The 110,484-nt window shown below is 59.3% G+C and carries 130 protein-coding genes and 3 pseudogenes (1 of these 133 running past the window's edge); 15 read left to right on the forward strand and 118 right to left on the reverse strand.

The window, feature by feature from the left end; all coding sequences use genetic code 11:
* Positions 1-170 precede the first annotated feature (170 nt).
* The gene (locus E308F_RS08360; protein WP_141264490.1) at positions 171-602 is read left to right on the forward strand and encodes a hypothetical protein; all 432 of its coding nucleotides are present in this window, start codon (positions 171-173) and stop codon (positions 600-602) included.
* 86 nt (positions 603-688) lie between these two features.
* On the opposite strand, the gene E308F_RS08365 is transcribed toward E308F_RS08360, so the two are convergent.
* From E308F_RS08365 to E308F_RS08380, 4 genes are read right to left on the reverse strand one after another with little or no spacing between them, the layout of a single operon-like run.
* Entirely contained in the window at positions 689-1,606 is a 918-nt protein-coding gene (locus tag E308F_RS08365) for a hypothetical protein (protein WP_172613647.1), read from the reverse strand.
* Positions 1,564-2,313: a prepilin peptidase gene (locus E308F_RS16660; RefSeq protein ID WP_141264492.1), complete on the reverse strand. Its 750-nt coding sequence runs from the start codon at positions 2,311-2,313 to the stop codon at positions 1,564-1,566. The genes E308F_RS08365 and E308F_RS16660 overlap by 43 nt, the downstream gene beginning before the upstream one ends.
* A 51-nt stretch (positions 2,314-2,364) precedes the next feature.
* The gene (locus E308F_RS08375; RefSeq protein WP_253256505.1) at positions 2,365-3,492 is read right to left on the reverse strand and encodes a type IV pilus twitching motility protein PilT; all 1,128 of its coding nucleotides are present in this window, start codon (positions 3,490-3,492) and stop codon (positions 2,365-2,367) included.
* Positions 3,482-3,910 carry a lytic transglycosylase domain-containing protein gene (locus tag E308F_RS08380; protein WP_277997573.1) on the reverse strand — a complete coding sequence of 143 codons (429 nt, stop codon included), beginning with the start codon at positions 3,908-3,910 and terminating at the stop codon, positions 3,482-3,484. Before E308F_RS08380 ends, E308F_RS08375 begins: the two co-directional genes overlap by 11 nt.
* A gap of 75 nt (positions 3,911-3,985) precedes the next feature.
* On the opposite strand from E308F_RS08380, the gene E308F_RS15815 reads away from it, so the two are divergent.
* Positions 3,986-4,456 carry a hypothetical protein gene (locus E308F_RS15815; RefSeq protein WP_172613645.1) on the forward strand — a complete coding sequence of 157 codons (471 nt, stop codon included), beginning with the start codon at positions 3,986-3,988 and terminating at the stop codon, positions 4,454-4,456.
* 212 nt (positions 4,457-4,668) lie between these two features.
* On the opposite strand, the gene E308F_RS08385 is transcribed toward E308F_RS15815, so the two are convergent.
* The 14 genes and pseudogenes from E308F_RS08385 to E308F_RS15825 form a co-directional block, all read right to left on the reverse strand.
* Positions 4,669-6,243, reverse strand: a complete 1,575-nt coding sequence (locus E308F_RS08385; protein WP_216364493.1) for a hypothetical protein — start codon at positions 6,241-6,243, stop codon at positions 4,669-4,671.
* 111 nt (positions 6,244-6,354) lie between these two features.
* On the reverse strand, positions 6,355-7,572 hold the full coding sequence (locus E308F_RS08390; RefSeq protein WP_141264495.1) for a type II secretion system F family protein: 1,218 nt from the start codon (positions 7,570-7,572) through the stop codon (positions 6,355-6,357).
* A 43-nt stretch (positions 7,573-7,615) separates the two neighbouring features.
* Positions 7,616-9,250, reverse strand: coding sequence for a GspE/PulE family protein (locus E308F_RS08395; protein WP_141264496.1), 1,635 nt, complete (start codon positions 9,248-9,250; stop codon positions 7,616-7,618).
* A 264-nt stretch (positions 9,251-9,514) separates the two neighbouring features.
* Complete coding sequence (locus E308F_RS08400; protein WP_141264497.1) at positions 9,515-10,723, reverse strand: Ig-like domain-containing protein; 1,209 nt, start codon at positions 10,721-10,723, stop codon at positions 9,515-9,517.
* Positions 10,724-10,780: 57 nt separating this feature from the next.
* On the reverse strand, positions 10,781-11,134 hold the full coding sequence (locus tag E308F_RS16170; protein WP_141264498.1) for a type II secretion system protein: 354 nt from the start codon (positions 11,132-11,134) through the stop codon (positions 10,781-10,783).
* Between the two features lie 100 nt (positions 11,135-11,234).
* On the reverse strand, positions 11,235-11,753 hold the full coding sequence (locus E308F_RS08410; RefSeq protein WP_141264499.1) for a prepilin-type N-terminal cleavage/methylation domain-containing protein: 519 nt from the start codon (positions 11,751-11,753) through the stop codon (positions 11,235-11,237).
* 429 nt (positions 11,754-12,182) lie between these two features.
* Positions 12,183-12,749, reverse strand: a complete 567-nt coding sequence (locus E308F_RS08415; RefSeq protein ID WP_141264500.1) for a hypothetical protein — start codon at positions 12,747-12,749, stop codon at positions 12,183-12,185.
* A gap of 110 nt (positions 12,750-12,859) precedes the next feature.
* Positions 12,860-13,996 (reverse strand): type IV pilus twitching motility protein PilT, encoded by a 1,137-nt coding sequence (locus E308F_RS08420; protein WP_141264501.1) that lies wholly within the window; start codon positions 13,994-13,996, stop codon positions 12,860-12,862.
* Positions 13,997-14,182: 186 nt separating this feature from the next.
* Positions 14,183-15,070 (reverse strand): hypothetical protein, encoded by an 888-nt coding sequence (locus E308F_RS08425; RefSeq protein ID WP_141264502.1) that lies wholly within the window; start codon positions 15,068-15,070, stop codon positions 14,183-14,185.
* 296 nt (positions 15,071-15,366) lie between these two features.
* Positions 15,367-15,834: a hypothetical protein gene (locus E308F_RS08430; RefSeq protein WP_141264503.1), complete on the reverse strand. Its 468-nt coding sequence runs from the start codon at positions 15,832-15,834 to the stop codon at positions 15,367-15,369.
* On the reverse strand, positions 15,834-16,244 hold the full coding sequence (locus tag E308F_RS08435; RefSeq protein WP_141264504.1) for a hypothetical protein: 411 nt from the start codon (positions 16,242-16,244) through the stop codon (positions 15,834-15,836). Before E308F_RS08435 ends, E308F_RS08430 begins: the two co-directional genes overlap by 1 nt.
* Positions 16,245-16,390: 146 nt before the next feature.
* On the reverse strand, positions 16,391-17,713 hold the full coding sequence (locus E308F_RS08440; protein WP_428846035.1) for an Ig-like domain-containing protein: 1,323 nt from the start codon (positions 17,711-17,713) through the stop codon (positions 16,391-16,393).
* A gap of 144 nt (positions 17,714-17,857) precedes the next feature.
* Positions 17,858-18,346: pseudogene (locus E308F_RS16885) on the reverse strand (type II secretion system protein GspG); the annotation flags it as partial.
* Positions 18,347-18,550: 204 nt separating this feature from the next.
* A complete protein-coding gene (locus E308F_RS15825) occupies positions 18,551-19,417 on the reverse strand; it encodes a copper amine oxidase N-terminal domain-containing protein (RefSeq protein WP_172613882.1) in 867 nt (288 codons plus the stop codon).
* 46 nt (positions 19,418-19,463) lie between these two features.
* On the opposite strand from E308F_RS15825, the gene E308F_RS08450 reads away from it, so the two are divergent.
* The gene (locus E308F_RS08450) at positions 19,464-19,889 is read left to right on the forward strand and encodes a hypothetical protein (protein WP_141264506.1); all 426 of its coding nucleotides are present in this window, start codon (positions 19,464-19,466) and stop codon (positions 19,887-19,889) included.
* 250 nt (positions 19,890-20,139) lie between these two features.
* Here the strand turns inward: E308F_RS08450 and E308F_RS16175 are convergent, their stop codons facing one another.
* The 6 genes from E308F_RS16175 to E308F_RS16890 form a co-directional block, all read right to left on the reverse strand.
* Positions 20,140-20,415: a hypothetical protein gene (locus E308F_RS16175; protein ID WP_141305198.1), complete on the reverse strand. Its 276-nt coding sequence runs from the start codon at positions 20,413-20,415 to the stop codon at positions 20,140-20,142.
* Between the two features lie 25 nt (positions 20,416-20,440).
* Entirely contained in the window at positions 20,441-20,641 is a 201-nt protein-coding gene (locus E308F_RS08455) for a hypothetical protein (RefSeq protein ID WP_141305197.1), read from the reverse strand.
* 90 nt (positions 20,642-20,731) lie between these two features.
* Positions 20,732-23,398, reverse strand: a complete 2,667-nt coding sequence (locus E308F_RS08460; protein ID WP_216364494.1) for a hypothetical protein — start codon at positions 23,396-23,398, stop codon at positions 20,732-20,734.
* 131 nt (positions 23,399-23,529) lie between these two features.
* A complete protein-coding gene (locus E308F_RS08465) occupies positions 23,530-25,392 on the reverse strand; it encodes a hypothetical protein (protein WP_141264509.1) in 1,863 nt (620 codons plus the stop codon).
* Between the two features lie 114 nt (positions 25,393-25,506).
* Positions 25,507-25,995 carry a copper amine oxidase N-terminal domain-containing protein gene (locus tag E308F_RS08470; protein ID WP_141264510.1) on the reverse strand — a complete coding sequence of 163 codons (489 nt, stop codon included), beginning with the start codon at positions 25,993-25,995 and terminating at the stop codon, positions 25,507-25,509.
* A gap of 324 nt (positions 25,996-26,319) precedes the next feature.
* The gene (locus E308F_RS16890; protein ID WP_373995957.1) at positions 26,320-26,748 is read right to left on the reverse strand and encodes a hypothetical protein; all 429 of its coding nucleotides are present in this window, start codon (positions 26,746-26,748) and stop codon (positions 26,320-26,322) included.
* A 15-nt stretch (positions 26,749-26,763) separates the two neighbouring features.
* On the opposite strand from E308F_RS16890, the gene E308F_RS16895 reads away from it, so the two are divergent.
* Positions 26,764-27,240, forward strand: coding sequence for a hypothetical protein (locus tag E308F_RS16895; RefSeq protein ID WP_373995958.1), 477 nt, complete (start codon positions 26,764-26,766; stop codon positions 27,238-27,240).
* Between the two features lie 410 nt (positions 27,241-27,650).
* Here E308F_RS16895 and E308F_RS08480 read toward each other — a convergent pair whose 3' ends face one another.
* Positions 27,651-29,012 (reverse strand): ATP-binding protein, encoded by a 1,362-nt coding sequence (locus E308F_RS08480; RefSeq protein ID WP_141264512.1) that lies wholly within the window; start codon positions 29,010-29,012, stop codon positions 27,651-27,653.
* A gap of 222 nt (positions 29,013-29,234) precedes the next feature.
* On the opposite strand from E308F_RS08480, the gene E308F_RS16180 reads away from it, so the two are divergent.
* On the forward strand, positions 29,235-29,726 hold the full coding sequence (locus tag E308F_RS16180; RefSeq protein ID WP_216364495.1) for a hypothetical protein: 492 nt from the start codon (positions 29,235-29,237) through the stop codon (positions 29,724-29,726).
* Between the two features lie 99 nt (positions 29,727-29,825).
* Here the strand turns inward: E308F_RS16180 and E308F_RS08490 are convergent, their stop codons facing one another.
* The 11 genes from E308F_RS08490 to E308F_RS08535 all read right to left on the reverse strand — a co-directional run bounded on the left by E308F_RS08490 (position 29,826) and on the right by E308F_RS08535 (position 38,454).
* Positions 29,826-30,425 (reverse strand): hypothetical protein, encoded by a 600-nt coding sequence (locus E308F_RS08490; RefSeq protein WP_141264514.1) that lies wholly within the window; start codon positions 30,423-30,425, stop codon positions 29,826-29,828.
* On the reverse strand, positions 30,373-30,882 hold the full coding sequence (locus tag E308F_RS08495; protein WP_141264515.1) for a hypothetical protein: 510 nt from the start codon (positions 30,880-30,882) through the stop codon (positions 30,373-30,375). The genes E308F_RS08490 and E308F_RS08495 overlap by 53 nt, the downstream gene beginning before the upstream one ends.
* Before the next feature lie 55 nt (positions 30,883-30,937).
* Complete coding sequence (locus tag E308F_RS08500; RefSeq protein WP_307722587.1) at positions 30,938-34,174, reverse strand: TadE/TadG family type IV pilus assembly protein; 3,237 nt, start codon at positions 34,172-34,174, stop codon at positions 30,938-30,940.
* Positions 34,171-34,875 (reverse strand): spermidine synthase, encoded by a 705-nt coding sequence (locus tag E308F_RS08505; RefSeq protein ID WP_141264517.1) that lies wholly within the window; start codon positions 34,873-34,875, stop codon positions 34,171-34,173. Before E308F_RS08505 ends, E308F_RS08500 begins: the two co-directional genes overlap by 4 nt.
* A 2-nt stretch (positions 34,876-34,877) precedes the next feature.
* The gene (locus E308F_RS08510) at positions 34,878-35,414 is read right to left on the reverse strand and encodes a prepilin peptidase (protein WP_141264518.1); all 537 of its coding nucleotides are present in this window, start codon (positions 35,412-35,414) and stop codon (positions 34,878-34,880) included.
* Positions 35,386-36,012: a class I SAM-dependent methyltransferase gene (locus tag E308F_RS08515; protein ID WP_253260462.1), complete on the reverse strand. Its 627-nt coding sequence runs from the start codon at positions 36,010-36,012 to the stop codon at positions 35,386-35,388. The genes E308F_RS08510 and E308F_RS08515 overlap by 29 nt, the downstream gene beginning before the upstream one ends.
* On the reverse strand, positions 35,964-36,737 hold the full coding sequence (locus E308F_RS08520) for a dolichyl-phosphate beta-glucosyltransferase (RefSeq protein WP_141264520.1): 774 nt from the start codon (positions 36,735-36,737) through the stop codon (positions 35,964-35,966). The genes E308F_RS08515 and E308F_RS08520 overlap by 49 nt, the downstream gene beginning before the upstream one ends.
* 16 nt (positions 36,738-36,753) lie before the next feature.
* On the reverse strand, positions 36,754-36,918 hold the full coding sequence (locus tag E308F_RS15830) for a hypothetical protein (RefSeq protein WP_172613642.1): 165 nt from the start codon (positions 36,916-36,918) through the stop codon (positions 36,754-36,756).
* 81 nt (positions 36,919-36,999) lie between these two features.
* Positions 37,000-37,197, reverse strand: a complete 198-nt coding sequence (locus E308F_RS08525; protein ID WP_141264521.1) for a hypothetical protein — start codon at positions 37,195-37,197, stop codon at positions 37,000-37,002.
* A gap of 90 nt (positions 37,198-37,287) precedes the next feature.
* On the reverse strand, positions 37,288-37,485 hold the full coding sequence (locus E308F_RS08530) for a hypothetical protein (protein WP_141264522.1): 198 nt from the start codon (positions 37,483-37,485) through the stop codon (positions 37,288-37,290).
* A 99-nt stretch (positions 37,486-37,584) separates the two neighbouring features.
* A complete protein-coding gene (locus E308F_RS08535) occupies positions 37,585-38,454 on the reverse strand; it encodes a hypothetical protein (RefSeq protein ID WP_141264523.1) in 870 nt (289 codons plus the stop codon).
* Between E308F_RS08535 and E308F_RS08540 the strand changes: the two genes are divergently transcribed.
* Complete coding sequence (locus tag E308F_RS08540; protein WP_141264524.1) at positions 38,441-39,034, forward strand: hypothetical protein; 594 nt, start codon at positions 38,441-38,443, stop codon at positions 39,032-39,034. The genes E308F_RS08535 and E308F_RS08540 overlap by 14 nt on opposite strands.
* Here E308F_RS08540 and E308F_RS08545 read toward each other — a convergent pair.
* The 10 genes from E308F_RS08545 to E308F_RS16525 form a co-directional block, all read right to left on the reverse strand.
* Complete coding sequence (locus tag E308F_RS08545; protein ID WP_141264525.1) at positions 39,018-39,704, reverse strand: pilus assembly protein TadG-related protein; 687 nt, start codon at positions 39,702-39,704, stop codon at positions 39,018-39,020. The two genes, E308F_RS08540 and E308F_RS08545, sit on opposite strands and share 17 nt — an antisense overlap.
* On the reverse strand, positions 39,701-40,030 hold the full coding sequence (locus E308F_RS08550) for a hypothetical protein (protein WP_216364497.1): 330 nt from the start codon (positions 40,028-40,030) through the stop codon (positions 39,701-39,703). The genes E308F_RS08545 and E308F_RS08550 overlap by 4 nt, the downstream gene beginning before the upstream one ends.
* Before the next feature lie 44 nt (positions 40,031-40,074).
* On the reverse strand, positions 40,075-40,779 hold the full coding sequence (locus E308F_RS08555; RefSeq protein WP_216364498.1) for a type II secretion system F family protein: 705 nt from the start codon (positions 40,777-40,779) through the stop codon (positions 40,075-40,077).
* A 172-nt stretch (positions 40,780-40,951) separates the two neighbouring features.
* Positions 40,952-41,617, reverse strand: coding sequence for a type II secretion system F family protein (locus E308F_RS08560; RefSeq protein WP_141264528.1), 666 nt, complete (start codon positions 41,615-41,617; stop codon positions 40,952-40,954).
* Between the two features lie 215 nt (positions 41,618-41,832).
* Positions 41,833-43,194, reverse strand: coding sequence for a CpaF family protein (locus E308F_RS08565; RefSeq protein ID WP_141264529.1), 1,362 nt, complete (start codon positions 43,192-43,194; stop codon positions 41,833-41,835).
* A 20-nt stretch (positions 43,195-43,214) separates the two neighbouring features.
* The gene (locus E308F_RS08570) at positions 43,215-44,390 is read right to left on the reverse strand and encodes an AAA family ATPase (protein WP_141305192.1); all 1,176 of its coding nucleotides are present in this window, start codon (positions 44,388-44,390) and stop codon (positions 43,215-43,217) included.
* Between the two features lie 122 nt (positions 44,391-44,512).
* Positions 44,513-45,340 carry an SAF domain-containing protein gene (locus E308F_RS08575; protein ID WP_141264531.1) on the reverse strand — a complete coding sequence of 276 codons (828 nt, stop codon included), beginning with the start codon at positions 45,338-45,340 and terminating at the stop codon, positions 44,513-44,515.
* Positions 45,337-46,545: a hypothetical protein gene (locus E308F_RS08580; RefSeq protein ID WP_141264532.1), complete on the reverse strand. Its 1,209-nt coding sequence runs from the start codon at positions 46,543-46,545 to the stop codon at positions 45,337-45,339. Before E308F_RS08580 ends, E308F_RS08575 begins: the two co-directional genes overlap by 4 nt.
* Positions 46,546-46,578: 33 nt before the next feature.
* Positions 46,579-47,268 (reverse strand): EAL domain-containing protein, encoded by a 690-nt coding sequence (locus E308F_RS08585; RefSeq protein WP_172613641.1) that lies wholly within the window; start codon positions 47,266-47,268, stop codon positions 46,579-46,581.
* Between the two features lie 2 nt (positions 47,269-47,270).
* Positions 47,271-48,008: an AAA family ATPase gene (locus E308F_RS16525; protein WP_253260430.1), complete on the reverse strand. Its 738-nt coding sequence runs from the start codon at positions 48,006-48,008 to the stop codon at positions 47,271-47,273.
* A gap of 124 nt (positions 48,009-48,132) precedes the next feature.
* On the opposite strand from E308F_RS16525, the gene E308F_RS16530 reads away from it, so the two are divergent.
* Positions 48,133-48,606 (forward strand): hypothetical protein, encoded by a 474-nt coding sequence (locus E308F_RS16530; RefSeq protein WP_253260431.1) that lies wholly within the window; start codon positions 48,133-48,135, stop codon positions 48,604-48,606.
* Positions 48,607-49,085: 479 nt separating this feature from the next.
* On the opposite strand, the pseudogene E308F_RS16900 reads toward E308F_RS16530, so the two are convergent.
* A pseudogene (locus E308F_RS16900) lies at positions 49,086-49,664 on the reverse strand (hypothetical protein); the annotation flags it as partial.
* Positions 49,665-49,744: 80 nt separating this feature from the next.
* On the opposite strand from E308F_RS16900, the gene E308F_RS08595 reads away from it, so the two are divergent.
* The 3 genes from E308F_RS08595 to E308F_RS08605 are packed head-to-tail and all read left to right on the forward strand — an operon-like array spanning position 49,745 to position 51,504.
* Complete coding sequence (locus tag E308F_RS08595) at positions 49,745-50,107, forward strand: helix-turn-helix domain-containing protein (protein WP_172613640.1); 363 nt, start codon at positions 49,745-49,747, stop codon at positions 50,105-50,107.
* Positions 50,091-50,879 carry an ImmA/IrrE family metallo-endopeptidase gene (locus tag E308F_RS08600; RefSeq protein WP_141264536.1) on the forward strand — a complete coding sequence of 263 codons (789 nt, stop codon included), beginning with the start codon at positions 50,091-50,093 and terminating at the stop codon, positions 50,877-50,879. The genes E308F_RS08595 and E308F_RS08600 overlap by 17 nt, the downstream gene beginning before the upstream one ends.
* On the forward strand, positions 50,872-51,504 hold the full coding sequence (locus E308F_RS08605) for a hypothetical protein (protein WP_141264537.1): 633 nt from the start codon (positions 50,872-50,874) through the stop codon (positions 51,502-51,504). The genes E308F_RS08600 and E308F_RS08605 overlap by 8 nt, the downstream gene beginning before the upstream one ends.
* A gap of 4 nt (positions 51,505-51,508) precedes the next feature.
* Here E308F_RS08605 and yyaC read toward each other — a convergent pair whose 3' ends face one another.
* The 9 genes from yyaC to E308F_RS08650 all read right to left on the reverse strand — a co-directional run bounded on the left by yyaC (position 51,509) and on the right by E308F_RS08650 (position 61,533).
* Positions 51,509-52,099 carry a spore protease YyaC gene (yyaC, locus tag E308F_RS08610; RefSeq protein ID WP_141264538.1) on the reverse strand — a complete coding sequence of 197 codons (591 nt, stop codon included), beginning with the start codon at positions 52,097-52,099 and terminating at the stop codon, positions 51,509-51,511.
* 367 nt (positions 52,100-52,466) lie between these two features.
* Entirely contained in the window at positions 52,467-52,994 is a 528-nt protein-coding gene (locus tag E308F_RS08615; RefSeq protein WP_141264539.1) for a CHAP domain-containing protein, read from the reverse strand.
* Between the two features lie 15 nt (positions 52,995-53,009).
* Entirely contained in the window at positions 53,010-54,047 is a 1,038-nt protein-coding gene (locus tag E308F_RS08620; protein WP_141264540.1) for a peptidoglycan DD-metalloendopeptidase family protein, read from the reverse strand.
* A gap of 14 nt (positions 54,048-54,061) precedes the next feature.
* The gene (locus E308F_RS08625; RefSeq protein WP_141264541.1) at positions 54,062-54,472 is read right to left on the reverse strand and encodes a hypothetical protein; all 411 of its coding nucleotides are present in this window, start codon (positions 54,470-54,472) and stop codon (positions 54,062-54,064) included.
* Positions 54,438-55,862 (reverse strand): ParB/RepB/Spo0J family partition protein, encoded by a 1,425-nt coding sequence (locus E308F_RS08630; protein WP_172613639.1) that lies wholly within the window; start codon positions 55,860-55,862, stop codon positions 54,438-54,440. The genes E308F_RS08625 and E308F_RS08630 overlap by 35 nt, the downstream gene beginning before the upstream one ends.
* Positions 55,863-55,925: 63 nt before the next feature.
* On the reverse strand, positions 55,926-57,218 hold the full coding sequence (locus E308F_RS08635; protein ID WP_141264543.1) for a hypothetical protein: 1,293 nt from the start codon (positions 57,216-57,218) through the stop codon (positions 55,926-55,928).
* A complete protein-coding gene (locus tag E308F_RS08640) occupies positions 57,215-58,528 on the reverse strand; it encodes a hypothetical protein (protein WP_141264544.1) in 1,314 nt (437 codons plus the stop codon). Before E308F_RS08640 ends, E308F_RS08635 begins: the two co-directional genes overlap by 4 nt.
* 223 nt (positions 58,529-58,751) lie before the next feature.
* Positions 58,752-58,979, reverse strand: a complete 228-nt coding sequence (locus tag E308F_RS08645) for a hypothetical protein (protein WP_141264545.1) — start codon at positions 58,977-58,979, stop codon at positions 58,752-58,754.
* Positions 58,980-59,133: 154 nt separating this feature from the next.
* The gene (locus E308F_RS08650; RefSeq protein WP_141264546.1) at positions 59,134-61,533 is read right to left on the reverse strand and encodes an ATP-binding protein; all 2,400 of its coding nucleotides are present in this window, start codon (positions 61,531-61,533) and stop codon (positions 59,134-59,136) included.
* Positions 61,534-61,609: 76 nt separating this feature from the next.
* Here E308F_RS08650 and E308F_RS08655 point away from each other — a divergent pair, with 76 nt between their 5' ends.
* Both E308F_RS08655 and E308F_RS08660 read left to right on the forward strand, forming a co-directional pair.
* Entirely contained in the window at positions 61,610-61,852 is a 243-nt protein-coding gene (locus tag E308F_RS08655) for a toxin-antitoxin system protein (protein WP_141264547.1), read from the forward strand.
* Positions 61,853-61,858: 6 nt separating this feature from the next.
* Positions 61,859-62,203 carry a type II toxin-antitoxin system PemK/MazF family toxin gene (locus E308F_RS08660; protein WP_141264548.1) on the forward strand — a complete coding sequence of 115 codons (345 nt, stop codon included), beginning with the start codon at positions 61,859-61,861 and terminating at the stop codon, positions 62,201-62,203.
* 27 nt (positions 62,204-62,230) lie between these two features.
* On the opposite strand, the gene E308F_RS08665 is transcribed toward E308F_RS08660, so the two are convergent.
* The 16 genes from E308F_RS08665 to dnaN all read right to left on the reverse strand — a co-directional run bounded on the left by E308F_RS08665 (position 62,231) and on the right by dnaN (position 75,100).
* A complete protein-coding gene (locus E308F_RS08665; RefSeq protein ID WP_141264549.1) occupies positions 62,231-62,449 on the reverse strand; it encodes a hypothetical protein in 219 nt (72 codons plus the stop codon).
* A 23-nt stretch (positions 62,450-62,472) separates the two neighbouring features.
* Positions 62,473-62,862 (reverse strand): TcpE family conjugal transfer membrane protein, encoded by a 390-nt coding sequence (locus E308F_RS08670; protein ID WP_141264550.1) that lies wholly within the window; start codon positions 62,860-62,862, stop codon positions 62,473-62,475.
* Between the two features lie 109 nt (positions 62,863-62,971).
* Positions 62,972-63,262: a hypothetical protein gene (locus E308F_RS08675; RefSeq protein WP_141264551.1), complete on the reverse strand. Its 291-nt coding sequence runs from the start codon at positions 63,260-63,262 to the stop codon at positions 62,972-62,974.
* A gap of 84 nt (positions 63,263-63,346) precedes the next feature.
* Positions 63,347-64,279: a conjugal transfer protein gene (locus E308F_RS08680; protein WP_141264552.1), complete on the reverse strand. Its 933-nt coding sequence runs from the start codon at positions 64,277-64,279 to the stop codon at positions 63,347-63,349.
* A 23-nt stretch (positions 64,280-64,302) separates the two neighbouring features.
* Positions 64,303-64,506 (reverse strand): superinfection immunity protein, encoded by a 204-nt coding sequence (locus tag E308F_RS08685; protein WP_216363907.1) that lies wholly within the window; start codon positions 64,504-64,506, stop codon positions 64,303-64,305.
* A 51-nt stretch (positions 64,507-64,557) separates the two neighbouring features.
* Positions 64,558-65,772: a hypothetical protein gene (locus E308F_RS08690; RefSeq protein ID WP_141264553.1), complete on the reverse strand. Its 1,215-nt coding sequence runs from the start codon at positions 65,770-65,772 to the stop codon at positions 64,558-64,560.
* Positions 65,773-65,799: 27 nt separating this feature from the next.
* A complete protein-coding gene (locus tag E308F_RS08695; RefSeq protein ID WP_141264554.1) occupies positions 65,800-66,126 on the reverse strand; it encodes a hypothetical protein in 327 nt (108 codons plus the stop codon).
* A gap of 35 nt (positions 66,127-66,161) precedes the next feature.
* Positions 66,162-66,443: a stage V sporulation protein S gene (locus E308F_RS08700; RefSeq protein WP_141264555.1), complete on the reverse strand. Its 282-nt coding sequence runs from the start codon at positions 66,441-66,443 to the stop codon at positions 66,162-66,164.
* A gap of 9 nt (positions 66,444-66,452) precedes the next feature.
* Positions 66,453-67,118 (reverse strand): hypothetical protein, encoded by a 666-nt coding sequence (locus E308F_RS08705; RefSeq protein ID WP_141264556.1) that lies wholly within the window; start codon positions 67,116-67,118, stop codon positions 66,453-66,455.
* A complete protein-coding gene (locus E308F_RS08710; protein WP_141264557.1) occupies positions 67,118-68,647 on the reverse strand; it encodes a DNA cytosine methyltransferase in 1,530 nt (509 codons plus the stop codon). Before E308F_RS08710 ends, E308F_RS08705 begins: the two co-directional genes overlap by 1 nt.
* Positions 68,648-68,732: 85 nt before the next feature.
* Positions 68,733-69,200 carry a hypothetical protein gene (locus E308F_RS08715; protein ID WP_141305189.1) on the reverse strand — a complete coding sequence of 156 codons (468 nt, stop codon included), beginning with the start codon at positions 69,198-69,200 and terminating at the stop codon, positions 68,733-68,735.
* Between the two features lie 90 nt (positions 69,201-69,290).
* On the reverse strand, positions 69,291-72,305 hold the full coding sequence (locus E308F_RS08720; protein ID WP_141264559.1) for a ribonucleotide reductase N-terminal alpha domain-containing protein: 3,015 nt from the start codon (positions 72,303-72,305) through the stop codon (positions 69,291-69,293).
* Between the two features lie 17 nt (positions 72,306-72,322).
* On the reverse strand, positions 72,323-73,066 hold the full coding sequence (locus tag E308F_RS08725; RefSeq protein ID WP_141264560.1) for an AAA family ATPase: 744 nt from the start codon (positions 73,064-73,066) through the stop codon (positions 72,323-72,325).
* Entirely contained in the window at positions 73,045-73,497 is a 453-nt protein-coding gene (locus tag E308F_RS08730) for a deoxycytidylate deaminase (protein ID WP_141264561.1), read from the reverse strand. Before E308F_RS08730 ends, E308F_RS08725 begins: the two co-directional genes overlap by 22 nt.
* 3 nt (positions 73,498-73,500) lie before the next feature.
* Positions 73,501-73,938, reverse strand: a complete 438-nt coding sequence (locus E308F_RS08735; protein WP_141264562.1) for a hypothetical protein — start codon at positions 73,936-73,938, stop codon at positions 73,501-73,503.
* A gap of 25 nt (positions 73,939-73,963) precedes the next feature.
* Complete coding sequence (dnaN, locus tag E308F_RS08740) at positions 73,964-75,100, reverse strand: DNA polymerase III subunit beta (protein WP_141264563.1); 1,137 nt, start codon at positions 75,098-75,100, stop codon at positions 73,964-73,966.
* A 112-nt stretch (positions 75,101-75,212) separates the two neighbouring features.
* On the opposite strand from dnaN, the gene E308F_RS08745 reads away from it, so the two are divergent.
* Both E308F_RS08745 and E308F_RS08750 read left to right on the forward strand, forming a co-directional pair.
* Positions 75,213-75,563 (forward strand): type II toxin-antitoxin system Phd/YefM family antitoxin, encoded by a 351-nt coding sequence (locus E308F_RS08745; RefSeq protein WP_141264564.1) that lies wholly within the window; start codon positions 75,213-75,215, stop codon positions 75,561-75,563.
* On the forward strand, positions 75,547-75,900 hold the full coding sequence (locus E308F_RS08750; protein WP_141264565.1) for a type II toxin-antitoxin system RelE family toxin: 354 nt from the start codon (positions 75,547-75,549) through the stop codon (positions 75,898-75,900). Before E308F_RS08745 ends, E308F_RS08750 begins: the two co-directional genes overlap by 17 nt.
* Here E308F_RS08750 and E308F_RS08755 read toward each other — a convergent pair.
* The 43 genes and pseudogenes from E308F_RS08755 to E308F_RS08955 all read right to left on the reverse strand — a co-directional run bounded on the left by E308F_RS08755 (position 75,872) and on the right by E308F_RS08955 (position 109,302).
* A complete protein-coding gene (locus E308F_RS08755) occupies positions 75,872-76,429 on the reverse strand; it encodes a Holliday junction resolvase RecU (RefSeq protein WP_141305188.1) in 558 nt (185 codons plus the stop codon). The two genes, E308F_RS08750 and E308F_RS08755, sit on opposite strands and share 29 nt — an antisense overlap.
* A 162-nt stretch (positions 76,430-76,591) precedes the next feature.
* Positions 76,592-77,728, reverse strand: a complete 1,137-nt coding sequence (locus tag E308F_RS08760) for an RNA-guided endonuclease InsQ/TnpB family protein (protein ID WP_141264489.1) — start codon at positions 77,726-77,728, stop codon at positions 76,592-76,594.
* Complete coding sequence (gene tnpA, locus E308F_RS08765) at positions 77,685-78,095, reverse strand: IS200/IS605 family transposase (RefSeq protein ID WP_141264488.1); 411 nt, start codon at positions 78,093-78,095, stop codon at positions 77,685-77,687. The genes E308F_RS08760 and tnpA (E308F_RS08765) overlap by 44 nt, the downstream gene beginning before the upstream one ends.
* A gap of 193 nt (positions 78,096-78,288) precedes the next feature.
* Positions 78,289-79,125: a DNA-methyltransferase gene (locus E308F_RS16185; protein WP_141305187.1), complete on the reverse strand. Its 837-nt coding sequence runs from the start codon at positions 79,123-79,125 to the stop codon at positions 78,289-78,291.
* A 50-nt stretch (positions 79,126-79,175) separates the two neighbouring features.
* Complete coding sequence (locus tag E308F_RS08775; RefSeq protein WP_141264567.1) at positions 79,176-80,096, reverse strand: Rpn family recombination-promoting nuclease/putative transposase; 921 nt, start codon at positions 80,094-80,096, stop codon at positions 79,176-79,178.
* Positions 80,097-80,526: 430 nt separating this feature from the next.
* The gene (locus E308F_RS08785; RefSeq protein WP_141264569.1) at positions 80,527-80,931 is read right to left on the reverse strand and encodes a response regulator transcription factor; all 405 of its coding nucleotides are present in this window, start codon (positions 80,929-80,931) and stop codon (positions 80,527-80,529) included.
* 116 nt (positions 80,932-81,047) lie between these two features.
* Positions 81,048-81,524, reverse strand: a complete 477-nt coding sequence (locus tag E308F_RS08790) for a hypothetical protein (protein ID WP_141305186.1) — start codon at positions 81,522-81,524, stop codon at positions 81,048-81,050.
* Positions 81,525-81,612: 88 nt separating this feature from the next.
* Entirely contained in the window at positions 81,613-82,050 is a 438-nt protein-coding gene (locus E308F_RS08795) for a hypothetical protein (protein ID WP_141264571.1), read from the reverse strand.
* A gap of 41 nt (positions 82,051-82,091) precedes the next feature.
* Positions 82,092-82,472 carry a hypothetical protein gene (locus E308F_RS08800; RefSeq protein WP_141264572.1) on the reverse strand — a complete coding sequence of 127 codons (381 nt, stop codon included), beginning with the start codon at positions 82,470-82,472 and terminating at the stop codon, positions 82,092-82,094.
* Between the two features lie 54 nt (positions 82,473-82,526).
* Entirely contained in the window at positions 82,527-82,733 is a 207-nt protein-coding gene (locus E308F_RS16190; RefSeq protein ID WP_141305184.1) for a hypothetical protein, read from the reverse strand.
* Between the two features lie 92 nt (positions 82,734-82,825).
* Positions 82,826-83,398, reverse strand: coding sequence for a DUF6927 domain-containing protein (locus E308F_RS08805; RefSeq protein ID WP_141264573.1), 573 nt, complete (start codon positions 83,396-83,398; stop codon positions 82,826-82,828).
* A gap of 113 nt (positions 83,399-83,511) precedes the next feature.
* On the reverse strand, positions 83,512-83,823 hold the full coding sequence (locus tag E308F_RS08810; protein ID WP_141305183.1) for a hypothetical protein: 312 nt from the start codon (positions 83,821-83,823) through the stop codon (positions 83,512-83,514).
* Between the two features lie 111 nt (positions 83,824-83,934).
* On the reverse strand, positions 83,935-84,102 hold the full coding sequence (locus E308F_RS15835) for a hypothetical protein (protein ID WP_172613637.1): 168 nt from the start codon (positions 84,100-84,102) through the stop codon (positions 83,935-83,937).
* Positions 84,103-84,494: 392 nt separating this feature from the next.
* Positions 84,495-84,800 carry a hypothetical protein gene (locus tag E308F_RS08815; RefSeq protein ID WP_141264575.1) on the reverse strand — a complete coding sequence of 102 codons (306 nt, stop codon included), beginning with the start codon at positions 84,798-84,800 and terminating at the stop codon, positions 84,495-84,497.
* Between the two features lie 12 nt (positions 84,801-84,812).
* Positions 84,813-85,568 carry a hypothetical protein gene (locus E308F_RS08820; RefSeq protein WP_141264576.1) on the reverse strand — a complete coding sequence of 252 codons (756 nt, stop codon included), beginning with the start codon at positions 85,566-85,568 and terminating at the stop codon, positions 84,813-84,815.
* 68 nt (positions 85,569-85,636) lie between these two features.
* Entirely contained in the window at positions 85,637-85,984 is a 348-nt protein-coding gene (locus E308F_RS08825; RefSeq protein ID WP_141264577.1) for a hypothetical protein, read from the reverse strand.
* Positions 85,985-86,613: 629 nt separating this feature from the next.
* The gene (locus E308F_RS08830; protein ID WP_141264578.1) at positions 86,614-86,832 is read right to left on the reverse strand and encodes a hypothetical protein; all 219 of its coding nucleotides are present in this window, start codon (positions 86,830-86,832) and stop codon (positions 86,614-86,616) included.
* Positions 86,833-87,237: 405 nt separating this feature from the next.
* On the reverse strand, positions 87,238-88,374 hold the full coding sequence (locus E308F_RS08835) for an RNA-guided endonuclease InsQ/TnpB family protein (RefSeq protein ID WP_141264489.1): 1,137 nt from the start codon (positions 88,372-88,374) through the stop codon (positions 87,238-87,240).
* Positions 88,331-88,741, reverse strand: coding sequence for an IS200/IS605 family transposase (gene tnpA / locus E308F_RS08840; protein ID WP_141264488.1), 411 nt, complete (start codon positions 88,739-88,741; stop codon positions 88,331-88,333). Before tnpA (E308F_RS08840) ends, E308F_RS08835 begins: the two co-directional genes overlap by 44 nt.
* Positions 88,742-88,863: 122 nt before the next feature.
* Positions 88,864-89,295, reverse strand: coding sequence for a hypothetical protein (locus E308F_RS08845; protein WP_141264579.1), 432 nt, complete (start codon positions 89,293-89,295; stop codon positions 88,864-88,866).
* 132 nt (positions 89,296-89,427) lie between these two features.
* On the reverse strand, positions 89,428-91,353 hold the full coding sequence (locus tag E308F_RS08850; RefSeq protein WP_141264580.1) for a hypothetical protein: 1,926 nt from the start codon (positions 91,351-91,353) through the stop codon (positions 89,428-89,430).
* A 21-nt stretch (positions 91,354-91,374) separates the two neighbouring features.
* The gene (locus E308F_RS08855) at positions 91,375-92,373 is read right to left on the reverse strand and encodes an S-layer homology domain-containing protein (protein WP_141264581.1); all 999 of its coding nucleotides are present in this window, start codon (positions 92,371-92,373) and stop codon (positions 91,375-91,377) included.
* A gap of 285 nt (positions 92,374-92,658) precedes the next feature.
* Positions 92,659-92,925, reverse strand: coding sequence for a hypothetical protein (locus tag E308F_RS08860; RefSeq protein ID WP_141264582.1), 267 nt, complete (start codon positions 92,923-92,925; stop codon positions 92,659-92,661).
* A 33-nt stretch (positions 92,926-92,958) separates the two neighbouring features.
* Positions 92,959-93,777 carry a hypothetical protein gene (locus tag E308F_RS08865; protein WP_141264583.1) on the reverse strand — a complete coding sequence of 273 codons (819 nt, stop codon included), beginning with the start codon at positions 93,775-93,777 and terminating at the stop codon, positions 92,959-92,961.
* Positions 93,778-93,805: 28 nt separating this feature from the next.
* Positions 93,806-95,368 carry a type IV secretory system conjugative DNA transfer family protein gene (locus E308F_RS08870; RefSeq protein ID WP_141264584.1) on the reverse strand — a complete coding sequence of 521 codons (1,563 nt, stop codon included), beginning with the start codon at positions 95,366-95,368 and terminating at the stop codon, positions 93,806-93,808.
* A gap of 21 nt (positions 95,369-95,389) precedes the next feature.
* A complete protein-coding gene (locus E308F_RS08875) occupies positions 95,390-96,016 on the reverse strand; it encodes a hypothetical protein (RefSeq protein ID WP_141264585.1) in 627 nt (208 codons plus the stop codon).
* A 322-nt stretch (positions 96,017-96,338) separates the two neighbouring features.
* Complete coding sequence (locus tag E308F_RS08880) at positions 96,339-96,608, reverse strand: hypothetical protein (protein WP_141264586.1); 270 nt, start codon at positions 96,606-96,608, stop codon at positions 96,339-96,341.
* Positions 96,589-97,692, reverse strand: a complete 1,104-nt coding sequence (locus E308F_RS08885) for a hypothetical protein (protein WP_141264587.1) — start codon at positions 97,690-97,692, stop codon at positions 96,589-96,591. The genes E308F_RS08880 and E308F_RS08885 overlap by 20 nt, the downstream gene beginning before the upstream one ends.
* Position 97,693: 1 nt before the next feature.
* Positions 97,694-98,065: a hypothetical protein gene (locus tag E308F_RS08890; RefSeq protein WP_141264588.1), complete on the reverse strand. Its 372-nt coding sequence runs from the start codon at positions 98,063-98,065 to the stop codon at positions 97,694-97,696.
* Positions 98,066-98,097: 32 nt separating this feature from the next.
* On the reverse strand, positions 98,098-98,736 hold the full coding sequence (locus E308F_RS08895; protein ID WP_172613635.1) for a metal-dependent hydrolase: 639 nt from the start codon (positions 98,734-98,736) through the stop codon (positions 98,098-98,100).
* 5 nt (positions 98,737-98,741) lie between these two features.
* Positions 98,742-99,197 (reverse strand): DUF4406 domain-containing protein, encoded by a 456-nt coding sequence (locus tag E308F_RS08900; RefSeq protein WP_141264590.1) that lies wholly within the window; start codon positions 99,195-99,197, stop codon positions 98,742-98,744.
* Positions 99,198-99,216: 19 nt separating this feature from the next.
* Positions 99,217-99,642: a hypothetical protein gene (locus E308F_RS08905; RefSeq protein ID WP_141264591.1), complete on the reverse strand. Its 426-nt coding sequence runs from the start codon at positions 99,640-99,642 to the stop codon at positions 99,217-99,219.
* A gap of 18 nt (positions 99,643-99,660) precedes the next feature.
* Positions 99,661-99,879, reverse strand: a pseudogene (locus E308F_RS16905) (DNA methyltransferase); the annotation flags it as partial.
* Positions 99,863-100,126, reverse strand: coding sequence for a hypothetical protein (locus E308F_RS16545; RefSeq protein ID WP_253260432.1), 264 nt, complete (start codon positions 100,124-100,126; stop codon positions 99,863-99,865). The gene E308F_RS16545 and the pseudogene E308F_RS16905, both read right to left, overlap by 17 nt.
* A gap of 111 nt (positions 100,127-100,237) precedes the next feature.
* Complete coding sequence (locus tag E308F_RS08915; protein ID WP_141264593.1) at positions 100,238-101,131, reverse strand: DNA methyltransferase; 894 nt, start codon at positions 101,129-101,131, stop codon at positions 100,238-100,240.
* Complete coding sequence (locus E308F_RS08920) at positions 101,124-101,342, reverse strand: hypothetical protein (protein ID WP_141264594.1); 219 nt, start codon at positions 101,340-101,342, stop codon at positions 101,124-101,126. The genes E308F_RS08915 and E308F_RS08920 overlap by 8 nt, the downstream gene beginning before the upstream one ends.
* Before the next feature lie 202 nt (positions 101,343-101,544).
* On the reverse strand, positions 101,545-102,573 hold the full coding sequence (locus E308F_RS08925) for a DUF4417 domain-containing protein (protein WP_141264595.1): 1,029 nt from the start codon (positions 102,571-102,573) through the stop codon (positions 101,545-101,547).
* Positions 102,574-102,579: 6 nt separating this feature from the next.
* A complete protein-coding gene (locus E308F_RS08930) occupies positions 102,580-103,230 on the reverse strand; it encodes a hypothetical protein (protein WP_141264596.1) in 651 nt (216 codons plus the stop codon).
* A 79-nt stretch (positions 103,231-103,309) separates the two neighbouring features.
* Complete coding sequence (locus E308F_RS08935; protein WP_141264597.1) at positions 103,310-104,677, reverse strand: amidoligase family protein; 1,368 nt, start codon at positions 104,675-104,677, stop codon at positions 103,310-103,312.
* 52 nt (positions 104,678-104,729) lie between these two features.
* On the reverse strand, positions 104,730-106,574 hold the full coding sequence (locus E308F_RS08940; RefSeq protein WP_141264598.1) for a hypothetical protein: 1,845 nt from the start codon (positions 106,572-106,574) through the stop codon (positions 104,730-104,732).
* A gap of 322 nt (positions 106,575-106,896) precedes the next feature.
* Entirely contained in the window at positions 106,897-107,376 is a 480-nt protein-coding gene (locus E308F_RS08945; RefSeq protein ID WP_141264599.1) for a DUF3368 domain-containing protein, read from the reverse strand.
* Positions 107,355-108,428, reverse strand: coding sequence for a helix-turn-helix domain-containing protein (locus tag E308F_RS08950; protein WP_141264600.1), 1,074 nt, complete (start codon positions 108,426-108,428; stop codon positions 107,355-107,357). The genes E308F_RS08945 and E308F_RS08950 overlap by 22 nt, the downstream gene beginning before the upstream one ends.
* Positions 108,429-108,627: 199 nt before the next feature.
* Positions 108,628-109,302, reverse strand: coding sequence for a hypothetical protein (locus E308F_RS08955; RefSeq protein WP_141264601.1), 675 nt, complete (start codon positions 109,300-109,302; stop codon positions 108,628-108,630).
* Positions 109,303-109,456: 154 nt separating this feature from the next.
* Between E308F_RS08955 and E308F_RS08960 the strand changes: the two genes are divergently transcribed.
* Entirely contained in the window at positions 109,457-109,930 is a 474-nt protein-coding gene (locus tag E308F_RS08960; protein WP_141264602.1) for a hypothetical protein, read from the forward strand.
* A gap of 66 nt (positions 109,931-109,996) precedes the next feature.
* Here E308F_RS08960 and E308F_RS08965 read toward each other — a convergent pair whose 3' ends face one another.
* The 3 genes in view from E308F_RS08965 to E308F_RS08975 are tightly spaced (at most 52 nt apart) and all read right to left on the reverse strand, a layout consistent with a single transcriptional unit that may run on beyond the window.
* Positions 109,997-110,176 (reverse strand): hypothetical protein, encoded by a 180-nt coding sequence (locus E308F_RS08965; protein WP_141264603.1) that lies wholly within the window; start codon positions 110,174-110,176, stop codon positions 109,997-109,999.
* Positions 110,163-110,393, reverse strand: coding sequence for a hypothetical protein (locus tag E308F_RS08970; protein ID WP_141264604.1), 231 nt, complete (start codon positions 110,391-110,393; stop codon positions 110,163-110,165). Before E308F_RS08970 ends, E308F_RS08965 begins: the two co-directional genes overlap by 14 nt.
* A gap of 52 nt (positions 110,394-110,445) precedes the next feature.
* Positions 110,446-110,484, reverse strand: the 3' portion of a protein-coding gene (locus E308F_RS08975) for a hypothetical protein (protein WP_141264605.1). The gene runs 609 nt beyond the window's last position; 39 of the gene's 648 nt are visible here — the last part of the coding sequence; its start codon lies off the right edge, out of view — the gene reads right to left on this strand; it ends in the stop codon at positions 110,446-110,448.

The following is a 110,484-nucleotide window of genomic DNA, read 5'->3' on the forward strand; positions in this document are numbered from 1 at the left end:
ATGCTTCCCTACCGTGGGAACCACGGGACGTTACGCCTGTGGAGCTGACCCGTTGGGGTTACGATGAAGCAGGAAACCCTACCGAAGCCCCTCCCTAACCCGGAGGGGTTAGGGAGGGGTAGTTCACACAGTCGGCCCTTGAAACCGTAGACCAGGCTGTATCCCAGGGCGTGATCAGCCAGGAAAGGGCGGACCAAATCAAGAAGAACATCGAGGATGGTAACTGGAACGGCCCCGGCCTTTTCCTGGGACCGCGCTTCGGCGGGAAACCCGGCGGCAGGATGCCTTTCGGCGGCCCGGCGTCAATCGCTTCCGTCCTGGGCATGAGCCCGGCAGACCTCGCTAACGAACTCAAGAGCGGCAAGACCCTTGCGGACATAGCGCAGGAAAAGGGCATGACGCTCGACCAGCTCAAAGAGAAGCTGGTGGCCCAGGAAAAGCAAACCCTGGACCAGAAAGTGGCCCAGAGCCAGATGACCCAGGATGCCGAAAATAAAATCCTTTCCCGACTGGAGCAGATGGATTTGAACCGCATTGGCAAATTCGGCGGCTATTCGGGGAAGGTTCGTCCGGCGCCGCCGACGCCTTCCGTCCAGCAATAACATAATTATTTAAAGCAACGTAGAGAAAGCCCCGGCTCCTCGTTTAAGAGGGTGCCGGGGCTTTTCGTGACCCGGTCGCGCCAGCCTCAGCTTGCGGGCGTCCCGGCCGTTACGCCGCCGCCCTGAAACGCGCCCGGCTGGTCCTGAGGAGAAGGCTGCCGCGGTATCTGACCAGAACCGCCCGGTAGCAACGGTTGCCCCTGCCCGCCTGCCAGCGGCGTCTGGCCCGTCCCGCCGGCCGCTACAGGCTGGCCCTGCGGCGGTAGCGTACCCTGGCCCGGAGTCTGGCCCTGGCCGGCCTGTCGTTGCTGTTGTCGCTGCTGCTGCGCCTCTTCCGCCCCGAGCATGGCCGGGTCGAAGAAGGGGTCGTAGCTACCGGAGCCGCCAGCAACCCGGTTTTGCCATTCGGGGGGATTAAGCGAATAAAGTACAACCGTCGCCTCGAGGTCCACCACGTCGCCCGCCGCTTTAATGGTCACGGGTTTTATCTCCGCTGGCGTGCCAGAAGTCTCTATGCCGTTCAACACGTTGTAAACGGCCGGGAAAGGCCCTTTGATCTTTAAAGCGTAGTACCGGGCGTGGAGGTGGCCGCGGTAGAAGCCGTTGTCTTCCCCGGCGTTGGTGAGGCTTATGTCTTTCACCCCGTTCTCGGCGGTGAGGCGGCCTACGAGGTCGAAAAACGCGCCGCCGTCGACGGACGCGGCGTAGCTTGTCTTTACTTCATCCCATCGCTGCCGTGCGGCGGCCAATTGCGACCGGAGCGATGCCAGAGAAGCCGCCGCGGCCACGTTCTGCTCCATCACCGCTTTCGCCTGGTTGCACGCCGCGCGGGCGGCGTCCAGGCGGTGCATCCCCTGGACGAATGTCGCCCCGGCCGCCGCCGCGCCTATGATCAAAACAGCCGCTGCGCGGGCCGCTGGCTTCCGCAGATCCGGTAAATGTAAGGATAACCTTCGCATGTTTAAACCCACCACCAGAACAGCCGCCCCGCTATGCCCGGCCACACCGCCGCGGCGACGCTCCCGGCGGCTAAGAAGGGCACGAAGGGAACTGCTTTTTTCATGTTTTGACTATCTTTGACTAAAAGGGCAACGCCGTAGAGGCCGCCCATGACCACCGCGATAAAAACGGCCGCGAGCGTTTGCTCCGGTCCCAACGCCAGGGCGATCAACGCCCCGACGGGCGCGTCGCCCCCGCCCATGAGGCCGCGCCAGGATAAAAAGGCCATAACGGCGAAGACGGCGGCAGCCGCGGCCATGTCGCCGGGGATTTCGCCGCCGCGCCCGTCGGCCAGCTTTAAGGCCACCCCGGCAACGGCCGCGCCGGCGAGGGGCGCGTAGGGAACGGTCATCTCTTTGAGGTCGGTGACCGTCACGACTATCAGGGCCGCCGCGAAGACCGCGAGCCGGAAGAAGTCAAGCGTCAGCCCGTAGCGGGCGAAGAGGGCGGCGAAGACCGCACCCGTCGCTGCCTCGACGGTGGGGTACTGCGGGGAGATGCGGCCCCGGCAATAGCTGCACCGCCCCCGCAATGCGATGTAGCTGAAAATGGGGACCAGGTCTAACGCGGCCAACCTGTGCCCGCACGCCGGGCAACGGGACGGCGGCCAGAGGACGGATTCGCCGGAAAGCGAGCGCAGGGCGACGACGTTTAAGAAACTGCCGATGATTGTTCCGGCCAAAAAGGCCGTTGTCAAAACGAAATTCGGCATGACTGAGCATCCCTTTCCTGGTATTTTTTTAACCTCGAGGTTGGAGAACCGTCAGATTTTGGTATACTCCGCCAACCGTCTTTTATCCACCACTTTTTCCCTGGCGTCTTCCTCGCTTACCATCCCGCGCCGGATGAGCTCCGAGAGAGATTTGTCCATCAACACCATCCCCTCGTCGCGCCCAGTCTGGATCGCTGTGGGTATCTGGTGCGGCTTGCCCTCGCGGATGAGGTTCCGCACGGCCGGGGTGACGACCAGGATCTCCATGGCCGGCACGCGCCCGCCAGCCTTTTTGCGCACCAATTGCTGGGAGATGACGCCCTGGAGGGCGTCGGCCAGGTCGAGCCTGGCCATGGCTTGCTGGCCGGGCGGGAACATGCTCACGACGCGCTCCACCGTCTCCGCGGCCGACCCGGTGTGCAGGGTCGACAGCACCAGGTGGCCGGTCTTGGCGGCGTGGAGAGCTATCTCCACGGTCTCCAGGTCGCGCATCTCGCCCACCAGTATTACGTCCGGGTCTTCACGCAGGGCCGCCCGCAAGCCGTCCGCGAACGATATGACGTCGCGGCCCAATTCCCGCTGGTTGACTATGCTCTTGCCGTGGGGGTAGGTATATTCAATAGGGTCCTCCAGGGTCACGATGTGCTTGCGGTAGTGCCGGTTGATAAAGTCGACCATAGAGGCCAGGGTCGTCGATTTGCCCGAGCCGGTCGGTCCGGTGACGAGGACCATGCCGTAAGGCAGCTTGGCGAATCTTTCAATAGTCGCGACGACGCCCGGTAGCATGCCGAAGAGCTCTTGCATCGACGGTATCCTGGCGGGCAAGACGCGGCACGCTAGTGCCGGGGCGCCGTTGTTGAAATAGGCGTTCACGCGGAAGCGGTCGCCGGATTCGATATGGTAGGCGAAGTCAGCGTTCTTCCGCATTAGGAATTCGTCATAGCTTACGCCGACGGCCGCCAGCATCGCCCGCGCCACCGCCTCGACGTCCCCGGTGTCCAGCGGCCCGTCCAGGCCGGGGTGATCTACAGCCAGCCTGTCGCCCCCGGGCAGCTCGTCCAGCCTGTAGATCTCCCCGTCCACGCGGTATGCCGGAGGGGCACCGTGGACGATATGCACGTCGGACGCGCTGCGTTCGACGGCGAAAGCGAGCAAGGCGTCGACAACTTTAGTGTTCACCGGTGCCGCCCCCCGTCCCCCGGCCGCCCGGAACGGCTTCCGCTTCTTTGAAGACATGGTATGCCCGCTTGACCGCGGCGACGTAGTTTTGAGTCTCAGGATAAGGCGGCACTCCATTATACCGCTCCACCACTCCGGGCCCGGCGTTATAAGCTACCAAGGCCAATTCGACGTCTCCACCGTAAGCGTCGAGCAATTCCCGCAGGTACCGCGCGCCGCCGTCGATGTTCTGGGCCGGGTCGAAGGGGTCGGAGACGCCGTGAGATTTCGCCGTTTCCGCCATCAGCTGCATAATTCCAATGGCCCCCTTCGGCGACACGGCTTTCGCGTTGAAACCGCTTTCAACCCACGCCACGGCACGGAGAAAGTCCGGATCGACACCGTATCTCTTCCCTGCCTTTTCAAACAGAGTGTCCATGCTGGCGGACGAGTGCGCGGCCGTCGTCATATTGCTTCCTCTCAGCGGCGATGATTCAGGAACGCCCGGGCGTTCTTGGCGGCCCTGCCTAGCCGCTTCTGCCTCTTTGAGTCTAGTGGCGAAAGCTTTCCTTTCGGCCTCCACGCGGGCCGCATCTGCGGTGAACGGCGACTTTTCCGGGAAATACGCCGCCACAACGTCGAAAGGCAAACCGCCCCGCATCCCCCGCACCCGCACCGTGCCTGCCGTCGCCATCCCGACAGGCGTCCCAGCCCGCAAGCGGTCGCCGGCCGCGGCCAGGGGCGATATGCCGGAATACGTTATCTCCACCTTGCCGCCGCTCGCCACGGTCACGCTGTCTTCCGCAACGGCGGCCACCACACCGTCCAGGATGCTCGACACGGGCGTGCCCGGCGCGACCGCGATCTCAGCGTAGTCATGGTAGACGCCGCCGCTGAAGCCGTAATCGGCGGCCACGCTCCCGCCGCTCGCCGGGAACACGGGCGTCGATTTTGCGGGTGCCGCCGCGGCTGGCGGTGGGGGTAACGGCGGTACGCCCGGGATGTGCCCGACCGCCGGGGGCATCTTCATACCTGTCCCTGCTGCGGTTACGGCGATTGCCGTTTGTCCGACCGCTGTGGCGAGGAGTGCCGCGGCAGCAATCCTGTGGAACCGCAAATAAAACCACCCTTTCCGTATTTATTTGCCAAAAAAAAGCTGGGCGGACCAAATCGATAAGGTCGCCCGGCCTCAAATTTCTACCTATTCGCTTTCAGCTTCGCCGAAATCCTGAAAGAGTAAAATACCCCATTATACGACGCATCTTCGACCTTCACGCTCTCAACATAGGGTAGTTGCGACAGGTTGTCCTCTAGAATCCCTATCAACCTCAAATCCTCCGCCTTCCCGCTCAACCGCATTACCGCGGGCATATAAAGAGCCTTTACGTTCTGGGCGAGCGTGCTCTTCCCCGCCGTAGACGGAGCGTTATTACCCCTTGCTGCCTGACCACTACCCGTACCAGTCTTGCCTGCCGGTTCGCTGCCGCTCCCCACCGGCTGTCCGGCATTCATTCCCCCCATCGGGGCGGCGGGTTGGGCCGCTGCGGGCGTCGCGGTCGTCCTGGCTGCGTTAGCCGCGGCCGCGCCGTTCCCTGCGGCTGGTTGCGCTGGTGCCACGCTCTTCTGATCCGTCGGGATCGGCTGCCCTGCCCTCAAGGGCGTCCCGGCAACAGGCTGCCCGGCAGCCTGCCCGGACGTCCCCGCGGCCGCGCCGCCCGCGGGCGGTGCGGGCTGGACGGCCGCTGCCTTGCTACCGGCGGGTGGGGTGGTTGGGCCAGCCGCGGCCACCGTGCCGTCCCCGATCTCCAGATCGTCCAGCATGACGCCCGGCGGCACGGCGTAACGCACGTCGCTGACCATGGCCGTGTAAGGCGTAATCTTATGCTTGCTCACCACGTCGATCCATTCCTGGTATTTGCTGATCTCGCCGCGCAGGGACGCCGCTTCCTGCACGGCCGGGGCGTTCCGGGCGGCGGCCGCGCGGTATTCTTTCGCCTGCACGTCGTAGTAGCGCGCCGCCATGTAGGGCGCCGCGGCGATAACGGCCATCACGATGAGACCGGCTGCGACCAGATCCGGCAGCCGCGGCTTCTTGAATTCCGTCGCCCTCACCCGGCGGTGCCGCTCCGGCAAGAGGTTAATTTGCTCCGGGTCGAAAGGCGCCAGGGCGTAGCCCGCCGAGACGGCGTAGGCCAATTCCTCTCCCTCCAGATCGACCACCGCCGCGTCCGGCGCGTCGAAGGCCCGGCGAAAATAGTCGACGGTCCGCATCCGCTCGGAATCCAGGGCGGCCGAGGCGGGCATCTCCCGGACGAACTCGACCGCCGACCGGCCGCCCACCACGGTGATCCCTTCGGGCCACCGCGCCGCCAGGACCGTCGGCCCGTCCCCCGGATGCGTAAAGCGGAATCCCCGCCAGAGGGCGAAGGGCCGGACGTCGAGGCACGTGTAGACGCCGCTGTTTTCCGTGCAGAAGGCTTCAATCATCTTTTTCGGGACGGCCGCGCAGACGACGGTCATATTTCCGTCGGGGGAAAAGTCGGTGTTTTTATAAACGAATTCGTATTCGGAGGCTTCCACGTCGTAAAACTGCCATTGGATCGCTTCCCCGATCTTTTCGGGCGTTATGTCACTGGGGAGGACGGCGTTTTTGAAGAGGATTTCCGGCCCGCCGAGGCCGGTGGTCACGCTGTGCGCCCAGCGGACGGCGGGCCCGACCGCCCCCGGCTCCACCAGCTTCTGGTTGAAGCTTTCGCCTTTGATGGCCGTCACGTAGGCCCCGACCGCGCCGAAATGGACGCCTACCGCGGTCCTGCTCCGGGCGTCCGCGGCCCGTTTTTTTCGGAATAAGGCCATTTACGACTGCACCCCTTTTCAAAAAAATCATTTCACCGTCTGGTACATCGAAACAATCGGCAGGAAAAGCGAGAGCATGACGACCAGCACCCCGACACCGACGGCGATGGTTATGCCCGCTTCCATGAGGGACGGTATTCGTCCGAGAATCATCTCCGCCTCTTTTTCCAGAAGCCCCGCGGCGTGCTCGACCATCCTGTCCAGGTTCCCCGACCGCTCCCCCACGGCCATCATCTGGCGCTCCACGGGCGGGAGCCACATTGAGCCCTGGAACCCCGCCGATAAGGTATCGCCCTTCTCGACCGCGAGCCTGGCCAGGGCGATTTCCCGCTTGAGCGAAGCGTAAGAGGTGGCTCCGGCCAGGATGTCCAGCGACCGGACAAGGTTCACGCCGGTGCGCAAAAGCGTCGCCAGGGTCCAGAGAATCTGGGAGAGGTTTAAATAGCACACGATCCTGCCGAACACCGGCACGCGGAGCAACAGGGCTTCCACCCGGGCGGAAACGTTTTCGTTCTTCCGCACCGAGCGCCACGCCGCTGCGGCGCCGGCGGCGATGGCGGCCGCACCTGCAGCTATCCACACAAAATGACCGGCGACGGCCATCATAAACCGGGTCAACAGGGGTAGCGGGACGTCGTTCGCCGCCAGGAGAGTGGTGAACTTGGGTACCACGAAAGTAAAAAGCCCGGTGACGACGGCCGCGGCCAGGGAGAGCACGACCAGCGGGTACGCCATGGCTTGCTTCAATTTGCCTTTAAATTCCTGGTCGCGCCTCAGAACGTCGGCCAGCCGCAGCAGGGTTTCTTCCAGCCGGCCGCTCTCTTCGGCCGTCTCGACCATGCTGCAGAACAGGGGGTTGAAGATGTCCGGGTGGCCCTTCAACGAAGACGCGAAAGAAAAGCCCGACCGGACGTTGGCGGCGATGTCGTTAAGGGCGTGCTTCAGCTTCCGGCTGGCCGTCTGCTCTTCGAGCGTCTTGAGGGATTCTAAGAGCGTCATGCCCGCCGAAAGCATAGCCTGCAATTGGCGGCAGAAAAGCTCCAATTCCTTCGGCCCTACCCGGCCGCGGCGGAGCCGAGCCGCGGCGGCGTGCCTGGCCGCCCGGACCGGGGTCACGCTTAAAATAGTGGTCCGGCCCGCCCCCGTCCGCTCGAACAAAAGCTCCGGCACCTCTTTGGCGTTTTCGGCCTCAATGGTGAACGTCTGGCGGCGGTTGTTGACGTAGGCTTCTACGAGGAAGACCATTAAAAATTACCCCCAGTATCAAAAAAAAATACCGCAAAGACTATCAATCCCATCCCGAATATACCACTTTCATCGCATCCTCCACCGTCGTCACCCCGGACGCCACTTTGGCCCGCGCCGTCTCGGCCAGCGGCGTCATGCCTTCCCTCATGGCGGCGTCCCTTATCTCGTCCGCGGCGGCGTTGCGGCGGATGAGCTCGCGGATGGTTCGCGTGACCCGCATGACTTCCGCCACGGCCGTCCGCCCCACGTAGCCCGTATAACCGCACCGGGGGCACCCGATGCCCCGCCACGCCGTCTGCCCGAAGCCTTCCATGAACGCGCCGGCCGGGCTGTCCGGGGGCAAGGAGTATTCCTCGCGGCAGCGGGGGCACACGGTCCGGACGAGCCGCTGGGCGACCACGCAGAGGAGCGACGACGCCACCAGGTATGGCTCCACGCCCATATCTACGAGCCGCACCGGGGCCGAGGCGGCGTCGTTCGTGTGCAGGGTCGAGAGGACCAGGTGGCCGGTGAGGGCCGCCTGGACGGCCACTCGGGCCGTCTCGCTGTCGCGGATCTCGCCCACCAGGATCACGTCCGGGTCCTGTCGCAGGATGGAACGCAGCGCCGCGGCGAAATCGAGGCCGGCCCTGGCGTTGACCGCCACGTGGTTGACGCCCGGCAATTCGTATTCGGGCGGGTCTTCGACCGTGACGATGTTGACCCTGTCCGAAATAAGCTCGTTCAGGGCGGCGTAAAGGCTGGTGGTCTTGCCGGAGCCGGTGGGGCCGGTGACGAGGATCATGCCATAGGGTGCTTTGTACGCTTCCCGAAGCTTCGCGAGGGCATCGCCTTCGTAGCCCAGGGCTTCCAGCCGCGGCGCAGCTTGCGAGCGGTCGAAAATCCTGAGAACCGCTTTCTCGCCGTGGACGGTGGGCAGGATGGACACGCGCAGGTCGGCGTCCCGCGGCTCGACGATCCGTGCCCGCCCATCCTGGGGCAAGCGCCGCTCCGCTATGTTGAGGCCGGACATGACCTTGATCCGCGAGATGACGGATTGGTGCAATTGCTTCGGGTATTCGGCTTTTTTGACCAATACACCGTTGACCCGCAGCCGCACGACGAATTTTCCCCGCCGCGGCTCGATGTGGACGTCGCTGGCCCCCTCGGATAACGCCCCCTCGATTATTTCGCGCACCAGCCTGACGGCCGGCGAATCGCGGATCTCGGCGGCGAACTCGTCCGGGTTCACGTCTTCTTCCTCGGCGGCCACGTTCTCCTGGCCGCCGTACCATTTCTGGATAGCCCGGTCGAGCTCCCTCGCCGTACACACCACCGGTACGACGTTCATGCCCGTAGCGACCCGCAGCGCGTCCGTGGTCCCGACGTCTGTGGGGTCGTCGGTGGCGACGTAGAGGTTGTCCCCCTCGACCTTCACCGGGAACACCCTGTGCTTCCTGGCCAGTTCAGCTGGCAAAACCTGCGCGGGCCGCGTCTCCCCCAGGCGGGCCGCCCTTTCGAGGCCGTAATATTCAGCCACCGCGTCCGCCGCCTCTTCGGGCGAGATCTTTTTCAGCGAGATGAGAGCGTCAAGCAGGCTTATCTTAGCATTGCGCCGGGCGGATTCGGCCTCGCGGATGTCGTCGGGGGTTATGAGGTTTTTGGACAGGAGGAGGTCGATAACGCCGTCGTGCATAAAAGTTTCGCCCCTTGTGTGGTTTTGGGTTGCTTAAAAAAAGCAGGCAGAAAAACTGCCTGCTTGATTTGGTCTGTAAATCTGTGTAGTGTTATTTTATTATTGTGGCTTTAACCCTGTTGTCAATGTATATCCTCCAGGGTTACCACCATTGCAACAGCAGATTTGTATAAATAGGCGCCTGTGCCTATTCCATAGTATTATTCGGTTCATTTTCGCTTATATTGCTTCCAGAAAATATCACATTACATTTAGCCGCAACTATTAGTTGCAGGGCACATTAAAGTTAGTGCTAAAACTATTAGTAATACTTTTCCAGTAAGTATAAACCCCATTGGAATATAAATAAGAATCATAACTATAGTCAATGCAAAGCTTTCCATTTGCATCGCGCAAAGTATATGCAGTTACTATAGTGCCACTTGTAAAAGCTAGCTGATACTTACGAACGCCATCCTGATAAATCCTAAGATATTTAGTCGCTGGCAATACGTTATTTCCTTCCAGCCTAAGTTCATAACATCCCAAATAAACCGAAACCTGATGAGATGGTGTTAACCCTGTTGTTAGCGTATATCCCGCCGGGTTACCACTGTTATAGTAGACTTGTATATAGTATGTGCCTGCCGCTAGGTCAGACATGATAGGTGCGGATTTGGAGACTCCCGAGCTTGTAATGTAATTGCCGTTACTGTTATATAAAGACAGTTCTGCATAAGCACTATCGCTATTGTAGTTTATCTCCAACCTACCGTCAACCGGAATGGTTATCTTATACCAGTCGTAGCTATCTCTATACCCTGATGATGGGTCAGTATATCCTATATACCCTTCGACAGTCTGCCCTATGGTAATCTCTTGGGCTTGGTTCATACTATCATTTGGTTCGACTTCGCTTATGTTACTTGCCAAAAATACCACATCGCATTCAGCTGACAAATTACCGACACTTGCTCTGACCTTTGCTGTTCCCGCAGTTGAAGAAGACAGCACGGTTTTAGCTGTGCCGTTTTGATCCGTTGTCGCTTCCTGCGGGTTTATCACCCCCAGGGTCGTTTCAAAACGCACCGTTACACCGCTCACCGCTTGCCCGCTGCTGTCTTCAACTGTTGCGGTTAAAGTGACCGCCGTCGCACCGTCCGCCGGGGCACTAGCTTTATCAGACATAAGGACTATGGAAGCAGGAACAAAAGCGGTATCTCCCTGTGCGGGTGCTTCACCGCTGGAAGGTATCAAATCACCTTGGGTAAGCCCTAAAGCGGCGAGGTCAACCTTTCCCTTCACCACTTCTCTATTTCCCGTGACGTAGATGTCGTCGTCCGTCCCGATTACCCCGTCCCTACCGGCGGAGAGAAGGATGAAACCCACGGCCTGCGGAACGGAAGCCCTGGCCGAACTGCCGGGGAGAGCGGCGAGGAGCAGAAACAAAAGAACGAAATAAGCGACCGTTTTAAGATACCGTTTGTGAAACATGATGCATTTCGCCTCCTATCTGTGAACCTTCCAAACAAAAAAGTCCTCACACGGGCTTTATGGGGACGTCACCACTTGAGCGTAATAGTATGGCCGCCCCCACGGGTCGACGATACCGCTGGAATCGCCCGTCCATTTGACGCCGTGCCTCTGCATCACCGCCGCGATGGAATTCGGGACGGCCGTGTCGTTGCTGTTGGTCGGGTAATGCCCCTGCCCTTCGTCGGCCACATAGGCCTGCACTATTGTAGACATGGTGCTGATGTCTTGGGCGGCCCTCGCCTGGCGCGCCCGCTCGGTGTAGCTCATGAAGCGAGGCAAGAGGACCACAGCCAGAACGGCGATTATAGCCACGACGACCAGCAATTCGGTCATGGTGAAGCCGCGAAATGCGCGGCGTTTTTTTAACATTGCATTCTCCCTCCACGTTCGGCAGATTAATTTATTTAAAAGGCCAGGGTTTAGCCCTGGCCTTTTAATAATGCGGGGTCACGCCTTCAACCCCCAGCGATTACTGGGCCGCGTAGGAAACGGCGGCCGTGGGCGGGGTGGCGGTCAGATCCGGGAACGCCGTGGTGTCGGCAGCCCCGATGCTGGGTTGCAGGTTATCGGTGGTCACTACGTCGTCCGCAGTGCCGATATTACCATCGAGGCCGGGCGACACGATGATGTAGCGGGTGACGTTGGTGGTGGTATCAATGGTCCGGTCATAGTAGTAGGGGTTGCCCCAGGGATCCTTGATACCCTTGTCGTCACCCGTCCAGGCGATGCCGTTGTTCTGCATCACGGTGGCGACGCTACTGTTGTCAGGGTACAAGCCGTTGCCCTGATCCGCGGCGTACACTTCGACGATGGTCTTCATGGAGCCGAGGTCGGCCAGAGCCCGGGCTTGACGTGCCCTCTCGGTGTAGCCGAGGAGCTTGGGCATGAGCACCGCGGCAAGGATGGCGATGATGGCGACTACCACCAGAAGCTCTACCAGGGTAAACCCTTTGCCCTTCTTGCGCATCTTGTTAAAAAGCTTGAACATGGAATTCCTCCTCGTCTTCTTAGTCTTATTTCAATCCCTGCCCCTCCAAATACCGGGGCATTTTTGCCGGGGCGCATAGCCCCGCTCCCGCATCACGTTAAAACTTTAAGTGCTACTTGCTATGTCTTTTTCCGGCGTGACCCCCGACCGCTAATTCAGGCCTCCTTTCCCGTTTTAGTCGTTTAACCTCCCGCGACGCCCGGCGCCGGGGCCGCCCTCCGGGTATATTCGCCGGCGCAAAATAAAAACCGCACCGTCCTCCGGCGCCGATGCCGCTGGAGGAAATCGGTGCGGTTTTCCCGCCCCCACAAAGGATATTTCTTTTACAATACACTCAACTCAAGTTTGATTTTAGGAGATATTAGCAAGGATGTCAATAGTTTTATTTATCCCATTAATTTCCTTCTCAAAGGCTATACTTCCGCCGCTTCATCGATCGGCCGCCGCAGAGCCGTCCCGTAGCTCGGCCCGGCGGACGGCGAAGCGGACCTTCAAGCCGTGCTTTTCGGCCACCGCCACGAGCCGCTTCCCTGCGGCCGCTGCGTCCCGGCACCCGGCGAGCGTCACCGCAGCCGACCGCCCGGACCACTCGATTCTGTCGGACGCACGGAGTGCCGCCTGCATCTCGTCACGGCATTCCGGGGGTACGGTCGCGTCGAATTCCAAGATGAACGTCGCGTCGTCCGGCGTGTCGCCGCTGTAGCCGCCCTCAGCCAGCAGCCCGGCCAGCGTGCCGCCCACCCTGGCCATAAAGGTGTCCGCCTCGTTCGGCCGCACCAGAAATTCGACGCTGGCCGGACCGCCGTCCGGGCCTGCCGCCACGTTGCAGAACGGCCATGCCCGTAGCAAAGCGGCCAGCCTCCCGTCGTCGAGCCACCTGGCCGGGAAAACGTAGGTCACGTTGAAATGCTTGACGCTCCCCTGAGACCGCACGGCGTTTACCCGAGAAACGCCCGGCAGCCGCAGGAGCGAGGCGAAGATGCACTCTTCCTTCACTCGCTTGTACCCGCCTTTCTTTTTGATTTTTTTATAGATCCGCTGCGGGAAGACCCGCCTAGTTCAGGGGGTAGAAGAATTTCAGATCAAATTAACTCTTAATTTAACTCTTAATAGAGCTTTAAAAACCGCCAGAATAGATCTGCGTCCCCAGCACGACATTCCGCTTTAGCACGGTCGATTATATCGGTTGCCGCCAGCTTCGCGAGCGCCCGTTCCAGGGGGAAAGCACCGTCAACCGAGCCGGAATGCAAAATAGCGGCCATCCTGGTGACATCACCGGCCAGGAGCACGTCTTTCAGCGGCGGCACGGCGGGCAAAACGCCAGCGGCCACTACCCGACCGCCGTCGGCGCCGCAGATGGCTTTTTGAACGACCACCCCGTGTAATACCGCTGCGAGGCGGCACACAGGACCGCCGCTCTCCTGTGCCGGGATCAGCCTGGCCACTCGCGCCACCGTTTCTTCGGCCGAGGCCGCCCGCACGGCACACACCGTCAGCCTGCCTGTCTCGGCGGCTACTACCACCGCGTCGGCCGTCCCGGCGTCCGGCACGTCCCCGGCGACTATAACGTCCGCGTCGCTGTACAAGGCGGACTTTACGCCGTTTTCGAAGTTATCCACGTCCTCACCGACCTCGCGCTGGTTGACGACGCCGCGGGCATGGCGGTGCAAATAGCGGATAGGATTCTCAACTGTAATCACGTGCCGCGGCGATGTGCGGTTGATAAAATCGACCATGGCGGCTAAAGTGGCCGCCTTGCCGCTTCCGGTCGGACCGCCCACCAGGATCAGCCCTTCCCCGGTCGCGAGCATCCGCTCCACCGCTTCCTTCACTTCCGGCAGATGGCGGAACACGTCTTCCAACGAAGGCACGCTCCGGCCCAGGGCACGGCACACCACGGCCGGGTTGCCCCGCTGCCGGAAGACGCTTACGAGGAACCTTGTCATCCCCGGCAGCGATTTAACGAAGCGAACGGTTCCCGTCTGTTCGAACCGCTCGCGGAGCTCCGGTCGGGCGAAAAGCTCGGCAGCCACCCGCCTCGCTATAGCTGGGGTTACGACCATTTCCCAAAACGAATTGGTAGCAATGAAGTCGGCGGCCTGTTGTCCTCTGTCGTCTCCCGGGACGGCGAGATCTCTGATTGGGCACAGATCACCGTCCACCCTTAAGAGCGGTGGGGCGCCGACCGTGATATGAATGGACGTGGCGCCGATCCCAGCGGCGAACCGTAGCAATGCTTCCACAGGTTGGCATCCGCTGGCGGCGGGGTCAAGAGTTTGGTTGTTAAGGTTAGATGAGTTCACGACGCAATTCGCACCCCCTGAAATTGGGTTTTCAAAAGAACGGGCTGGAAGCACAACAGGTTAACCTAATCTATGAACCTGTCAACTTCTTCAATGTGGCACCCAAACTTAATGTCGTAGGTAGCGTCAAACATCGCTTCGTGCCACGACAGCCGCCGTGTGGACGGGTGCGGCCAGGACGTTGAAATCGACGGCTGTGTTCTGCTCAAGGACGACGCTTCCCCGCAGGGAACCGCCGTTGACCGTCCCCGCCACCAGGGCGCCGTACCGGAGCGACCAGTAGGCGTTTCCCCCACCCGTGCCGCCCCACCCGGCGTCGCCGCCCGCGATGGCCATGGCGACGGACGTGCCGGAGGCGTTTTTCAGATTAATGTCCTGGCCCGCTATCAGGGAAAGGTTTTCGGCCGTCAGAGAGCCAGCGACACGGATGCTCCCGGCGGCCGCTATGGTCGCCCGGGCAGCCGTCGCGCCGCCCGGGACGGTCGCGTCGCCCTCGACGAAATAGACCCCGGCCAATTGGACCATCTCGCCGACGGTGAAGGTTTTGTCGCCGGGGAAATAGTGCTGGAGCCCCGTGGCCGCCTCAAGGCTTTGGGCGGTGCATCGGGCCAGGCTGACCACCCGGACGACATCCTCAATTCCGGGGAAAGGCAGCGGCGGCCGCCAGTATGGCACGGCCGACCCCGTGGCCGCCCCGGGGCTGACGCCGCCCGTGGCGTAGACGTCGCCGTGAATGCTCCCGGGCTTCTGTGCCGTTATGTCACCGTCGGCGTACACCGCCCGCCGTTCTCCGGGCAGCCCTACGGCGGCGCTACCGCCCACGGAAAAACTGCTGTCGACCAATATGTCCGATTTTACGAGAGCGGCCCCTCCCAGGCTCAAAGGCCTCCCGGCGGCCAATTGCTTGACGCCGCCGCCGTAACAGGCCACCAGAGGCGTCTGCCCCAGCTTCACTACCACCCGCACGGTGACCCGGGCGTTCCCGCAGCGGCCGGTGGACGTGACCACCGCCATCTGCGTGCCGTCGGGGGCGGCGAAATGCTCGATGGTAACGCTCTCCACCGCCGACGTGGCGTCGACCGGGCCTACGGCGACGCTCCCGTCCGACCAGAGCGGGTCGGACCGCAGGAAAACCTTCACCCGCTCGAACCCGGTGTCCGCCGCGCACCGCGCCTGGGCGACCGTCCGGTCGTTCGCCGCCGACCTCGCCGATTGGGCGGCCAGGGCGGCCGCCGCCATCCCTGTAAAAAGCACGCCGGCGGCTATGACGAGGAGGGCCAGCGCGGCGAACCCCCGGCCCCGGCCGCCGTTCAGCCGCCGCTGCACACGTAAACGCATATCCGCGTCTTCCCTCCCCCGGCCGCGGTGAACTCGGCGGTCGCCAGGCTACCGCCCGTCACGGTGACAACAGAAAAATCCGCCCCGGTTATCCCGGCCGCCACCACGCGGGCGCCGGAGCCGTCGTCCCGCGTGAGCCCGCCGTTGGCGAGGGCGTAGACAACCGTCCCGCCGCCCGACGTCGTCACGACCAGCGTCCCTGGCCCGGCGGCGGCCGCGCTGGCCGCCCGGTAGAGGTCGTGGGATACCCACGCCGCGGCCGCCCGCAGCGTGTTTGCGGCTTCGGCTTCTCTGCGAATTTTCGCCGCGATTGCCCACGCCCGCCAAGAGATGTCCATGGCGGCGGCAAACGTTAAAAACACCAGCCCGGCGGCCACCACGAATTCCGCCAGCGTGAACCCGCGGCGGCCGCAGCGAAAAAGATCGCCCGCCCACCGCATCAGAGGTCTGCCGTCCTTTCAAACACCAAAACCTGGGCCGCCGCGCCAGGAGCCGGGCACGTGACGCGCACCGTGACCCGCTTGGTGTAGGCGTCAACCTGCTCCACCGTCACGGACCGCTTGAAGCCGGGGTAGCCCGGCACGTCCGCTTCCGGCTCGGACGATATCTGGTCGAAAGGCACAGGCTTCAATTGCTCGACTTTTTCTTGGGCCAGGCACACGGCCCGGAAGCTGTCGCCCGCCGCCCTCTGCCCCCGGACGGCCCCGGCCATGACGCCCCCGAGGACGACCGCCGCCACCGCGAGGACGGCGGCTATGATGACGGCCTCTACCAGGGTGAAGCCTTTTGCCGCAGATCCGGTTGGAGTGGCCGAAACGGGAAGCAAGCACTTTTTGTGTTTTCGTTCCATAAAAAATCGCCGCCTAGCACCCTGCCCCGAGTGAGGAAGGGAGGAAAAGCGGCTACATTACCTCCTTCCGTTGTAATAACGATCAAAAAATCCCCGGCCGTTTAGGGTTCAAAGCCTAACGGCCGGAGATTTGAGTTTAGTAGTTATTATTGAAATTCCGATACTTGGACCGGTGTGTAACGGTCGGTCGTCGTGCCATCGCCTAATTCACCATAACCATTGTACCCCCACGTCCAGACCGTGCCGTCAGCCTTCAGGGCGAGGGAATGATAACCCCCACCCGCCACGGCCACCACGTCGGTGAGGTTTGCAACCTGGACCGGTGTGTAACGGTCGGTCGTCGTGCCATCACCCAGCTGACCTGTGTAGTTTGCCCCCCACGCCCACACTATACCATCGGACTTCAGGGCAAAGGAATACTCCGCACCAGCCATTATTGCTACTACACCGGAGAGATTTTTAACTTGGATTGGGGTGGTGTGCCTGTTCGTCGTGCCATCACCAAGCTGACCGTAAAAGTTGTCTCCCCACGCCCAGACTGTCCCGTCGGACTTCAGGGCGAGAGAATGATTGGCTCCGGCCGCTACGGCCACGACACCGGAGAGGTTCGCTACCTGAACTGGGGTGGTGTGACTATTCGTCGTTCCATCACCCAGCTGGCCGGTGTAGTTATGTCCCCACGCCCAGACTGTACCGTCTGATTTGAGGGCGAGGGAATGACCACCACTAGCCGCCACAGCCACCACGTCGGTGAGGTTTGCAACCTGGACCGGGGTATTGCGATTGGTTATTGTGCCATCGCCCAGCTGGCCGAATTCGTTATCCCCCCACGCCCACACCGTCCCATCGGATTTCAAGGCGAGGGAATGGTGATCCCCGGCCGCTACGGCCACAACATCGAAGAGGTCCGCTACCTGAACTGGGGTATAGCGGTCGGCCCAAGTACCGTCACCCAGCTGGCCATAGATGTTCGATCCCCATGCCCACACCGTCCTGTCGGATTTCAGGGCGAGGGAATGGTACCCTCCCGCCGTCACTGCCACCACGTCGGTAAGGTTTGCAACCTGAACTGGGAATTTGCTGAGTCTGGTGAACATGCCGTTACCTAACTCGCCGGAGTAGTTGTACCCCCACGCCCAAACCGTTCCGTCGGACATCAGGGCGAGGGAATGGTACATACCCCCGGCAACTTTCAATCCTCCAGACGGCGAATTGAACGTTACCGTAACGCTGGCCGTTACCTCCCCGCTCGATGCGATAATCGTAGCCTCGCCAGGCTGGGAAGACGTAAGGGTTACGATGGCTACACCGTTTACCGTCGTAGCCGCCGCGGCGCTCAAAACGCCTAAATTAGTTGAGAAGTTTACCACCGTCCCATCCGGAGCCAGCTTACCGTCCGCTCTCCTTACTTCGGCGGTCAGGGTGATTGCCGTCTTCCCGTCCGCCGGAACTGCAGACTTGTCGGCCATTAAAATTAGCGAACCGGGAACAAAACTAGCGGCGCCCCCTTGACGCTTGGAAGGCACTAAGTCGCTCTCCGTGAGACCGAGGGCACTCAAAGCAACCTTACCTCTGGTTACTTCTCCGCCGCCTATAGCGTAAATGTCGTCATCGGTCCCGATGATACCATCTTTTCCAGCTGAAAGGAGGATATAACCCGTTGGCAACCCTGTTTCTTGCGAAACCAATTGGGAATAGTAGTATGGCCTTTCCCAAGGATCAGCTACGCCCGTCTCGTCCCCCGTCCACTTGATGCCGTGTTTTTGCATAACAGATGCGATGGAGTTTGGTATAGAGGGGTCATTGCTATTGACGGGGTATCGCCCCTGGCCTTCATCCGCAGCGTAGGCCTCCACAACGGTTCTCATGTTGCTGATATCTTCGATTGCACGGACTACACGTGTTCTCTCCGCATAAGCTACAAATCTCAAGTACAGCACAGCGGCTAGGATAATGATTATGGCTACTACTATCAACCGTTCGACCAGAGTAAAGCCAAATTCTTTTTTAAGAAACCGAAATAACTTGCGTATACCCCGCGGACATTCGGTGTTGAATGGTGACGCTACGTGCTTAAGATAATAGTTGTTAATGAAATTCATGATTCTGGTTCACCCCCTTTTCTTCGTAACCTTAAAAAACAAGAAAGACCGGACACCCTTTAATAAGGATATCCGGTCATTTTTTGGCTCGACTTTGCCATTTATAGAAGGGCCGCGTGAAAACTGGCCCTTCAGGGTGGAAGCGGCCGTTAAGCCCGGCTTCTCGCCGGAAAATGATCGCCGTTTAGTTTCTTTTTGCTGTGATCATTCAAGAATTACCACACTCTGAGTGGACGGTTCCCAGTTCACCTCGTACCCAAACGCCTCGGCCACGAACCTCGCGGGAAGGAACACCCGGTCGTTCCTCAAAAGCGGTGTCACGTCCATCTGTTTGGCCTGGCCGTTAGCATAAAGTGTATTGCTGTTCACCTTTAACTCAACCGTGGTCTCACCTTTGCGCAGGGTGACCGTCTCCGTGGACGGATCCCATCTTACCCCACTCTCCGGCACGCCCAGGGCATAGGCCAGAAAACGTATTGGTACGAAGGTGCGCCCGCCTTCGACAAACGGCGCAACGTCCATTTCAAAAACTTGCTCGCCTACAGCATAAAATCTATTCTCCACCCTAAATTTCCCTACCGTCTTTATTTCCCGCGGCTGTTCAGGCGGTTGGGACGATTCCTCCCGGAACATATTCCGAGGGATCTCTGCCCGTCTCAACTCCTTCCCGACCAGGGCGAAGGCCACCACGCCACCCCCGGTCGCCGCGAGCTTAATGTCACCGACTTCGCCCGACACGCCCTCCGTCATCGGCTTCCAGGTGCGGCCGTAGTCGCCGCTCACGAACACGCAGCCGTCCGGCGTGCCCACCGCTAAAATCCCTCCGGGAACCGCGGAAACACAGGTCGCCCTGCTGGCGGCACGCTTCGGTCCCACCGCGAATTGAGCCTGGTCAATGCGTTCCCAGGCTGTTAAGCTGCGCGAAACGAAGACCTGCCCGGTCGAGCCGGGGCCGCAAGCCACCGCAACTATCGTCCCGTCCGGCTCAACGCATCCCGCGATCTTTCCCCAGATCATGTCGACCGGTTCCCCGGGCCTGCGCGGCCCCGCTGGTATCCCAGAAAGCCTCACGCCGGTATCCTGCCACGTCCTGCCCCCGTCCAGCGTGACCTCGACCTTGCCGCCCTCCAGAACGGCAACCCAGGCGTCCGGACTTACGGCCGCCACGCCACCGTCGTGGGCAGCCACGCCAGAGCACACGTCGCCCCAGGTCCTTCCGCCGTCGCGGGAGACTTTGAGCATCGTCAAGTTCTGCTGCGGCAGTTTGAAAACGCCGAGAAGAGCGTCGCCCGCAGCCTCTAGATTTGACGGGGCACCGGAAGCGCCGACCTCAACCGTCTCCCACCTCTGGCCTTTGTCTGTACTCTTGCAGAGGAAACTGGTGCCTGACTTGAAAGTGCCGGACAGAAACACCGTACCATCCGGGAGAAAAACCATGTCGCTGACGGACGCTATTTCCCCCGGCTCATGGAAAGTGTTATCGATGAGCCACCTTACCTCGGCCCACGTCCTGCCGCCGTCCGTGCTGCGGTACAGGATGTAGCCTTCGGGGTTGTTTCCTGATACCGGCCACGACTCGGCTAAGGCAAAGGCCGTGCTGTCCCGGGCAAAATCAGGTGATACCCAGACTTTCACGATATCTCCTTTTAATACACGCTGAAAAGCCACCTCCTCCGCGGCATAAGCGGGTCTAGCGGGAATACCCTCAAATGCCAAACAGAGCAACAGTGCCGCGATTAAAACCGCTACTTTCCGCAGAAGCAAGCAAATCCCTCCTTCGTTTTCCTTTTTTGTTAGCTGTATTCGACAGAAAACATATTTTTCCTCCTTAAACTTTTTTCACTAGCTGTTTGCCATCCTGTTTCAATTTTGCTATCAACTTCTATCAACCAATCATAAAGTTGACAGCAAAAGCAGTTTACGCTCTCCGAGAGGCTGGCTTTGAACCCGGCTTTCCGGCTGGCGGAAAAGCGGAGCCGAGCGTCTGGAGTCCCGCCCGAAACAGTCACGCCGCAAAGTCGAGGAGCGTCATCCGGCAGCCGGAGGCCACCGTCTTCTTCCAGATCCACGACGCTGCCAAACGGCGGGGTGGTGCTAACGTCGTTCCAGGCTCCCACCTGAAGGATAGGAACGGTTTGGCCAGCCGAAATGCCGTTTGCCGCACATCTCAGCCCTGGCTACCCGGCGGCGCTCGGCTTCCCGGAAGGGAAACCTCATCGTCAAAGCCCGCTTCGCGTGCAGCTCAAAAACCAGCCGGCCGCACGTTCCGCCGGAGCTTTCTTCCACCCGGGCCAATCCCTGTCTTTTACCGGGAACATCCCGGGAATCGGTAAAGTGAACCTCCGCCGGGACAAGCCCGGCGGAGGTTCACCAAAATCAAACACCTCAATCTTCGGGGTAAGGCGGTGGGTATATTTGCCCATTATAGTAAAAACGCCATTGCCTCTGGGTGTTGGGAACGCCGTAGTAGAACGGGATCTCGTTCCACCGCCGCGATAGCAGCGTCCCGAGGTACTCATCCCCGCCCTTCACCACTAGACCATCGGTCGGGGACGTGCTGGTAATATAAGAGCAGAGGGTAACGTCCGCGCCGGGAAAACCGATCACGTGCTTGGTGATGTGATCCCAGACGTACCAATCGTCCCTGCTGTCCCACGTATAGCGCATGTGGACCAAATACTTCTGCGCGCCGCAGACGATGCCGCCTTCTCCGGTTTTAAACGTCGGCGTCATGACGAACCGCCCGCCACCGTCGAAGACGGCTTCTTCCTGGGATGATAGTATCGGCTGAACGATCCCTGATACTATTTCATTTAACACCCTGTTTTCAAATTTTGTCCATGATTCGTAATAGTGTTTGTTGCGGACAGGTGACTTGTAGAACCGTGTGCTGGCGGTCTTTTCGTAAGAGACCAACCACTTTGACTCCCTCGGGCCTAGGGATGGTACGCCGGGGAGAGAAATCGTCGAATCGACGTTTATATAATCCACCCTCGGGTAACTTTCGGTTTTCTTTTTTCCATTATATGAATAACGGGTGTGCTTTACTAAATCAGCCATACTATTAATCTTCGCCCGTAGAGCATCCGCGCCCGTCCAATATAGCGACGGCACGCCGCCCCACTTACCTGTCCAGGACGCGGGGAAATCTTCAGGGTTGCTACCGCTTACGATTTGGTTGTACTTGAACGAAATCTCCCATATGGCAGTGTCGGAGCTGCATTCTCTCCGGTTGGGCAACGTCTCGCCCAAGTACCGCCACCCTGTCGACGGCGTCCATACCCATTCGTGCCATACATCCACGTAACCGTAATACGGCCTGCCGTATTTGTATGTCTTGCGCCATTCAGCATAGCCGCACCGTGCCCGGATTTCGACCGGCTGTGTGACGACGTTCAGCACCGGCCGGTCTTTGGTATCAGATTCCAGCAGGTAGCCTGGAACAACGTCTTTTTTCAGGTAGCCGAAATTGCCGTCGGTCGCCACGAAGGTATATTTTTCCACAAACATCGGCGTCGCTTCGATGACCGGGATGACGTCCATCCAATCGGTATCGTAATAGCGTGGGTCAGCGTGTCTTTTGTAAACGCCCGTACCGTCAGGCACGTAGACGTCGTCGGTGTCTCCGTCTCTTTCCCGCACAGAATAGCGCCGGTAATTCCCTTCCCAGATCGGGTTATTCCACCTGTACCCGTAGCTGGTCAACACCGGCGCGGGCAGCTCGTACCCATTACTCCAGGAGCCGGACATCTGGTAAAGCCAGCCCCCGTACCGGACGTTAGCCAGCCACCACCATGGGCCGTAGATCTCCGCGAGCGATTTCGCCCCGGGCGGCAGGGTGGACGGCGGAACGGGTTCGAGATATTCAAAGCTTACGGTAAGCGATGGGCGGCCTGAAGGCCACTCTGCCTTGTAAGACGGGGTGTAATAACCGGTGTCTGCGTCGACTAACAGAGAGTCGTCCCACCAGGCACACCAGAATGGCACCTTCGGGTACCACCGGGCGAACAGGGCCGTCAGCGTCTTTCCGGCGTTGTTTCTGACGGCGGCCAGATATGCCTGCCATTCTTGGTCCGTCCAATACCACGGTTTTTCATGGTGGTAAGATACACCCACAGACCAGAGGCCGGTATCCGGGTTATATTCGACGTGCCCGGATACTCGCGGCCATCCCCTGCTCCTCCGGGGGTCGCTGCCGTGATTTCTTTCGTAAGCATAGCAGCTGAAGTCAAACGCCAGCCGCATAGGGATGAGCGGAACGACGGTCGGATCCGTCCCGTCCCACCGGACGTAGGGGACGAAAAATCCCTGCCGGTCGCCTGATTTTAAAATGTCCGGATAATCCGGGTCGTTTACAGAGGAAATTCCGGCGGAATAGTACGCTTCAGAATAACCTGGTTCCGGCCAGTCGACCCATAATTCCTCAGCAAGGAAATAATTTTTCTGCCCCCGGTTTAATAGCAAATACTTCGTCTCGTTCGGGCCGAGCGGTATTTGCCCGTTATATCCTATAGTACCGCCCACGCTGTAAAAACTCTGCCAGTCCCGGATGTTGAGATTGGCGTTTACAGTGATAGGGTACGGGTTGGGGTTTTGCAGCGTCGCGACGATGAGCCAGTAATCCGGGTCGGACCCCGGAACCATCCGGGCAAAAGAGTAGCTCATAGGCCAGCCAAACTGATTGATCGTCTTTTTGACGATCTTTCCGGTAGTTTTATAATAGTCCCAATCGTATTGGGTGCTTGTGGGAATGTTAGGCATCATCAAAGCTACCCCGGGCGGGTTCACCTGCTTCGGGTGATCCCAGTCGAGGTCCTTTCTTCTATTGTAACCTACGAGCTTCTGCACCTTTCTGTCCCCTATCTTCGCGCCGGGGACGTACGCCTCGCCCGTCTCCTTCCCGGTCGCGGGATCGCAGACGACAAAGGCCTCGCCGACCCCCTCTATATCGGCGTAATACCCGTAAAGGTGCGACGTAACAATGTTGCCGTTGGCGTCCACGCCCGTCACCAGGTCGGCCCACTGGGGCTTCGGCTCTGCCAACGCCGGCATCGGCGGCAGCGTCAGTGAGATCAAGAGCAAGGCCGCGACAAGGTCAGCGAGCGCTCGCTTCAGCGCCCTTGATTTGAACACGCTCTCAACGCCCCTTTCGTCGGTAAATTTTTTAGAAAGGTCCGGGCTACCTATTGTACAAGGCGCACCCGGACCTTGCCGTTGGCTTCTTCTTTGATAAAAGTCACTTTTTTCCACCCATAAATCGGCTCGGTGAATTCCTGATAAATAGGCGTTTCTTTCCACACCACCGGTGGGTACCACACGGGCTGGCTGACTTGCCTGGGTTCCGGACGCCGCGGCGGTTGTTCCGTGCCGGTGAGGTCGGCTTCTTTTTTGTTGTTGTCGTAGGTCTTCTCGTCGTATTTTCCGTCGAACTTTTCTGCTTTCCACCCAGTGGACGGATCGTTGCTGTTATTGTAATAATCGATAGAAACGACAAACTTGTATTGGCCGACGCCAACCGTGTAATTGCCCCACTCTTTGGTGTAAGTCCCGTGCGGTTCGAAATAGACGTTCACGCTGTCCACCAGGTCGAGCCGCTTGTACTCGGCCTGGTATTTGTAAAGGCGAATCTTCGCCCAACCGCCGACGTTAAAAGTGGACGTGAAATTCGCTTTTACCTTCAACGGCTGGTTGGCCTGCGGCGAGGAAACCGGCTGTCCCGTCTGCGCGTCAAGGACCTGGACGCCCGTCACCGCCAGGTCGTCAGGTCCGGTGTTGCCGCCGGTATCGGGCGGCTGCCATCCCTGCTGCAGACCGGTCGTCGTCACGTTGTTGCTGTAGTAAGGTTCGGTTATTGCCGCACCCAGGCCCGGCGGCGTCCGGCCTTCGAATGTAGGGCGGTAGAAATCGCCGCTCCACCGGCCTGGGACGCCGGGAACCGATATGATGCCGGACGGATTGTAGTAAGCGTTGATCGTGGCGATCAGCTTATAGTTTTTACCCGGGGCCGGGTATTTGCCGTAGACAGTCCTCGAGCCAGGCACGCCGCTGGCTACCTGTGCGCGGTCGAGGTTCAGCTCTTGCTGGAAGACCAGGGTCGGCTGCTGGTCGCCGTCCGGCCACGTGTAGAGGCGGAAGACAGCCTCTTCGCAATTGAACGGGGAGAGGTTTTTGACTACCGCCCCGAAAGTCGCCTCGCCGGAAGCGTCCGGCGCCGTGGTCGTCAATTGCTCCACGCTGAGGTCGACGGTGAAGGCGACTTTTTTGAGCTCGCAGCCGATTTCGGCGATGCGGACGGATTTGCCGAAATTGCCTTGGGATATCGTGTATACCCGGTGTAAAAAGCCGATGGCGGCGTCGCGGGTGAAGTTGAAGAAATACATATACATCATATTTCCAATTTCGGGAAGACTAGAATCATATTGCATTGCATAAAAACTATATTGGCCATTATTAATCACATCATATATTGTAGATGGGCCATCATGAACCGCTTGTTCTTTTAATAAAGGATTAAGATTAGAAGCATTTGTAGGATCTGGATATGCATAAAAATCAGTACCAAACAGCATGTGATAAAAAATCTTTCTTACCGCCGTGCTCCCCTGCTTCTGCCCGGCGTCGGTGACGTTATAATAGTTTCCCGTCATGGGCCATTCCAGGGCTTTCAGCCAATAAATCAAGTCCGACGGCGGCGGGGCGGTCCGATTGTTCGGGTCAACGAAGCCGTAGCCGTCGCCGATCACGAGATGGCCGTTGACGCGGTTGTTCGGCGCAAACAAAAGGTCGGCGGCGAAGCGGCTCTCCGGCGGAAATTGACCGGGTGAAATGATATCAGCGTCATTCCAGTAATTCTGGTTGTACTTTTCCAATTCAAACGGGTTCGTTAAATAAAACTGGAAAAAAGCGCCCTCATTATAAGCATAGATCAAATTGTTATAACCCGGCGGGGGGCTTATCGGCGGCGCCCAATCCGCTGCCAAAGCCGTGCGTATCTGGAAGACTATGATTAAAAATGAGAGCAACATAATAAAAACAAGTTTGCGCATTTTGCGTTACCTCCTTCGTTGTATTTTCTATAATAAAAAAAGGGAGATCAAAAAATCCGATCTCCCTTTGTATTGAATTGTAGTTAAGAATTTGGGTTTATATATCTTTTTTCATTATGACAAATATATTTTTATATGTTGCATAATGTCATTCCACAGTACGTGATACCCGAACGCCTCGGCCACAAACCTGGCGGGCAGGAACACACGGCCGTCCCTGAGAAGCGGGGTCACGTCCATCACCTGGGGCTTGCCGTCGACGTAGAGGGTCTTGTCGCCTACCTTCAGCTCCAGCGTGGTACCGTCCATTCTCAGAGTCACGGTCTGGGTCTCGTCGTCCCAGGCGACGTCCTTCTCCGCCACGCCCAGGGCGTAGGCCAGGTAGCGCACCGGGACGTAGGCACGGTCATTTTCGATAAAAGGAACGACATCCATTGTAGGATTATTTCCTTGTACTTCCCCTGTGCTGTCAGTAAAAACATAGAAATCTCTTCCTACCCAAAAAGTAGCATTTATGCTCTTCGCCTCCGCCACGCCCCCGGCCGCCAAGGCCAGCGTCACGGCCAGGAGGAAAGCGGCGATAAAGTTAAGTTTGCGGGTCATGAAAACCACACTCCTTCTTTAAGGTTGATCTTGGTATCCTGAAGTTTTTCTATGATTTCCCTGGTTTTTCCTCTTTTGACCTTGTTTGACTATTCCGAGTAACCTCACCCTTCCTTTGACTTTCTTTGACATTATTTTAACATCTTTTGCCTGCTCTGCCAAATCCAACTTACCTTATTTTGTAACAATCTGGCAGTATTGGTTAATGATAGTATGAAAAAATGATTTTATCGCTAATCCTCACGGCGTTTTTCTTCAGATTTCGCCATTTTTCGCCAATCCCCCTTCCTATAACATCACCCCGGCAGCCGACCCTGGCGTCTTTCAAAATTTTGTCGCCAGCCAGCAGATGGCAACGGCAGCAACGCCCATCATGTACGCTTCAGCCAGCCAAGATGCGGCCCATCCTGCGAAAGATAAAACGACGAAGATTTTTGATTTGTCTTTACGGGTATTCTTATCAGCCCACCAATCAAGCCTGGAACGAAATGCGGTGGGAAGCAGGAAAAATGAGTAAATCGGCAAAAGAGTAATATACCAGATTTTAAGGAGGGCGTCGTCTTGCTCGAAATAATCTGCTCTTTCATTTTCCGTATTTTTGACGGGCTGCTTTTTAGCTTCTTGGAAAAGCTTCAAACTGCTTCTGGTACCGACCGAATCCCCCCGCTGTTCCTCTGGTTTGTCGCCGGGGCCGAGCTCGCCTTCTGCTATCTTTGCTGCTATTTGCACACGTTTTTCCACGAAACCGGTCATTACTTCGTTTGCAAGTTGCTCGGAATCACCCCCCGCGTCGTGCAGATCTGTGTCAAAGAATACCGCTTCCGACGCCTCGGAGAAACGAGGTTCCTTTTCGGACTCACGCCCATCCCTTCGGGATTCGTCGGAGACCCGGAAAGGCCCCGCCTTCTCCAGCCCACCCCGGCCAAACAAATCGCCGTCTCCCTCGGCGGGATAGGCACTACCGCCGTGCTTTCCGCACTTACCCTCGCGGTCGCCGCACGCTCGGGCGGCTTGCTCAAATGGCACATCGGGCTTTTCGGGGCATTCGGGGTAGCCTGCGTGGTCGCCAATTCCGCCGGAGACAACACGGACGGAGAAAGGATTCTTTTCGCGGTCCGCCACCAAGGGAGAGGTTTCTGGCCAGAAGAATTGCCAAAAACTACACGGCAAAAGTACCTCTTCGCGGTGTCGCAGGCTGGTGCAATCTTGGCGTTCTTTTTGACCCTTTTCCTTTTCGCCCGTTGATGTACACAACCCGCAAACGGCGGTGCGGGCGGCGTTTCTGGCCAAAACGAACATTGCGATCGGAAGAAGGAGGCACGCAATCAATAAGAGTTTCGCTTCGTTCGGCGGCAAAGCCCCGTCAATCCGTGCGAACAGAGTCTCCCATATCCCTTTGGACAGGAAAACCGTGCACAGGCACGCCGACACACCCCACAAGATAAGTGGGATACCGTCGGGCACGTGGGCCAACAGCAAAAGCGAAAACTTCGTGCGCGAAGGCCCCGCCGCCAGTTTCCCCAACCGGGCGTAGAGAGCGGCTATATGCCCTCCGACCCACCTTTCCCAAGAGATATAATGTCCCATTCCAGACTGCCACGGCAACAAAAAAGCATAGATGAAAGCGTAGCCAATGATTGCCCAAGAAAACGCTTTTATGAGCAAGGAAAAACACCCCTTCCCGCGAAAAACCTTTCCCTCACCCTCACCACCACCGCGTGCCTGACCGTCTCGTAGGTCCCGGTCAAAAGGCACGTCCCGCGGGGAAATTTAGGCAAACCCCGCAGCACCGATGGGGCGGCGTCCGCTTTAATGCCGCGCAAGACCGCCAATTGGTCCGGCTCCAGGGCGAAGATCGCCCGCGTGTTGCATTGGGCTATGGTCTTCCGGTCGACGTCCATCGGGTTCTGTGTTATCAATACGACGCCTATCCCGTAGTGCCGCCCGACGCGGACGCATTCCCTGATCACCTGTTTGCACGGGGCGTCGCCTTCCGCGGGCACTAAAAGGTGTGCTTCGTCTAAAAAAAGGACGAACGGCGGCACTTTCCCCGCCGCCCGCAGCCGCTGTAGCTCCCGCATGGTCGCGCCCACGACCAGCTGGAGCTGGAGCATGTCCAGGCTGGAGCAATCGACGGCCGCAGGCTTCCCAGACTTGAGCAGGACCGCCCAATCGAGATTAAATTCCTTCGCGCCCAGGAAGCGGTGACGTTTGATCGATGCCTCCACGCGGGCCATCGCCACCCGCAATTCGTAGCCATCCATCCGCAGCGCGTGCAAGCCTTCCTGTTCCATACGCCTCAATAGATCTTTCAGCCCGAACCCCGACCGTCGGCCCGCCGTAATTTCCGCTTGCAAAGCGGAGAAGGAAAACATGAAGAGGTCGCGGGCTGCCGCGCTTTCCAGGGCGGCCACCATCCGGGCGGCCTCTTCCGTTGTCAGGGAAGACAGCGGCACGGCGTAGTCGCGCCCCGGCTCAACCGCCTTGCCGCCCAACGACCTGGCGAGGTCCAGGTATTCCGCCTGGGAATCTATGACGACGGCGGGGAGATGCAGCTTCGCCAATTCCTCCACGAGCACGCCGGCGAAATGCGATTTCCCGCTCCCGGTGGTGCCTCCGACGAAGACGTGCCGGAACAGGCTTTCCGGGCGCAGGCAGACGTCCAGGTCCCCGGCGCGGCCTACGAACAGCGATTTGGCAGGGTCGGCGTCCAGCCCGAGGGCCGCGGCCGCGGCTTTCAGCGGCGGCGCGTAAACCTCCGCGCCCGGGTCGGCGAGCTCGTCGGGGGCGGAAAAGTCGAAACCGCCGTCCTTCCCCGGCCCGCCGCGCCGGAGGATATCGGCCTCGTAAATCGTAGCGTCTAACCTCGAAGCCTTCGCTTCCGTCACGCGGCCGAGCAGGAAAGCATCGTCTCCCAGCGGCGTTGCGACGAAAGTGCCGGCCGGGACTTTTTTGTCGGATTGGAAAGAGAAAGTGTCGTAGGTCGAGGTCAAAACCGTGCCGAGAATGGCGGTCAAAAAGAATCATTCCTTTCGTGCCGCGAATTTTTTTTTTCGAAGCCGTTCAAACAAAAAAGAACGCCGGGGTCTTTCCGGCGTAGAAATAGAACCAGCTTCAGACCACCATGAAAAAATGTCTTTTTGTAGGGTGGGTTTTCCCGCGGCGGATCTATAAATCACCCAAAAAAACCGGGACGAGGAAAGCCCTCGCTCACCCGCCCCGTGCCTCTTTTCCACGGCGTGCCGCTGTTATTGCTGCCCCTGCCCCGGCGTGGGCTGCTGCGGCTGCTGCCCCTGCGCCGGCGGCTCTTGCGGCGTCGCCTCCTGTTGTACAGGGGCTACCGGGGCCGGCGGCTGCGGCTGCTGTTCGCCGGGCCGCAATTCCCGGTGCAGCGCCAACGCCTGGCCGTCTTTGTAGAGGACGTCCACCTGGTCGCCAGCCTTGAACCATTTCGTCAGGTCCAGCTTCTCGCCCGGGCGGTTCACGAAGCCCATCCCGATCTGGACCGAGGTGTATTCGTTCGTCCTCGCCGTGACGGTCTGGCCGACGTCGCCGCCGCCTTTTTCGACCTTGACGGTGATCTTGTCCGGCTCTACGGCCACGGCCTCGCCGCTGCGGACCATCTTCTGCAATTCTTCTTGCTGTTTCCTGGCCGTCTCCACGGCTTGCTTCTTCGGGAGGGAAACGTATTTGTAATACCCCCCGCTGAAGCCTGCCGCTACGCCGACTAACAAGGAGAGGACGATTGACAGGGCTAAAACGCTTTTGCGGATATACATGAGACCACTCCTTTTAATGGTTTTTTGGCTTGCCTTAAAGTTTGCGTCCGGCTATTCAGAATCCGTGCCGTCTCGGACCGTTTCCCCGCACGCGGCCGCCAGGACGTCCAATTTTTCCGCGAGCAGCACGGCCAAACGGCGGGCTTCGTCGGCCGTCCGGGCCGCCTCTTCCAGCCGCTTTCGCCGCCGCTCGTTTTCCCGCCCGACAACAGAGGCCGCCCGTTCCGCCAATTCCTTCAGCCCGGCGAGCAATCTCTGTGCGTCCGGCAGGGCCACGGCCGGCGAAGAAGCGGCCGCCGCTTCGGCGAACGCCCGCGAAACCTGCCGCGCCCCGGAGCGGCCTACCGCCGCGCCGATTGCGGCGGCAGCGGCCCCCGCCGCCAGGACCGAAGCAGCGGTTTGCCATCCAGCCGCCCCCGCCGGGAGCAGCCGGACCGCCGCGGCCCCGGCCGCCGCGGCCAGCAGCGGCAGCGAGGCGGCCGCCGCGGCTATCCTGCCGGCCGCCTTGACCCCTTTTCGCGCCGCCGCGTCGAAGCCTTCTTCGGGCATACACGTTTCCCCCTTTTTTCGGTTTTTGGAAAATTCGATTAAATAAACTCTATTGGTTATACCGGTATTCCTTCTTAGCCGCGGCCGCCACCTTGAACACAAAATGGCCGCCCGAGCGCCACCACGGCCCGTCGGACGGGCGCGCTATGCCCGGCAAAAGCTTCGGCAGGCCGGGCAGCGGGCATGGCAGATAGTAGGTCACGGCACAATTCACCCACTCGCCGTAGTCTGCGAGCTCCACGCTCGCCCCCCGTTTGCCGTTTGGCGGCGGCTGGTTCGGCGGCAGGAGGCTGTCGGAAGAATCGAGAAGCCCCTCTTCCGCCAAAACCTTTTTCACCTTGATGGTGGCCCAGGCCGACGCCGCCGCCGGGTCGAATTGTCCGAGAAGCACGCCGTATTCCCTGACCCCCGCCCTGGCGGCCATCGCTGCGCCCGACCTGGCGGCGTCCAAGTACAAATAGGTCGCGCCGAAGAAGAAGACGAAGAAGATCAGGGGGAGCACGAGAAGCCACGGCACCACCTCCCCCCGGCTGCCGGAAACGAAATCCCGCGCCCTCAAACGCATCACCCCTTTTAAAAAAACAGGGCGGTCGAACTACCGCCCAAGTCGCTCGCTATTTCCCGGCCTCGCCGGACACGAAATACGCCTCTCCTACCACTCTGCGGGAGGGCGGCTCCTCGCCGCGCCACGCCGGCACGCCCGTATGTGACAACATCTTCCACAAACCCTGCAGCGGAACCGGGTAGTGGTACGTCACCCGGCAATAAGCGAAGTTGTCGGTCCTCGGCTTGCTCACCGGGTCGCCGGCCTGGGCCTGGGGATCGCCCCTGTTCGGGTCGTTGCAGAGGACGTCCTTGTCCGGGTCGAACGTCACCAGGGCTGACCAATCGTCCGGCGCGTATTCCTGGATCGATTTCACGCGGAAGAACCGCTCCACTTGGCCCGTGTTCTGGCCCCAGAGTACGGCGTTCATGCCGGCGAACCGGGAGAGGTCGGGTCCGGCAGACCTCACGATGGTGTTCCCCACCCAGTAGTCCTCGCCGTCAAAGGTGAGGGGGCCTTTGAGGACGTCGCCCTGGGGAACCTCCACGTCTGCCCGCAAGACCGGGCAGCCCTTGTCTTTGAACCAGGTCACGCCTTCCTGCACCATGTCGATTTCCAGGGTGTACGTGCCGGGCTTCGACGGCGCCTTCACGGGCAGGTTGAACGTGTAAGACTGGCCCGGGGCCACGGCGTAGTCCACGTAGTCCCGCGAGCCGTCCCAGACGACGACCCTGCCGGTATTTTTGTCGTACCAATGGTACGAGAGGCCGAACCGCCCCTGGGGAGTCCAGGTCAAGCCCCCGTCGTTCCGGGCCGTAATCTGGAGGTTATAAGTTTTGCCCGCTTCCATGTATTTCGGCGCCCAAGCGGGGTTGTAGGAGACGGCGTAGTCTATACCCCCCACGTCGATCCACGCCTCCAGCGTCGGCCAGTTGACCCCCTGCAGCGGGCCGAACCAGGCGCAGTATTCCTGGACGCCGTCGACGACCAGCCTGTATTTGCCGGGTTGAGGAGGAGCCTTCACTTTCAGGTCGAGGTTCGCCGACCCGCCGGGCTGCACGGTCTGCGGCAGGCCCGTCCTCAAGCCGTCCTGGACGACGAGATTCCCTTTGTCGTCGTACCAGTGGTACGAAAAATTCGTCCGCCAGGAATCGGGGCTGTTCCAATTGCCGGGCCACCAGGAAGGCCTGGAAGCGAACCATTCCTTCCGGGCGAGGTTGGTAGCGCTGATCTTCACGGTGAATTCCCCTCCGGGCACGACCCTCTGCGGCAGGGTCGCCGCGCCGTAGGCCACGCCGTCGACAGGAGTGTATGTCCACGAAGAGTCGGAATGAAGGACGACCCCACCGTCGAGATTTACGGTGACGTCATAACCCTGCCCTGACTGGGCTTCTACCTCCACCACGGGCACGTCCACGTAGGTCGGGCTGTACAGCACGCTCCTGTCTGTGGTCAGCCTTGTCTTTATCCGGGTGACGTTATAACTGGAAACATCTATCCATTCGTCGTATTCCTGGTTATATCCGGGACTGCACCTTTGGGCCAGCAGCACCCACGACGACCCGTTCCACCCGTAAACGTAGCCGTAGTCGTAGTTCCTTTCGCTCTTCCCTTTGACGTGAATCCTCTTTATCTTCCCCCCGCCGGGCGGCGACCAGGGGTTGCTCCACACATCGGCCCTGTGGGAGCTCACCTGTACCCGGAGGGCACCGCCGGTAGACTGAGTATCGCCATTCCCTGTACCCACGCACACAAAATACTTCGTGTTAGGGTAGGCGTAAAATTGAACCGTGCCGTTTCCGGTCGCTACCCACCCCGACGCTTCCGTTTCCACCACGGGCACGTCCACGTAGGTCGGGCTGTACAGCACGCTCCTGTCTGTGGTCAGCCTTGTCTTTATCCGGGTGACGTTATAACTGGAAACATCTATCCATTCGTCGTATTCCTGGTTATATCCGGGACTGCACCTTTGGGCCAGCAGCACCCACGACGACCCGTTCCACCCGTAAACGTAGCCGTAGTCGTAGTTCCTTTCGCTCTTCCCTTTGACGTAGATCCTCTTTATCTTCCTCCCGCCGGGCGGTGACCAGGGGTTGCTCCACACATCTGCCCTGTGGGAGCTCACCTGCAACCGGAGGGCATTGCTGGTGGAGATGTTTTGGGGACTCCCCGCGTTACCCGTTCCAACGTAAACTGGAGCCGCCCGGCCGTACCGGTCTTTCGCTGTGACGGTCACCCACTGCGCGTAGGGGACCGTCCACTCGGGGTATTTTACTAAGCCGTTTGAGAGTGATTGTGGCGGATACGATACGGGCCAGTGCCACCCCGTCTGCTTCACCGTGCATAAGAACCCCGTCGGCCCGTAGTCGTTCCGGGCCGTTACCACGAACTGAACGGGGCGTCTGGGGCCCGGCTCCCAGTCCCAAGTCTTCACGCCCTGGCCTGAACCCTGAAGGACATCGGTCGAGTCCACCCGCACGTTGAACCAATCGTCCGCCACAGCATATAATCGGTACTTGTCATAGCCAGCGGTCCACCAGACCGGCGACGTCAGCGTCACTTCCTGGCCGTTCAGTGCGCATTCCCCGGCCCCGGGTTGGCCCCATATCCACCAGGCGTTGGGGTCAGGCCACCCCTGAGCCCACCCCGTTCCCCAGATTCCCTGCCCGTATTTCGCCAAAACGGCCGCCGGGAACGGGCCCGGGCGGCGCGTTTGGTTTACCGTTTGACTGCCCTGGGTGCCGGATTGGCTGCCGGAAATCCCTCCCACCTGCTGCATCGCTTGCGTCTCCGGCGGGTCGGTCGTGGCGACTTTCGCCAGGAACACGTTCGCTTCGGCCCAATCGCCGTCCGCCACCACCACTTTGCCTGCCAGGGCGTCCATCTGGCTTTTGACGCCCGGGCTGGCGGGCTTCACCTTCACCGGCCCCCGCGTGCGGTCGTTGATGACGTAGCCGTTGCCCGTCTTGATCAGCCTGCCGACCAATACGTTGTTAAGGGAATCTTGCGAAATTGCCCCGCCGGGGATGAACGATTTGCCCTGATTGAGGGCGGCGAGGACCACGTCCGCCGCGCGGGATTTCGCGCCCTCAATGTCTCCGGGGTGGGAGGCCAGCCACCTGGCCCCCGAACGGGCGGCTTCCTCAACAACGTTTTTGGCGTCGGCCATGTGGCCGAACCACGCGAACCCCCAGGCGACGGCCATCAGGAGGGGTAGCAGGATGACCGCCGTCACCACGGGGGAAGAGGCACGGGAATGGCGTAAGAAGCCGCTGAGGTGTAAAAAACGTTTACGCAAGCGGGTCACCCCTTTCTTTTTTTAAGTCGTTTCCAGCATATCAAAACTTCGTTGCGCGGCGGCACCGGAGGAAACCGCTTTACCTTCACTTCCGGGAACGCCGCCTTAAAAGCCGCAACTGCGGCGGCCTGCTTCCGGTCGAAAGGGTGGATTCTGGTCGTGTTCACCGCCGCAGTCCCGCCGGGCACCACGGCATGTCTCACTAAGGGGGCCAATTCCCCTAGCCAGAATGGCGTATGCCCGCGGTCGAAAATGTCTATAAAAACAAAGGCGAACCGACCTTCCGCCGCTTGGCGCAGGTACGCCAGGGCGTCTTCCCGGACCACCTCGACATGCGGCGGCAGGGCGAAATACCGCCGGGCGGCCTCTTCCGCCGCCGGGTCGGGGTCCACGGCGACCACATTGACTCCCGGCCGCAAAGAGAGGGCGACGTGGGCGAACGCCCCGCCGCCAAGGCCGAGGATCAGCACGTCGCCGGAGGGGGGGCATTCGGCTAAAGCCTCCGCCGCCGCTTTCAGCGGGAAAGTGCGGGGCGTGGACGGATCGCGGCGGTCGAGCACGGTCTGCACGGTAAAGAGGCTGGAACGGAGGTGCCGCCGCGGCGCCCACACGGCGTCCGTCACATAGAGGGAACCGAAAACTTCGCTGGAAATTTCGGCCACCGACTTTTCGCCCACCAGCGCGAAGCAGACACGCTTCAAAAGCTCCAAAGTTAAACCACCCCCAAACCAAGAAGGACTGACGCCGCGACGAACCCCGCACACAGGAACGGCCCGAAAGGAACAGGGTCGAACCCGGAGGGAACGTCTTCCTGCCTCAGCCTGCCGCCCAATAAGATAAAGAACAGAGCCTTCTTTTCCTCCGCCAGCCACCGCCGGAGCCCGGCGCGGCGGACCCGCATAGGCACCACGGCGGCCAAGAGCAGCCCGCACCCCAGGGCCAGCCCGAGGAAAGCCGCGTCCGCCCCGCCCAGCGGGCCGAGGGCGGCGAACAGCTTCGCGTCCCCTTCGGCGAAGACCCCGAGCGTCCAGAGGAAAAAGCCCGCAAAAAAGCATACCCCCAGCGTTTCGGCGGCAGGAACCGCCCGTCCCGAGGCGGCCCCCAGCAAAAGGCCCAAAAGCATCGCCGGGTAGGTGAGCCAATTCGGGATGGTCATGGTGCGGGCGTCCCAAACCGCCGCGACGGCGGCGACGGCGGCCGCCGCCAGCGCCCCGGCGAAACTAACGGTCGAAACGGTCAAGACGTTCAAAAACCGCCACCTCGCTCAAGCCGAAAGGGAGCCGCAGCCTGGCGTCGAGCGAGAGCGCCCTCTCGGCCAAAATGTCCAGGAAACCCGGCAGCCTCGATGGGCCGCCGCCCCCGGCCGCCCGTGCCAGCGCGGCCGCCGGAAGGAACAAAGAGACGAAGAACCGCCGCTCTGCGAGGACGAACCCGTGCCGTCTCGCGGCACGCTCCAATTCCCCTTTCCGGTACCTCCGGTAATGCCCGCAAGCCTCATCGTGGGCCGACCACAGCCGCGGGTGCAAGGGTACGGAGGCGAAGAGCAGCCCGCCGGGCCTCAATACGCGCCTTGCTTCCGCCAGGGCCGTGCCATCGTCAGGTAGATGCTCCAGCACGTCGAACATGCACACAGCATCGAAATGCCCGTCCGGGTAAGGCAATTCTTCCGCCCTTCCGGACACGGCCCGCACGCCGTTCGCCATGGCGGACTTCCGCAGCGCCGGGTCGGGCTCGACCCCGTGCCATTCGTATTGCGGAAAGTACCCCGCCAGCCACCCGTCCCCGCAGCCCACGTCCATCACCCGGCTTCCCGCCGCGGGCAGGTGTCGGGCGACGACGCTGGACAGGAAACGCCGCCTGGCGCGGAAATACCAGGAATGGCCGGAGAAAAGCTCCCGGCGAACTTTCGCCGGATCTCCAGCAATTCCCGGAACATCCTCCACCCGTCCCGCAACAGCCTCACTTTCGAGCCCGGCCTGTCGCGCCATTCCACACCCACCTCTTTTACGACCAGCCCCAGCCGCCGGGCCAGGAGCAGGATTTCTACGTCGAAACAGTATCCACGGCATCCGGCGCGGGAAAAAAGCGCCCTCGCGGCGTACCCCTTAAACAGCTTGAAGCCGCACTGGGTGTCGCGGTAGGGTAGCCCGGTCATGAGCCGCGCCAGAAGGTTGAACGCTCTCCCCGCCGCTTTCCGCTTGAAAGAAGCCCTCCATACCTTCGCCCCCGTCGCCTCGCGGGAGCCGACGGCTACATCCGCCCCACCCGCAAGCGCCGCTTCTAGTTTCGGTAATTCCGTAATCGGCGCCGCCAAGTCGGCGTCCGTAACCAGCACCATGTCGCCCCTGGAAGCGAGGACGCCGGATTTCACCGCCGCGCCTTTTCCCATGTTGGCCGGGTGGCGGACCACCCGGCAGCCGTGACGCCCCGCGACATCAGCCGTGCGGTCGGAAGAGCCATCGTCGACCACAACAATTTCATATTCCTGCCCCGCGAGGTGTCCCCGCAAAACCTTAAGGACGTCCGGCAAACGGTCCTCTTCGTCGTACGCGGGTATTACTACGCTCAACATGATGCTAGCCGTCCTTTCACTGGCCCGCCAGGGAATTGCCCATCTTCTGGGCGGCTGTTTTCAAACCGGGGCCTATATATTTCCATACCGTCACAGCCATGATGACCCCGATGATCAGCACCACCATCCAGGGTACGGCTTCCCCCCGGTCGCTCCGCAGAAAACGCAAAATTTTAGACATCGCTTATCCCCCCGGAAAAATGATTTTGAAAAAAAAAGCCCGGTCTCACGAAAAGACCGGGCCGTTCCGGGTACGCCGACGCTATTGAATGCGTACAGTGTTAAGGCCGCTCGCAGCGTTGTTCGCAGCGCCGCTTATCTCGTTGCCCACGTTACCGGGCGAGGACTTGAATTTCAGGAACGCCGCCACCGCGAGGATCACGCCGATGATGACCAGCACGATCCACGTGACGGCCTCGCCCCTGTCGCCCTTGAGGAAGTGTTTCAGCAGATTGAACACTTGGGTTCACCTCCTGTAAAATGTTTTAAATAAAAAAACCAGGGTGATCAGATTTTTTTGTGTGCGGTTGTTTAAAATAAACTGAACCAACTATTGAATTTTTACTGCGTTCAAACCTTGGGCAGCGTTGCTTGCCGCGCCGCTTATCTCGTTGCCCACGTTGCCAGGTGAGGACTTGAATTTCAAGAACGCGGCCACCGCGAGGATCACGCCGATGATGACCAGCACGATCCACGTGACGGCTTCGCCCCTGTCGCCCTTGAGGAAATGCTTCAGCAGATTGAACACTTGAGTTCGCCTCCTTTCCATATATTTCAAAAAAGAAAGGCCAGATTGCCTGGCTTTTCTTTTTTTTTTTGCGCCGCCGTTTTAGAAAAACTCAAGTGGCTATTGAATATTGGCCGCATTCAAACCTTTGCTTCCCGGCCCGACCGTGCGGGCGAACACCACCGCCGCATTGTCCCTGTAGACTTCCCGCCAATCAGGATTACGGGATAGGTACAGGGCCATCCAGGAATCGGACGGCATCAGCACCGTTTTAACCCCCCACTTGGCGAACACCGCGTCCGGCTCCGGCGGCCGGAGGATCCCTTCGGCCCGGTCGTAGTCGTCCATCACGCCCGATCCGGAAAGCACGTACATATCCGCCCGGCCGTCGATGAACGGCTCGACCCCCCGCCAGATCAGATACCCTCCCCAGGTATAGTAGTTGAACACCCGGCCCGTCAAACCTTCCCTTACCATATAGGACACAGCGGCCTCGGGAAAACCGCTACCGGGCCATGCGGGCGGCGGGGAAGAGACGGTGGCCGTAAGCCCCAACGCCGTCAGGACGAGTGCCGTCGCAGCCGCGATTTTCATGCCCGGACCGGAGAAACGCGCCGCCAGCGCCGGGGCAGCCGCGGCGGGCCAGAGCACGGCGAAAACGGCAAGGTGCCGCATGGAGACGAGGCCCGCCAGGAACGCCCCGGCGGCCAGGAGGCGGAACGCGGCGTCGCCGCGCGGCAGGAGGAACAGCAATATCGCCGCCGCCAATACAGGGAGCATAAAAGGCGAGTGGAAATCCGGCGACAGCCACTCGTTTATGGTGTTGATCATTTCCGGGTGCGAACCGACCTTTAAGGCGAACCCCCACACGCCGAAGCCCCATGGGTTCAGTCCCGTGGCCAGAAAACTTGCGGCCGCGCCCGCGAATTGGCGGGCAACGACGCCCTGCTTTTTCGCAAGGGCGTCGGCGGACAGCATGACGATCCCCATCAGGGGACCCAGCGGCGCGGAAGCGTGGACGTTCGCCCAGACGGCCGCCAGGACGGGTAAACACGCGGCGGCCCAACGTTTTTCCCGCGCCAGGTCCAGGAGCCAGAGCCATGCCGTAAGAAAACTCAGGGCGAGCACGTGCGGCCTCGCGCTTATAAAAGCCGCGAGGGACGCGAGGGAAACGGGGGCACACGCCAGCGACCATGCCGGACTGCCGGACCGCCGCGCCGCTAAAAGGAAAGAAAACGCCGCCGCCAGGGCCACCCCAGCGGCCGTTAAGACCCACAAGCCGCGCGTGCCGCAGACGCGCCACAAGACGGCGGCAAGGATTTCCCACAGCCACTCGTGGGCGTGCCAGGGGGCGCCGGGGGCCGTCCAGGAGAACGGGTCGGCTTTCGGGATTTCCTTGAGGGAGAGGACCCATTCCCCGACTTTCAAGTGCCAGAAGGTGTCGCCCTGTACCAGCGAACCGCCGCAAGCCGCCGTCGCGGCCATCGCAAGGGCTGCGACGGCCAGCAGGCATAAGGCGGTGATTATTTTGTCTTTCAGAAAACCGCTTTTTATCATTGCGCCGGGATAGCCTGGGCCACCCCCTTACCGGCCACCTTCACCGCCCCGCTCCATCCTGCGGGCCTGGGGGCGGAAGCGAGGGATTGGAAAACGTCCTGCCCGCTTATCATCCTGAAGAGCGGCACGAGCAGGTACGACCTCGCCCCGGCTTCCGCGCGGGATACCTTGTATTGGTCGTAGTAGACCGACCCGTCGCGGGCGTATTTTGGCGCGGACCAATCCACGTCCGCCTCGAAAGCGTAGCCGGCGGTCGGGTTGGGCACAGCCCCGGCAACCGGCGGACAAGCGATGTCCTGTACGGGCACCTTTTCGCCCGTCAGGTTCCGCCGGAAAGCTGCCGCGGCGGCGTTCCACGCTTGTACGGCTTTTTGCCGTAGGTCGCAGTGATACCCGACGACTTTCGCTTCCACCTTCACGGCCCTGTCGGGGTCGGTGGTCACGTTGCCGTTTCCGTCGTACATCACGTATTCGTATTCCGGCACGATCTCCGCTTGCATCGCCCCGGCTAGGGCAGCGGCGTCGGCAGCCGTCTGCAGTCTGGCCTGGACGGCGTGCGCCCTGGCGTAGTCGAACCCCAGCACGCCGATTACGCACGAAAGTACGATGAGGAGCAGGATCAATACGGCCGTGCCGCGCTCGCCGGAAAAGAAATACCTGATCCGTCCGGACACCTTTATCATTTTCCACCTCCGACCTTCCTGATCGCCGAGAACAATTCCAACGACGCCGCGCCCGCGGCGTTCGCCGCCCACGCCACCAACGCCCACGCCAGGACAGGCTGGTGGACGGCCCTGACCGAAAATGCACCCACGGCCAGGGAAACGACGGACAGGGCCACCAGGCTCGCCCCGGCCCGCCCCAGGACCGGGGTGAGAAAGCAGCGCAACACGGCGTGTCCCGCCGTCACAAGCAGGAAGAGAAAAGGAACGCCCTGTACGGCGACCAGCGTCCAATTGCTGAATTCGGCGACTTTCTGGGCCAGGTAGAAATCGCCGCCGTTTTGCAATGCGGAAAAAGGGTCCACCTTCTCTCACCCCACAATGCTTGCGTTCAATGGAACGGGTTCTGCTGGGCCAAAGAGATGAGCATAGGGGCGAGGGTGCAGATTATCGTCGGCAGCGCCATGACGAACACGGCAAGATACAGCTTTTGTTCCGCGCTTTTGGCCTGGCCCACTATTTCGGCCTTGCGGCGTTCCCTGGCGTCTTTCACCGCTTCCGAAAGTTTCCCCGCCACCGAAGCGCCGTAGCGCTGGGCCTGGATGACCGTTGTGGCCAACCTCTGCGCGTCCAGAAGGCCCGTCCGGGCGGCGAAATTTTTCAGCACTTCTTCCAGGGGCGCGTTGTACCTGGCCTCCTCGACCGCGCGCCGCAATTCTTCGCGCAAAGCCGAACGCTTCTCGGTGATCCCGCCGGACGCCCATTCCAGGGCGGCCCTCAATTCAAGTCCGGCCGACAGGGCCGTGGCCAGCCTGGACGCCACCATGATAAATTCCCTCTTCATCGCTTTACGCCGTTCGCTGATCAGAAAAGAAAGCCACCAGTCCGGCAATTTGATGAAGACCACAGGGATAAAGGCTAACATATTCGAGGAAAAGACGCCCAGCAGGGCGGACGCGGCCGCCAGCCCTATCAGGCCGAAACGCAGGGTGTCGAACGCTTCCGGGCTGAAGCCGTAGGGGTTTCCTGCCAGGGCGAGCTTTTCTTCCACGTCCGGCGGGCCGGCGAGCTTCTGCAGCCACGGGTGGTATATCAACAGCCTGGTGAAAAACCGGGAAGCCGTCTCAGAAAACGGCGGCGAATGCGCGGCCAGGTCGAAAGCCGTGACGGAGACGCGGAGCCCGGCCGCGACCGCAAGGCAGAAGACGAACGCCGCCGCGAAAAAAGGTACGGAAACAGGGACGTTCATAAAAACCGCCGCCTTTCTTTCAAAAATCTTCAATCGAACGCAGGATGTTCATCACCAGCCAGAGGCCGAAGCAGAAAACGAGAAAAGCCACAAAAGCCGCCGTGCGGCCCATCTGGGTGTCCACGAGCGGCCGGAAGAGGTCCGGCGCCAGGACGAGCATGCCGAAAATGTACGCCACAGGGATGAACGTTACCAGGATGGCTGATGTCTTGGCCCCTTTCGTGTGCTGGTGTACCTGGTAGCGCGTGCTGATGCCGTCCCGCAGGCTGGTCAGCACTTCCCGCAAGAGGTTCAGCGACCGCGGGCCGCCCACTTTGCTGTAAAGCTCCACCGCGTCGCACAGCTCTTCGGCTTCGACGCAGGGGATGCGGGCCGCCAGGCCCCGGAACGCTTCCGGTTCCGGCAAACCGCCGGCGATTTCTTCCGCCAGGCGTAAAAATTCCGACTTGATAGGCTCCGGAGAATGCATGGACGCCTCACGTAACGCTTTCTCCATAGACATACCGATGTGCAGCGCGGTCATCAGGGTGTCCAGCCCGAATTCTATGTTGCTCCGGAAAGCCTTTATCCTGCGCCGGAAAAGGTAGAGGTTCAACGCCCGCGGGCCGAGCAGAAAGCCGCCCGCCGCCAGCGGAACAGCGAACACCGGGTCGGCCAGCAAAGAGGTCAAAAAGAACGTCCCCACCCCTATGGCCGCCCCGGCGAGTGCCCCGGACTCGAGCGTCAGAGGGGAATCCCCCCGCAGGTTCCAGAGGCGCACGAAAAAAGTTTCGCCCTTCCCCCGGTTCCTGTAAGCCGCCGCGCCGCCGCTGGGCAGCAGCGGGTTGCTGCGTTTCCATCCGGCGAAAGCGCAGAACAGCGAAAATACGGCGAAAAATGTCGCCAGACCGATGAATGGCGTCAACAACCGAACCACCCTCTCAATTCGTCCATTTCTTCAGGGGTAAGGTAAAGCGCCAGCTTGCGTTTGCCGAGGAACGCGGGGATTTCGCCGGTGGGCCGCAGCTTTCCCAAAGGAGCGCCGTCTTCCGCGAAGCCCTCAACGCGGAAAGTGTAGAGGGGCACCACTTCCGGCAGGGAATCCGCGTCCCGGCGCCGGATCTCGGCGACGTCCAGAAGCCTCCTGTGGCCATTTATCTGCCCGAGGAAAAACACGACCTCAGCAGCGGCCACTTTCCCTGCCCGCGACGCCGGGGTGCTGTACGCCCCTCCCCGGTACGCCGCCAGCATGTCCGAAAGCCGCAGGGGCACCTCTTCCGGGCCGTCGGCGTGGACTGTGGACATTGACCCCGGGTGACCGATGTTCATGGCCTGGAGGGTCCAATAGGTGGTGATTTCATTACGGCATTCCGAGCAGATGACTCTCGCCGGTTTGGTGCGGAGGACTTTTTCGAACAGCAGGTCGGGCGGCACGGCGCCCTCCCCTTCCACTCCGGCCCGACGCGGCTCCAGCACAACGGTCCACGGTGTGGGGAGGTCCGGCCGGCGCGGGTCCGGCAAGCCGACCCGCGTCTCCGCCGGGTCCTCGATGAATACCAGCCTCTCGTCCGGCCCTACGCGGAGCAGGAGTGCGTTCAAAAAAGTGTTTTTGCCGGAGCCCATGCCCCCGGCGGCGAACACGTTCAGCCTCGCCTTGACCATCAGATCGAACATCCTCACGAGTTCCGGCGGGAACAAATTCCTTTCAGCCAGCTCATCGAGCGTGAACAGGCGCGAAAACCGGCGGATGATCATGCTCGTACCCCGTACAGAAGGGCCGTCAAGGAAGACCACCGCCCGCGACCCGTCGGGCAGCCGGAAGTCCTCGACCGGCCGCGCTTCGTCAACCTTGCGGCCCACCGTGGCTGCAAGGCGCACGGCAAACCGCCGCAAGTGCTCTTCGGAAGCGAAAGTCTTGTTCCATTTACGGATGCGGCCGTCCTTTTCGTAACGGATGAAATTGTAGCGGTCGATCCAGATGTCGGTCACGCCTGGATCTTCCATCAGATCCGTAATAGGCCCGAAGCCATAGATGTCTTTCATGAGCTCTTCGATAAGGTTTACTGGCATGCCCTCGCGGGCCACGATTTCCCGGAGCAGCGAGCGCGCCTTTTCTTTGTCGCGCATCGTCCCTAAATCCGAAGCCCACGCTTCCTGGATGAGCTTCAGCCGCAATTCGTCGAGGGCGTCGCGCCCGCTTGCGTCGTCGCCGGGAAGAGACTGGGGTCTTTCTTCTTCTTTCCTGAAGAAGAGTTCGGCGTATAAGGAATCGCAATCGTTCACAGGAACCACCGCCTTTAAATTCAACGTTTTTGCCGATTTTTGCTGAAAAGAGCCCTTACCTTTTCCATCAGTCCCGTCTTAGGCCGCGCCGTTATCCCGATGTCCACCCCCAGGATGTTCCGCGCCAGCAGGCACATGGACCGGGTGAAGGGCGAATCGGGGCGGACGCACACGAAGGGCTGCCCGCTCACCTGGCTCTCCTTGTCTCCGAGGGCCGCCTCTTCCGGCAATTCGCCTTTAAGGGGCACGGCCGCGCCAGCTTCCCGTGAAAAAGCCGCCACGAAATCGCTGACCGTGAACCATGTCGGCCTCACGCGGTTCAAAACCATGCCCGTCCGGGCGGGGTCGAGGATGCGCCCCAGCTCCTGGCGGTACGCGGAAGCCAAAAGCCTCATGTCTTTGTACTCGAACCGGCAGACAAGCAAGACGTCCGTGGCTTTAGCGAGGGCCACGAGGATGGGGTCGCGGTCTTTGAGGGCAACGCCGGTGTCCACTATCACGAAATGGAAAAATTTCTGGCAGCCCTCGACGATCCGGCTCGCCAGGTCGCGGCCGAACCGGACTTTTTCGTCGGCCGTCTGCGGCGGGGCCAGGTAATACACGTTCGCCCCCTCGTGGTAGTTCATCGCCCCCGCGACGGCGCTCCACTGCAGCGTGTCTTCCGTAAAGTCCTCCCACAGTATCGCCGTTTTGGGCCTGCGGTCGTCGCCGAGGGCAAACCATGTATAAAGCCCCGTCGACCCGTCGAGGTTGAAATCCAGCAGGGCTACCCTGCACGGCGTCCCTGCGGCACGCTCCTGCTCCCGCGCCCACATGCCCATCAGGGCGGCCAGGTTTTCGGCCACCGTCGTTTTGCCCGCCCCGCCTTTGTCGGAATACACCACCAGCGTCCGCGCGGTCACAGGCACGGCCCGCTGGGTGGAAGCGACCTCCGGGGGCTTCACCTCTATGTCGTCCAGCCGGAACCGCTGGGGGTTGAGACGGCCCAAAGCCGTGACGCACGCTTTCACCGCCTGTTCCGGGTCCGCCGGGACGGAATAGATCCGCGCCTCGCTCATGCGTGCCCACGTCGAGGCGTTCACCGGCCCGGAAACGAAGATCAGAGTGTTGGGCCGCACGCGGGCGAGGTCGATGGCCACGTTCGTCCATTCGGGGTGGGAAGGTAACAGCACCCCGTCAGGTTTGACCTTGTCCACCAGGATGTAAACGTCGTAGGGAGAGGCCGCCTCGCCCCCTACCTTCGCCCCGTGTCTGGCCGCCGCGGCTTTGCATTCCCGGACGAATTCCGGGGAGCCTCCTACGAAAAGCAGAGACACTCTTATTCAGCCCCTTTCTTTTCAGCCGGCGTTTGTCCTGGACCGGCCTGCTGGGACGAACCGGACGGCTGCTGCGCGGGTACGGCCGGCGGCGTTACGCCGGTCTGCTGGGAAATGCCGGGCCGCTGTTGCGTGGAGACGTCCGGCTGCGGCAGTGCCGGGCCGTTCGGCTGTCCGGCGTTAGCTTGCTGCGCGGCGCCGACCAGGGGTTTCAGGACGAAAGTCAAAGAATTTTCCTTGCCGCCCGTGAAATAGGGCAGCACTTTGTCCAGGTCCTTAGCCGACAGGGCCAGGATCACGCCCTGGGTGGGCTGTGCCCCCTGGGGCGTCTGCACCGTTCCCGCTTGCAGCACCAGCACATCCGATGCCACTTTCACCGGCGGCTCCTTGTCGCTCGCCCGGGAGTATATGTCCACCCGGTTGCCGGCCGCCAGCGTGCCCGCCACCGTGGTGCCCAGCGTGTTCGGCACGGCCACGGCCACGTAATCGCCCCCCAGGGCGGCAACGCTGCCGGCTACGCCGGCCTGCTGCGGCGGCATGAGCATAGAGCGGCGCAGCACGGTGCCCGCCGGTATGAAGCCCCGGGCGACCATCCCGGCGGCGTCCCGCGGGGCCGCCACCACGTCCGGGTAGAGCGAGCCTTTCGCTTGCTCCACCAGCGTCACGTCGTTGGCCGTGAGCATTTCGTTCGCGGCGACGTCCCGCTTTACCGCCACCACTTGCACGACGCCGGCGAACGACCGCACGGTCTGGACGGCGGCCGCCGCCGCCAATACGGCGAAGACGGTCGCCGCCAGCAGCCAATACCTGTAATTCTTGAACACGTTCACTGGACAGCACCCCTTTCAAGTTTTTCCAATACCATCCTGGCCAAAAGTCCAATCGCGCCGTCGAAATCGGGGCTCTTGCCCAGGGGCAGACGTCCGCTCTGGAGCGCCTGGTTCACCGCCGCTTCCTCTTCGTAACCGCCGGGCACACCGACCACTTTTTGGATCCCGTATTCGCCGGCGTACACCTCGGGCGGGTAGCCCGCCCCGGAAAGCGTGCGGTTCACTACCAGCACGTCCAGCCGCCAGCCGCCTTTCACCCAATTGCCGACCCGCTCGAAAGACACGGGCGAGCCGTCGGTCACGAGCACGACGCATCCCGCTTTCTGGTAGGCAGTGTCGACGGCGCCGCCCTGCTCCCACTGCGTGTTGAAAGCGACGTCGGCCACCAGTATCCCGCAGGGACGCGGGCCGCTCCCGCTTATACCGTCCCTGCTTACGCACGCGTAGCGGTCCGGGTTTTCAGCGAAATACCTGTGCCCGACCGGCGAGGGCGACACTTCCAGGAACAACGGGTCGTAATCCTCCAAAACGCCGGCCAGGCATGCGGCGACCGTCGTCGCCCCCACGTTGCCCTTTATGCCGAACACGGCCACCGAAGCGCGGGCCGAATCGAAGAAAACGCCGACCGGGTCCGGCTTTGGCGACCCCTTGGGAGACTCTGCCGGGCCGCCCACGCCGCCGTCGAACTTTTCCGCCGCATCTTCCTGCGTGCCGTCTTCCCGGGGAGTTTCCCAAAATGCCGGTTCTGCGCTGTCCTCTTCGCTTTCTTCCCAGAACGCTGGCTCGGGCACGAGGCCTTCTTTGAGCGCCCTCTCGGCCGCCCGCACTACCACGCCGACGCCTATGCCTTTCCCCCGTAACGCTTCGCCGGCTGCCGAGCCTGCGGCATCCACCACTTTGCCGTCTTCTACGAAAAGGACGCACTCGGGGGGTACGCCGCATAGCCTGGCTTCGCGGAAGAGCGTTTTCCCCGCTTCGTCTTTCGCCCCGGCTATCACCACTACCGGCACGCCGAGGCTCGCGGCTGTGGCCACGGAAGATAACGTCTCGCTCAAGAGACGGGCGTCGCGCGGGCGGGCGAGCACCACTACCGAACCCGGCCCAGCGGCGGCCCCGTCCAGCGGCAGGCATTCCACGCCGGAAAACCTCGATATGCGGCCGCGGGTTTGAGCGTCGGCGTTCGTCAGCATCCGCTGCAGCAACATCGAATAAATTCCCCCTCAACCAAAAAATCTTCTCTAAGAAACAAAATTGGAAAAAGCGGACGGGCGGGCCATCACGAACCCCTGTATGCCAACGTCCCACCCCGTCTCTGCCAGCCACGCCATGTCTTCTTCTTTTTCCACGCCTTCCAGGATAGGGTAGGCCCCAGAGCCGGCGATGCCTTCCACCAAACCGGCCAGGAGCTTCTGCTTCTGCCTGTCGCACGCCACCCCTTCCACCAGGGCGCGGTCGATTTTCACGTAATCCAGATGCGCGCTGAGTACCAGGTCGAGGTTCGCCCTCTGCATCCCGAAATCGTCCAGGGCTATGAAAAACCCCCGGTCGACCCATTCCTGGAGGGAACGGACGAATTCTTTTAACGTGTACACCCCCTGCTCGGATATCTCCACGCACACCCTCGCGGTGGTCGCCCCCCTGGATTCCACCAGGCGGGCGGCCCGCAAAGGAAAAGCCATATCCGCGAACGCTTCCGGAGTGAGGTTGAAAAAAAGCGTGCTCGAAGACGCCGCCAGAACCTCTTCGACCGCCCTCTCCAGCACCCGCAGTTCCCACACGGGGATAGCCCCGGCACGGCGCGCCTCCCGCAGCAGGTCGAACGGCGACCACCCTGCCGGGTGCCGCAGGAGGGCTTCGTAGCCTATCGCCTGGGCAGGGTCCTGGAGGTAGAAAATGGGCTGGTAATGCATGTAAAAGCCGTCCAGCATAATCATCCTTCCTTCGCCGCCCGGCCTATAATGCAGGCTGATTCCAAGATATAGAGGAGCGCCCGCCGGACGGGGTTCTTTTTCTTGAGTGAGGGAGGGTCGTAAGGCTTTCCGCGGGCCGCCCCGTCTTCGGCCGCCGCCACGGCCGGGTCGTCGGGGATTTCGAAAAACTCCTCGCGGCCTAAAAGCTGGGCGACGTTCCTGGGAGATATGTTGCTGTCCCGGTACCCCACGCGGTTGACGATAACCGCCACCCGTTCGCCGCCGATTTCGGCCAGCCATTGCCCGCGCAAGCGCGCCACCGTCGACGCCGCCGTCCGGTGCGGCAGGGCCACTATAAAGATGCGGTCGCATTGCCGCAGCGCCGCCTTGACGGACGGCGAGATCAACCTGGCCCCGAAATCGAGCACCACCGCGTCGTACCTGGCCGCCAGGTCCGCCACCAGCCGTCCGGCCTGGGCGGGGTCGGGGAACCATTCCCTCTCCGGCAGCGGCGCGGCCACCAGAGACGTGCCCGCGGGCCCGCGCGCCGGCGTAGACCTTTCAAAAAAAGTCGCCAGGTCGCAGCCGGGAGGGTCGTCCTCGTTGTACCCGCAGAGGCGCGTCAGGCCGGCTTTTCCGGTGTCGAAATCCACCAGGCAGACCGTCATGCCTTTTTCCGCCATGAGCGCCGCCGCGTTTATCGCGAGGGAAGTCTTGCCCTGCTGGGCCTGGGTGCCCGAATAAAACGCTATCACCACGCCCCTGCGGGGAGGCGGCGGAACTGCGGCGCCCGCGTAAGGGGCGGCCGCACGCCCGGCGGACCCGACCGCCGGAGGTGAGACATCTGGGGGTTTCCGTTCGTCCCCCCGGCTATCGCTGCCTATGCCGCACGCCTTGGCGGCGAATTCCAAGGCGGCCTCGCCGTTAAGTGCCACGGCGGCCTTTTCGGACGAAACGAGCAGGTCGCTCAACTTTCCCGAACTGAGCCCTATCACCGGGCATCCGGGGTCGCCCAGCGACGGCAGAAGCTCCACGTCCGCTATGACGGCGGCGGGCCGCACGTCCCTGCCCGGCGCGCCCGTAACAGGCCGGAAACCCCGCCCGGCGGCGGCCCCGGCCAGGGACTCCGACCGCCGCCCGAATAAACAGACGACCAGCGGTCGCGCAGCGGCGGCTCCAGTTTCGCCTGTTGCTGTTTCCGGGGCGGGCATCCCGCCGGGCGCCGAATCCCCCCGGCCGCCGGCGGGCCGTCCGGGTCCCCGGAACGGCGACCCGTCCGCGCGGAGGGCTGCTTCGAAAGCCGACCCCGTTTTCCTGGCCGCAATTTGTCCCGCTTTCAGCGTGCTGGCTTTCTGATTTCCGGCCGCGTCGCCGCGTTTGAACAATTTTCTCCAAAACGCCACATTTTTGCCCTCCTTTCCGCTGTAGACAGGACGTGCCGGGCCCGCGCCGGACAGTGCCAGCCCTCCCTCCGGAGCTCCCGGCACGCCGGGCACCGCGGGGCGCCCCTGCGGGGCGTCGCGGTCTGCCTCCGGCGCCGCTGCGTATCCCGGCCCGCCGGCGGAATTGGCGGCCGCACGTCCCTCCACGCCGCCAGCGTTTTCACGCTCCGGGGGAGCCACCGCCCGCAGTTTCCCGAACCGGGAAAAGACGGGAAGCCGTCTTTCGTGGACAGGCGTGTCGCCGGGAACGAAGCCGAACGCCGCGGCCGCGAGGCCGCGCACCGCTTTCCCGGCGGCGCTTTTCGGGTCGGGGGACGGCAGGCCGCCCCGGCGGACGCCCGGATCGAACGGGATTTCCGAGACGCCCTTGAACGCCATGCCTGTCGAGCGCAGGATACGCTCCATGTCCCGCGGCGAATACCGGGACGCCGCTTCCCGGCGGTTCACCACCAGCCTGCACTTGCCGGTGACGGCCGGGCCGTATTTCGCCAGAAATTGTTTGACCCTGAAGACGGCTTTCTCGTCGCAATCGGTTACGAGCAACACTTCGTCTGCCGCGGCAGTCAGGACTCCCCAGCATTCCGAGCCTACGTCCGCCCCCGCATCGACCACGACCGCTTCGAAGGAATTAGCGAGGTAGTTTAAAAACGCTTCCACGTCCCTACGTGAAACGCTTTCGAACGGGTTCTCCGGCCTGGGGAAGACGGCCACGCCGCCCGGCCCTTTCAAAGCGGCCGCCGCCGGGTCGCGGTAGTCTTTCCACGAGGCGACCGTCGGGTGGGGGCGGCGTGCCTCTTCCTCCAGCCCCAGCACCCGCACCATGTCCCCGACGGCCAGGTCGAAATCGAGGAGGGCCGTCGCGACGCCCCGTTCCGCGGCGGCCGCGGCCAGATGGCAGGCTATGAAGGTCTTGCCGGCGTCCGTAGCGGGGGAGGTGATGACGATAGTCTTCAATATTAAATTCCCCCTCAAAAATTGATGTAATGATTTGATACTAATTGATTTTTGATCATAAAATATGGTAATATAATGTTACCAAAGGAGGAATGCTTGTGCGCGCGCCATCTTTTTCGGAAATTGGACAAAGAATAAAAGATCTTCGGGAAAAAAAAGGGGTATCGCAGAAAGATTTAGCAAAAGTTTTACAGGTAAGCAGGCCTGTGGTAACTAAAATTGAATCTGGCAAAAAAGCTATTACCAGCGTTGAGCTAAGGATCATAGCGGATTATCTTGGTACGACCACTGATATTCTTACGGAACCAGTTCAAGAAGAAAATCTTATTGCACGTTTTAGGGCAACTGGTTCAGAAGAAGATCCGGAGTTTTTAGGTGCTGTGAATAAAATAGAAAACCTTATTCGGGAAATTATAGGACAACTCAAGCTCCGGAGGGTACAAGATGGCCAAAATTGGTAGGCAAGAAAAAAAAGAACTAGAACAAGAAGGTAAAGATTTGGCTTCTCGTTGCCGGAGAGAATTAGGCTTAGGGATAGAACCTATTAGTGATATATTTGGGTTGATTGAAAGATTTAATGTTATTCTTTTAAGATATCCTAGCGATAATCCAAAACTTTCAGCATTTATCACTAAAAACTTGGAAGGTTACACTTTTATTTATTTAAACACAAAAAGAACATTGGGACATCAAATTTTTTCCGCCGCCCATGAATTTAAGCATTTATTATACGATAAGGATCTCAATGCCAGAATATGTAATCCTGAACAAGACCAAAATGACCCTAGTGAGATTGTAGCGGACGCATTTGCTGGAGCCTTTTTAATGCCCCTTGACGGCGTAAGAAGCATTTGGCGGGAATGTTTTGGAAATGATAAGTGTCAATTCATAACCCCAAAACATGTAATTAAGATGCAACAAATTTTTCATGTTAGTTATAGCGCTATTCTAAATGCCTTATTGCAGGCGGAAATTATATCTAGACCCATTTATGGCAAACTCCGTAAGATGGCTTCTCCAGAGCATGCAGATGCGTTAAAAACTCTTACCCGAAAAATGGGATATTCAACTAGTTTAATTGAGGAAACATCTCCTGAAATACCACGAATTCTAATTGAAAGTCTCCATGATAACTACGAGAAAGGTCTAGTCAGTTTCGGTAAAGTAAAATATCTGCTGTCCCTATGGAACAAAACACCGAATGAATTGGGGTTTGAACCATACTATGACTAAACCTTTCAGGATTTGCGTAAGTGACGCGGATATTCTAGTGAAATTTTGCAAAGCAGGTTTTTTAAGTTTATTGGGACAGCTATTTAATCAAGTTATTGTTCCTAAAAAGGTCTTTGAAGAAGCTGAGCTAAAAATCGGATTACAAGCAAGAGGACTTAGTCTTCATGCTGCTCAACAAGAGGGCTGGCTTAAAAGTATCGATATTTCCAACCCACAAAACGATTTAACCCGTGAACAAAAACATAGCATCCTCTCTTACATAGAAACTTATCGGTATAGTCTCGATCCTGGTGAACTTGAAGCTTCCGCTATTGCACATGAATTAGGTATTCAGATCCTGCTTACTGATGATCGGACAGCTAAACGATTGATTCAAGAATGGAGCGAACTTATTTGTATTGCCCACTGGGAAATACTTTGGTTATGCATCAACGTAAACTTATTAAAGATGAGTGAAGCGGAAAAAATATTTCAAGCCCTTCAAACTGTAGTGGAATATCCTGTTAAAATACCTTTTAAAGAGTTAATGAAACGTAGTTCCAATAGGCTTAACTATTTATTAGAAACAGCGTCTACATTATCATTTTCAAGTCAAAGCAAACCTAAGATAGCGAAAAAAAAATAATAAATCAATTTGCGGTAGTTAAAACCGCCGCTTCCATCCCCGCCTGCTGTTGATCTCCGATCCCGATTTCAATCGCTTCCACTATAACTTCTGCCATCCGCCACACCAGGTACAACCGGGTGTTTTGAAGCGTGAGAAGATCCAGAGCGGTTCCTGTCCCGACATTGATGACGCCTGTCAGGTAGGCGTCCCCTACCGGGGGCAAATTTTTGTTCAACCCCGAACCCGGCTGGCAGCTTCCTTTGCGAATACAAATATCCCCCACGCTGGTGAAAGTTTCGCCAAATGCCGAATCTACGGCGATAACAGGCTTCCCAGCGTGCCTGGTACGGATAATTTCCAGCGTTTCCGGCAGGTTAAGGGCGTGAAGCGGTTCGGCAAGGGTGCCGAATATCGGCCATTCAGGATGTTTTTTCTTTAAAAAGGTGCCGACCAGCGGCCCTAGACAGTCACCCATCGCCCGATCCGTACCGATACAGGCGACCACCGGCGGGAAAGAAAGGCCGGGGGCCGTTTCCAGCAAAATCCGGCGCAAGACCCGGCCCAGGTCCTGGGCCGCCCGGGGGTCGCCGCAAAAACGCCTGGCTTCGTGCATCGAACACCAACCTCTGCCATAAAGTCTTTTTCCCACAACTTTGCCCCACTCAAAGATAAGACGTCAACGGTGGGCGTTGCTTTCTTTTAAGTGGTTTTTCGCCCAACCTACGACCGCGTCCCACACCGCTTCCTGGAGAGGGGTCAACAGCGGCTTGTTCAACCGCTCGCGTATCTCACAGGAACCACTCCTTTTTTGAAATTTGGAACATAAAAAAAGCCTTCCCGTTGCGGGAAGGTGTGATATTACGGTGTTTGTAATAAAATATTGCAAAAACCTAATATTAAAATATGGTTTCAATAGTTTACGCCTACTTCTATCGCCCCCAGGCCGCCGTTCGTTCCGGCGGCGGCCAACCGTAAAAATTTCACGCCGTCCATTCCCCAGGGTGGCCAGAGGTAAACCTGTCGCCGATAGGCACAACCGCGCCAGGTGTCCCAACCTTCCGGCGGCCATATACTAGATTCCCGCACGTGGATAATCTTCCACCCAGGCAAAAATAGGTAGTGCTGTCAGCAAATATCTTCAAACTTGAAACTGAATCTACCCAGGCAACATGCCCGTAAATATTGTTAGGATATGGTTTGTTGCCGTTAAGCATGTCGAGCGTTTTTGGCTGAAGTACCATGATAGAACTAGCGGAAGGTTCGTCAACCGCTTCAACACGATAAATTCGGCCATCCTTAGAAATCATCGTACCGTCGAGGTTCGTCCAATTGCGGGCATCGCCTACCCACGGAAGATAGACGCCCCAATTTTCTTTCGCCATTTCCCAAACGTACCAGCAACAATTACCGCCGTCCCACAGCGTATAGGGGTTGGCCGAAGCTGGCGAGGGGACGAGAAATAAAAGAACAATACAAAAAAGTGCCGCCGATGTTTTCAATGAACGCACTAAAATCACCTCTTTTTAATAATTCCCAGCCCCGCCCGGCCCGGCCGCCCCGCCGCTTCCGCCGGGCGCGGCGCCCAGCCATTCCAAGGGGTCGCACGGCCGGCCGTTGACCTCGACTTGCAAGTGCAGATGCGGCCCGGTGGACCACCCCGTGTTGCCGGTGTAGGCCACCGTCTGCCCGGCCGCCACCTGGTCCCCGGCAGCCGCCGCGAACGCGGACAGGTGGCCGTACATGACCCGCACCCCGCCGGGGGAAGACACCACCAGGCAGTTTCCCAAAGCGTTGTCCCACCCGGCGAAAGTCACTGTCCCGCCTAAAACGGCGTAGACCGGCGTGCCTTCCGGCGCGGCGATGTCGGCCCCTTCGTGGAACGAAAGTTTCCCCGTCACCGGGTTGATTCGTTCACCGAAAGGCGAGGTAATCTCCCGGTATTGCGATGGCAAGGGCCACACGCCGTTGGCGGCCGGTAACATGGACGAAGAATATTCCGCCGCTTGCTCAAAGACTTTCCGCACGTACCACCAGGCATGGTTGTAGGCGTAGACGGCCCCCTGGGGGTCGCTGTCGAACCCGTCGGCTTTGAGCATGTTGGCCGCCGAGAAGACGGCGTCCCAGGGGTCGTAGGGGTCGCACCGGCCGTCCCCGTCGCCGTCTTGCTTGTACGCTTCCCAGGTCGCCGGCATAAACTGCATGTAGCCTATGGCCCCGGCACTCGAAGTGTTCATGTTGCGTCCGAAGTCCGATTCGATCTTGGCTATGGCGGCCAGGACGGCCCACGAAACGCCGTATTTTTCCTGGGCTTTCAGGAATATGGGCAGGTGGTCCGCCGGTATGTCCGCCAGGGCGGCCCCCGTTGGGGCGCCGGAGCGGAAGCCGGAGGTTATGTTCGGCCCCAGGGCGGCGATGGGGGCGAAAACGATCATCAAAAGCGCCGCCGCAAGAACGAGCGGGATTGCGAGTGCCGCGACGGCGAGGGCGGCCGCCCGGCCGGGGTTTTCGGCGGCGTAAGCCGCGGCTTTTTTAACGGCGTATGCCGCTGCGGGCGCAGGCATGGTGGGTCAATCCCCTAAAAATTGCTGAGTCGTTTGGCGATTTTTATAAGTTCTTCCGCGAGTTCACGTTGCATCTTCATATAGTTCTCCCGCTCTTCCCAAGATGGCATCGATTCTTTGAACGTTTTTAAGATCGCCAGATTGGAAGCCGCGATGCCTTTAGTCGTCGCCGCCCGATCTTTGCCAACCGCTATTAAAAAACCTGATTCTGGATCTAAACAGTATACTCCCCGGTATCCCCAAACAGAGTGGCCCATTTTTCTAAGAGTTCTGGCTAATCTTTGCACGCGGATTCGGTTTTCCAAGGAATCATTTCCGAACAGACGTATAGCGATGCTACGTGTAGTCACACCTTCAGGATACTTTTCTTCCAGTATGGCAAGAAAGGTTTCAGCCAAGGTTCTTCCGGTCGATTTCTGTTTCATGTTTTTTACCTCCCTCAAGAACTTTGAGCTGTTTTTTCCCCGTTAAACCTTCGTTTAATAAATCTAAAAGTTCTGTAGCTCGCACAGCGAGCAATTGTAATCCAAGCACATGAAGGCGGGCTCCAAACAAAACTTCTATATCCCGAACTAATTTGCCGAGGGCTTTTTCAGCATCGCTACTTTCCACAATTCCTGCGGATTTCATCATTCTTACATATTCCTTCACTTTATCCGGGGCACGCATTATTTTTTCTGTTACCAGTAAAAACTCCGTTGTCAAAGAAGTGACGCGGTCAAATTCCGCTTTCAAAGGAATCTCAGGCAGTTTTTCTTTAAAACTCTTTTCCTGTATCAAACTTTTTTTGACAGTTTCATAGTGCCGCTCTAAAGTTTCTTTTTCCTTTTTAATCCGTTCTATTTTCGTCAGCAATTCTTGTCGCTGTTGGGCTAAAAATTCGGCGTGAGACCGAACCGACGCTAATTCGTCAGCAAACTCTTGCAGCTTGACACGTGCGGCATTAAGTTCAATCTCCATTTTAGGATCGGTTTTATAAACTACCTTTTCTACAACCTTTTCCACTATTTCCGGCTGCCGTGCCTTCAGCTCCCCGTTCTCTTTCCGCAAGGCGTCTATTTCGGCTTTCAGCCTCGCGGCCTCGTCGGAACCCTCTTTAGCGTCCGCCAGGGCTTTCTCGCTCTCGGCCAGCTTTCGGGCGAGCTCTTCCGCCCGTTTACGTTCAGCTTCAATCTCACGACGGAGGTTCTGGGCCTCTTTGACGGAGAGGCCGCAGACGCCAGATTCGCCTAAAATATCGAGGAGTTGCCTTTGCTCCCCGGGCGGCAGAAAGGCCAACGAATAGGCCGCAATCTGGGAAAGCTTGCCTTGGGAGACAAACTGCTGAAATTCAGGAATAAGGTCATTGAGTTTAAGAAGCTTTTTTAAGTTTTCACGATTCTCGCCAATAGCATTAGCAACATCATCAAGTGTCTTAAAAACTGGGTAATTTTTACCCAGTTTTTCAGGACGACCTTCCCGTATACCCCAATACCGCTTCAAAAATTCTGCCCGCTTTGCCTTTTTGATAGGATCATTGCAAATGCGGCGCTCTTCATTATCCGCCACCAACAAATACTCCGCCTCTTCCGGCGAGACGTCCCAGACCTCGACCGGGACTTTCTCGATCCCCAATTCCTTCGCGATTTCCAGCCGCACGTGCCCGGCAATTACGGTGTAGTCCGGCAGAACTTTAAGCGGGTCGCGTATCCCCTGAGCTTGTATGCTCCGCTTGATCGCTTCCCGCTCTTCCGGAGACGGGGCCGAAAAGTATTCGCCGTTTTTGGGGTGCGGTTTTAAAAGAGAGGTAGAAACAAGATTTGACAATGCGATCATCCTTTCCACACAAAAATCGGCCTTAGATTAAAGCTGTCTCCCCAAAACAAAGCGGCGGGAAACCTACGCATCCCCGCCGCTATCAGACCCAGGCGTGCTGCTGCCCGGTGCCGCTGGCGTCTCCGGATTCGCCGCCGTGCTGGCCCCGAAGCCCCGGCCGTGCGGCATAGCTTCAGGAGAAAAATTCCTAACCGGCGCGGCACCGCCAGACGGCACGCCGCCGACCGCCGGCCCCGGCCGCCCCGCCGGGGGATTCACGCCGCCGGGGCGGTCACCTCGGCCCGCCGCGCCAGCGTCCGCACGGCCGACCGCCGGGCCGGGCACCGCGCTACCCGCTCCGCTGTCGTCCCGCGTCCCCACGCCGTCCCCGGAAACCGCGGGCGTCTCCGGCCGGGTTCCAGAAACGGGCCGCGTATCCTGCCGGGTTTCGGAAGACGCCGGGGCTTCCGGTCGCGCCGCCGGGTTAACGCCGGGACGCTGCGGAACCGCCGCTTCGAAGGGCGGCGCGGCCGTCCGCGGCGGCCGCACCTGCATCACGTTTGGCCGTTGCGTGCCTTTCCCTGTTACGCCCGACTCAATCCGCGCCCTTTCTTCCGGCGCCCCCACGCCTTCACCCGGAGCCGCAGTATCTACACCGTGCCCGCTGACTCCCGCGGCCTCTCCCGGGCGCGTATAACCCTCCAGCGGGCTTCCGCGGTCGGCCGCGGCGCCGCCGTCCGGTACATCTTCGTCATAGACCGGTCGGCCGCCGTACCCGCCCAGCAGGGCGTCGGCCCTGTCGCCGTCGCCGCCGTCAGCCCACGGCGGCCGGACCTCGACGCCGGGCGCCAGCCTTGCCCTGCTGCGGGCGCTCGTGCCGGGCGTTTTTTCGCCGGAAACCACCTCAATGCCGGGGTAGGCCCAGGTGTCGGGGCCGATCTGCGCGAGCCGCACGGGCTCGCGGCTGCCGCCCGTACCCTCGCCGAGCAGCCTCCCGGATCTGCCGTCCGCCGTCTCCCCTTCGACAAACACGAAAGTCGGGGCCGACGACGCCTGGGCGGATGCTATGTCCTCGCGGGTCTGGCGCAGCTCTGATTCGACCTCGTCAAACTCGTTGCGGACGTCCCGATGCATGCGGTAGTTCTGCCAGAGCAAACCGAGCCCTTCCCCGAGAGGACCCCATTCCTTTAACAGCCCAAGGATGCCCCGCGAGCCCATCCGGCCGGCGTAGCGGTAGACAGGGTTCCGCTGGATATTCTGATGTACCCTTTCGCTCCCGCGCTGGACGGCGCCCATCAGCATCGACCTGTATTTAAATGAAAAAAACGTGCCGCCGGCGAACAGGACCGTCAATATCAACATGGCCAGCCCGATCATCCCAAAATCCCCCTCACGACGCCCGTGGCGACGGCCAGCAGCCCGCCCAGGTAAATCCCGAAGATCAGCTTGTTGACCAGGAAAGCGGCCATGGTCTTAAAATAGCGGGCCGCCAGCGCCCACCCGGCGTCCGGCACCATGGCGGCGAAAAGCGCCGCCGGGGCGAAGATGAGCAGGAGGACGAGCACGATCTGGCTGAAGATGATCATCCCGCCCACTATGAGGACCAGCAGGAGGAACGCCGCGGCGGGGATTACCGTCATCACCGCCACGCCCATGTGCTGTAAGACGCTCCCCGTCGACGGCGCGAAGCCTACGACCGACCCGGGGTGCTGCCCGTGGTTGATTGGACTGCTTTGATAAAGGCCAGTCTTATTCCCTATCTCCTTACCTATTTTTTCTAACGTGCCGCCCGTGGTCAAGGTGGACACCTGGCCCAGCATCTCGGCCACGGCGTCGCGGGATTTGTCGTCGCCGCACGCCAGGAAAAGGGTGTCGGCGTACAGGGTGCCGTCCTGGACCTTTTTGTCGAGTTCAGCGATTTTGTTTTTGTCCTGAAATACGCTCTTATCCATAATGGACCATTCTTCATCAGTGATTTTCAGTTTATTTGGGTCAGACGTACCGAACATGGCCGCCGCCCAAGGCTGGGCCACGCACGCCTGCCACACGGCCGTCCCGGCGTTGGCCAGCCCCCTGTCGAGGTCACTTTTGAATTGGTCCGGGTTCTGTTCCTGCCAGAAGAAATGGGCCGAAGAGCTTAAAGCGACGCCCGCCACGCCGTCCGTCAAAGATATCGCTCCCCGGATTATTCGGGGTGCTTCGAGGGTGTACAGGAAAACCGCCGTCAACGACAGCATGGCCACGATCAGGGATTTGACCGTGCCGGCCAATTGGCCGGCCAGCAGCTTTTGCATGGCCAGGACGAAGAAAAGGATGAGCGATAGTTTCAAGGCCACGTCTGCGAACGACTTGCCGTTGAACGAGAAGATGTCGCGGGCCGCCGCGCCGACCCAGTCGGCCACCCCCGCGAGCCAATTGGTGTCAAACGCGAAAAACATGACGTTTATCCCGACCGTGACCAGATATTTGGTTATCGAAAAGATGCCGTTGGCGATTGTATCCATCACCCAGAGGGTAATGCCGCTCATCTGCGGTAAAAAGCCCAGCATTTTGTCCGGCGGGTAGTGCCAGAAGAGGTACCGCCCCATTGGCCAGTTCTGCCACGGGAGACCTTTATAGTTACCCAAAGCGGACAGGGTCAATAAAAGCGGCCCCGCCATGATCCCTGCCGGACCGCTTCCGACCATCAGAGCTTCCCCCGTCAGCCCACCGGCCACCGCTACGCTGTTGGGGTTGAGTGGAAGCAGGAAGTATTCCATCTGCCGCTCGGCCGCCACGTCGCCCGTCAGGTTGTTCTGGTCGGCCGGCTCGTCGCCGATAAACTGCCGCTGGGCCGCCCACGCCGGCGCGGCGGCCGCCAGCGTGACGGCGACCAGCAAAAGGGCGGCGACGAGACGTTTAAAATTGCGGCTATTCTTCGTCGATAATTTCGCCAACAACATAGTCGTCCACCTCTATCTCGATGTCGGCCGCCGGGTTGAGCTTCCGGTCCAGCATTTCCAGCACCGCCATGACCCGCGGGTCATCAGTCTCCGCGACCATCACCGGCACGCGCCGCCGCCGGACTACCCTCCACACGCCGTCAGGGCCGCGTTCGCAGTCGTTGATGACGCGGGTCAATCTATGGATGGAAAACATGAGGGTATGCACCTTCTTTCTTCATTGTGTTTAAAAATTAAAAAGCCGGGATCAAAAACCCGGCTTGAAACATTAATCTAAAATCAATTTTTCTTTAAGAATCAAGGCTTAATCGCATTGTTATAAATGCAACAAAAGTTTTGTTTCAAGTGTTTCAATTCGCCCCGCCCTTCGGCCTCGTGTCGAACAGCTCCAGCAGGTACGGCGGCTGCGGGTCGATGCGGACCACCCCGATGCGGTCCTCCGCGTCCCGGAAGACCGCCGTCCCGGATTCCATCCCGGCGAAGAACCGCACGTCCAGAGCTTCCGGGTCGGCCCCTAAGAAACGTAAATCCGCTTCCACCTCTTCCGCGTCCGAAGCCCGGAAGCAGAAGACGTTGCTCACGTTGTTGACGATGACTTTAGACTCTAAAAAATCGCTGGCGTTCTGGGAGATCAAGACGGGGACCACGTTGAACGACCGCCCCACGCGCACGATCTCTTCCAGGAGCCTCTGACCTTCAGGCACGGCGAAAAGCATCCACGCCTCGTCAAAGATGAGGCACTTTAAAACGGTCGGCGGCAGGCCGAACGCCATCTCACGCACCATAGCCGCCGCCAGGTACATCAGGGCCAAACCCTGCCGCTCGCTCTCGGTCATGCGGGCGGCAGAAGCGCCGCGGCGCGGCAGCGGCAATTCCTTCAGGTTGACTGTAGTGAACACGACCGACCCCGCGGCGGGCCCGGCCGCCGCCGCGCCGGACGCGCGGCCGAAGACGAGGGACCCCACGTCCGACGCCCGCAGATACTCGATAAGCAAGGCGCACTGCCCGGCCTCTTCCTTGACGGCCTGGTGGGGGCTCTGGTCGGCAATCATGCGGAAGACGCCCAGGGCGGCGTCCATGTCCCGCTTCTCCGGCGGGAGCGAGAAGACCATCTCCACGGCCTGGGCCACGGCCACGCGGCGGGCTTCGTTGTCCCCGACGTTCAGCGCCATAGCCAGGTAGTCGAGGGCGACGGCCCTGGCCCTCTGCTCGTCGGCAGAAAGCATGAACGGGTTTAACCGAGTTCCGCCGCGGGGGCTCAAATCTAGGCGGCGGGTGGGGAAAATCCGCTCGAAGACGTAGTACTCGTTCTTCGGGTCGACGGCGAAGCCGACGCCGCCGGCGAGGATCGCATAATAGGCCAGCGTCTTAGAGACCACGCTTTTACCGCCGCCCAAGCTCCCGGTGACGAGCGCGGCGTTGGTCTTGTTGAGCTCCAGGGCCGGGCGGCCGGGCGACCAGAACACGGGCGCCGGTCCGCTCCACCCCAGGAAGAAGCCCTTCGGGTCGCCCAGCTCCGCCGCGGCCATCGGCCCGGCGGCGGCCACGTAGCCGGGGTCGCATTCCACCATCGGGGCGCCGGACGGCGCGCCGGGCAGAAAGGAGTAAAAACATTTGAGCTGCACGCCGGACGGCCGGACGGCCCGGAAGCCGCGGGAGGAAAAGCGCTGCACGAGCCTGTTGGCCGCCACGGCGGCCGCCCTGGCGTCCGGGCCGGACGCCGCAAAGCATATCCCCACACGGGCCAGCGGCTGGCCGGATTCCACCTTGGCTTCCAGGGCACGGCTGTCGTGGAGGCCCAGCTCTTCGGTCTCCGTCGGCTCGCCGCCGCCGGAATAAGCTTCGTTCATCTGCCCTTTTAGGAACGCCCTCTTGCCCCTCACCTTGGCCGCCGCTTTGTACGGTTGGATGATTTCGAAATGTATGGCCGCGTCTACAGGGTCGCCGAGAAAGTCGAGCACGGACAGAAACTCGTCTTCCGTCTCTTTAAGCCGTTTCGGCATATCCGCGAACGTCACGAAGGCCTGGGCGTGGCTGCGGCCCGTCCCGTCCCGCACGATGACACAATCTATTTTCTCTTCCACGTAAGCCCCCTCGGCGAACGCGGCGACCATGCCCGGCGTGAACCTGCCCTCGTCGCGGGAAGGGAGCGGCAGCGGCAGCAAGCCGTAGCGGCGCGCCGCACGGCGGATGATGAAATCGACATCCGCGAATTCGGCCCTCTTCAACCCGTACCCCCGCAGGCGGCGGGCCAGCTCGTCTTCCGCCGTCACGGCCATCTCCACCTTTTTCGGCGAGACGTATTCCGGCCGCAGGCCCGTTAAGAGCGACAGGGCCGCGTCGCCGACCTCGCGGGCGGCCTCGGCCAGCGACCCCCACCCTTCTTCGCGGCGCAGCGGCAATTGGACGGCTAAATAGCGCCGCCGGATGCGCGCCCCGCGGTTCAAAGCGGCCCGGGCGGCCCGGGCGTGCCGGGCGGCTTCCTCTTTCCGCCACGGCGGGGCGGCCGCGAGGTCCGGCGCGGCAGCCGCCAAGTACCCGCCCTCGTCAACGTCTTTTTCTTCCCACAAAAGGAGGATCTGGCCCTTTCCTTCCAGCCCGAACAGCAATTCCTCGAAGCGGGCCACGGCGGCTCGGCGGTGGTCCAGGGGCAGAAAATGGTACGGCTGGCCGGGCATGCGGTAGAGGGCGTAGGCCTCGCCCTGGGCGGTGAAAAGAATGTTTTTGCGGAAAGCGATAAGGGGGAACATGGAAACACCTTCTTTTCAATCATGTGTTGACAGTATTGTTATCAAAAACGTATACTTAAGACTGGAGGTGAGATCTATGCCGATGACGCGAATCTCAGAACAAGCCTTGGAAATACTTAAAGAAATCGCCATTTTTACCGGCGAATCACGGCAAGAAATCCTCTTGAAAGCGTTGGAAGCGTATAAACGCCAGCGCTTTCTCGAAAAAGCCAACGAAGCTTTTGCGGCTTTAAAATCTAACCCTGACGAGTGGAAAGCGGAGCAAGAAGAAAGAGAAGCTTGGAGTTTCACGTTGGGTGACGGGCTGGATAAGGAGTGATCTTGGATGGAAATCGAACCTTGCCGGGGCGAAATCTGGCTAGTGGATCTCAATCCTGGTCGCGGGCACGAACAAATCGGCACTCGCCCCGCTCTAATCATTTCGGTAGATCTCTTTAACCACGGACCCGCAGGGCTGGTAGTCGTCGTTCCTTTAACTACGCGACAAAAAGGCATACCTTTCCATGTCAAAATCGAACCCCCGGAAGGCGGGGTTAAAAATGTAAGTTTCATTAAATGTGAAGATGTACGGTCAATCACCAAAGAAAGGTTAATTGAAAAATGGGGCGTCGTCACGCCCGCTACCTTATCAGGCGTAGAAGCAAGATTAAAGATATTGCTAGGTCTCTGATGCTTCCCACGGCTAAAGAGGCGGGGATCAATAAACTCGTTCCCTCGGCACTAAGCCTTTAAATACGCTCCAGTCGTAGTCGTGGGAAAACAGACGGAACCGGGCGTCAGGATGTTTTTTCAAAATCTCTTCCACCGTACCGCGTAGGCTTTTATCGTTGACCGGGCGGTAGATCTTCGTGCCGTCCCCGGCCACGGCCACGATTAGGGCATAGGTGTTTTCCCGGAAAAGTTCTTCATGCCACATGATGATCAAATCCTTCCTTATTTTTAACTAATATCTTCCATCTCCCATTTCACCCTCTCTTTCTTCAACCACAGCACGCCCCCGCCGAACGCCCGCTTTTTGGGCCGGACGAAAAACGCCAGGACCTCGGCCAGGAAAACGGGCAGCATCTTGCCCTGGGGGTCCCACTGCATGAGCAGATAGGTGAGTGCTACGTCGAGCGCCAGGGCGGCCGCCAGGGTCGGCATGCCCAGCAGGAAAGCTAACGGCTTGGCGACAAACCCCGCGGGGACGATAAGGGCGGAAAAGACGACCAGGGCGTCGAGGGGCATGGGAAACGGCAGCGTCCAATCGCCCAGGTTGTAAATCTTATATTTAATGTTGAACAGCGAGCGATAACTGCTGAAGACGCGGGCGTCGTCCACCGGCGACACGGCGCATCAGCTCCTTTCCTGGCCTTTAAAAAAAAACGGGCGCGGCCTCGTCCCCGGCGAAGAGGGGACTTGCCGTACCCGCACAGCATGGGGGCCGATGGCCCCCGCGTTATTTCGCCCCGATGAAATGCAGTATGCCGTTGCCGATTGCTGTCAATACGGTCTGGTCCAGCGCGGCGTAGACGATACCGCCGATTAAGACGAGCAAGATGGCTTGCACCAGGGCGTGCCGGAAAAACTTGTAAATGGCGGCCACCAAGAGCACGAGGACAAAAGCCTTCTGGACCGTCCCGATGCCTTTGGTGAGGGTAGCGTCGATGTCGACGTCCGCATAGGCGGGCAGGGCGGTGGCGGCGAACAGCGCCACCGTGGCGATGAGGGTGGAAAGACGTTTGAACACGGCCTAAAGGCACCTCCTTTCAATTTAAAAAAAAGCCGGGCGCTATTTTCCCGGCAATAAAGATACGGCTCGACGGTTTTAACCTTACTGGCTGGCCGCCTTCAGCCCCTTCACCAAGAACCGCCCCCCGGAGACTGCCAGGTCGAGCACGAGCCTCTGCTTCACCGCCGTGACGCCAGGGGCCGACACCTCACACTCCACCAGGGCCTTCGACGGGTTTTCCCTGCTGTCCACCCTGATCTGCCCCACACTCTGGAGCTTCCACCCGCCGAGCGGCACGACGCCGGAGCCGTCCGCGACGAAATTCTGCACGTTGCCGCCGGAATAGTAGAGGTCGAGAAACTGGTTCACGAACGCCGCCAGGTTGTCCGGGGCGGCGTCGCCGAAGCCCTGGGGCGCGGAGGCTTTCCCCTGCCCCCGGGCGAGCGGGACGACGGCCGGGAGCCCGGCTACGGCGGCTTTGCCCCCAACCGTCCGGACGGGTATTTCAACCTGCATAACGGCGGCGCGCCACACCGGAACTTCAGCCTGCTGCTGCGGCTGTCCTTGGGCGGCCTGGGGCTGCGGCGCCGAGGCGGGCGCTTCGGCTGCCCGCAGGGCGGGCGGCACGCTGTAGGCGTCGGCCTGCGGCAGCTTGACCAGCCTTTCCACGTGGAGGACGACATTGACGCGCCACGCGTCCGGGCTTTCTTGCCGCACGGAGACGGCGGACGCCGCGACCGCCCGCTGGACGCCCTGGGGGAGCGGCGCCGCCGAAGGGTCGGAAAGGAAAGCCGACAGCCTTTTCGCGTACTCGTCAGGGTCGCCCAGCCAGGTCGCCCATTCGACGGCGAATTGCCGGGCCGTCTCGGCTACGGACTCGCGTAAAGACGCTTCGTCAGGGGTGTAAGCCTTGGCGGCCAGGGTGTTGTAGGCCCTGGCCGCGAAGACGGAAGCGCGGACGGAAAAGAGGAGCGAAAGGATCAGGAGGCACCAGACAACGCCCGCGGCTATGCGGCGGAATAAAAATGGCGGCATGAATGATCAACTCCTGTACGGTATCATTCTTTTGGGCTTTTCGGCGCCGGCATATCGGTACATGCGAGCACCAAAGAAAACAGCCAACCGAAGATTGTCCATCCTAAAAACAAATTGATGGCCAAAATTACGAATTTATCCTTGCCGTTTTTAGAAAATGTTATCATGGTTGGCAAAAAGTAGATTAGCAGAAAAAGGAAAAGCAAGGAAAGACCGATCTCTAACAATTGCCTTCCCCACCTTGTCCTTCCCAAAAAATCTGAACCAACCGCCGCATCCTAAATACCCCCATCGCCGATCAATTCGCGGTTCAAATCGAGGACCGTGTTAAACTCATCCTGCGTCAGATTCTCGCCCAGGGCCAGGTAGCGGTCGACGACGTTCCCTTTATCGTCCCGGACTAAAACCGTCCGGCCCTCCATCCAGACCCAGCGGCCGTCGAGCTGTTCCGCCCGGGTTTGGTCCCAGCCTTCCAGCCGCCACCTTTCGGCCGGGGCGGCGTTGTTCTTGATGCCGTCGTAGATCAGGGCGTAGGGGTTCACGAAAAGCGGCCCGGAAGCGTAGAGGGCGGTGATCCGGCCCGTCCTGTCCCGCTCCGCCGTCACGCGGGCGAACATGGCCACCGGCTCTTCCCGGTCGGCCACGCCCGAACCCTCTTTCGCCGCAGCCATAAAAGCGTCGATATCTTTTCTGGTCACCGGGGCGGACATGATGTAGCAATTGGACACCCCCAGCCGCCCGGCGTAAAAGGTGGAGCCGCCGACGCTGGCCGCGAGCTCGTTATAAGCCCGCGTGTTTTTCTCGACGGCCCATTTGAGGTTCCAGTTATTTTCCCACCACGACCGGACGTTTCGCAAGAGGGCACGGTCGGCATCGGACGCCGGATTTTCGACCCTCGTTTTCAAATCCGCGATTTCTCCGGCTGTCAAGCAGCGGTCCGGCGGCAGGTTGAACCCCCCGGCGGCCAGGGCGTCCTTCAGCCCGGCCAGCACCCGCACGAAATCGTTGGCCGTGAAGAGGTTGAACTTGGCGATCCGCTCCGGCCTTATAGTTTTGCCGAAAGCGTACCACACCGGTGACGCCGGCGCCTGGTCCAGCGGTACGGCGGTCGTGCCGTCGAAGACTTCTTCCGATTGCCCGGCCCAGGCTTCGTATGAGCCGAGGATGCGGGCACCCTGGTCCAGCCGGCCGAGCAGGAATTGCCGCACGGCGTCGTTCGCCGGCCGGACGCGGTGGAACTTGCTGGAATTGACCATCTGCCACCCGTCCCCGGCATCGACTTTGTAAGAGCCGAAGACGATGAAGAGGTCGCGGTCCGGGTCGTAGGTTATGACCCTGCCTTCCAGGGCGGCGTGGCGGTAGTAGACGGCCGGATCGCCGCTGCCGGCGGCGTATGCCTCAATGCCCTGGCCGACGAAAACGGCCCAGGTCCCGACCAGGAAGCAAATAACCAGAAACAACGCCGCTTTTGACAGATTGGATTTGAACCGCATAAAAGACCACTCCTTTACCAAAAATTCTCAACGCCACCTCAGCACCCCCTTCGCCGCCGCCCGGCGGAACGTTTCGCGGTTCCAGATAAATTCCTCCTCCTTCCCGTGCACCGTCACGACGGTCGTCACCCCGCCGCGGCGGTCGACGCCGAAGACCACGCCCCGGCCGGCGTACCGCCCCCCGCCCTTGATGTAGCGGCCCAGCGGGCGGGCTTCCCTCCACGCCTCAAACAAAAAATCGGCTATCTGGTCGTCGCTCATCCCGGGGTCCACCCGCTCCCGGAAACGCTGGACGGCGTGGGGGGTCACCTTGAATATGAGCGGCCGCAGGTCGGAGAAGGATTTCAGGATCACGGAAATCACCACCTTTCTTCAAAAAGAAAGGCGGCCTATCCGGCCGCCGCGTCGACTTTTTTGACGACGAACTTGATCGCTGAACGCTCCCTGTCTCCCCCATCCAACCGCAGGGGGTGAAACGTGAATTTTACGTCGAAATCCGTGCCTTCCACCAGCGCCCGCCCGCGGGCGATGGTTATGCCGCGCACAGCGTTGAACACGGCTTTGGCGCCCATGGCCGTCACGGCCACCTCTCCGGAGCCCCGGATTGCGGCCGAGATAGCGCCGGAGAGTTTGGAAGGGTCGGTGGAAGCGGAGACTTTTAATACGTCCATGTATCAGCGTCACTCCTTTTTGTTTTTTGGCTTGAAAAATATTTGACCGTCCACCTCGAAACTTTCGCACCAGCCCTTTTCGATTTTCTGAAGGGCGTTGGTGAGCGACCGTTTGGGATGACGGTAGTAGGTCGGGCAGTTTTGCAGGATAACGTCAATACTTATACCTTCCGGGTGTTGCTCGATAAACTGCCGCACGCGGGACATCATCAATTTGTATTCGGTGACGTACCCCCCGCCCGCGTGCCCGCCCGGCGGGCCGGTCTTGTGGGCTTCCGTGACTACCTGACGCCAATCTATCCCCGCAACGGGCCGGGATTCCGGCTCGACGGTTTCCCGTACCCAGGTGCCCCATTCAAACGAGACTTCGAGGAGGCCCAGACCGAGCCTTTCTAAAAGCCTGTCGACTTGGTGGTTAATCCGTTTTCGCATAGGGACGGCCAGGTAAATGCAATTAGCCTTTTCCTGCCACGCCGCCCCCTGGGCGACGAGGTCCAGCGTCAGGCTGGTTTTCAATTCGACGATTGCCGCCGTGCCGTCTTTGAGGGCCACTACATCCGCCCGTTTTGACGTATACAACTCCGGCCACACTTCAGAATAAACCTCGTACCCCTGCTCCTGGAGCCAGGATTTTACAGGCCCGAAAAGGTCGGTTTCTTTCAGTTTCGGCGACATCAGACCACCTCGACGTAGAATTTCAACACGTCCGGCACGTCCCTCCCCCTCTCCCCCGCCGCCGCCAACACCGCGTTCGCTATATGCCACGCGAGAAGCGGGGGCACGGCGTTGCCGACCTGGCGGTATTGGGCGGTCTTGCCGCCGCAGAACTCGAACCAGTCGGGGAACGATTGGAGACGCGCGCATTCCCGGACCGTGAGCCGCCGCACCCGGGTAGCGGCCTTCCCCCAAGAATCCGGGGCGTCGTGCCGCCCGGGGCGGTGCAACTCCCCGGTGTGGTCCAGCGTTTGTGCTGGTCTGTCCGCCGGAAATCCCGCGGCGAAGGACTCCCGCCCGTCCGCCGCCACCGTGACGCTCGGCATGTCGACCGGAGAGGCACTTCTCGCCCGCTTCGACACCACGGCGAGCTTCGGCCTGCCGCCCTGCCTGGCGTCTACGCACGGTGAGGGCCTAGCGGTCACGTCGAAGACCCGCGGCGTGCCATCGTGGGGTATCTCGTCCACCCAGAGCAGGCACGGTTCGCCGTTCTGCGGGCTGCCGCCGTGCGGGGAGCGCGGCTTGATGCAGACGGAGGGGGCGTCGGGCTCAAGCACCCGCACCCGGGCGGCCTGTTCCGGGGGCAGCAGCTCCAGGGAAGGTATATAGTTCTGCTCCAGCCTCCGGCCGTCGTTCCGCGGCCCTCCCCCGCACCGCACGGCGGCCGCCGGGCTGTACAAGGCGCTCAGGATGTCGCTGGCCCGGTTGTTGCCTTTCGGGGTCGCGCCTTTGTATTCCGTCGCCGTGACGGGCCGCGAAGGGAGCGAAAGGAATACCTGGGGTTCTCCCGTGACCGAGCGTGACGACCGCCCGTCTGTGGAATAGACAGGGTTGTTGGCCTTGGAGGTCTCCGGCTGCCGGACAACCGGGAGTAATGCGTCGAACCCTAGTGCCTCCGCCACCGTGACCCAGGGTTTCAGCGGCGGCCCAAAGAGGCGTCCCTGGGCCGCTTCCGCCGGCGAGCCGTGGGTCGGCGGCGGGAATGCGAAATCCCGCCCGGCCAGGTTCCCCACGATGAACACGCGGCGGCGGAACTGCGGCACGCCGTACCTGGCGGCGTCGAGGACGGCGTACCGTACCGCGTAGCCCATTTCTTTAAGCCTCCCCACAACCCAGGCGAAATAGCGGCCGCCGCCCCAGGACAAAAGGCCCGGCACGTTCTCGACGACCACCCAGGGCGGCCTCTTCGCCTCGATCAGGCGCAGGAAATCGGGGAAGAGGTTGCGCTCGTCTTCCGCCCCGCGGCGCTTTCCGGCCAGGCTCCAGCTCTGGCACGGTATGCCTGCGGCCCAGACGTCGGCTTCCGGGATGTCTTTCGGGTCGAGCTTTTTCAAATCCGCGACCACGACGTGGGGGCCGACGTTCTTGTTATAGGTCTCCACCGCCACCGGGTCGCTGTCGGCGGCCCAGACGGGCTCCATGCCAGCCATCTTAAAGCCCAGCGACAGCCCGCCCGCCCCGCAGCAGAAATCGATGAATTTCAGCGGCACGAAGGCTTCACCCCCGGAAAAAAAAAGACCCGGAAGGGCTTTTTCTTCCGGGATGAAGGAAAAAAGATTCCAAATGTGACAAACATTAGACTGCTTCGTTCCTTTTGTGGCAATTGTTCCAAACCTTATTTTTAACCCCCGCCGCCCGCATTTCCCGCAACAGGAACCCCATCCGTTCCCTTTCGGCGAAAATCGCCCCCATCACCGCGTCCGCCGCCTCGGGCGGGGCTTCGCGAAGCTCCGTCTCCAGAGCGGCGAGGCGGGCTACGCAATCGTGGAAATCCCTAATTAGGGGATCTCCCCCCGCCCCGCCCGCGCCGCCAGTTTCGCCGCGGAACGACAGCCAAATTGCCGCCGCGCCCGCGCAGCCCGCCGCGGCGCAGAGCAGCCAGAAAAACGCTCTTTCCCGGGATGCGGGCGCGGCAATGCCCGGCGGGGCGGTGGACAAAACACAGGTCAAAACAAACGTGAAAACAACGGCCAGGACCAGGTAACCAGCGGCCGCAAAGCCCATCTGCGCCCATGCGCGAACTTTAGAAAACAAGGCCGCCATCCCCTCCCACTTTTCCTTAAAAAATAAAAAAAACCCGGCCGGGAAACCTCTCCCGACCGGGGCGCAAAAACCTGGACCCGCAGCGCTTTTTTAACCGCATTTGCTGAACCCGCAGCTCCGGCACACCAGGCAGCCTTCCTGGAAGAGCAGCGGCGCGCCGCATTCGGGACAGGAGGAAAACTCGCTATTACCGTTCAATGCATCGTTTGACTTTATTTGACTTTGATCCTCCGCCGGCACCGGCCGAGCGTTCATTTCCCGGAGCAGCGCCCGCCCGATCACGTCCGGGCACGACTTGCCCCGGACGGACGGGTCTTCCGCCCGCCGCCGGACGAAATTGGGACAGACGACCGACGTGAGCTGGTCGGCTATGGCTTCCGGCGCCACGCCGGAACGGAGGGCCAGGGAGACGAGCCTGCTCACGCCCTCGGTGTAGGCTGCGCAGCCGCCGGACGAGCCGGTGGTGATGAACGTCTCTACCATCTCGCCCGTGGCCGGGTCGCGGTTGACCGTGATGTATATCTTTCCGCAGCCCGTCTTCTCCTGTTCCGTGAAGCCGACCGTCCGTTGGGGCCGCGGCGCGGGGTAGACGCGCTGCCGCCGCCCCGCCCCGGACGTGCGGCCGCCGTCCCAGGAGACAGCCGCCCCGTCCTTCTCCCCCGCGCCGCCAGGTTCGGACGCCGCGGCGCCCGCCGACAGTACCGCCTCACCCCGGCTGCCTTCGCGGTAGACCGTCACGCCCTTGCAGCCTAGCTCGTAGGCCGTGAGGTACACCTTCGCCACGTCTTCCCTGGCGGCGAAAGCGGGCAGGTTGACCGTCTTGGAAACGGCGTTGTCGGTGAATTCCTGGAAAGCCGCTTGCATGCGGACGTGCCACTCGGGGGCTATTTCGTGGGCGGTCACGAAGACCCGCCTCAAATCGTCCGGCACGCCGGGCACGCTGGAAAGGCGGCCGGTCTCGGAAACTTTCTCCAGCAGCGCCTCCGCCTCTTCCCGCGGAAACCGCCGCCTCACGGCCGCCGCGAACGCTGGGTTGACTTCCGCTATTTTGCCGACCCCCGCCACGTTCCGGGTGTACGCCAGGGCGAAGGCCGGTTCGATGCCGGAGCTCGCGCCCGCGATCACGCTGATGCTCCCGGTGGGAGCTATGGTGGTCAGGGTGGCGTTGCGGGCAAGGCCGCCCCCGCCGCCCCCCGGCCCCATGGCAAAAGCCGGGCACGGGCCGCGTTCCGCCGCCAGCGCCAGCGACGCTTCCCTGGCTTCGCCGCTGATATAACGCATTATTTTCCGGGCCAGGTTGACCGCCTCGTCTGAGTCGTAGGGCACGCCCAGGTAAAAGAGAAGGTCGGCGAACCCCATCACGCCCAGGCCGACCTTGCGGGTCAGCAGGGTCGCCCGCTCTATCTCGGGGAGGGGATACCGGTTGGCGTCGATCACGTTGTCCAGGTAGCGGACGGCCGCCCTGACGGTACGCCCTAGCTTCGCCCAATCGATTTCCCACCTGCCGCCGCCCGCGTCTTTCACCATGCGGGCCAGGTTGACCGAACCGAGATTGCAGCTCTCGTAGGGGAGCAGAGGGGTTTCGCCGCAGTTTGCCGACAGGACGGCCTCGTTGTCGCTTTCGCCCGTCATGACGTAGTAGCGGTGCGTCCCTGCCACCACGCCGTTGTAGACCGGAAATTCCCCTTCGAGGTACCTCACCGACACCACCGACAGGTCGATGTCGGGGTCGATTACCTGCTGGAATACGGGCGACGTTTTTAACGGTCCTTTGTAAACTTTGTAGCGGCCGCACGCTTCCAGCCTGTCGCCGGGCTTGAGGTCCTTCGCCTGGACCTTCCGGCCGCCTTTCAAAAAGAGGTTGTGGTCGGGCGTGCACCGGAGCGCGGCCCCGTTGCTCAAGCGGACCTCCATCACTTGAGCCCGCCGGCGGGTCATGCGGATGTCGGTCATCGGTTTAAAAGTGAGCTGGCCGTCGTCCGTCTTCGTCAAAACCGGCAGGGTGTTCCCCACCATATCTTCGAACTTTATCGGCCCGTAGATCGTCCACACCCTGGTGTCGCCCGTCCAGCACGGGTTCGTGCCCTCTATCTCCCCCAGCCATGGTGTGGGGTTGGCCGCGTTGATCCTGTCCAGGAAGAGGACGCCCGGCTCGCCGCTCCGCCACGCCGCGTCCACGATCATGTCGAAGATCTTCCTGGCGGAAACCCGCCGCGCCTCTTCCCCGGTGCGCGGGTTGACCAGGGCGTATTCCCGCCCTTCCCGCAGGGCCGCCATGAACTCTTCCGTGAGGCCGACCGATATGTTGAAATTCTCGAACTCGCCTGGCGTGAGTTTACAGGTTATGAATTCTTCGATAGAGGGGTGGTCCACACGGAGCACACCCATGTTCGCGCCGCGCCGCTTGCCGCCCTGCTCCACAGCTTCCGCCGCGGCGTCGAAGACCCGCATGAACGACACCGGGCCGGACGCCTCGCCGCCCGTGCTTTTGACCGTATCGCCCTTCGGTCGGAGACGGGAGAAGGCATAACCCACGCCGCCGCCGGTCTTCTGGATGATGGCCGCGTTTTTGAGGCTTTCGAAGATGCCTTCCATCGAATCTTCGACCGGCAAGACGAAACAGGCGGAAAGCTGCTGGAGCTCCGTGCCGGCGTTCATCAGGGTGGGCGAGTTGAACAAAAACTCCAGCCGGGCCATCATGCCGTAAAGCTCGTCTTCCGCCGCCTTTAAGCCTTCGTCGGCGGCGGCCCGCTCGACCACGGCCGTAAACGGCACGACCATGCGCCCCTCGGCGTTCAGCCGCCGGTACGCCCGGTGGAGGGTGCGGACGTCGTAAACGGAAAAACGCGCATACCCTTTTTCGAGCCATTCCGGCGGGCACGTGTCGTCCTGGTGCGCGGCGCCGCCGGGGAGCAGGGAAAGGTCCGTCCAGGGACGGTAGACGTCCGGCCGGTAGAGGGTGTCCACCGCCGCCACGTTGCGGGCGACGCGGCGGAACATTTCTTCCGGCGTCTCGACCACGCTGCCGCCCGCGTCCTTCCGCAAATAACGCTTCTCCAAGATGAGGCGGGCGTTGGGCGTGAGGGTAAGCAGAAAGTCGGACATTTCGCGAACCTGCCTTTCTATGAATTGAACAGCCGGGCCGTATTGCACGCGCACCGCACCCGGTGGCACGCGGATTCCAATTCCCGGACGGCCCACTCCAGGCCGCCCGGCCCCGCGGCGCGTATTTTTTCTACGGCCGCCGCCGCGGCATCGAGGGCGTGCCCGAGGGCCGGGCTGACGGTTCTCCGCCCGCCCTGCGGATGGCCGTTCTCGCTGTCCTCCACCAGATCGATTTTCAGCCGCCACATGAGGTCTACGATTTGACGATATAAGTCGTCCGTGCTGCCGCTGTTGTCCAAGATGAAATCCGGCTCCGCCAATTCGATTTCCCGCTCGGTGGCGTGGGAAGTTTCTTCTCGGCACAGCGGCACGCCGTCGCGGAGCAGCAGCCGGTCCATCCGCACCTGATCCGGGCAATCTATCCTGATCACCGTAAAGCCCGCCTCCCGGCAGGCACGGTATTCGTTGAGCAGCCGGCCGTCCGTGATCACTGCCCTGGCCGGGTTTTCGGCTTCCATCTGCCGGAAGACGCAGCGCACCCAGACCAGAGGGTCGATGCCCCGGACCGCCGTGCCCAATTCTTGCAGAAGCCTACGCGGCTTGCGGCCGTCCGCGAATTCCTCCGGCCAAAGGCCGCGGGCGACCTCTTTGAGCTTGTCCGCGAAGGCGTACCGCCGGAAACCATATCGCCTCACCAAGTATTCGGCCGCGGTGTCTTTCCCGGCCCCGGCCTTGCCCATCAGGAGGAAACGTACCGGCATATTTCAACCCCCGTTTTTTCTAAAAACCTTGCGGCGAACTCGTCAGGGTAGCCATCGGCGTAGACGATGCGCCGCACGCCCAGCTGGGCGAGCATTTTGGCACAGGTGAAGCACGGGTGGTGGGTCACGTACAGGGTCGTGCCCGTGCCGCTCAACCCCGTTATCGCAAGTTGGAGAATGGCGTTCTGCTCGGCGTGCAGGGCTCTACAGATATCCAGCCGCTCGCCCGAAGGCACGCCCATCTGTTCCCGCAAACACCCGCCCAGGTCGGCGCAGTGGGCCATCCCCGACGGCGGACCGTTGTAGCCGGAAGCGACGGCCCGGTTGTCCTTGACTAATACCGCACCGACCTGCCGCCGCAGGCAGGTCGAGCGGCGGGCCACCAGCCGGGCCATCTCCATGAAAAATTCGTCCCAAGTAATACGGTTCACGGTTTAATCTCCTTCTTCGACGAAACTTATTTCCGCCCTCACCTGCAGCCGTTTGCCGTGGGCGGCGGCGAATTTCTGGGCGATGCCCAACGCCCGGCCCAGGTTTTCGACGGCCCCGCCGGACGCCGCCGCTTCGGCCGCCGGGCGCCCGCCCAGCAGGGCTTTGACCACGGACCCCGCCGCCTTGCCGGGGTCCGTGGCGGCACTCACGCGGGCGTGGAATATACCGCCGCCGTTTTGGGACGGCGGCCGCTGGGCCGCTGCCGGCCGATCACCCGGTCGGGCTGGCCGCCGGGGCGGAACGCAACCGTTTCCGGGGCGTGCCGGAAATACCGGCCTGGACCCATACGGCGCCGACCCGGACGCCCCTTGGCCGCTGGGCGGCCGGATAGTCCTGTAGCCGTCGGGTTTGGAATTGACGGAAGGGTTGTAACGAATCATAGACATATCACCTTTTTCTTTTAATTTAAACCGTGATAGGAGCGACGGCGTGCGTATAATTCATTGCGGCGTCCCTCACTACGATCAGACCCCGCCCGGCGGGCAGGTTAATTAAGACTTCGCCGTCCAGGGGCCGCACCGCGTCCAAAAGGAAAAGGGCGTTGGCGGCGACGGAAGTTTCTGTGCCCGCCCCGTCCCCGGAAACAGGGATTTCCTCGCGGCAGATGGAAGGGTCGTCCAGGGCGAACACCGTCAATATGCCCGCCCCGGTTTCGAGCTCGACCAGGGGAGGTTTGCCCGGCTGGCCGCTGAGGAGCAGGGCCGCCCGCTCCAGGGCGTTTTTCAAAGCCCCCACGTCGATCCTCATCGGGTCCGGGAGATCCTGCGGCAGCACCAGGCGGTAGTTCGGAAACGCCCCGGCGCCCATGCGGGCGAAGAAGCCGTTCCCGTCGTCCGTCCGCGCGACGACGAAGCTCCCGCTGAAGCGCAGCTCCGCTTTAGGTTCGCTGCCGGCGGCGCCGGACAAAACGTCCAGCAAAGCTTTGGACGATGCGGCGGGCAAAAGCACGTCGTTTACGGGGGCTTCGCCGTCCCCGCGCCCGGACCAAGGCGCCTCGGCCACGGCCAGCCGCTGCCGGTCCGTGGCTACGAGCCGCAAAACCTCTTTTTCCGCATCCTTTTCTAAAAGGACGCACGCGAAAGCGCCCTGGAAAGGATCTACGGCGGCGGCCGGGCTGACGGACCGCACCGCCCGGGCGAGCGCCGCGGACGGCAGCGTGAAAGCCTCGCTACCGTCCACGTCCGGAAAGGCCGGAAAAACTTCAGGGTCGAGCATGTCGAAAGAATAGCGGCGTTTTTCCTGCGACAGCGTCAGCCTGTTCGCGGCTTCGTCGGCCGTCAATTCGACCTCGCCGTCCGGCAGGCTGGCGACCAGCCCCTTGAACGTTTTGTGGGGCGGCAGCGCCTGGCCGGGGTCCGACACTTCGGCCGGGACGAAGACCTCGACCCCCACGTCCAGGTCCGTCGCGTAGACCCTGAGCTTATCTTCCCCGGCCTCTAAGAGGACGCCGGCAAGGGCCGGGACGACGTTTTTCCGGGACACCGCCGCGTCTACTTTCTTCAAAGCGGCGGCCAGGTCAGATTGGCGGCATTTGCATTGCATAAAGTTTATCCCTCCATTTTAAGGCTTTATTTAGGTCTAAATTTGAGTTATAATTTCCTCAAGAAAAGCATATTAAGTTTACGGAAAACTGATAGGGGGTTGAACGACCATCATGATGCACGAAATTGACGACCCTGTTCTCCTCAGCCCTTCCCAATTGGTGTCATCCTCAAAATTGAGCAAAAACCTGGGAGCCTACTTGAACGAAGTGCGGAAAAGGCCGATCTTCGTAACCAGGGAACAAGAAGTCGAAGCGGTGCTATTGAACCTTGACGACTACCGGGAGCTTCTGCGTGAAGAACAAAAGATAGAAGATCTATACCTGGCGGTTTTGGCCCTCCGGAGATTGGCCGAAAACGCTAAAACTCCGGAAAGACTCTTAGAAATGGATGAGGTCCTGGAACGGTTTGGGATAACGCGGGAAGAATTGGCGGAGGCATCCGGCGATGAAATGGAAAATTAAATGGCTGCCGGAAGCCGTCAAAGACATGGAAGAATTGGATCGGAGCGTCAAGTTACGGGTGTTAAAAGCCATCGTCAAGCTGGAAGACGACCCGCTGGGATACGGCGAACCCCTGGGCGAAAAAGCGGGCCTCGACTTAAGCGGAATGCGCAAGCTGAAGGCGGCACGAAGGTACAGAGTGGTTTACCGTGTGGAAGAAAACGCCGTGGTCGTGCTTATAGTGGTTGTCGGCAAACGCGAAGATCTTCAGGTGTACAAAACTGCCGCCAAGCGGATAGCGGCGTATAGGAAAAAAGTCGAGGCAGAACTCAACCATCTTGCCGATCTGTTGAAATGAAGATTTCCGGGCTTTCCACAACCGCTTTCAGATAGTCGGGGAAAGAAATTTCTACCAGCCCCTGCTCCTCCGCCCGCACGGAAGCCGGACCGCCGTTGCGGCGGCCAGCTTCTTTGATCGCCAGGATAGAAAAAGGAAGAATGAAAAAACGTCCAAGTTCCCAGAACGCGACCAGTACGAACGCCGCCGCCCCCGTCCTGGCGCAATCTGCAAGATATTGGTACTGGTGTTCTTCCAACCGCGACAACGGCCACCGCCGCCCCTTCGACACTTCTTTGGCCTCGAACGCCACGGGCAAAGCACGCCCGCCCGGCACGAGGACGTGGCCGATAAAATCTACGGCCGCCTTTTTCTCTATTTTGGCTGACACGATGCGGCCCCGGCCGTCCCGTATCGGCAGCCAAGCCGCCGGGACGCGGTGGATGACGGCTACGCCCGCCTGGCGGTAGCGTTCGTTGCTCAACTCGACCAGGTCTTCTAAGGCGCGGCCGCGGTGGGCCGTGTTTCGGTATGCTCTGATCGCTTTCATGAAATCAGGGCAGCCAATAGCCCAAGCAGAGACCAAGTGAACTACCCCTCCCTAACCCCTCCGGGTTAGGGAGGGGCTTCGGTAGGGTTTCCTGCTTCATCGTAACCCCAACGGGTCAGCTCCACAGGCGTAACGTCCCGTGGTTCCCACGGTAGGGAAGCATCATGCCGCTTCCAGAGCCAACGCCTTTTTCAGGATATTCCGGGCGGCGTTCACATCTCGGTCGAGTATTAGGCCGCAATAAGGGCAGCAATGAGTCCGCTCGGATAATTCTTTAGGCACATCCATTCCACACCCGCTGCATACCTGAGAAGTGCCGGAGGGGTTCACTTTGACCAGCTTAGTACCAGCCTCTGCCGCTTTGTACTCAAGCATAGCCATGAACTCTCCCCAGCCTGCATCAGAAATGCTCTTGGCTAGGTGATGATTTTTGACCATTCCTTTAATGTTTAGCTTCTCAACAGCAATCAGGCCGTAAGTTTCCACCAGCCTGCGGGATTGCTTGTGCAAAAAGTCCCTTCGTTGGTTACAAACTTTGGCGTGCAGCTTGGCCAGCTTTTGTCTGGCCTTTTTCCGGTTGCGGGAATCTTTCTTCTTGCGGGAAAGGTTGCGTTGGGTATGTTTGAGGCGTTTTTCCATTTTTCTCAGGTACTTGGGATTTTCAATGATACTCCCATCTGAAAGGGCCGCGAACTTTTCCAGACCAGCATCCAGACCTGCGGCAGGTCCGGTATGAGCCTGCGATTGGGCAAGCTCTATTTCTGCGGCAAAAATGGCCCACCATTTGCCGGCGGCATCTCGTTTGACGGTAACAGTCTTGATAGTGCCAGGTATTTCCCGGTGTAACCTTATCTTCACCAGGCCGATTTTTGATAATCTCAGCTTGCCGTCCTGGAAAGAAGCGCCTTTCCCTTCTCCAAACTGGGTGAAGGTGATAGATTTATAACGTCCTCTCCCTTTGAACCGGGGATAGCCCGGCGTTTTCCCGTTCTTGACCCGGCGAAAGAAAGCGGCAAAGGCCTTCTCGACCCTGAACAACACTTCCTGGGCTACTTGAGAGTGTATCTCCCGGAGACGCTCATCCGTCTTCTTGGCCTCTTTGAGCCATACCTGCTGCTCGATCCGGGTAACAGATCTCTTTTCCCGTTCCCAGGCTTCTTTTCGCTGGGCCAAGGCGGTGTTGTATATCCACCGGCAGGTTTCCAGCCAGCGCAACAATAGGGATTCCTGCTCCTTGTTAGGATAAAGCCGGAATTTATAGTTCCTGGTTTCCTTGAGACTGGACGTAGCGTTTGACATCCTCCAGCTTCACCTCTCCTACGGTAGCCAGGAAATAGCTGGGCGACCAGAAATGGCCGCCCCAAAGCTGCTTTTTCACTTCCGGAAACTTCCGGAATATCAGCCGCGCCGAAACAGATTTCAGGGAGTTGATGAATTTTGAAAGCTGTATTTGAGGTTGGGAGGCAAAGAGGATATGGATATGATCCCTGTCTGTCTCCTGTTCGATTATCTGAACGCCGAATTTTTCCGCTACGCTTAGGTTGACCTGCTTGAGAAAACCAGAAATTTCAGGTGTCAATACCTTACGCCTGTATTTGGTACACGCCACATAGTGGAACCGAAGGCTGTAAACGGCATGGCATCCTTTGTCCAATTGATACTTCATGACTTTATTTTACTATAAGAATCGAAATATGGCGAGATTATCTCCCTGCCTTTCATCCCCGCCCTTACGGGCGGGGACTTCCCGGCAGGGAAAGTTAAAAATGAGACTAACAACGCTACCGCAAGAACCCTCTTCAGATTTTCCCGCCATTCCTGGCCGCGGTCGCCATTGCCCATTCGCGTATTTACCATTTTTAACCTCCCCCAGCGTCAAACTGCAAAAACCCCTGGCGGCACCTTTCCGCGGCTATTCGGCAATACTTTTCATCCTGCTCGATCCCAATACATTTCCGCCCCAGCCTCTTCGCCGCCAGTGCCGTCGTGCCGGAGCCGAGGAAAGGATCGAGGATTAAATCGCCCGGACGGCTCCAGTATGCCACCAGCGTTTCCGCCAGCCGGAGCGGCTTCTGGGTGGGGTGCAGCCTCTTCCCGTCGGCGTTGGTGGGCAAGATGAGGTAGTCCGGATGCTGCCCGAACCGCCAATTAAACGTCAAAGGGCCGCCGGGCTTCTGCCACATGCCGCAGGCTTCCCAGGCGTTCATGAATTTGACCTTGCGCACCTGGGGAACCGGGTTGGGTTTAATCCACAAAAAATAGCCCTTCTGCTTGTAGCCGAGGCTTTTTTGCAAAAAGGCCGAGAGAAAATTGATCTTGTCGCGGTCGAAGAACGAGCAGAACATCCCGCCGGGCCGGAGCAGTTTGTCCGCCGCCCGGATCCAGGCCAGGGTGAAACCCCAGAAATCTTCCTCCCCCGCGAAATCGTCCCAGGGGCCGAAGTAGAGGGAAATGTCGCCGCCGGAAAACTTAGTGCTTTCACCGCGCTTGATAATAACGTTTCTTGAAATGCCGTAAGGCGGGTCGGTTATTATCATGTCCGCCACTACCCCGTTCTCGGCGAGGAAAGGCATTACTGTCAGGCAGTCGTCGTGGTAAATAGTGATAACACCATCTGTATAAGAAGGCTTGATAGGACATCCCCCTTTCGCGGCGGCCACAAAAAAAGCGATGCCCCGTGCTTTTACACGGGGCATCGCCTTTCGGTCAAGAAATTTAGTGGCCTATCCTTTATGGCTAGAAGACGCTAATGCATTAACACGCGAGATATGACTTCCTCTACCTCTTCTGGAGTTCCGGCGTCAAGTACACTGTCGAAGAGCCTATCGAGAATTTCTACGTCCCTCATCTGCCGTATCTTATTTTCAAAAGTGACGCTGCCAAACTTTTTCTTCAAGTAACGAAGAACGGCATCCTGCTTTGCCTCCACCATGCCTTCTACTCTGCCTTCCGCTTTACCTTCCGCTTTCGCGCCCGCCACCATGGAGATCTCGTCCCGGATGGCTTTTTCCCGCAATTCATACAGGCGGCGCTCCAGCTCGCTCTTCCTAAAAACTTCTTCGACTGTCAGGGCTTTCTTAATCGCCGGGTTTTTCTCGGCGATCATCTTCAACCCCTCCCCTTCCAGATTATTCAAATACATTAGCCACGCTTCCAATGGGTCGTCCGGGTTCCATTCGCGTTTTCGCACCTTGATTAATTCTAAGAAATGAATTTCCAAGTGGTCATTCATCGGTTCCCCGGTCTCGATGTCCCGAATGCGAAAAACGTGATGGTACCGCTCATCGGCAAACCAATCGAACCCAAGGATATTAACGGCAATCGTTCTGCGTAGTTCCGAAAACTGTTGGCCGGATTTCAGTTGGCCACCGTACAGCCTTGCCCAATAAAACAGTGTCCGCTTGTCGATATCGAACCTATTGGCAATCTGTATCTCGACGTTGATCAGCGACTCGTCGGCCGCCTTCACCAGCACGTCCAGTCTGGCGGCCCTATCGAGAAGGTATTCTGGGTCGATTTCCCTGTCCAATAGTTCCAGGTCGGTTAATTCTCTGCCTGGCGGCAGTCTGAATACCGCATTGAGGAATCCCAGCAGAGCCTCTTTCCCTTCTTCGGAGCCGAAAATTCGCTTAAAAACATAGTCGTTAGTCCGGTTGATCCCGTCCACACGCCTGACACCCTTTTTCCCAGTATTATACCGGGATTTAGAAACCGTTTCAAGGCTTCCCACGATTTCCGGGGCAGGCCTTTCCGGCCTGCCCCATTCCCTCCTTTCCGTGAGAATGGTTTAGGCCGGAAGGCCCGGTTGATCATACCTCCGGTATTACCTCACAAAATTTCTCGACGATTTCCGGGGGAAGCGTTCCCCGTACCAGCCGCTTGTACCCTAATTCCAGGTCTTCCCGTAGGAGGTCTAAATTGCATGGCCTAGTCGCCCCCCAGGCGAAAAGACCGGTGTAATCAGGGGTGTGCCAATAGTACGTGTCCACTAGAGTACACATCAAGCAATCATACCGAAACCGTGCCTCCGGGTTGGTGCGCTCAAAAGTGGCTACCCAGTTTGGCCGGGCTTCCAACTCTTGAAGTTCGGTTCCCACCTACGTCACGCTCCCCGCTATATTCTTCAGAAATTGAACGAGCATGGCAGATTTGGTCATATCAGCTTCGTGGACAACAAGGTCGTCAAATTCCTTCTTTAATTCTTCAATGATATCTTTTGCCCACCGGCTTACCATAGAATAGATGATATAGGCTGACGACCTGTGTTTTTCAATGAAAATACGCAGAAGGTAGGCATAGCTATTATATCCGTCTAACGAAAAACTTTCTTCAGATATTGCGCTTACGTCCAAAATGACAATATCCGGTCTGCCCGTTCCTGCCGCGAAAGCTCCCCTCAATGATGCGAATGTTTTAACGTCACAACCGGGCAACTCCATTGTGATAATTTCCTCTTGTTGTTTGGCCAACTCAATGTCGTTCTCGACAATCCAAATTTCCATTTTTCGTTCCTCCACTTTAATCCTCCATATCCGCTTTTTGCCTGCAGGCCTGTTTCCTCGTAATCGCCTTTTTATTAGGCACTACCTGCGTTACAGGCCTGCGGAGCCACATGCTTCTAGGCAACCGTAGCCGACGTGTCAAACCTTTTTTGTTCAACTATCTCCCTGCTTTCTTTAGTGAGCAGATTTAATGGTATCGGCAAGACTTTTTGCCAGTGAGGTTCAGCCGTAGTCTCAAAAATCATCACCAAGCCACCCGACGTCTTCCATTCCCACGCCGGGACGCTTTTCACTTGTCCGGTACGCGGGCACCTGTACCGGATCAAAACCTGCCGCCGGACGTTGCGGTGAAATTCCGGGAAGGCCAAAGCCATCCTCCCAATTTCCGGCGGGACCCAGCAGCCGACGCCGCGTTCCGGCACTTCGGCACGCCACCAGGCGCCTTCGGCGGCCGGGCGGTAGAGGAAAACTTCGGCCTGCTCGGGAAGCATACAATTCTGGTAAAACAGGTAGCCGTCACCGAACTCTTCACCGCTGATCCGTATTGCGGCTTCCGTGAGAACTACCATATCTTTGACCGTTAAACCGCTCATTGTTTTTAGGGCGGGCCACCCGGCCCGCCCCATTCCTCCTTTCGTTGAAATGCTGCGGGCCAGGTGGCCGCATATTTAATCCTAATCGCTAAATTGAGAAAACATCTTGAGAATATATCTCCCGCAACGTTTTCTCAATTTCATAGCCTGAACGCTCGGCCTTTACCAATTCATCTATTCTTCGTATATGCTCAACAATCCCGTGTACCACGGGGACAACCCATTCTCTCCAGGTCGGTTCCATCCTTGCCTCCCACGGAAGGCCAATCAGCAAAGAATCTTTGCTGAATAACGGGCTGTTCCCTAAATGATGCACGGGCGGATAAAACAGAAGATCCATTTCCTCTATAGGAATAGTAGCAACTAGCCCACGCTGTTTACTTAATCCATAGAGCCTGACAAAATATCGATCAAACTGCAGGCTTTGCAATTTTTCTTTGTAAAATATTTTTGCCGCAGGAGAAAACTTGTCCCAGAATTCGATATGAATCATATTGTAGGGCGGGCCGTGCCTGGCCCGCCCCATTCCCTCCTTTAATAAGAATGTTGCGGGCCGGCGGCCGCTTATCAACAATTCCCTTTAAGCGCTTCTGACCAATAGTCGGGTCCCATGTCTACCCCGGCGTCAAACGGTCCCGGAACAAACACGGCCATTTTTACCGCAGCGCGGTCCGGACAATAAGGGTTCGACACGGAAAGCAGCCCGTTTGATTTCCAGAAAACCTTCGCTCCCGCCGGCAAAAGGCGTTCGTACCAGCCAAGCGAAGAATACAGCTCCCGTTTCTTCCCCGCGGCGAAAGCCGCTCTGTCGGCCACGACCGACAATTCATAGAGGCTAAAGTCTTCCCTGTCGCGGTTCTGTCGCATGTATTGATCAATCGCCTTTTTTGCAGCCTTTTCGTACCTAGTCATTTCCGATGGGACGAGCCGCCGTTCGGCCCGCCCCATTCCTCCTTTCTTAAGAATGACGCGGGCCGATCAGCCCTATTTAGGTTTATAACATTATTCCGCCCTCATCTGCCGGGCGCACTCCGGACAGAGGAAACCGACCAAATTCCCTCGGCTGTCGAAGTCACCGTGGACCTCAACGTGCCCGTATCGGTTCTCTTCCGCCCATTCCCGCGCCGGGCGGAGGCAATTCTCGCAATAACCGTTTGTTAAAAATTCCTTTACTTCGAGGTCGTTTTGCAGATATACAGTTTCTCCCATTTATTTCGGGGCTGGCCCTCCCGGCAGGGCCCGCCCCAAACACCTCCTCTTAGGATTGTTTAGTGTTGCGGGCCTGCCGGGCGGCCAAAACTTTAGACCGGAAAACCTTCCAGGATACAATATGGTATCTTTTCTAAGATCCAATGCTTTAACCTGTACAGTCGCCCGTGACGATCTGACACCAACAGCCGCCGGGTGTTCTCTACCCTAAAGACGCTTTCTTCCCGCCCGCTGGAGAAAGCAATGGGCGACTCAAACTGGATGACTTTCCCTTTCTCCAGACGGGGCCGTGCCTTCCTTTCCTGGAGCCGTTTCCAGCACTCCTCCCTCCATTCTTTTGCCGACGGGTTGTCGATCGGAGTGAGAAGCTTAAGGACGCGCTCCGGGCAATTGTAATAATACGGATGCATGTTTTCACTCATATCCTTGTAGCCGAAGTTATAATAGTCGTTAGGTCGGTAGTCAAGGAGGCACACCACCGCGAACACTTCCTTCGGGCCAGAAGCGTCTCCCCTCTCGATAGCCAAATACGCCTCGCGCAACTTTACTATGGCACAATCGAGGACACGGCAGTAAAGGCCGTCCTCCCTCTCCCACGTGAACTCCTTCTTGAGGAACTCCTTGGCAGTAACCTTATAAGGTTTGTGGACAAATAACCAGCCCATATTTTTGGGAAAGCGGGCCCCCGGCGGCCCGCTCCTCTAATCCTCCTCCCATTCCAGACTTTTGGATAGGATTTTTGCGGGCCTGCCGGGCGGCCTTAATTTAGTCCTGGAAATTAACCTGCATAGAATTCAGCCATATCTTGCACTGTTGCCCGATAAGTTTCATCGTTATCACAGACGACAACGTCGACATCGCCTTCCACGTAAGTTACTACAGCCCGTTCCGCGTCGTTTTTCCACACACGGCGGTAAGGGCCATCGTCCCACTCTTCGACCTCTTCAAACCCCGGGGGCAGGTTGCAATTGTAGAGCGGTCCGAAGAAACCTGTCGTGCCGCGGTAAATGAGGCGGCCAGGCAGCTCTTCCACCTGAAAACAATACCCCCGGAGAAACTCCTGGAGATTTCTAGGTTTAACCTGATTCATTTCTTAACGCGGCAGACCCCTGGCAGCCTGCCGCGCCAAACACCTCCTTTAAAGCAAGGTATTGGTTTGGACGGACCGTCTCCGGGCGGTCTTGCGCTTGCCTCGACACTTCTAAGCCCCGATACCAGCCTTCCTTATGCAGCGATTAATCCTCGCCAAGCGCTCAACCATATTTCGGTTGAGGTTACGCAACGCCGCAACTCTTTTTTTCAACTCGCTGTTTTCCTTCTCCAGCTTTCGCACCGCTTCAACGTCGTTAAGCTTCATGCGTCTTGGCATTTGCGGACCCCCGGTGGCCCGCAAACGCCAATCTCTCCCCTTTCGTGGTTTGATTTGACGTTTTACCGAGCTTAAAACCGGGAAGCCCTCGGTTTTAAAAAAGCAAAAAGATGCCCTCCGGAAGCCTTTACTAAAACTTTCCTTCCGAAAGACGCCTTTTCGTTATAAAGTTTGGTTCTTAAAGCCTATACACTTAAAAGACTTGCCCCGTCAAAACGGGGGTATCCTAAGACTTGCCCCACTTACAAGGGGGGAATTAAAGACTTGCCGCCCGTAAAAGCGGGAAAAGTAACTTCGGAGGTTCTGCCCTCCCCCGAAGCCATATCTGGCAAACAGATACGGCCTCGGGGCGGGGCAGCGGCCCCGCCGTTAAAATACTCCTTACCGTTGTGTCAAAACCTGTAATAATCTTCCATGAGTCTTTCCTTTATTTCCTTCCACACCGCCTCGAACCTCCCCCCGTGGTGGGATATCCCCGCCACGACGTGGGCGAGTTCGTGGGCCACCGCCGCCAGCACGTCCTCGGCACTCTTAACGTGCTGGAAATTAAGGGCGATGTCCACGCGCTCTTCCGTGGCGTCCACCGCCGCCCTCAAATGAGGGGGCAGATCGGTGGAACCGTGGATGGACACGGGGCGGCATGCGATCTTTTCGGCAGCTTGCTTGATCCGGAGCCACCGTATTTTTTCGTCCATCATAATTATCCTTCCTTAACGTCTGACCCACCACTCTTCGGCAACGGACTCGACCTCGACAGCGGAACCGTTACGAACAGCGGCATCGGCATTTCCCTTCGGTACCCACGTGTACGGGAAACCGCTACCACCTTTGGAGAGCCTGATATTTTTATAGCTGGTATTCGAGAAGAGAATGCCTTTCTCTTCAACGAACTTGCCGTAAGTCCTCACGTGCCCCCTGTCGATAACGGCGTACTTTCCGCCCAGGAAGGAAAGGATCCCTTCCCCGGCGAAAGCCGTGATCACCGCCGCGGCCCTGGTGTCTGACCACGGCCCGGGCGGCAGGTAAGAACCCTTCCTGCTCCGCCGCAATTCCCGCAAGACGTCGGGGACGAAACGGAGGAAAATGTCTTCCCACCGCTGGATCACGCCGTTGTGGAACAGAAGCGGCTTTTTACCGCTCCACGTCAACCGCAAGGGCGATTGAAGATCCACGATAAAGGGGTGAGTCATCTCCGGGCTGACCCCGCCCGACGTGGCCTTGCGGAAATGGACCACGTGGGGCAGGGCATTGACCTTCCTCGCGTAAAACTCGATAAATTCCTCGACGTCCATAAACCCTTTTCTTAAATGATTCTTGCCCCCGCTGGACCAAGCTACCCCGGCCCCGTCGGGATTATTGAAAAAGCAGTTTTCTATTTCTTCATAGGTCAATTTACGTTCAATCGCCACAGCTATAATGCACATTATATTCGACGCGGCGGCACCCCCGGCGGCCCGCCGCGCCAAACACCTCCTTTGAGAATGTTTGGTTTGGACGGGCCGTATCCGGGCGGCCTATTATGACGTATTAACCTTTAAACCTGTACCAAATAACAAAGATTAAATTTAACTTGACCTATATACCGCGCGGCACGTATCCGTCCGCCATGCCGCCGAACGATATCCCGAACTTTATTGGACTGCTCCCAAGCGTTCCACCTGTCGCGGAACGTGGGAGAAACAATTAATCCTCCTCCTTTTATGGAGGAATCTTTTTCGAATGTCCAGAAATCGGTACCCCGGCCTTCTCCGTACAAATCCTGCCGTGGTTCGGCGATCAACCTTTCCACGTACAGGTCGCGAGCAACAGCGACTAAATCGCCGCCCTCAAACTCGATTTCCAGATTGAACGGGACGCTCGCAAGCGGGTCGTCCAACCTCATCCCTACAGTCCTCATTATCGGACGCGCAGCAGGCCCCCGGCGGCCCACCGCGCCAAACACTTCCTTTAAGTAAGGTATTGGTTTTGGCAGGCCGTGTCCGGGCGGCCGCTTCCGTCGTTTAAAAGTCAATCAAACAATAACGTCGCGTCCTCTCTCTTACCCGATAATTATTGCCCAAGGACCAAACCACCCGAGCAAACAACCGTCTCATCCTTGTTGAAACCATAATCGGAACGTCGACGGAATGTACGGCACGCATAACCTTAATCTCGTTTCAATAAGTGATAAATAACGCAACCAGTTAAACCTCCCAGTATCCCGAAAAAAAGGCTTTCAAGAATACCCATCCGAATGCCCCCTTAACTATCAATTTTTGGGTCTTGTTGAGCTACACGGCATAATTGTTGCCGTGCCTACGCAATAGCTTCTGCCTTCCTCTGGAAAAAGCCCGTCCTCATCGAGATCGGCGGCACAAACGGCACATATATATTGGTTTCCCACTAGTCTTGTTACCGGGCCATAGGTTATATAATTATCTGGAGTACCGTGACCAGGCACTATCTGCCGACCGCAACACTCACAAACCATCATGCCACATCTCCCTTTCGCTTTTTCTTTGGAATACGCAGTTATTCCGATAAACTTAGATGCCCAAAATCTGTTTTGACTTTGCCTAAGTCGTTATCTCGTATATACTTTGCCACCACGTTAAGAGCTTGCTCGGTTATCTCATCGCAACTAGTAACAATGTCAATAAACTCATAAGCATTTGCGCTCTTTTTTGTCCTAACGGCATATATCTTGCCGTCCTCATTATTAATAGCGATAGTGTTTTTATATTTGCTCATAATGCTCGCTCCTTCGTTTTTTAAACATTATGGACAACAAAAACAATATCAAGTGAAACAATGTGCATAAAGCATCCTCCTTTCAAAAATGCAAAAAGACGCCTCCGGAAGTCTCGTGCCAAAACTTTCCTTCCGAAAGACGTCTTTTTTAAAAACCCGACGTTTTTAATTAACGCTTACTTTAACAGACTTGCCCCGTCAAAACGGGGGAAACCGTATGACTTGCCCCGCCTGCGCGGGGGTTGACTAGACTTGTCGCCTATAAAAAGGCGAGTACCAGTGAACTACCCCTCCCTAACCCCTCCGGGTTAGGGAGGGGCTTCGGTAGGGTTTCCTGCTTCATCGTAACCCCAACGGGTCAGCTCCACAGGCGTAACGTCCCGTGGTTCCCACGGTAGGGAAGCATCATGCCGCTTCCAGAGCCAACGCCTTTTTCAGGATATTCCGGGCGGCGTTCACATCTCGGTCGAGTATTAGGCCGCAATAAGGGCAGCAATGAGTCCGCTCGGATAATTCTTTAGGCACATCCATTCCACACCCGCTGCATACCTGAGAAGTGCCGGAGGGGTTCACTTTGACCAGCTTAGTACCAGCCTCTGCCGCTTTGTACTCAAGCATAGCCATGAACTCTCCCCAGCCTGCATCAGAAATGCTCTTGGCTAGGTGATGATTTTTGACCATTCCTTTAATGTTTAGCTTCTCAACAGCAATCAGGCCGTAAGTTTCCACCAGCCTGCGGGATTGCTTGTGCAAAAAGTCCCTTCGTTGGTTACAAACTTTGGCGTGCAGCTTGGCCAGCTTTTGTCTGGCCTTTTTCCGGTTGCGGGAATCTTTCTTCTTGCGGGAAAGGTTGCGTTGGGTATGTTTGAGGCGTTTTTCCATTTTTCTCAGGTACTTGGGATTTTCAATGATACTCCCATCTGAAAGGGCCGCGAACTTTTCCAGACCAGCATCCAGACCTGCGGCAGGTCCGGTATGAGCCTGCGATTGGGCAAGCTCTATTTCTGCGGCAAAAATGGCCCACCATTTGCCGGCGGCATCTCGTTTGACGGTAACAGTCTTGATAGTGCCAGGTATTTCCCGGTGTAACCTTATCTTCACCAGGCCGATTTTTGATAATCTCAGCTTGCCGTCCTGGAAAGAAGCGCCTTTCCCTTCTCCAAACTGGGTGAAGGTGATAGATTTATAACGTCCTCTCCCTTTGAACCGGGGATAGCCCGGCGTTTTCCCGTTCTTGACCCGGCGAAAGAAAGCGGCAAAGGCCTTCTCGACCCTGAACAACACTTCCTGGGCTACTTGAGAGTGTATCTCCCGGAGACGCTCATCCGTCTTCTTGGCCTCTTTGAGCCATACCTGCTGCTCGATCCGGGTAACAGATCTCTTTTCCCGTTCCCAGGCTTCTTTTCGCTGGGCCAAGGCGGTGTTGTATATCCACCGGCAGGTTTCCAGCCAGCGCAACAATAGGGATTCCTGCTCCTTGTTAGGATAAAGCCGGAATTTATAGTTCCTGGTTTCCTTGAGACTGGACGTAGCGTTTGACATCCTCCAGCTTCACCTCTCCTACGGTAGCCAGGAAATAGCTGGGCGACCAGAAATGGCCGCCCCAAAGCTGCTTTTTCACTTCCGGAAACTTCCGGAATATCAGCCGCGCCGAAACAGATTTCAGGGAGTTGATGAATTTTGAAAGCTGTATTTGAGGTTGGGAGGCAAAGAGGATATGGATATGATCCCTGTCTGTCTCCTGTTCGATTATCTGAACGCCGAATTTTTCCGCTACGCTTAGGTTGACCTGCTTGAGAAAACCAGAAATTTCAGGTGTCAATACCTTACGCCTGTATTTGGTACACGCCACATAGTGGAACCGAAGGCTGTAAACGGCATGGCATCCTTTGTCCAATTGATACTTCATGACTTTATTTTACTATAAGAATCGAAATATGGCGAGATTATCTCCCTGCCTTTCATCCCCGCCCTTACGGGCGGGGACTTCCCGGCAGGGAAAGTTAAAAATGAAGATAAAATCTTCCGTCTTTATTCTACATCGTTTTTAAAATTCAAGCAAGCCGGCAAGTCGCTCACCGCCAAATCTTCCTCCCTGCACCAATACGCCCCCGGCGGCACTAGGCCCCTGCCCTCCTTGGCGCCCAAGACCAGGACAACCACGCACGGTGGGGGCGGCAAACGGTCGTAAGGCACGACCGCCACGGCCATTTCGCTCCCGTCCGGGAAGAAGGCTTTCCCCGCCCCGTAGCGGCCGCCGCTCCCAAAAAGCCGCGCCGCGAACCACCCGGCGGCCCGCTGCCGGGCGAACGACGCCGCGTCCCAGACGGAATGGGCGCGGGGGAGCCACAGCGTCTCTCCGCCGAGGTACGCCCTGACGGCGTAGCCGGCGGCGCGCAACGAGGCGAAGCGGCGGGCGGCTTCGCCTTTCCGCCTGAACAGGAGCTCGCACGCCCCCGACATCGCCCCGCCGCTCGCTTCGAGGAATTCCAACAGCCGCAAAACCGCCGGGGACGTGACCAGGCCGGGGCGGCGGGGGATCGGCTCTATGCGGACTTCTTGGGGCATGGAATATCCCCTCTCTTGCCTGAAGGTTTAACCGCCCAACTCGACGTGCAGCCCTGGCTCACGCGGCCCGGTGTAGTAGTTCATCGTCTGCTGCTTGGCGTGGATCATCACTTCGGCCACGTTGTCCGGCGGGTAGGCGTCTTGCAAGCCTTCAGGCCAGGCCTCTATATGCACTGTATAGGTGCCGGGGCTATAGACCCTGAAGCGATACGGCCCTGCAGGCTTGGAGCCTCCGGGTGGGACAGTGACGGTGTACGCCTGCCTGCCCGCCGGGCCGTCGACGGTGACCTTAGCCGTCACCGGGTTGGGGTTGTCGTCCTTGCGGGTGACTTTAATGTTAACGCCGCCCTCGGCGTAGCCGGTATCCATGCCTATATATATCGGATCGATGAAGGGCCAGGCCTTCACCGCCAAATCGCACCCGGCTGGGTTAACCCACACCTCTTTGGAATTGTTGCTCCAATCGCGGTCGTCCGGCGGGTTGACCGGGTGGATCTTCGCAACCAGGGTGTCGCCGGCCGCGTCGCCGTGCCAGGTGAAGGTAAAGGTCTTCTCTTCGCCCGGCTGGAACTCTACCGGCACCTGGTCGTTGAGGGGCGTGCCGTCCGCAGCCGTCACGCTATAGCCGTTGTTGGTAAGGGATAGGGTAGCCTTCACCGGCACGGGGTAATCCGCGGCCAACCCGTAGACTACGGTCCCGGTGTAGGCTTTGCCGGGCTCGGCTTCCGAAGCGCCGGGGTCCAGAGTTTTGACGTACATATCAGGGGCGATAGGTTTAACCGTGACGTCAACGTAGTTGTCTTTATACGTGGATTCCCATATCCCCTTAAAAGGGTTGACCGCCACCCGCACCCTATAAGGGCGGTCTTCCACCTTGAATTTCAGCGTCACCGGCGCTTTGTCCCACGCTTTCACCGGGACTTCGGCCGCCGCCGTGACGTAGGCCCCGCCTTCGCGCTTCACCGCCACGTCAGGCGCCAGATCAGCGGAGCTTTCATTCGTAATTGTGTAATGGGCTTCCTTTTCTTCCCCCGGGGCGCCGGTTATTTCAACCGGGCCTTCCAGCTTTAAATTCGCCCACGGCGTTATCGCCCCGATGAAACCCGGCACCGACGCGGGACTACTTTTCAGCTGGTCGCTCCAGTCTTTGCCGCGGTAGAACCCCGTCCCGTCCGGGGCGTTCTCGTCATAATAAGGGGTGGTCTCCGCCGCCACCTGCCAGTTGCCCGTCTGCGGGCCGGGGTTCAACAGCAGGTGGTAGTAAAAAGTAGCGCCGTGGTCGAAAGCGTCTAAGGCCCGCAGGTATTGCGTACTCCCGTCGGCGGAAGGTATCAACCCGTCAGAATATGCCTTGTTTGCCAAATAGGGCTTCCACTTCGCCGCTAAAGAATCGTTCATTCCCGCCTCTTGTGCCAAGAATTCTTCCCGTGACGGCATGGGGACGTTCACGAATATGCCCGAAGAAGCGTCTCCGGCCCAGGCGTTGCCTTTGTCTATATAACGTACTTGCGGTAACACATCAAAATAATCCGCCAGGAAATTCACAACGTCGGGGTCGTCTAAATCAGCGTCCGGCAGAATGACCTTTTTCGTCCCGGACGCCGGGGCCGGGGTCATGTTGGAGTTAATAGGGATGTAAAGCTCGTTCAGGCCGTACCGGCTCCCCTCCTGCGCCCATCCCGGCTTGGTCCAGAGCTCACCCCAAACCAGATCCACGTCGCTCAGGCTGATTTCACCCTTATTTCCCTCCAGACTGGCGGTAACAGAATTGGGGTTATACAGCAGCACCGGCACGCGGCGGACGAACCAAGTCATGCCGTTGGAAAGGGGGGCTTGGGAATCAGAAGGTACACCTTTAATGTTCTCGCCCCCAACAAAAGCGAAGGCTGGACTAGTCAACGTCACCATGAGCAGCAAAAAGAAAAAAGCCCTAAAAAAGGCTTTGCGCAGCATGGATAATTCACTCCTCTGAATTTATTTTATTATGCCTACCAATTGCAGGTATTTTAAATCTCTATTCTCAGGCGGTCCGCCTTGCGTCATCATCCAGCGGCCGTCAATTTTCTTGAAGCGGGAAATCACGATCCCTTTATATCCACTCTCAGTTTCGATTTTTGCTATCACAATAGCGACAGCATTGTGTTTTACAGCTACCTTTATTTCGCTTTTTGTTATCTGGTAATTTTTCCGCCCGTCATCCCGCCAGGCGTACATGAATTTCCGCTCACCCTCAAAGTAATTCCTTGTGACCCGTTTGTAGGGCAGCTTGTCGTAAAAGCTCAAATCCACATTACGACGTGCCTCGAAATCGGCGGCATTGGCATTAATATCTTCCAACGCTTCTTTAGCCGCTTGTATCAACTCATCATCCAAAGGCAAATTATTATCTACGCCCTTCGCCACCCTGAGCAGCAGCACCGCCGCCTCACCCCGCAGCAGGTTCTGGTCGGCCCCCAGGACGCCGGGGCTGACGCCTTTCATCAGGCCAGTCTTGCTGGCGTAGATGGCGTTCGGGTCGGAGGTGTCCGTGAAGGTCGCGCCCTGGTCCTTCACCGCCACTTGGTAGACCTTAGCAAGCCTGCCCAGCCACTTCGCCGCCTCCAGCCGGGTAATGGCGGCATCCCAATTCCCGCCTTTGTCGGGGATTACCCCCGCCTTTACCAGGCCGTCCACGGCCCCGTCGTACCAGTTCGGCCCCGGCGTGCCCCCGGCGTCAACGATGCGGTTCAGCACGGCCGCGAACTCGGCGCGGGTCATGTTGTCGCCCAGCCTCAAAGTCCCGTCCGGATAGCCCCCATATAGTTCAAAATCAATGGCCTCTACTATGTCGTCTTTGCCCCATGCGAAATCAGTGTCAATGGAACCTTTATCGCTGAAACGGTATTCCATCTCGGCGCGGGCGGCGGGCAAGGCTACGGACAGCGTCAAAACCAGGAAAAGCGACAACGATACGGCAATTTTTCTGACGTTCACGAGAATCCCTCCAAAAAATTTTTTTATTTGTGGGGCCACCCCCGTGCCGGCCCGTGCGTGCGGGGATGGCCGCTGCAGTATGCCAGGAAACTATTGGACACCAAATGCCGGAAATCCTTTTGCTGACGACTTTGACCTTCTTTGACTTTATATTACCATCTCCTTTCTGTAATTACAAATTATGTTATTATCATTATTAAATGATAATATGTCGCTATACCTCAACTGAACAAATTGTCACCTTTTAGCCCCGAAAAATGTCGAATTACGCAATTTTTCGCTTTCCTACCCGCCCCAAACTTGGTTCCCGTTTGCGTCGAAAATGCCCCAATCCCAGTGACTGGTTCTTTTAAAGACGTATTCTCCCGACAGGAGTTTTTCATATATTACCTTTGGAATATCTGCTTCTATCGTGCCGCTGCTCGCCCAATCTTCGAGAAACCCTATTTCTGCATGAACCCCTTCTTGCCCTTTGTATGGTCCGCGCATTATTATGCCTTCATACAAAATTTGCCAATCTTTGGGAAGGTAATAACGTATTATCGAACCCATTGTCTTTCAACCGCCTCTTCATACGGCTGACCTTTAAGCTAACACACCCCGGAGCCGCAACCTCAACTTCCGGTTTTCCCGGTCGAACTTTGCCACGGCGCACGCCACCCGGTCGCCGCGGCCGACCTCGCCGCGCAGCGGGTACGAAGCCAGGCCCACGATGCCGGGCGACACCTCGACCCACACGCGGGAGCCGTCCGTGGAAGCCACCACGCCGGTCACGAAATCGCCCCGCTTGAACGAGGCCGTCTCCCACGGGTCGGGCCGGGCGTCCTTGATAGACACTTCGACCGTGCCTTTTTCGGCGTCGACCCGGAGCACTTTAGCCTTAACGGCTTCCCCGATTTTGAACAACGCCCCGAGGGGCATCGTCCGACTCCACGTGGCCCGCACGCGCGGCACCTCGACGAGCACGCCGCCGCCGATGTCGACAAGGAGCCGGGCCGGGGTTTCCCCCTCGCGGGGCAGGATGGCTTTGACCACGCAGTCTATGGTCTGGCCTTCTTTGAGGGAGCCTGTTAATTCCTTCCGCGCTTCGGCCACGGCGGCCGAGCGGGAGCATACGGCCACCGCGCCGCCCTCGTCGTCGCTTTTGACCTCTTTGACTTTCACGTTCACCGTCTGCCCGGCGAAGCGGAAAGCGAGGCGCTGCGTTTCGACGCCCATCTCCGAAAAGGGCACGAACCCTTTGACGTCGGGAAAGTCTGCAAATTCGATCTCCCAGACGGGCTGGTCGTTTAAAGTGGTGACTTTGGTTACCACCGCTTCCAACGTCGTGCCGCGCTCTTTGGCGGCCCACAGCATTTTTTGGACGTCGCGCTTCGCCGCAGAAAAGCCTTCAGGTTTGATCATGGATAAAACTCCCTTCTATTTTTTTTGTTTACCCTATTTTCCGAAACAATTTCGCCACAGGGTCGACCGCGGGAGCGCGGCCCTGGCCGTTGCCGCCGCTGTCGTCCCCCGCACCGGGGCGGCGTTTTCCGGCCGCGCCCCGGCCTGTCGCCCCGCCGCTGCCGTTCGCTTCCGCCGCGGCGTCGACCTTGCTTTCGGTGCGGCGGCCGCCGCTGCCGGCCCCCGGAACGGCCCCGCCGTTTCCTTTGCCCGCTACGGCGTCCCCGGCAGCCGCCGGCACGGGCGTGCCCGCCGCCGCACCGCCGCCCTCCCCGCCGTGGGCGAGGGCGAACAGACGCGCGACGTAAGCGTCGACACGCCCCGCCGGAACGCCGTCCCGCTGGTCCGAAAGGGCGAGCAGCCGCCGCGCTTTCTCTTTGTCGCCGGGTGGCGGGATGGGGTTGCGCATGGTGAACACGACCGGCGAACCCACGGCCGTCGTGTGGATGGCGGCGTGGAGGGCTTTCCTCTGCACCAGGTCGGCCGTGGTGAAGCCGGGGAAGTATTTCACCAGCCGGCGGGCGTTCTCTTCTTCCACGTAGAGGACTACCATCGTCCCCACGTTGCCCAGGATGCCTTCGAGCACGTCTTCGGGGATGCGCTCCAAATACTGGGTCGCTATGACGAACCCCAGGCCGAATTTCCGGTCTTCCGACAGGATGTTGGCCATGACCCGGGTGGCGTAGTTGTGGACCTCGTCGGCGATCAGCACGTGCGGCCGCCGCCCCTCCCTGGGCCGCCCGGCGCGGGACAGGGCCGAGAAGTGGAACCTGTTGACCAGGGCGCCGCCCATGAGCGGCGTCACGTCTTCCCCGGCGCCCGACAGGTCGACCAGCAGGATGTGCCCCTCGTCCATGACCCTCAAAGGGTCGATAGTGCTCTTCGGCTGGCCCACCACCCGCCGGACGCGGGGGTAGGTGGCGAACGCTCCCAGCTTGTTCCATATCGGTCCCAGGGTCTCCCCCGCCTTCTTGGCGAACGCCGGGAACTGGTTCTCCCAGAAGCTGCGGAGCACCGGGTCGTCGGCTATCTTCGGCAGCGTCGCGGCCCGCAGGCTCTCGCTCGACAGGAGCGGCTCCAGAGAGAGTATCGTCTGGCCGCCGACCCGCGCGAGGGTCAAGAGGGCGTTCTTCAGGATGTGCTCCATGCGGTAGCCCGTCCCCATCGGGAAAAGGTCGCGGAGCATGTCCACAAACGCCCCCACCGTCACTTCCTCTAGACCGGGCGGGGCTTCTAAGAGGTTAAACCCCCGCGGCCGGTCGGTGTCGCGGAAATGCAATACGTGCACCCGGTCGGCCACCCCGTCCGGGAGCCGTTCGAGGAGGTCGTTCACCGCGTCGCCGTGGGGGTCGATGAAGGTGAACCCGGCCGCGCGGTCCGGGTCGCGGGCGAGGTTTTCCGCCATGGACAGGCACCAGTTTAAGAGGGTCACCGTCTTGCCGGAGCCGGTCTTCCCGCAGATGAAGGCGTGCTTCATAAGGTGTTCCATGGGGAAGTAAATTGGTTGGTCGAGCTTTTCCGCGTGGTCGGAAAGGCCGAGACGGATGCGCATGCGGTAAACACCGTCCTTAATTTAAAACACCACGTCTTCCAGCGACGGCCCGGCCGCGGCTTCTCCCGCGTTCCCGCCGCCCTCTTCCAGAGCGTAGGGCAGAAGCTCGTCACGCAGGGCCAGGATTTCCCGCCATTCCTCCCGGCCAGCCGCCGGGCGAACAACCTCGAAAGCCAGCCTGGCCGCCCGCCGCCCCTCGCGTTTTTCGAGCCGCGCCCTAGTCACGACGGACGACAGCGGCCGGGCCGGGCCGCCGCCCGCGCCGCGGACGACGGAATTGACGAAGCGGTAAAAACCGCTGGATTGGCCGGATGGAACGTCAAAATACAAAAGCTCCCGCACGTCGACCGCAGGCACGAAATAGAGGCGCGGCGAAAATACGCATTGGCCGGAATGAACGCACCGGGCGCATTCCACGACCGTTCCGTCTGCGAGACGCCCCCTCTTGCCGTCCCGGCTCAAACATGCTATCCCCCCGTCGCCCCAACGCACCCTGCGGTTGTCCCAGCGGACCAGAAAACCCTCCAGAACGTCGCTCGAACGCCCGTCCGGGTAATCAAAAGCTCCGTTCTCGTGGTTAATGGCCACCCGGAAGACGTGCACCTCCGGCAGAGCCGCCGCTTCGGCTTCCAGCTCCGCCGCAAACAATTCGTCGCCGGCGAGGTCGTCCGGCAGGCCCGTGGTTTCCGGCGATTTTTCCTGCTTTCCGGCCGAAACGGGTGGCCCGCCCGCGGCCGCTCGCCCGTTGCCGGTCCCGGCTTTAGTGGGTGAGGCCGTGCCGCTCCCCCCTCGGACCTCTTGCCCGGCGGAAAGCCCCTTAACGCCGGCGTCTTCAGCGTATTTGCTGTCGCCGTCGGCGGACTTTCCGGCCGGCTTTTGCCCGTCTTTGCCGTTCAGGTATTTTTCCAATTCTTCCGGCGTCACTTTCACACGTTGTCACCCTTTCAATTAGGTTAGAAGTAACTTTCAATCAAATTGTCACATCGATACCCCAACAAACTAATGAAATTAACAACACTAACAACACCAAAAATCCCAAGTTAAAAGAACACTTGGCCACATAATCCACGTTGCCATCCGGCCGTTTAAAATGGCCGACCCCTATTTCCACCATCGGCGTATCTAATTTGCTGAGAAACCTATAGTATTTGTCCAAAATTCCTTGCATTAAAACACCACCTTGTTTTTGTGATGCGGTTTGTTTTGCGGATATGCTAGATTCAAAAATCCTGATCATCACCCAGTAACATCCCCGGCGGTGCGGCCGTCCGGGCCACGTCGCGCTCTAATGCCGCCCACAGCGGGGAATCGGGTCCCGGCACCACGACCAGGTTGGCCAATTCGCTGCCGGTCATGACCGCTTTCTCCCCGAAGCCGCCCAGTGCCACCCGGTCGCCGTGGCCGTGCCGGCCGGAACGCTCCATCCTGTTCAAATACGACATCGCGGCCACGGCCGACGCCGCGTCCGCGACGAACTTTTCGGCCGCGCCTTTCGGCCCGCCCCGCGCCGCCATGCGGACCGTCGCCTCGTACACCCGCTCCGGGGGCAAAAACCGCGACCGCATCTCGTCCGCCGCCATCGCCCGGGAGGGGTTCAACGCCCTCACTTCGTTCTGGATGCGGCGGGCGTCCGCCGCCCTGCCGCGGTTCGCCGGCCCGGCGGCCGGGGACAGGAGCGCGTCTTTTATCTCGCCCCAGACGTCGCTGGACTGGACGCCCACGTAGCGCCGGGCCTCGGCCTCGGCCTGCTCGCGCATCTTGCCTTCCGGCAACGGGGCGAAGCAGACGTCGAGGAGCGCTTCCACGGGCGCGTCCCGCCCGGCGCCCAGGGCCGTCAGCACGGCGACCAGGACGGACGGCGGTCCCTGGAGCCTGCGGAAGGGCAGGAATTTGCCGCCCGCTGCGTAAAACTCGGTCAGCGCCCCGCCCGTCCAGCCCGCAGCGGGACTGGAGGCGGGGGCGAGGGACACGCGGGGGTACGCCCCGGCGAACGCCCCCCGCACGACCCCAACGTATTCCGGCGGGCACCCGAAATAAAGGGCCACCCGTCCGCGGGCGACGTGGGCGAGAAAGCGGAACGGCGGCGGCCCCAAGAGAGACGCCTTTTTGTTCACCCCGGCCATCAGGTAAAAAAGGTTGAGGGCCGCGCGGGCGTCGTACTCGTAGTCGTTGGCCGGCAAAAGTTTGAAATACTCGCGCGGGTCCTCGCGGCTGCGGTTGAATATGGAGAAGTTGAATAACGGCACGGAGAAAGACCCCTTTCTTGGTATGTACTGCCCTTTGACATTTTTTGACTTTTGATGCCAAAAACTGCCGGTCAGCATTCTATTGTGCTTCCAGGAATAATTGTTTCAGAACGGCATATTTCGGTTTTTCCTTTCCTGCCTTTTTCTCCCACTTGCACAACCAGCAACTGCACGACAAGTTCCATTTTGCCAGTTTGCCGGGCTTGTCAACCAGCGGATCCTCCGCCCGCCGCAAACGCCAAGAGTTTTTCCGAATTTCGAACCGCCGTTTAATGACACGCTGCCGGTGGTGCCGCCGCAGCGACCGCATCCACACCGGGCGGCCCCGCCACCCGCAGGCGGCGCAGACGCCCCGCCAATCAACGGTTTCCCGGCCACACGCCGGACATGCCTTCCGGCGTCTGCCGTCCGGCCCCAAACAACCGTTCAGCCAGGGAAACTCCTTGAGCATGTCCAACAACCCCACCAACCTTGTGCTTTACTTCACAATTGGCCTAAAAAACACCTCACCACGTCTAAAAGGTCAGCCACAAACCTCCGCCACCCCCGCACCAATGCCTCCCCCAGCGGCCCGCCCAAATGCACGCCGCCGGGCAGGGCGAAATTAAACGCGCCGCCCGCTACCTGGGCGTAGCCGAGGTACGCCGCGGCCGCGTAAAGACCGCCCCGGACGGCCACCGTCTCCAGGAGGCCACCGGTGGGGATAATAGGCGGCAGCGGGAACCGCGCCCGGGCTTTCCAAGGCCAGAACAACGGCACGGCCTGGGGGTTGAGCATGTCGAGGAGCAGGTGGCTCAAGTACCCGGCGGCCAGGGCGAGGGCCAAGGGCCCAGCCACGCTCCCGCCTAAAAACCGCAGGGCCGTCAGCCGGGCCGCGGCGTAAAACAAAAAAACGGCCAGCAGGCTGTGAGTCGCGCCTCTGTGGCCGAAAGCCATCTCGACCGCGTCTGACACGATGGGTACCCTGCGGCCCACGTAGCTGCCGGGGTGGTCGACGTCCGGCAGAAGGCCGCCCAGCGCTCCGACGGCCGCCAGCGACAACCAGTATGGGCCGAGGCAACCGGTTTTGGCGAGCAAAAGGGCGGCCGTGAAGCCGCCCAGGGCGTGGGTTCTGGCGGTCATTAGAATCATCCTTCGCGATAGTCGATTATCGGCATCCCCAACATCTGCGCCTTCTGCCGCTCCAGCCAGCAGCCTCCCGACTTTTCCCATTCCCCGGCCAGCCACAGCTCGTCGCACCGTTCAACCAAAGCGAGACAAAACATTAAAGCCAACCTCCTTTCCGCCGGTTCGCGGAGAAAACCAAACACCAGGATGGGGCATATCGGCACGACGCCCGGATACGTGGCGGCGATCCGGCGGCATATCTCCGCCGCTTTCGCCTTGTTCCCTTCCGGGTCATCGGCGAAAGGGTGGGCGACGTAGACCAGCTTCGGCCGCTCGATCGCGGTAGGTACGGGACAAACGAGAGGACTTTCGGCAGGGAATTCCGGGGTGAGATTCCCAAAATATGTCGACGTCGACCCGATATGGCCGTATTTAGCTATCATATCTTCAAATTCTTTCAGCAAATCGTTCTGCATCTGAACCCGCTCCTTTCCGCTATTTGTTCTGGCTCCAATCGACGTCCGTCCATTTCAAAACAGATCGGTCCTTCGAAACTTCCTTCAAGATCAGCCTCCGGCCGTCCGGCAGAAAAAAAGCGTAACGCGGATTCCAACCCGCCCCCACCTCGTCCAAAGACGCCCGCGGCGAAAGGGTCAAAGGCTTGCCGTCGACCAGCAGGTTAATGTCGTCATACTGCGGGTAGCTGTGGCTCAAACCTGTGTAGACGATTTTATGCCCACTGTATTCAACCTCCACCCCCAGCTTCGTTTCAAGGACGACCGGGACGGCCTCAAAAGCGCGCTTATCTTTGGCATCCACCCAGTGCAATCCGCCTAAGACCGACAAAAAAAGAATCACGATAAAGATCCACATTAAGATAGATCCAATATGCACCAAAATATCTTCAACTAATTCCCGCATAAACAACCCCGCCTTCGCCTAACAATTTTCATTAAAGCTAAACCTTCCCTGCACCGCCTCAGCCGCAACACGTCTGAGGGCCATCTCCGCGTATTCCGGGTTCACCTCGAATCCCAAACCTCTGCGGCCCAGCCGTGCGGCGGCCAAAAGCGCCGTGCCGCTGCCGCAGAACGGGTCGAGCACGAGGCCGCCGGGCGGGCAAAGGGCCGCGACCAGCCGTTCAGTCAGGGCCAGGGGGGAACACGGCGAAATGGGCTCCTTTAAAAGCGGCCGTGGGCAGAGTCCATACGTCGCCAGGGTTTTTGCCGTAGGGGTGAAAATATTCCGGCCAGCGGTTGTCGTGCAGCCCGTCGACGTCCGGCCGCAGAGAAGCGGCGGCGTATTTCCCTTTTTCACGTTCTTGTTCCGGGCGGTCCAATTCCCAATCCAGGAACAGCAATTCCTGACCCGGGGGCGGGCCACCGCCTAAGCCCAATTCCCGCATCACCCTTTCCCTGCCGGATAAGTGTATCAAGCGGCTATGGCGCTCTTTTCTCGTCGCCGCTTCCAGAAAGGCTTCCGCTTTCGGCCCGCCGGTCTGAACGGAAAACGTTCTTTACAAATAGCGGGCATTCGTCGAAGAAGCGTGCGGCTCGCGCACGGCGTCCAAGTCGAAATAAGTGTCCAGACGGACGAGGTGCTGTCGCCAATCCGTCTCGCACCTCTCCAAGGGTAAGACGCCGACCGAACCCCACGCCGAACAGCGCCGCCTGAATTCCCGCTCGATTTCCGGCGGGGCCGAAGAGCGGATCTGGGCGTAGGGGCCGGGAGTGGTATCCTTGATAAAACGAAACACGGCCTCATAGACCGTGCTGAACCTGGTGCGGACAGAAGAGGGTATGCAGTTGCTCTTTCTCCAGATAATGTCATCCCTGCTTATCCACCCGTCGTCATTAAGAACAAAGCGTACCCGCCATGGTATGCCGAGTTTCATTTTATCCGGATCGGTTCGGGCTGTCCGCGGGCGGGCACTTGGGTAAGCCTGCTCTTTCGACCCCGGCCCGCTGCCGCCTTTGGCGGGGTTGCGGGCGAAAGTGTCGCCGAGGACGACCGCCAGGTTGCCGCTCTTTTTGAGTACGCGGCGGCACTCGCTGAAGATTTCCCGCAAGTGGTCGACGTACATCCGCCAATCCGGCTCCAGGCCCAATTGCCCACGCCACGCGCCGCATTTGCGGCAGAAAGCGCCACTGGGGGGCGTTTTCTCCCAATTCAATTCAGGCCTCTTCGCCTCGCCACCGCGCGGTTCCCCGCCGCGGTTCGGCCACCCTTCCGGGTGCCGCTCCCACTCGTGGGCGCACCCCGGTTCCCCGCCCCACACCGTTTCGGCCGCCGGGCCGTAGTCGCGGAGCGACCAATATGGGGGCGAGGTGAGGATGAGGTCGACCGACTCGTCGGGTAAACTTTTAAGCAATTCGCGGCAGTCGCCGCAACGAACCTCGAAATCAGGCATAACCTTTTTCCACCTTTTCCCGGTACGCCCGCTGGGCGTTTTCTATGTTCGCGTCGTCAAACCCCGGCACGTAGATTTCCTTCCCGCACTCGCAACAGAGAGCGATTTTAGCCGGGTAGGCTACGCGAACGCCCCGGATTTCCACCGTCGCAACCTTTTCCACTGTACGGTAATCCACATCTTTGTCGCACCAGTAACAATACCGTTTCACTTGGCTTCCCCCCACGGCACAGACTCCTTGAGCTTTCTTTCCGCCCGGGCACAGGCCTTATCGCAGAGCAGCCGGAAATCCGGCGTACATTCATTCCAACCCCCGGCCCATCCGCAATCAGAGCAATACATCAAACCGCGAAAAGGGCCGTGCAAAAGCCCGCGGGAGCCGCATTCGGGGCAATGCAAAATCACCACCTGGTTCAATTTTCCGACCTTCCCTCGCTTTTGCCCCCGAGCAATCCTTCCCAAAACCCCTTTACCCGCCGGGCGTTCTCAAAGAAAAGCCGGTCCAGCGGCATATCCCTGCCCTCTTTCCGGGCGTCTCTGGCGCGGGACGAAAAGACGAGCATGCCCCGCCGCGCCGAGACGAAGCTCACTGTGTCCACCAGGGTCAAAGGCCGTTTTCCGGCCGCGGCGGCGACGGCCGGGAGCCTTTGGGGCGAGACCGCCCCCACCACCGCCACCCGCACGGACGGCGGGACCAGGGAGCAGAAATACCGGAAACCGGCCAGGTACCCTTTCCACGCGGAGCCGCCCTTGTTCTGCCGGCCCACCGTCTGGAAGGAAAAAGCGGCGCACCCCGCGCCGCTTTCCCTTATGAACGCCGCCCACCTGTCCAGGTCGGCCTTTTCGTACCACGAAACGTCGACGACGACCGGGATGCCCGCCTTGGAAAACTCCAGGGCGGCCAGGGCCGAAGCCTTCATGGCCAGAAGGTGCTCCATCCTGGGGGAATCCTCGTAGACCGACACGTTGGGCGCGAAAGCCGCCGCCCGGTTGGCCTTGAGGGCCGCCGGCCAACGGTCCTTCCGCTTTAAGAAACTTTTGATGGCCTCGTCGGGGACGTAGAGGTCCAGGATAACCTCCGTCCCTTCCGGCAGCCCGGCCGTCTCCCGGATCCCTTTTTCCCACGCCCGGACACGGAACTTGCCGCCGTGGACCGCCGCCCACGGCAGATCATTTGGCCCCGGCCTTTCGTGCAGAGGCGCCGTCACGACGGGGAGGTAGGGCGGAAGGTCCGGCGAAACTACCTCCCCCGCTGGGAGGGCCAGCCCCTTATATTTCCCGTAGACGGCGTCCCAGACGCCGGGCCGGTCCGGGCAGATGTAGCCGCACGCCCGGCACTGCCTGCCCGGCTCGCATTTCAGAGACAGCCTGCCGCAGCCCGGACAGCCCGAGCAGAAGCCGTCCAGGTATGCCGGGCAGCCGCCGCATTCGCCGCAGAGCATAAAACATCAACTCTTCCGCTGGTAAAATTTCTTAAACCGAAACTCAGGTATCACGATCTTCCCCACCCGGCGGTATTCCATCCCCGGTTCAGCCTCGATCGACGGCACGCTTTCCCTGTCGATCCCGTCTATGCACGCCGGCCGGAGCTCGGTGATGCTCTCCGTGTCGAAGAGGCGGCAATAGTCCCCCGCCGCGTCGAAATAGACGCACCCCTCGCATTTCGGCAGAGGACGCTCCTCGCTGAAGGCCTTCACGCCCGCCCGCTCGTACAGGGTGATGTCGCCTATGTTGTGGAGAGACGCGATGAAGGTCCAGTCGGAATCGATGTAGATGGTGTGGGCAGGATCTTTGCCTTCCGGCGCCCACACCGGCTTGTCCGGCGGCAGCGTGCTGTCCGTCACCAGCACGGGCGTGCCCATCGCCGTGACGAAAGCCGCCGTCTTGGCGGCGTAGTCCGCCCGCATGTACCAGCATGCGTCTTCCGTCTCGCAATCGTAGTATTCGACGCCCACGACCCCGCAGACCAGGGCGTAGGGGCCGTCGGCCTCAATTTTCGTCTCCCCGTTCTCGACGTCGGCCACGAAGGGGAAGACCGGCTTGTATTCCCGGTCCAGCGGGTGGAAATAGCGCAGTTTCTTTCCTATCAGACCGCTCAAATCAAACATCTCCTTATTACCAATTTTTCCTTTTTATTACATTATAGCATATCGACAAAAAAGATGAATACTTGACTTTTTACGACGCTGGCTGCCACCGGCTCGTGGCATATAGCCAGAGGGCGGCCGCTTTGTCGCGGGCGCGGGTGAACACCGTGTCCAGGAATTCCCTCACCACGCTGTGGTTTTCAGGCTCGCCGCCAATTGTCTGCCGCCGCGCCTGGGTGCCCCGGGCGAGGACGCGGTCCGGTATGCGGCTGTCAACCGCCGGGTCGTCTTTTGCGGCCGTGTCCACCAGTCCGGCTGCGATGCGGACGTTCGTCTGGATCTGCCGCGGGTCGAGGGTGCCGTTGAAATAGCGGAATTCGACCGTCTCGCGGCGCTTGTTGACGGCGTGGTAGTGGCCGGTGTTGTCCAGGGTCTCCCTGTTGGCCACAGGAACCACGTAGCTGGTGCCGCGGTGCGTGCCGCCGGACTCGCCGCCCGCAGCCATCCGGAACAAAAGGTCTTCGTTGGCCTTGACGAGCCGTAACAGCCTGTCCCAGCGGCGGTTCCGGGAATCGAGGGGTGCGGCCGTGCCGATGTGGACGTGGCCGCCGCAGCGGGCCGTCGCCTGCCCGCCGTGCCGCCGGACGATCTCGCAGACTTTCTCGATTTGCTGCCACGCCGTGGGCGTGTCGCGGAAAACCGGGGAGACGAGCTCGCCGCCGGTCACGGAAGCGTCCGTCTCGAACGCCCAGAGGTTTGGGTTGCTCCGGCCGCCGTGGTACCCGCTCTGCCACGGCGAAGCGATGAGCCCTTCCTCGTACAGGTCGCGGGCGATGGCCTGCCGGTCGCCGCCGTCGAACTCGATCTCCACCCCGAACGTCATGTTCGGGTTGGGCAAGACGTCCGAATACAGGTATTCCGGCGGGTTCTGGGCCTGCTGCCAGAGCTCCGCGAACGCCGCGTCGTCCGCCGCCACGATTTCCGGCTCGACCTGGCCGGCGGCGGCGTAAGACGCCGTGCCTTCCGCCCAGACCCCGGCCACGCTGTCTTGCCGTCCGGTCGCGGCCGCGTCTTCCGCCCGCCTGGGCACGTGTGCCGCCGCGGCCTCCGCGGCCGCCGACGCCGCCGCCACATTTCCGGGCGCCGCCTGGCCCGCAGCTCTCAACGCCGCCAGCACGTGCCGGCATGCGTAGTTGGGGTCGCGGTGGTGCCTGATCGTGAAATCCGGGCACTCGCACGAATAACGCCCGGGTTCGCAGACCACATTGTAAACGTGGCCGCTGCCGCTGTGGACGACGGCCGCCATGGGGCCGGTGAAACTGACCGTCACGTTCTCGGAACGTCTCCGCGTCCGGGAATAGACGTTGTTGACGACGACGGGCTCCGGCGCGACCTCTAACGGGGCGCCGCCGGACGCGGCGGCCGTCCCGCCGCCAGCCCCTGCGCCAGATGCGGTCATCCCTCCGCCGCCGCCACCGCCGCCCGCATAAGCGGCCGCTCCGCTCCTGCGCTTAGGCACTTTCGATCACCTCTCCCTGATTTTGGTCCGCCAGCCTTCCGGCGACTACCTGGACCAGCCGGGCCAGCGTCTCTTCGCCCATACCCGGCGCGGCGTTGACTTCCAAGACGTACCACCGCCCGTCCCGCCGGTCCCGTATGAGGTCAACCCCGGCCAGGTCCAGGCCGCACCGCCGCCGCGCCTCCTTGGCGGCCTCGACGGCCTCGCGGGGCAGCCGCCGTACCCTCTCGTACACCCGCTCCGGGGCGAGGTCTTCCGGGCTGGAGCCGGGCACGGCGTTCTTGCGGTGGGCCGTCAAAACCTCTTCGCCGAAAAGGGTCACGCGGTATTCGTCCCTTTCCGGTATGAATTCCTGGAAGAAATCGTAGGCGTAGGCCCTGCGGCGGCCTTCGTCCGTGCCCAGGTCAACGACCTCTTTACCTTCTCCCCGGGAGCCGGACGCCCGCTTGGCCACCACGCGGCTGCCGAACAGCCGCTCCGCTTCCCGGACGTCGAAAGTCGACCGCGGGGCGAGGTCGCCGAGGCGGCGGAGCATTTCGACCTTGTCGGCCGCGCCGGAGGTGTCGCGGTTCGCCACGCCCCCGCCGAACGTCCCGCCGCTGCCCCAATTGATGTGGACGACCGTCCCAGGGGGAGCGTCGGGGGAAGCGGCGTAGGGTATCCCCAGCCTCCGCAGATGCCTGGTGAGGTCCGCTGTCCGCCCCCGGCGTGGAACACTAAAGAAAATACGCGAAGCTGCCCCTCGCATCTCGGGTGAAGCCAATGCCTCACGCGGCGGCGGCTCGGGGAGAGTGACGGCGCGGCGGCTCACCGTGAAGCCGTTCCGCCGCTCCTCGCTGGCAAAGTTTAATCGGCCGGCCCGCGCCCGCAAGACGTCGGACGTCTCCCGGGCCGATTGGGACCACCGCTCGGCCAGCCTTATCTCCCGCTCCAGCTCCGGCGGCACACGCTCGCCGCGCCGCTCGTATTCCGCCGCCGTCTCCCGCGCCGCGGCCAGCCGCCGCTCAAGCTCGGCGTATTTGGGCGTGACGGCCCGGAAATCTTCGGCCGAAGCCGCGAGGCCCATCAAATCTGCCCGCGTCCGCCCTAGGTCCCTTACCTGAAAAGCTACCGCTTCGCCGAGCGTACCCGCGGAAGCGGACGCGAGGTACGAAGGCTGAAAATCGTCTTCGGCCGACAGGCTCATAGCCAGCGGCAGCCTGTCCCGGTAGGGCGCCAGGGCTTCCTGCCCGCTGACGGGCAGCTCGCTGTCCACGAACCTTTCCAGCTGGCCGTAGCGGAATGCGAAATCGCGGGCGGCTTCTCTCGCCCTGCTGTCATCCCCGTTCTCCAGCGCCCAGCGCAATTGCCTTTCCGGGTTGACCATCCTCCGGCGCAGGTACTCGTACAGCTCGCCCCGCTCTTCCGGGGTCAGCTCGTCGCCGCGGTCGTAACGGCCCCAGAGGTCGTTGAACCGCCGGACTTCGCCGGCATCATATTGCAAGAGACGATTTAGCCTGTCAGCGTACCCGTCCCGGAAGACGACCTCCCGGTCGTGCCGGGGCATCCTTTCCGGCAGCTGTATGGCCGCGCCGCCCGTTTCACCGCCCGCGGCCGTTCCGCCAGCTGGCACACCGCCCGCTGCCGTCTCCCCGGCCGGACTACCGGCCGCCGCGCCCTGGGCGGCCGCGTCTCCGCCCGTTAAGGGTCGGGCTTCGCCGGCCGGCTCGTCCAGGATCGCCCCGGCCACGCCGCCGCCGGAACTGGCGGCCGCAGAGCCGCCGCTCCCTCCGCCACCGACGAACCCGCCGCTACCACCGCGGCCGGAAACGGCGGCAGCGCTTCTGCGTTTGGGCATGACACGATCACTCCTTTCTTCCTGGAAATTGCCGACATTTATCGACAAAACTTGACCAAAAAAATAAGGATGGCAGTTCTTAGGAACCGCCATCCTCACGCCCGGAGTCCAGGAGTTTCCGGGCGTCCCAATATTCGCTTTCTAACTTGCGGTCCAGCGAAAAAATAAACCCTCGGCCACCCTTGACCGAGGAGAAGGAAAGTATAGTTATGTAACCACGATAAGCTGACCCGAATAACAGGTCGTTCATCGGTTCACCGTTGGACACCGGAGGCAAAGTTTAAGCAACAGGTCGACTTGGTTTTATTTTTTAGTCCACATCTCAATTCTTTTTTTTGCATTCATCTTCAGGTAGTCTTCTTCCAACACCTAGCATTTTTTTCAAAGAATCCGAAGCTGTTTTAGGCGCAACCATCTTCATTTCGACAAATTTGTCTATAACCCACAAAGTCCCATGGACTTCGATCCCTTCTTGTCTTGCCGCAACCCTTAAATCCCAATCTCCTGTTATTAAAGGACTTTTAAGTCTTTGGGCTAAAACTAATGCAAATAAATCGGGTCTAGATGGTTTTTTGTATTTTCTTGCATACTCCAAAACTTTAAGTACTTCCGCTCCCGATAACTCTTCTTTTTCTAAACCCAGAGCTACAAGTTTAAAGCCATCTGGTTCATCTAACTCTGCGATTATTGCATCTGGTGCGACCAATTTGTAAGGAAGGCGAAACATCTGTAATATTAGATCACCCTTATCTAAATCTATCCATAAATTGGTATCAGTAACTAGAGTTTGTCTTTTTCCCATTTATGCTGTTCCTCTACCTCCTGCCAAAATTCTTGTAGCGACTTACCAAGAAGTTCAGCTGCGCGAGGTTCAGAAATAATACCTTCTGACAATGCCCTTAATACTAACCTTTTTAGACGTTCCGGTTTTTCAGGAGGTAGTTGGTCTCCCGGTTCATTGTTATACCACTTTTTAACGCGAAAAAGCTTAAATAACCTGTCTGCTTCGCTTTCCGGGATAATGCCTAGATCTTTAGCCCTAAATATCCATCCCTGCATACTAAGACCATATTTGTGTTTCAACAAGTGAAGCTCCAATAAGTCAATTGTGTTTCGTTTATTTCCTAACTCACGTCTTACTGCTTCCGCAGGAACCAAAAAAGCACCCGCGAACCTATGACAGGCACGTTCCTTATCTATGTTTATACCCTCTTTTATTTTAATTATTGCGTGTCCTAGTTCATGAGCTAAGTTAAAACGATGACGATCTCCAGGTAATTCCTTCTTAATTACAATAACTGGACCTAGTTTTTTTTCTTCAAGAATACATGCATCAAACTCCATTGCACCATCGATTAAACCAATTTTAATACCTTTTTCTTCCAGTAACTCAGTCAAATTATCAATTGGGTCATTACCAAGTTGCCAAAATTCCCTTAATTGCTGTGCTACTCGTTCGGCTTCTTCAACAGAGGTTATATACCTATCAATTGCTCCCTCGGAAAGAGAAAACTGTGTAAAGACTTCTTCGTCAGGAAACAAGCTTTCCACTTCTAAGTATCTTTCGAGCCAGTCTTTTACTTGTGCAAGGATAGATTCTTCGCCCTTTTTTGTGAGAGAGGCTTTTTTTCGATAAGATGGTACTGATAGTTCAACGGTGTTTTCACGGAAAAAATACTCAATTTTTATCGAGAGTGCATTAGCTAACCTTAATAATACACCAGAGCTAGGTATATCAAGGCCTTTCTCATACTTAGAAATTGCATTATGACTTATCCCCGCACGTTCGGCCAACTGCCGCATGCTAAAACCCGCAGCCAGCCGGGCACTTTTAATGCGGTCTCCAATTGCCATAATAAATAACCTCCCTCGGTTTACATTTTAATATATTATATACGTTTTTGTCAACCGAAATACCATTACTAACAACAATAAAGCTCCCAGATCCGTGGTCACCTCACAGGTCCAGGAGCTTCAATCAAAAAAATATCTACCCATATTTTGTCATCGCAACCCGGACAATATACTCCACTTCCGTAGAAGATAGCATTTCTCAGGAACCGCCACCCTCACGCCCGGAGGCCAGGAGTTTCCAGGCGTCCCAATATTCGCTTTCTAACTTGCGGTCCAGCGGCAAGACGCCTTCCTCGAACCACCGGCAACCGCTACCGCGGCCGCCGAAAAACACGCAGGTCCCGTCGCGGACGAGGCAGAAATTCCGGCGGCCGTCTTCCCAGGCGGCCGTGAAATTGACACATTCCCGCGCCGCGAGGGCCCGGACCTTTCCCAGCGTCGTTTTGGGCAGCATAGAGGAAACGCCCCCGCCGGCTTCCGGCGGGGGACCGTTGCTGCCGCCGTCAACCGGCGGGGCGACCGCACCGTCTTCGCCGCCCACAGGGGCCACGCTCGCCGGCGGAGTTTTGCCGCCGCGGCGGTTTTTGGCCGCCTCCGGCACGCCGTTATCGCCGCCACCTCGTTCCCAACGCCGTCCTGAGTCTTTGACGGCCGCGTCGAACTTGTCTTTGACCGCCGGGTCCCAGAGATTATTGCACGTCCGCGTGTGCCATTCGCCCGCCCCGATGCCGCAGCCGGGGCAACGCGAGTAGGCCAGCTTCGCGTCCCATACGAAATGAAACGCCTGGCCGCAATAGGGACACCAGGCGTAGCCTTTTTTGATTTCGGGTTTAAAGCCTTCCGGCGGGAGGGTGATGGCGTTTGGATGCATCACGTTATCACCTGTTATCAAGATTCACTTTTTCTTTGTTATGTTTCGCAAAAAATTCTTTTGAGGCTCCCCCCTTGGTTATAAAAGCAGGAAAAATATAACTAATAAAGAAATTATCCATTGATATTGATGTATGTGAAATATGGGGGAAATAGTGGTGATTTGGACAATCATTGGAACGGTTTCTTCAATCATTTCTGCTATTGCAGCGATTGTCGCAGCATATTTTGCTTTTGTCTCACGTCCACGGAAGGTAAAAGGTGTAGCTGTAGGAATTGAATCGGTAAAGAAGTTGCCGCACAACTTTGAATGGGAAATAGAGTTCAGCGTTGGTAATCTAGACGACAACACTGTCTTGAACGATGCAATGGTGGTTATTAACATGGAAGGGTTAAATCCATTGAGAATCATACCCCAAAGTCATGGAGGATTATTGATGATGCCAAATATGGTTTTGGAAGCAAACTCCGTGAATTTCAGTATCGAAAAACTTAAACCAAGAACCAAGATAGCGGGAGCAGTTAAAATAAAGGCAGAACCAGCTTTGTACAATCTACCGTGGTATGGATATGGTGCTAACTTAAAAGAGATGAAAGGTAGTGTGGTATTGGATTTAATTAACAGTAGGTAGCATACATTTGTTCAAAAGCGAACTTCTCTATCAATTATAGAAAGCTCGACTTTAGACAAACTCATTTTATACCTTCTCACTAGGACGTCTCCCAATATAGAAAAATGGCGCAGGATCCGGAGGCTGTCTCATCTTTTTCCAACGTGCCAACGTATTCAATGTTAAATGCCATAAATGTCCTTTTACAAAGATAATCCTTCCTTTAGGAACTACAGACATTTCATCACCAACCTTAATTTTTTCCATCCAACACCATCCCCAGCGTCGCGTACAGCTTTTCCGCCGCCCTGAGAAGCATCGCCCGGTCTTCCGCCTCAACGCCCGGGTCGCAGACCAGCGGCAGCACCCGCTCGCATTCCCGGATGAGGTTGAAAGCGGCCAGGACGTCCGGCGTCCGCCGCCGCTCCAACGTTTGCCATTCGGGGGAGGGGTCGAGGTCGGAAAAGGTTATCTGCTCTAACATTTTGATAACTCTCCTTTCCAAAAGGCTTCCCTACCAACCGTTTTACAAAATTTTAGCATGAAAAATGAACAACAGCCTTTTTAATGGCTTC

The organism is Moorella sp. E308F, assembly GCF_006538365.1.
Classification (GTDB): Bacteria; Bacillota; DSM-521; order Neomoorellales; family Neomoorellaceae; genus Neomoorella.

Excerpts from the sequence above, each read along its gene's own strand:
- tnpA (WP_141264488.1), bottom strand. The coding sequence starts at position 78,095 with ATGAAGTATCAATTGGACAAAGGATGCCATGCCGTTTACAGCCTTCGG.
- E308F_RS08735 (WP_141264562.1), bottom strand. The coding sequence starts at position 73,938 with ATGATTCGTTACAACCCTTCCGTCAATTCCAAACCCGACGGCTACAGG.
- E308F_RS08950 (WP_141264600.1), bottom strand. The coding sequence starts at position 108,428 with ATGGCAATTGGAGACCGCATTAAAAGTGCCCGGCTGGCTGCGGGTTTT.
- E308F_RS08915 (WP_141264593.1), bottom strand. The coding sequence starts at position 101,131 with ATGCCTGATTTCGAGGTTCGTTGCGGCGACTGCCGCGAATTGCTTAAA.
- E308F_RS08745 (WP_141264564.1), top strand. The coding sequence starts at position 75,213 with ATGATGCACGAAATTGACGACCCTGTTCTCCTCAGCCCTTCCCAATTG.
- E308F_RS08395 (WP_141264496.1), bottom strand. The coding sequence starts at position 9,250 with ATGCACGACGGCGTTATCGACCTCCTCCTGTCCAAAAACCTCATAACC.
- E308F_RS08440 (WP_428846035.1), bottom strand. The coding sequence starts at position 17,713 with ATGGCCGACAAGTCTGCAGTTCCGGCGGACGGGAAGACGGCAATCACC.
- E308F_RS08520 (WP_141264520.1), bottom strand. The coding sequence starts at position 36,737 with ATGTTGAGCGTAGTAATACCCGCGTACGACGAAGAGGACCGTTTGCCG.
- yyaC (WP_141264538.1), bottom strand. The coding sequence starts at position 52,099 with ATGCACGAAGCCAGGCGTTTTTGCGGCGACCCCCGGGCGGCCCAGGAC.
- E308F_RS08625 (WP_141264541.1), bottom strand. The coding sequence starts at position 54,472 with ATGAAACAGAAATCGACCGGAAGAACCTTGGCTGAAACCTTTCTTGCC.
- E308F_RS08890 (WP_141264588.1), bottom strand. The coding sequence starts at position 98,065 with ATGCTCAAGGAGTTTCCCTGGCTGAACGGTTGTTTGGGGCCGGACGGC.
- E308F_RS15835 (WP_172613637.1), bottom strand. The coding sequence starts at position 84,102 with ATGCCAAGACGCATGAAGCTTAACGACGTTGAAGCGGTGCGAAAGCTG.
- E308F_RS08935 (WP_141264597.1), bottom strand. The coding sequence starts at position 104,677 with ATGACCGCATCTGGCGCAGGGGCTGGCGGCGGGACGGCCGCCGCGTCC.
- E308F_RS08785 (WP_141264569.1), bottom strand. The coding sequence starts at position 80,931 with ATGGAAATTTGGATTGTCGAGAACGACATTGAGTTGGCCAAACAACAA.
- E308F_RS08905 (WP_141264591.1), bottom strand. The coding sequence starts at position 99,642 with ATGCGGGAATTAGTTGAAGATATTTTGGTGCATATTGGATCTATCTTA.
- E308F_RS08750 (WP_141264565.1), top strand. The coding sequence starts at position 75,547 with ATGAAATGGAAAATTAAATGGCTGCCGGAAGCCGTCAAAGACATGGAA.
- E308F_RS08435 (WP_141264504.1), bottom strand. The coding sequence starts at position 16,244 with ATGGAACGAAAACACAAAAAGTGCTTGCTTCCCGTTTCGGCCACTCCA.
- E308F_RS08660 (WP_141264548.1), top strand. The coding sequence starts at position 61,859 with ATGGAAATCGAACCTTGCCGGGGCGAAATCTGGCTAGTGGATCTCAAT.
- E308F_RS08585 (WP_172613641.1), bottom strand. The coding sequence starts at position 47,268 with ATGCTGGACGGCTTTTACATGCATTACCAGCCCATTTTCTACCTCCAG.
- E308F_RS08970 (WP_141264604.1), bottom strand. The coding sequence starts at position 110,393 with ATGTTAGAGCAGATAACCTTTTCCGACCTCGACCCCTCCCCCGAATGG.
- E308F_RS08640 (WP_141264544.1), bottom strand. The coding sequence starts at position 58,528 with ATGGTCGGAAGCGGTCCGGCAGGGATCATGGCGGGGCCGCTTTTATTG.
- E308F_RS08630 (WP_172613639.1), bottom strand. The coding sequence starts at position 55,862 with ATGATCGCATTGTCAAATCTTGTTTCTACCTCTCTTTTAAAACCGCAC.
- E308F_RS16890 (WP_373995957.1), bottom strand. The coding sequence starts at position 26,748 with ATGACCGGTTTCGTGGAAAAACGTGTGCAAATAGCAGCAAAGATAGCA.
- E308F_RS08540 (WP_141264524.1), top strand. The coding sequence starts at position 38,441 with ATGACGATCCCCATCAGGGGACCCAGCGGCGCGGAAGCGTGGACGTTC.
- E308F_RS08425 (WP_141264502.1), bottom strand. The coding sequence starts at position 15,070 with ATGGCGGTGGTCACGTCCACCGGCCGCTGCGGGAACGCCCGGGTCACC.
- E308F_RS08810 (WP_141305183.1), bottom strand. The coding sequence starts at position 83,823 with ATGAATCAGGTTAAACCTAGAAATCTCCAGGAGTTTCTCCGGGGGTAT.
- E308F_RS08865 (WP_141264583.1), bottom strand. The coding sequence starts at position 93,777 with ATGATCAAACCTGAAGGCTTTTCTGCGGCGAAGCGCGACGTCCAAAAA.
- E308F_RS08965 (WP_141264603.1), bottom strand. The coding sequence starts at position 110,176 with ATGGAAAAAATTAAGGTTGGTGATGAAATGTCTGTAGTTCCTAAAGGA.
- E308F_RS08860 (WP_141264582.1), bottom strand. The coding sequence starts at position 92,925 with ATGGGTTCGATAATACGTTATTACCTTCCCAAAGATTGGCAAATTTTG.
- E308F_RS15830 (WP_172613642.1), bottom strand. The coding sequence starts at position 36,918 with ATGTCTAAAATTTTGCGTTTTCTGCGGAGCGACCGGGGGGAAGCCGTA.
- E308F_RS08535 (WP_141264523.1), bottom strand. The coding sequence starts at position 38,454 with ATGGGGATCGTCATGCTGTCCGCCGACGCCCTTGCGAAAAAGCAGGGC.
- dnaN (WP_141264563.1), bottom strand. The coding sequence starts at position 75,100 with ATGCAATGCAAATGCCGCCAATCTGACCTGGCCGCCGCTTTGAAGAAA.
- E308F_RS08925 (WP_141264595.1), bottom strand. The coding sequence starts at position 102,573 with ATGCTCTGCGGCGAATGCGGCGGCTGCCCGGCATACCTGGACGGCTTC.
- E308F_RS08815 (WP_141264575.1), bottom strand. The coding sequence starts at position 84,800 with ATGATGGACGAAAAAATACGGTGGCTCCGGATCAAGCAAGCTGCCGAA.
- E308F_RS08700 (WP_141264555.1), bottom strand. The coding sequence starts at position 66,443 with ATGGACGTATTAAAAGTCTCCGCTTCCACCGACCCTTCCAAACTCTCC.
- E308F_RS08645 (WP_141264545.1), bottom strand. The coding sequence starts at position 58,979 with ATGTTTTCCATCCATAGATTGACCCGCGTCATCAACGACTGCGAACGC.
- E308F_RS08885 (WP_141264587.1), bottom strand. The coding sequence starts at position 97,692 with ATGCTGACCGGCAGTTTTTGGCATCAAAAGTCAAAAAATGTCAAAGGG.
- E308F_RS08725 (WP_141264560.1), bottom strand. The coding sequence starts at position 73,066 with ATGCCGGTACGTTTCCTCCTGATGGGCAAGGCCGGGGCCGGGAAAGAC.
- E308F_RS08805 (WP_141264573.1), bottom strand. The coding sequence starts at position 83,398 with ATGGGCTGGTTATTTGTCCACAAACCTTATAAGGTTACTGCCAAGGAG.
- E308F_RS08580 (WP_141264532.1), bottom strand. The coding sequence starts at position 46,545 with ATGTTGCTGCAGCGGATGCTGACGAACGCCGACGCTCAAACCCGCGGC.
- E308F_RS08430 (WP_141264503.1), bottom strand. The coding sequence starts at position 15,834 with ATGCGGTGGGCGGGCGATCTTTTTCGCTGCGGCCGCCGCGGGTTCACG.
- E308F_RS16545 (WP_253260432.1), bottom strand. The coding sequence starts at position 100,126 with ATGCGGGAATTGGGCTTAGGCGGTGGCCCGCCCCCGGGTCAGGAATTG.
- E308F_RS08600 (WP_141264536.1), top strand. The coding sequence starts at position 50,091 with ATGGCCAAAATTGGTAGGCAAGAAAAAAAAGAACTAGAACAAGAAGGT.
- E308F_RS08410 (WP_141264499.1), bottom strand. The coding sequence starts at position 11,753 with ATGTTCAAGCTTTTTAACAAGATGCGCAAGAAGGGCAAAGGGTTTACC.
- E308F_RS08705 (WP_141264556.1), bottom strand. The coding sequence starts at position 67,118 with ATGTCGCCGAAACTGAAAGAAACCGACCTTTTCGGGCCTGTAAAATCC.
- E308F_RS08635 (WP_141264543.1), bottom strand. The coding sequence starts at position 57,218 with ATGATCGGGCTGGCCATGTTGATATTGACGGTCCTGTTCGCCGGCGGC.
- E308F_RS08720 (WP_141264559.1), bottom strand. The coding sequence starts at position 72,305 with ATGTCCGACTTTCTGCTTACCCTCACGCCCAACGCCCGCCTCATCTTG.
- E308F_RS08650 (WP_141264546.1), bottom strand. The coding sequence starts at position 61,533 with ATGTTCCCCCTTATCGCTTTCCGCAAAAACATTCTTTTCACCGCCCAG.
- E308F_RS08400 (WP_141264497.1), bottom strand. The coding sequence starts at position 10,723 with ATGTTTCACAAACGGTATCTTAAAACGGTCGCTTATTTCGTTCTTTTG.
- E308F_RS08715 (WP_141305189.1), bottom strand. The coding sequence starts at position 69,200 with ATGGCGGCCTTGTTTTCTAAAGTTCGCGCATGGGCGCAGATGGGCTTT.
- E308F_RS08945 (WP_141264599.1), bottom strand. The coding sequence starts at position 107,376 with ATGGGAAAAAGACAAACTCTAGTTACTGATACCAATTTATGGATAGAT.
- E308F_RS16190 (WP_141305184.1), bottom strand. The coding sequence starts at position 82,733 with ATGGGAGAAACTGTATATCTGCAAAACGACCTCGAAGTAAAGGAATTT.
- E308F_RS08460 (WP_216364494.1), bottom strand. The coding sequence starts at position 23,398 with ATGCCGGCGTTGGCAGAGCCGAAGCCCCAGTGGGCCGACCTGGTGACG.
- E308F_RS16660 (WP_141264492.1), bottom strand. The coding sequence starts at position 2,313 with ATGCCGAATTTCGTTTTGACAACGGCCTTTTTGGCCGGAACAATCATC.
- E308F_RS08870 (WP_141264584.1), bottom strand. The coding sequence starts at position 95,368 with ATGCGCATCCGTCTCGGCCTTTCCGACCACGCGGAAAAGCTCGACCAA.
- E308F_RS08825 (WP_141264577.1), bottom strand. The coding sequence starts at position 85,984 with ATGAGGTTGGACGACCCGCTTGCGAGCGTCCCGTTCAATCTGGAAATC.
- E308F_RS08620 (WP_141264540.1), bottom strand. The coding sequence starts at position 54,047 with ATGCCTGCGCCCGCAGCGGCATACGCCGTTAAAAAAGCCGCGGCTTAC.
- E308F_RS08755 (WP_141305188.1), bottom strand. The coding sequence starts at position 76,429 with ATGAAAGCGATCAGAGCATACCGAAACACGGCCCACCGCGGCCGCGCC.
- E308F_RS08760 (WP_141264489.1), bottom strand. The coding sequence starts at position 77,728 with ATGTCAAACGCTACGTCCAGTCTCAAGGAAACCAGGAACTATAAATTC.
- E308F_RS08850 (WP_141264580.1), bottom strand. The coding sequence starts at position 91,353 with ATGCTGCGCAAAGCCTTTTTTAGGGCTTTTTTCTTTTTGCTGCTCATG.
- E308F_RS08830 (WP_141264578.1), bottom strand. The coding sequence starts at position 86,832 with ATGAGCAAATATAAAAACACTATCGCTATTAATAATGAGGACGGCAAG.
- E308F_RS08690 (WP_141264553.1), bottom strand. The coding sequence starts at position 65,772 with ATGCGGTTCAAATCCAATCTGTCAAAAGCGGCGTTGTTTCTGGTTATT.
- E308F_RS08545 (WP_141264525.1), bottom strand. The coding sequence starts at position 39,704 with ATGATAAAGGTGTCCGGACGGATCAGGTATTTCTTTTCCGGCGAGCGC.
- E308F_RS08845 (WP_141264579.1), bottom strand. The coding sequence starts at position 89,295 with ATGTCGGGGGCGTGCGAGCTCCTGTTCAGGCGGAAAGGCGAAGCCGCC.
- E308F_RS16530 (WP_253260431.1), top strand. The coding sequence starts at position 48,133 with ATGCCGCACGCCTTGGCGGCGAATTCCAAGGCGGCCTCGCCGTTAAGT.
- tnpA (WP_141264488.1), bottom strand. The coding sequence starts at position 88,741 with ATGAAGTATCAATTGGACAAAGGATGCCATGCCGTTTACAGCCTTCGG.
- E308F_RS08655 (WP_141264547.1), top strand. The coding sequence starts at position 61,610 with ATGCCGATGACGCGAATCTCAGAACAAGCCTTGGAAATACTTAAAGAA.
- E308F_RS08465 (WP_141264509.1), bottom strand. The coding sequence starts at position 25,392 with ATGCGCAAACTTGTTTTTATTATGTTGCTCTCATTTTTAATCATAGTC.
- E308F_RS08470 (WP_141264510.1), bottom strand. The coding sequence starts at position 25,995 with ATGACCCGCAAACTTAACTTTATCGCCGCTTTCCTCCTGGCCGTGACG.
- E308F_RS16170 (WP_141264498.1), bottom strand. The coding sequence starts at position 11,134 with ATGTTAAAAAAACGCCGCGCATTTCGCGGCTTCACCATGACCGAATTG.
- E308F_RS08835 (WP_141264489.1), bottom strand. The coding sequence starts at position 88,374 with ATGTCAAACGCTACGTCCAGTCTCAAGGAAACCAGGAACTATAAATTC.
- E308F_RS08900 (WP_141264590.1), bottom strand. The coding sequence starts at position 99,197 with ATGCAGAACGATTTGCTGAAAGAATTTGAAGATATGATAGCTAAATAC.
- E308F_RS08795 (WP_141264571.1), bottom strand. The coding sequence starts at position 82,050 with ATGGGGCGGGCCAGGCACGGCCCGCCCTACAATATGATTCATATCGAA.
- E308F_RS08680 (WP_141264552.1), bottom strand. The coding sequence starts at position 64,279 with ATGCCGCCATTTTTATTCCGCCGCATAGCCGCGGGCGTTGTCTGGTGC.
- E308F_RS08940 (WP_141264598.1), bottom strand. The coding sequence starts at position 106,574 with ATGCCCAAACGCAGAAGCGCTGCCGCCGTTTCCGGCCGCGGTGGTAGC.
- E308F_RS08665 (WP_141264549.1), bottom strand. The coding sequence starts at position 62,449 with ATGTGGCATGAAGAACTTTTCCGGGAAAACACCTATGCCCTAATCGTG.
- E308F_RS08380 (WP_277997573.1), bottom strand. The coding sequence starts at position 3,910 with ATGGACACTCTGTTTGAAAAGGCAGGGAAGAGATACGGTGTCGATCCG.
- E308F_RS08800 (WP_141264572.1), bottom strand. The coding sequence starts at position 82,472 with ATGGGGCGGGCCGAACGGCGGCTCGTCCCATCGGAAATGACTAGGTAC.
- E308F_RS08895 (WP_172613635.1), bottom strand. The coding sequence starts at position 98,736 with ATGACCGCCAGAACCCACGCCCTGGGCGGCTTCACGGCCGCCCTTTTG.
- E308F_RS08390 (WP_141264495.1), bottom strand. The coding sequence starts at position 7,572 with ATGGTCTTCCTCGTAGAAGCCTACGTCAACAACCGCCGCCAGACGTTC.
- E308F_RS16185 (WP_141305187.1), bottom strand. The coding sequence starts at position 79,125 with ATGCCCCGTGTAAAAGCACGGGGCATCGCTTTTTTTGTGGCCGCCGCG.
- E308F_RS08605 (WP_141264537.1), top strand. The coding sequence starts at position 50,872 with ATGACTAAACCTTTCAGGATTTGCGTAAGTGACGCGGATATTCTAGTG.
- E308F_RS08790 (WP_141305186.1), bottom strand. The coding sequence starts at position 81,524 with ATGAGCGGTTTAACGGTCAAAGATATGGTAGTTCTCACGGAAGCCGCA.